This window comes from Desulfuromonadaceae bacterium, assembly GCA_019429445.1.
In the GTDB taxonomy this organism is placed as follows: domain Bacteria; phylum Desulfobacterota; class Desulfuromonadia; order Desulfuromonadales; family JAHYIW01; genus JAHYIW01.
The window spans coordinates 1-92,780 of the sequence record JAHYIW010000013.1 but is presented as its reverse complement, the minus strand read 5'-3'; the positions used below and the strand labels follow the sequence as shown (position 1 = coordinate 92,780).

At 52.5% G+C, this 92,780-nt stretch carries 97 protein-coding genes, 3 tRNA genes and 2 pseudogenes; 5 read left to right on the top strand and 97 right to left on the bottom strand.

The features are described 5' to 3' along the window. Positions 1-179: 179 nt before the first annotated feature. Both K0A93_07175 and K0A93_07170 read left to right on the top strand, forming a co-directional pair. A pseudogene (locus tag K0A93_07175) lies at positions 180-1,166 on the top strand (transposase). A gap of 85 nt (positions 1,167-1,251) precedes the next feature. After that, complete coding sequence (locus K0A93_07170; GenBank protein MBW6511883.1) at positions 1,252-2,718, top strand: hypothetical protein; 1,467 nt, start codon at positions 1,252-1,254, stop codon at positions 2,716-2,718. A gap of 307 nt (positions 2,719-3,025) precedes the next feature. On the opposite strand, the gene K0A93_07165 is transcribed toward K0A93_07170, so the two are convergent. The 44 genes from K0A93_07165 to K0A93_06950 form a co-directional block, all read right to left on the bottom strand. Further along, a complete protein-coding gene (locus K0A93_07165; protein MBW6511882.1) occupies positions 3,026-3,226 on the bottom strand; it encodes a protein-export chaperone SecB in 201 nt (66 codons plus the stop codon). 108 nt (positions 3,227-3,334) lie between these two features. After that, positions 3,335-4,621, bottom strand: coding sequence for a hypothetical protein (locus K0A93_07160; GenBank protein ID MBW6511881.1), 1,287 nt, complete (start codon positions 4,619-4,621; stop codon positions 3,335-3,337). Further along, positions 4,622-5,677: a hypothetical protein gene (locus tag K0A93_07155; protein MBW6511880.1), complete on the bottom strand. Its 1,056-nt coding sequence runs from the start codon at positions 5,675-5,677 to the stop codon at positions 4,622-4,624. Between the two features lie 112 nt (positions 5,678-5,789). Then, positions 5,790-6,464: a Crp/Fnr family transcriptional regulator gene (locus K0A93_07150; GenBank protein MBW6511879.1), complete on the bottom strand. Its 675-nt coding sequence runs from the start codon at positions 6,462-6,464 to the stop codon at positions 5,790-5,792. A gap of 11 nt (positions 6,465-6,475) precedes the next feature. Next, entirely contained in the window at positions 6,476-7,033 is a 558-nt protein-coding gene (pyrE, locus tag K0A93_07145; protein ID MBW6511878.1) for an orotate phosphoribosyltransferase, read from the bottom strand. A gap of 43 nt (positions 7,034-7,076) precedes the next feature. Beyond that, entirely contained in the window at positions 7,077-8,483 is a 1,407-nt protein-coding gene (gene purF, locus K0A93_07140) for an amidophosphoribosyltransferase (protein MBW6511877.1), read from the bottom strand. A 47-nt stretch (positions 8,484-8,530) separates the two neighbouring features. Further along, positions 8,531-9,364 (bottom strand): phosphoribosylformylglycinamidine synthase subunit PurQ, encoded by an 834-nt coding sequence (locus tag K0A93_07135; protein ID MBW6511876.1) that lies wholly within the window; start codon positions 9,362-9,364, stop codon positions 8,531-8,533. A gap of 1 nt (position 9,365) precedes the next feature. After that, complete coding sequence (locus K0A93_07130) at positions 9,366-12,344, bottom strand: phosphoribosylformylglycinamidine synthase subunit PurS (protein MBW6511875.1); 2,979 nt, start codon at positions 12,342-12,344, stop codon at positions 9,366-9,368. Positions 12,345-12,598: 254 nt separating this feature from the next. After that, entirely contained in the window at positions 12,599-13,390 is a 792-nt protein-coding gene (locus K0A93_07125) for an MBL fold metallo-hydrolase (GenBank protein MBW6511874.1), read from the bottom strand. Between the two features lie 85 nt (positions 13,391-13,475). Next, positions 13,476-15,521, bottom strand: a complete 2,046-nt coding sequence (locus K0A93_07120; protein MBW6511873.1) for a PAS domain S-box protein — start codon at positions 15,519-15,521, stop codon at positions 13,476-13,478. 84 nt (positions 15,522-15,605) lie between these two features. Continuing rightward, a tRNA-Arg gene (locus tag K0A93_07115) sits at positions 15,606-15,682 on the bottom strand. A 6-nt stretch (positions 15,683-15,688) separates the two neighbouring features. After that, positions 15,689-16,204 (bottom strand): adenine phosphoribosyltransferase, encoded by a 516-nt coding sequence (locus tag K0A93_07110; GenBank protein ID MBW6511872.1) that lies wholly within the window; start codon positions 16,202-16,204, stop codon positions 15,689-15,691. Between the two features lie 19 nt (positions 16,205-16,223). Next, positions 16,224-17,180 carry a sigma-70 family RNA polymerase sigma factor gene (locus tag K0A93_07105; GenBank protein MBW6511871.1) on the bottom strand — a complete coding sequence of 319 codons (957 nt, stop codon included), beginning with the start codon at positions 17,178-17,180 and terminating at the stop codon, positions 16,224-16,226. Positions 17,181-17,216: 36 nt separating this feature from the next. Next, complete coding sequence (locus K0A93_07100; protein MBW6511870.1) at positions 17,217-17,921, bottom strand: peptidoglycan DD-metalloendopeptidase family protein; 705 nt, start codon at positions 17,919-17,921, stop codon at positions 17,217-17,219. A gap of 96 nt (positions 17,922-18,017) precedes the next feature. Continuing rightward, positions 18,018-18,614 carry a DedA family protein gene (locus K0A93_07095; protein ID MBW6511869.1) on the bottom strand — a complete coding sequence of 199 codons (597 nt, stop codon included), beginning with the start codon at positions 18,612-18,614 and terminating at the stop codon, positions 18,018-18,020. Then, positions 18,611-19,273 carry a protein-L-isoaspartate(D-aspartate) O-methyltransferase gene (locus K0A93_07090; GenBank protein MBW6511868.1) on the bottom strand — a complete coding sequence of 221 codons (663 nt, stop codon included), beginning with the start codon at positions 19,271-19,273 and terminating at the stop codon, positions 18,611-18,613. Before K0A93_07090 ends, K0A93_07095 begins: the two co-directional genes overlap by 4 nt. Further along, positions 19,266-20,054 (bottom strand): 5'/3'-nucleotidase SurE, encoded by a 789-nt coding sequence (surE, locus tag K0A93_07085; GenBank protein ID MBW6511867.1) that lies wholly within the window; start codon positions 20,052-20,054, stop codon positions 19,266-19,268. Before surE ends, K0A93_07090 begins: the two co-directional genes overlap by 8 nt. Positions 20,055-20,068: 14 nt before the next feature. Next, a complete protein-coding gene (locus K0A93_07080; protein MBW6511866.1) occupies positions 20,069-20,443 on the bottom strand; it encodes a MerR family transcriptional regulator in 375 nt (124 codons plus the stop codon). Positions 20,444-20,459: 16 nt separating this feature from the next. Beyond that, entirely contained in the window at positions 20,460-20,738 is a 279-nt protein-coding gene (locus tag K0A93_07075; GenBank protein ID MBW6511865.1) for an integration host factor subunit alpha, read from the bottom strand. Positions 20,739-20,822: 84 nt separating this feature from the next. Further along, positions 20,823-23,228 carry a phenylalanine--tRNA ligase subunit beta gene (gene pheT, locus K0A93_07070; GenBank protein MBW6511864.1) on the bottom strand — a complete coding sequence of 802 codons (2,406 nt, stop codon included), beginning with the start codon at positions 23,226-23,228 and terminating at the stop codon, positions 20,823-20,825. A gap of 26 nt (positions 23,229-23,254) precedes the next feature. Beyond that, positions 23,255-24,271: a phenylalanine--tRNA ligase subunit alpha gene (gene pheS / locus K0A93_07065; protein MBW6511863.1), complete on the bottom strand. Its 1,017-nt coding sequence runs from the start codon at positions 24,269-24,271 to the stop codon at positions 23,255-23,257. A gap of 100 nt (positions 24,272-24,371) precedes the next feature. Further along, positions 24,372-24,728, bottom strand: a complete 357-nt coding sequence (gene rplT / locus K0A93_07060; GenBank protein ID MBW6511862.1) for a 50S ribosomal protein L20 — start codon at positions 24,726-24,728, stop codon at positions 24,372-24,374. Between the two features lie 80 nt (positions 24,729-24,808). Next, positions 24,809-25,006: a 50S ribosomal protein L35 gene (gene rpmI, locus K0A93_07055; protein ID MBW6511861.1), complete on the bottom strand. Its 198-nt coding sequence runs from the start codon at positions 25,004-25,006 to the stop codon at positions 24,809-24,811. Positions 25,007-25,054: 48 nt separating this feature from the next. Further along, the gene (gene infC, locus K0A93_07050; GenBank protein ID MBW6511860.1) at positions 25,055-25,570 is read right to left on the bottom strand and encodes a translation initiation factor IF-3; all 516 of its coding nucleotides are present in this window, start codon (positions 25,568-25,570) and stop codon (positions 25,055-25,057) included. A gap of 11 nt (positions 25,571-25,581) precedes the next feature. Continuing rightward, entirely contained in the window at positions 25,582-27,498 is a 1,917-nt protein-coding gene (gene thrS, locus K0A93_07045; protein ID MBW6511859.1) for a threonine--tRNA ligase, read from the bottom strand. 67 nt (positions 27,499-27,565) lie between these two features. Beyond that, a tRNA-Val gene (locus K0A93_07040) sits at positions 27,566-27,640 on the bottom strand. A gap of 140 nt (positions 27,641-27,780) precedes the next feature. Then, entirely contained in the window at positions 27,781-28,128 is a 348-nt protein-coding gene (locus tag K0A93_07035) for a PilZ domain-containing protein (GenBank protein ID MBW6511858.1), read from the bottom strand. 22 nt (positions 28,129-28,150) lie between these two features. Then, a complete protein-coding gene (locus tag K0A93_07030) occupies positions 28,151-29,464 on the bottom strand; it encodes a homoserine dehydrogenase (GenBank protein ID MBW6511857.1) in 1,314 nt (437 codons plus the stop codon). Between the two features lie 23 nt (positions 29,465-29,487). Continuing rightward, the gene (gene nusB, locus K0A93_07025; GenBank protein ID MBW6511856.1) at positions 29,488-29,952 is read right to left on the bottom strand and encodes a transcription antitermination factor NusB; all 465 of its coding nucleotides are present in this window, start codon (positions 29,950-29,952) and stop codon (positions 29,488-29,490) included. Beyond that, complete coding sequence (ribE, locus tag K0A93_07020; protein MBW6511855.1) at positions 29,952-30,419, bottom strand: 6,7-dimethyl-8-ribityllumazine synthase; 468 nt, start codon at positions 30,417-30,419, stop codon at positions 29,952-29,954. Before ribE ends, nusB begins: the two co-directional genes overlap by 1 nt. Positions 30,420-30,443: 24 nt before the next feature. Next, on the bottom strand, positions 30,444-31,649 hold the full coding sequence (locus K0A93_07015; protein ID MBW6511854.1) for a bifunctional 3,4-dihydroxy-2-butanone-4-phosphate synthase/GTP cyclohydrolase II: 1,206 nt from the start codon (positions 31,647-31,649) through the stop codon (positions 30,444-30,446). A gap of 45 nt (positions 31,650-31,694) precedes the next feature. Beyond that, positions 31,695-32,339: a riboflavin synthase gene (locus K0A93_07010; GenBank protein MBW6511853.1), complete on the bottom strand. Its 645-nt coding sequence runs from the start codon at positions 32,337-32,339 to the stop codon at positions 31,695-31,697. Beyond that, positions 32,324-33,430: a bifunctional diaminohydroxyphosphoribosylaminopyrimidine deaminase/5-amino-6-(5-phosphoribosylamino)uracil reductase RibD gene (ribD, locus tag K0A93_07005; protein ID MBW6511852.1), complete on the bottom strand. Its 1,107-nt coding sequence runs from the start codon at positions 33,428-33,430 to the stop codon at positions 32,324-32,326. Before ribD ends, K0A93_07010 begins: the two co-directional genes overlap by 16 nt. A gap of 22 nt (positions 33,431-33,452) precedes the next feature. Next, the gene (nrdR, locus tag K0A93_07000) at positions 33,453-33,917 is read right to left on the bottom strand and encodes a transcriptional regulator NrdR (GenBank protein MBW6511851.1); all 465 of its coding nucleotides are present in this window, start codon (positions 33,915-33,917) and stop codon (positions 33,453-33,455) included. Next, on the bottom strand, positions 33,917-34,390 hold the full coding sequence (locus K0A93_06995) for a cytidine/deoxycytidylate deaminase family protein (GenBank protein ID MBW6511850.1): 474 nt from the start codon (positions 34,388-34,390) through the stop codon (positions 33,917-33,919). The genes nrdR and K0A93_06995 overlap by 1 nt, the downstream gene beginning before the upstream one ends. Further along, entirely contained in the window at positions 34,390-35,643 is a 1,254-nt protein-coding gene (locus K0A93_06990; protein ID MBW6511849.1) for a serine hydroxymethyltransferase, read from the bottom strand. The genes K0A93_06995 and K0A93_06990 overlap by 1 nt, the downstream gene beginning before the upstream one ends. A 71-nt stretch (positions 35,644-35,714) precedes the next feature. Then, on the bottom strand, positions 35,715-36,170 hold the full coding sequence (gene rpiB, locus K0A93_06985; GenBank protein ID MBW6511848.1) for a ribose 5-phosphate isomerase B: 456 nt from the start codon (positions 36,168-36,170) through the stop codon (positions 35,715-35,717). A 2-nt stretch (positions 36,171-36,172) separates the two neighbouring features. Beyond that, positions 36,173-37,405, bottom strand: coding sequence for a beta-ketoacyl-ACP synthase II (fabF, locus tag K0A93_06980; GenBank protein MBW6511847.1), 1,233 nt, complete (start codon positions 37,403-37,405; stop codon positions 36,173-36,175). A gap of 105 nt (positions 37,406-37,510) precedes the next feature. Continuing rightward, positions 37,511-37,744: an acyl carrier protein gene (acpP, locus tag K0A93_06975; protein ID MBW6511846.1), complete on the bottom strand. Its 234-nt coding sequence runs from the start codon at positions 37,742-37,744 to the stop codon at positions 37,511-37,513. Between the two features lie 54 nt (positions 37,745-37,798). Continuing rightward, the gene (gene fabG, locus K0A93_06970; protein MBW6511845.1) at positions 37,799-38,536 is read right to left on the bottom strand and encodes a 3-oxoacyl-[acyl-carrier-protein] reductase; all 738 of its coding nucleotides are present in this window, start codon (positions 38,534-38,536) and stop codon (positions 37,799-37,801) included. Positions 38,537-38,579: 43 nt separating this feature from the next. After that, a complete protein-coding gene (gene fabD / locus K0A93_06965) occupies positions 38,580-39,497 on the bottom strand; it encodes an ACP S-malonyltransferase (protein ID MBW6511844.1) in 918 nt (305 codons plus the stop codon). Between the two features lie 53 nt (positions 39,498-39,550). After that, the gene (gene plsX, locus K0A93_06960) at positions 39,551-40,570 is read right to left on the bottom strand and encodes a phosphate acyltransferase PlsX (protein ID MBW6511843.1); all 1,020 of its coding nucleotides are present in this window, start codon (positions 40,568-40,570) and stop codon (positions 39,551-39,553) included. Positions 40,571-40,593: 23 nt separating this feature from the next. After that, the gene (gene rpmF / locus K0A93_06955) at positions 40,594-40,773 is read right to left on the bottom strand and encodes a 50S ribosomal protein L32 (GenBank protein ID MBW6511842.1); all 180 of its coding nucleotides are present in this window, start codon (positions 40,771-40,773) and stop codon (positions 40,594-40,596) included. An 88-nt stretch (positions 40,774-40,861) separates the two neighbouring features. Next, the gene (locus tag K0A93_06950; GenBank protein ID MBW6511841.1) at positions 40,862-41,404 is read right to left on the bottom strand and encodes a DUF177 domain-containing protein; all 543 of its coding nucleotides are present in this window, start codon (positions 41,402-41,404) and stop codon (positions 40,862-40,864) included. A gap of 202 nt (positions 41,405-41,606) precedes the next feature. Between K0A93_06950 and K0A93_06945 the strand changes: the two genes are divergently transcribed. Next, positions 41,607-42,005, top strand: coding sequence for a hypothetical protein (locus K0A93_06945; GenBank protein ID MBW6511840.1), 399 nt, complete (start codon positions 41,607-41,609; stop codon positions 42,003-42,005). 8 nt (positions 42,006-42,013) lie between these two features. On the opposite strand, the gene K0A93_06940 is transcribed toward K0A93_06945, so the two are convergent. The 6 genes from K0A93_06940 to K0A93_06915 form a co-directional block, all read right to left on the bottom strand. Then, the gene (locus K0A93_06940) at positions 42,014-42,925 is read right to left on the bottom strand and encodes a hypothetical protein (GenBank protein MBW6511839.1); all 912 of its coding nucleotides are present in this window, start codon (positions 42,923-42,925) and stop codon (positions 42,014-42,016) included. 95 nt (positions 42,926-43,020) lie between these two features. Continuing rightward, positions 43,021-44,298 (bottom strand): TRAP transporter large permease subunit, encoded by a 1,278-nt coding sequence (locus tag K0A93_06935; protein ID MBW6511838.1) that lies wholly within the window; start codon positions 44,296-44,298, stop codon positions 43,021-43,023. Beyond that, positions 44,295-44,822, bottom strand: coding sequence for a TRAP transporter small permease (locus K0A93_06930; protein MBW6511837.1), 528 nt, complete (start codon positions 44,820-44,822; stop codon positions 44,295-44,297). The genes K0A93_06935 and K0A93_06930 overlap by 4 nt, the downstream gene beginning before the upstream one ends. Beyond that, on the bottom strand, positions 44,819-45,826 hold the full coding sequence (gene dctP / locus K0A93_06925) for a TRAP transporter substrate-binding protein DctP (GenBank protein ID MBW6511836.1): 1,008 nt from the start codon (positions 45,824-45,826) through the stop codon (positions 44,819-44,821). The genes K0A93_06930 and dctP overlap by 4 nt, the downstream gene beginning before the upstream one ends. An 18-nt stretch (positions 45,827-45,844) precedes the next feature. Beyond that, positions 45,845-46,702 (bottom strand): TRAP transporter TatT component family protein, encoded by an 858-nt coding sequence (locus K0A93_06920; protein MBW6511835.1) that lies wholly within the window; start codon positions 46,700-46,702, stop codon positions 45,845-45,847. A 267-nt stretch (positions 46,703-46,969) separates the two neighbouring features. Then, positions 46,970-47,043 (bottom strand) — tRNA-Cys (locus K0A93_06915). A gap of 154 nt (positions 47,044-47,197) precedes the next feature. Between K0A93_06915 and K0A93_06910 the strand changes: the two genes are divergently transcribed. Further along, complete coding sequence (locus K0A93_06910; GenBank protein ID MBW6511834.1) at positions 47,198-47,686, top strand: hypothetical protein; 489 nt, start codon at positions 47,198-47,200, stop codon at positions 47,684-47,686. 64 nt (positions 47,687-47,750) lie between these two features. Here the strand turns inward: K0A93_06910 and K0A93_06905 are convergent, their stop codons facing one another. The 8 genes from K0A93_06905 to ilvA all read right to left on the bottom strand — a co-directional run bounded on the left by K0A93_06905 (position 47,751) and on the right by ilvA (position 58,563). Continuing rightward, complete coding sequence (locus K0A93_06905) at positions 47,751-51,074, bottom strand: UvrD-helicase domain-containing protein (GenBank protein ID MBW6511833.1); 3,324 nt, start codon at positions 51,072-51,074, stop codon at positions 47,751-47,753. Then, the gene (locus K0A93_06900; protein ID MBW6511832.1) at positions 51,071-53,752 is read right to left on the bottom strand and encodes a PD-(D/E)XK nuclease family protein; all 2,682 of its coding nucleotides are present in this window, start codon (positions 53,750-53,752) and stop codon (positions 51,071-51,073) included. Before K0A93_06900 ends, K0A93_06905 begins: the two co-directional genes overlap by 4 nt. Next, positions 53,740-54,123, bottom strand: a complete 384-nt coding sequence (locus K0A93_06895; protein MBW6511831.1) for a VanZ family protein — start codon at positions 54,121-54,123, stop codon at positions 53,740-53,742. The genes K0A93_06900 and K0A93_06895 overlap by 13 nt, the downstream gene beginning before the upstream one ends. Before the next feature lie 15 nt (positions 54,124-54,138). Next, on the bottom strand, positions 54,139-55,074 hold the full coding sequence (locus tag K0A93_06890; protein MBW6511830.1) for a dihydroorotate dehydrogenase: 936 nt from the start codon (positions 55,072-55,074) through the stop codon (positions 54,139-54,141). Beyond that, positions 55,071-55,931, bottom strand: a complete 861-nt coding sequence (locus K0A93_06885; protein ID MBW6511829.1) for a dihydroorotate dehydrogenase electron transfer subunit — start codon at positions 55,929-55,931, stop codon at positions 55,071-55,073. Before K0A93_06885 ends, K0A93_06890 begins: the two co-directional genes overlap by 4 nt. A 45-nt stretch (positions 55,932-55,976) precedes the next feature. Continuing rightward, entirely contained in the window at positions 55,977-56,462 is a 486-nt protein-coding gene (rimI, locus tag K0A93_06880) for a ribosomal protein S18-alanine N-acetyltransferase (protein MBW6511828.1), read from the bottom strand. Continuing rightward, a complete protein-coding gene (locus K0A93_06875) occupies positions 56,431-56,847 on the bottom strand; it encodes an SseB family protein (GenBank protein MBW6511827.1) in 417 nt (138 codons plus the stop codon). The genes rimI and K0A93_06875 overlap by 32 nt, the downstream gene beginning before the upstream one ends. 207 nt (positions 56,848-57,054) lie before the next feature. Next, positions 57,055-58,563 carry a threonine ammonia-lyase, biosynthetic gene (ilvA, locus tag K0A93_06870; protein ID MBW6511826.1) on the bottom strand — a complete coding sequence of 503 codons (1,509 nt, stop codon included), beginning with the start codon at positions 58,561-58,563 and terminating at the stop codon, positions 57,055-57,057. Positions 58,564-58,722: 159 nt separating this feature from the next. Here ilvA and K0A93_06865 point away from each other — a divergent pair, with 159 nt between their 5' ends. Continuing rightward, positions 58,723-60,351, top strand: a complete 1,629-nt coding sequence (locus tag K0A93_06865; GenBank protein ID MBW6511825.1) for a fumarate hydratase — start codon at positions 58,723-58,725, stop codon at positions 60,349-60,351. 436 nt (positions 60,352-60,787) lie between these two features. Here the strand turns inward: K0A93_06865 and metK are convergent, their stop codons facing one another. The 39 genes and pseudogenes from metK to K0A93_06670 form a co-directional block, all read right to left on the bottom strand. Further along, on the bottom strand, positions 60,788-61,957 hold the full coding sequence (metK, locus tag K0A93_06860; protein MBW6511824.1) for a methionine adenosyltransferase: 1,170 nt from the start codon (positions 61,955-61,957) through the stop codon (positions 60,788-60,790). A 76-nt stretch (positions 61,958-62,033) separates the two neighbouring features. Next, a complete protein-coding gene (gene ptsP / locus K0A93_06855) occupies positions 62,034-63,806 on the bottom strand; it encodes a phosphoenolpyruvate--protein phosphotransferase (GenBank protein MBW6511823.1) in 1,773 nt (590 codons plus the stop codon). Further along, on the bottom strand, positions 63,787-64,059 hold the full coding sequence (locus K0A93_06850) for an HPr family phosphocarrier protein (protein MBW6511822.1): 273 nt from the start codon (positions 64,057-64,059) through the stop codon (positions 63,787-63,789). The genes ptsP and K0A93_06850 overlap by 20 nt, the downstream gene beginning before the upstream one ends. Continuing rightward, positions 64,056-64,814 carry a PTS system mannose/fructose/sorbose family transporter subunit IID gene (locus K0A93_06845; GenBank protein ID MBW6511821.1) on the bottom strand — a complete coding sequence of 253 codons (759 nt, stop codon included), beginning with the start codon at positions 64,812-64,814 and terminating at the stop codon, positions 64,056-64,058. The genes K0A93_06850 and K0A93_06845 overlap by 4 nt, the downstream gene beginning before the upstream one ends. Before the next feature lies 1 nt (position 64,815). Continuing rightward, entirely contained in the window at positions 64,816-65,511 is a 696-nt protein-coding gene (locus K0A93_06840) for a PTS sugar transporter subunit IIC (protein MBW6511820.1), read from the bottom strand. Then, the gene (locus K0A93_06835) at positions 65,505-65,993 is read right to left on the bottom strand and encodes a PTS sugar transporter subunit IIB (protein ID MBW6511819.1); all 489 of its coding nucleotides are present in this window, start codon (positions 65,991-65,993) and stop codon (positions 65,505-65,507) included. The genes K0A93_06840 and K0A93_06835 overlap by 7 nt, the downstream gene beginning before the upstream one ends. Positions 65,994-65,999: 6 nt before the next feature. Beyond that, positions 66,000-66,416 carry a PTS system fructose subfamily IIA component gene (locus K0A93_06830; protein ID MBW6511818.1) on the bottom strand — a complete coding sequence of 139 codons (417 nt, stop codon included), beginning with the start codon at positions 66,414-66,416 and terminating at the stop codon, positions 66,000-66,002. 2 nt (positions 66,417-66,418) lie between these two features. Beyond that, positions 66,419-67,276, bottom strand: coding sequence for an RNase adapter RapZ (gene rapZ, locus K0A93_06825; protein MBW6511817.1), 858 nt, complete (start codon positions 67,274-67,276; stop codon positions 66,419-66,421). Between the two features lie 4 nt (positions 67,277-67,280). Further along, positions 67,281-68,255 carry an HPr(Ser) kinase/phosphatase gene (hprK, locus tag K0A93_06820; GenBank protein ID MBW6511816.1) on the bottom strand — a complete coding sequence of 325 codons (975 nt, stop codon included), beginning with the start codon at positions 68,253-68,255 and terminating at the stop codon, positions 67,281-67,283. Between the two features lie 9 nt (positions 68,256-68,264). Further along, complete coding sequence (locus K0A93_06815; protein MBW6511815.1) at positions 68,265-68,726, bottom strand: PTS sugar transporter subunit IIA; 462 nt, start codon at positions 68,724-68,726, stop codon at positions 68,265-68,267. 87 nt (positions 68,727-68,813) lie between these two features. Beyond that, complete coding sequence (gene raiA, locus K0A93_06810) at positions 68,814-69,359, bottom strand: ribosome-associated translation inhibitor RaiA (GenBank protein ID MBW6511814.1); 546 nt, start codon at positions 69,357-69,359, stop codon at positions 68,814-68,816. A gap of 91 nt (positions 69,360-69,450) precedes the next feature. After that, positions 69,451-70,893 (bottom strand): RNA polymerase factor sigma-54, encoded by a 1,443-nt coding sequence (gene rpoN, locus K0A93_06805; GenBank protein ID MBW6511813.1) that lies wholly within the window; start codon positions 70,891-70,893, stop codon positions 69,451-69,453. Positions 70,894-70,919: 26 nt separating this feature from the next. Continuing rightward, on the bottom strand, positions 70,920-71,645 hold the full coding sequence (gene lptB / locus K0A93_06800; protein MBW6511812.1) for an LPS export ABC transporter ATP-binding protein: 726 nt from the start codon (positions 71,643-71,645) through the stop codon (positions 70,920-70,922). Further along, a complete protein-coding gene (lptA, locus tag K0A93_06795) occupies positions 71,642-72,103 on the bottom strand; it encodes a lipopolysaccharide transport periplasmic protein LptA (protein MBW6511811.1) in 462 nt (153 codons plus the stop codon). Before lptA ends, lptB begins: the two co-directional genes overlap by 4 nt. Next, complete coding sequence (gene lptC, locus K0A93_06790) at positions 72,103-72,651, bottom strand: LPS export ABC transporter periplasmic protein LptC (GenBank protein MBW6511810.1); 549 nt, start codon at positions 72,649-72,651, stop codon at positions 72,103-72,105. Before lptC ends, lptA begins: the two co-directional genes overlap by 1 nt. Before the next feature lie 42 nt (positions 72,652-72,693). Continuing rightward, positions 72,694-73,248, bottom strand: a complete 555-nt coding sequence (locus K0A93_06785; protein MBW6511809.1) for an HAD-IIIA family hydrolase — start codon at positions 73,246-73,248, stop codon at positions 72,694-72,696. Beyond that, the gene (locus K0A93_06780) at positions 73,248-74,210 is read right to left on the bottom strand and encodes a KpsF/GutQ family sugar-phosphate isomerase (GenBank protein ID MBW6511808.1); all 963 of its coding nucleotides are present in this window, start codon (positions 74,208-74,210) and stop codon (positions 73,248-73,250) included. Before K0A93_06780 ends, K0A93_06785 begins: the two co-directional genes overlap by 1 nt. Then, a complete protein-coding gene (gene kdsA / locus K0A93_06775) occupies positions 74,207-75,046 on the bottom strand; it encodes a 3-deoxy-8-phosphooctulonate synthase (GenBank protein ID MBW6511807.1) in 840 nt (279 codons plus the stop codon). Before kdsA ends, K0A93_06780 begins: the two co-directional genes overlap by 4 nt. Further along, the gene (locus tag K0A93_06770; GenBank protein ID MBW6511806.1) at positions 75,043-76,650 is read right to left on the bottom strand and encodes a CTP synthase; all 1,608 of its coding nucleotides are present in this window, start codon (positions 76,648-76,650) and stop codon (positions 75,043-75,045) included. The genes kdsA and K0A93_06770 overlap by 4 nt, the downstream gene beginning before the upstream one ends. A 248-nt stretch (positions 76,651-76,898) precedes the next feature. Then, positions 76,899-77,648, bottom strand: a complete 750-nt coding sequence (kdsB, locus tag K0A93_06765; protein MBW6511805.1) for a 3-deoxy-manno-octulosonate cytidylyltransferase — start codon at positions 77,646-77,648, stop codon at positions 76,899-76,901. 138 nt (positions 77,649-77,786) lie between these two features. Continuing rightward, a complete protein-coding gene (locus tag K0A93_06760) occupies positions 77,787-78,731 on the bottom strand; it encodes an SDR family oxidoreductase (protein ID MBW6511804.1) in 945 nt (314 codons plus the stop codon). Between the two features lie 63 nt (positions 78,732-78,794). Then, a complete protein-coding gene (locus tag K0A93_06755) occupies positions 78,795-79,223 on the bottom strand; it encodes a glycosyltransferase (protein MBW6511803.1) in 429 nt (142 codons plus the stop codon). A 285-nt stretch (positions 79,224-79,508) separates the two neighbouring features. Then, positions 79,509-80,024 carry a transposase gene (locus tag K0A93_06750; GenBank protein ID MBW6511802.1) on the bottom strand — a complete coding sequence of 172 codons (516 nt, stop codon included), beginning with the start codon at positions 80,022-80,024 and terminating at the stop codon, positions 79,509-79,511. A 181-nt stretch (positions 80,025-80,205) separates the two neighbouring features. Beyond that, complete coding sequence (locus tag K0A93_06745; protein ID MBW6511801.1) at positions 80,206-81,234, bottom strand: polysaccharide pyruvyl transferase family protein; 1,029 nt, start codon at positions 81,232-81,234, stop codon at positions 80,206-80,208. Between the two features lie 55 nt (positions 81,235-81,289). Next, positions 81,290-82,267 (bottom strand): hypothetical protein, encoded by a 978-nt coding sequence (locus K0A93_06740; protein MBW6511800.1) that lies wholly within the window; start codon positions 82,265-82,267, stop codon positions 81,290-81,292. 257 nt (positions 82,268-82,524) lie between these two features. Then, the gene (locus K0A93_06735; protein ID MBW6511799.1) at positions 82,525-83,085 is read right to left on the bottom strand and encodes a hypothetical protein; all 561 of its coding nucleotides are present in this window, start codon (positions 83,083-83,085) and stop codon (positions 82,525-82,527) included. Between the two features lie 90 nt (positions 83,086-83,175). Continuing rightward, positions 83,176-83,475, bottom strand: coding sequence for a glycosyltransferase family 2 protein (locus K0A93_06730; protein ID MBW6511798.1), 300 nt, complete (start codon positions 83,473-83,475; stop codon positions 83,176-83,178). 15 nt (positions 83,476-83,490) lie between these two features. Further along, complete coding sequence (locus tag K0A93_06725) at positions 83,491-84,588, bottom strand: glycosyltransferase (GenBank protein ID MBW6511797.1); 1,098 nt, start codon at positions 84,586-84,588, stop codon at positions 83,491-83,493. After that, a complete protein-coding gene (locus K0A93_06720) occupies positions 84,575-85,594 on the bottom strand; it encodes a mitochondrial fission ELM1 family protein (GenBank protein MBW6511796.1) in 1,020 nt (339 codons plus the stop codon). The genes K0A93_06725 and K0A93_06720 overlap by 14 nt, the downstream gene beginning before the upstream one ends. Continuing rightward, on the bottom strand, positions 85,578-86,399 hold the full coding sequence (locus K0A93_06715; protein ID MBW6511795.1) for a polysaccharide deacetylase family protein: 822 nt from the start codon (positions 86,397-86,399) through the stop codon (positions 85,578-85,580). The genes K0A93_06720 and K0A93_06715 overlap by 17 nt, the downstream gene beginning before the upstream one ends. 327 nt (positions 86,400-86,726) lie before the next feature. Continuing rightward, positions 86,727-86,954: pseudogene (locus tag K0A93_06710) on the bottom strand (nucleotidyltransferase domain-containing protein). A gap of 91 nt (positions 86,955-87,045) precedes the next feature. Next, positions 87,046-88,221 carry an ATP-binding protein gene (locus K0A93_06705; protein ID MBW6511794.1) on the bottom strand — a complete coding sequence of 392 codons (1,176 nt, stop codon included), beginning with the start codon at positions 88,219-88,221 and terminating at the stop codon, positions 87,046-87,048. A gap of 500 nt (positions 88,222-88,721) precedes the next feature. Then, positions 88,722-89,060, bottom strand: a complete 339-nt coding sequence (locus tag K0A93_06700) for a type II toxin-antitoxin system PemK/MazF family toxin (GenBank protein MBW6511793.1) — start codon at positions 89,058-89,060, stop codon at positions 88,722-88,724. Further along, positions 89,057-89,317, bottom strand: coding sequence for a hypothetical protein (locus tag K0A93_06695; GenBank protein ID MBW6511792.1), 261 nt, complete (start codon positions 89,315-89,317; stop codon positions 89,057-89,059). Before K0A93_06695 ends, K0A93_06700 begins: the two co-directional genes overlap by 4 nt. Before the next feature lie 68 nt (positions 89,318-89,385). Further along, on the bottom strand, positions 89,386-89,958 hold the full coding sequence (locus K0A93_06690) for a sugar transferase (protein ID MBW6511791.1): 573 nt from the start codon (positions 89,956-89,958) through the stop codon (positions 89,386-89,388). A gap of 204 nt (positions 89,959-90,162) precedes the next feature. Then, entirely contained in the window at positions 90,163-90,474 is a 312-nt protein-coding gene (locus tag K0A93_06685; protein MBW6511790.1) for a hypothetical protein, read from the bottom strand. 76 nt (positions 90,475-90,550) lie between these two features. Continuing rightward, positions 90,551-90,673 carry a DUF86 domain-containing protein gene (locus K0A93_06680; GenBank protein MBW6511789.1) on the bottom strand — a complete coding sequence of 41 codons (123 nt, stop codon included), beginning with the start codon at positions 90,671-90,673 and terminating at the stop codon, positions 90,551-90,553. Between the two features lie 251 nt (positions 90,674-90,924). Then, the gene (locus tag K0A93_06675) at positions 90,925-91,071 is read right to left on the bottom strand and encodes a DUF4160 domain-containing protein (protein MBW6511788.1); all 147 of its coding nucleotides are present in this window, start codon (positions 91,069-91,071) and stop codon (positions 90,925-90,927) included. Positions 91,072-91,184: 113 nt separating this feature from the next. Continuing rightward, positions 91,185-92,597 carry a sugar transferase gene (locus K0A93_06670; GenBank protein MBW6511787.1) on the bottom strand — a complete coding sequence of 471 codons (1,413 nt, stop codon included), beginning with the start codon at positions 92,595-92,597 and terminating at the stop codon, positions 91,185-91,187. Positions 92,598-92,780: the final 183 nt, after the last annotated feature.

Here is a 92,780-nt window from a genome sequence, read left to right as displayed (position 1 = left end):
ATCCTCCCGTTCCGTTGAATAAAGCGCTATTCAATAACAGGGGACAATGGAATTACAAGACTGGTATCTTATGGCTTTAATCTTTAACTTCCGGGAAGTTGTCCTTTGATTCCAGTCATATATAACGCTGTTATTTATTTATCTATTGATGCAATCCACCCTTGTGGTACATTTAGCCCATGCCACGTTTAGCCAGACTTGATATTGCCGGGCTGCTTCAGCACGTTATAGTGCGCGGAATTGAACGGCGCGATATTTTAATGACGATTGCGACCGTCAACTCTTTGTTGCAAGATTCGTTTCCCTTCTCTCCGAAACCGGCGTCCGCTGCTATGCATGGGCACTTTTGTCAAATCATTTCCATCTATTATTGATGCCAACGACCACTCCGTTGTCGCACTTCATGCGCAGACTTCTGACCGGATATGCCGTTTCTTTCAACCGCCGGAACAAGCGTTCCGGGCACTTGTTTCAGAATCGTTACAAGTCCATCGTCTGTGAAGAAGAACCCTGCTTGCTGGAACTGGTCAGGTACATTCATCTCAATCCGTTAAGGCGGGAACGGCGAAACGCTTGGAAGAGCTGGACATCTAACCCTAAAGTGGCCATACGATTCTGCTCGGCCACCGGCAGTTGAGTGGTCAGGTGATCGACCCTGTTCTTGAGCGATTTGGCATGAGGGTCAAGACGGCGCGGCAAATTATCGAGAATTTATCGCGGATGGAATCAAAACCGGTCGCCGTGATGATCTGGTTGGAGGCGGCCTTAAACGGTGCCAGGGCGAGCGTCCAAATCACGAATATGAAAGTTACGATGAGAGGGTATTGGGTGGGGGTGTATTTGTCGATAGCCTGAAAGAGGATTTCAAGCTTCGGGAGAAGATGAAGAGAGTCGTCGCTCTCACGCAGCTGTTGACGATTGTTTCAGCCGCATTGACGCTTGATCCGGATTTAGTCAGGAAACCAAGCAAAAGCAGGGCGCCAACAGCGGCACGCGAGATCATCTGCCAACTGGCCATCTATAAATTCGGTTATACCGGTAGCGAAGTCGGGCAGTTTCTGCACTTGGTGCCGACCGGAGTTAGTCTGGCGTCAAGGCGTGGCGAGAAGATTTTGAAAGAAGATTTAGTGTCCTCGAAGGTCATCCTGAGTACAATAGAAAAATAGATAACAGCGACCCTAAAGCCCCTATAGATTTACGAGAAAATTTTTCCAATAGAAAAATAGCAAGCAGCGTCCCTATAGATTTCCGATGGTAGGTTTTGAAATGAGAGTAACCATCGAAGGACCTATAGATATCGATATCGCGACGAGTTACGAGAAAGGCTATAAAGTTAGAATGACCGACATAGAGGGGAGCTGGACGGACTACTTTGTCTTCGACGGCGACAGCTGGCTCTGGTACGGAAACCAGCGATGGCTTGAAATACCAGAGGAGCATCTTTCTTTTGCCCATATGCAGATCTACTTCCAGGGTGATCCCCTTATCGAGACCGGCTTCTGTCTTGATACCGATGACGACTATAACTATGCCTATGACCGGGGAGTCAGGTCGCTCATCTACACCGGACCTGGTCTGCCGGCCGGGGGTGTGGTTATGGGACATCTCTACCCCCGTAATGATTTCGGCATCTACGGTCCGAATGGCTTGAGTGTACAAAATGTCAATTATATTTTTACTGATGACACTGTCCTTGGAAGTATCGTCGACAATAGCGAGTATACTGTCCGGCTCTACGAAGAAACAGCAGCTGTTGTCAGTCTGGACAAAAGTACTCCCGTCCAGACCTACACATTCACCAACCCCAAACGGCCGTATCTGAACAGCGAACTTAGCGCTTCGATGTTCCCGACCCTGATTACCCCAAAAGACCAGAACCTCGCCTCTCTTAATATCGGCGGTGAAATTCCGGTTGCCTGGAATCCCTCGCCCGCGTTCGTCGTCGACCATGTGAAGTTGTGGTGGAGTGACGTCAACGGTACTGATTATGAGACCAAATCGTATCTGTTGACCACCGCAACTTCCGAGCCTACCACCTCGACGACTCTTGACACAAAAGACCTTCCACCAGCCAACGGCCGGGCCTATCTCTTCATGTGGGGTGAAGATAAAAACGGCCGCGGCCACCTGTCGACCAATTGGCACTTCGGCGACGATACGGCCACTACCTATCCCGGCACTACCCCCACTCCCGATCCCGGCTTCACCCCCACCGAGCTTGTATGCGGTTATGAGTCAGGCTGGGTTGATACAGCCGCTGGCGGCGAGCCGATCACCCCCAATAGTTTTGCCGACTACGAGACTGTGGTAACCGACTGCGGCACCGCCCTGCCCTTCACCGTGGCCAATGTTGCCGGCAGTACTTTTGCAAGCGATTCGGAAATGAATACTTTTAATAATTCTGCGAATGACGGGACAGCGAACGATCCTAAAACCGGGGTCTATCAAGAGGGTTCCGAGACTTTTAACTTTACATGGTATATTGAAGACGCTACCTGTACCAATTGTACTCATAGCTACCTGGTTATCTATAGCGATAAAACCGTGGATCCAAACCTGCCTATCGATTGGCTCAGGGAAACATATGCATTAACAGGTGAAGTCGGCAGCAGCTATTCTTTCGTCATCTATAATGAACAATCCAATTTCAGTGACACCTATCGCTCTACAGGAGCTGATGGTGAAATTTGGAGTATTACAAGGGTCAAGCAGCAGTAAGCTGAAACTTATTCTTAACTGCTCAAGTCTCCTGATAAAGGGGGCTTGAGCAGTTTTTTTTGCAGTTCAGACAAACAGACAATACCTCGATTAGAGGGACCATCAGTTAACATCTGGGGAGTTCCGGGTAGAGTAGAAAGCAGGTTTCACCCTACCCTCCCTCATCAAACCGTGCTTGCGGTTTTCCCGCACACGGCTTTCCGATGTTCTTCACTGAGATCGGAGATCGGGGGACAGTTTATGAGATCGGGGTAGAGTTTATTTAACTCCCCGCCCCTCCAAAACCACCCGATACAAATTTAAAAAATTAACCGGCGGCAATAACAACGGCGGCAAACCCCGAACGACGGGTAATACGACGGGTAATATCTGCCAACGCCTCCCGCAAAAACGGAAAAAGAATCGCCGCGCAATTCACATTCACGACCTCCTCCATGCAAGCCGCGAGACGCTGGCCGCAACGCAGTCGTTGGCGGCTCAGGAGAGCGGGAAATAAAAGGACGCGCATTCCCCTTCTTTGCCTTTGGCCCGGACCCGCCCGCCGTGACGCTGTATGATCTTTTGTACGATCTACTGCCGGGTTTGGGTTTTGAAATATCTGACCAGCGTGGCAAGGTTACTGAAGCACTGAATCGAGCAGCGCTTTTTTATCCTGTTCATACCGGGATTGATCAATTTCACCGCGTTCAAAGCGGCCGCGAAGAATCTGCAAGAGCTGTTCTGCTTCACGCTCTTCCTTGATATCGGCGTCGCCCGTCGGGGTCGCTTGCCATTGCGCCATCAGCCGCAAACGTTCAGCTTCGGCCCGGATATCGACCAGATCCATCTTTAACTCGGCATTGCCGATCCAGTGGGTGTAGGCGGGGTTCTGATGATAAGCGCCCTTAACCGTGCGCGCAAAATCATATTTTTGCATTTTGAACAGCAATCGTTCGATGTGGGACGTATCCTCATAGAGCATCTGACTGTCGGTGACCAGTTCATGGCCACGCAGCGGGTGAGCCGGTCGCTCTTGTGGCGAAGGACTGAGCAACCCGGCATCATTGAGCTCGCGCACGATTTTCACCGCCTGCGCGACGATCGCCCGACTCTGCTCACGAATTGCATCACCACTGGTCAACTCACGCCGGGCAAAAGCCGGAGCGTGGCACTCGCTGCAGATGGCGACCATAAAACCACGGCTTTTGACGGCATCGGCAGGGGGATAAGGTGCACCGCCCGGCGTCATCGTCAGACCACCGGAAACATTATGAGTTCCAGCGGGCATGTGACAGCGCTGACAATCGGGACCAACATCAGGTCCGGCACTGTTGTTCAGCGCACCGTGCAGCGAAGTCTGCCACATCTCCCATTGAGGATGGTCCGGGCCCATGTGACATTTCGCGCAGATCGCCGGATCACGGGCGATTTTCCCATCGGTCAGATGATTGGTGTGACAGGTCGCACAGGACGATTCAACCAGATGACACCGATTACACCCCAGCTCGCCGATCTCGCTTGATTGTTTAAGAAAACGCGCGCAATGTACCTGCGAAACAGGGATATCACTCCCCTCTTCATGGCAGAAACGGCATTCCCGTTTGTCGCGTCGGGGCATATTACGCGTACACCCCCAGCCACTATGTAAACCCATCCCGTGGCGGCTGCTCTGATGTTCATCCAACTGCTGCTCGTGGCAACGTCCGCACACCGTGGCCGTGACTTTTGCATCCCCCGCAACAATCGCCTGATGATCTTCACCATGGCAATCGGCGCAAAATACTTTATCAGCATGTGCACTGCCACGCCACTGCTTCACGGCGCCCGGCGTCTCTTTGGTGTGGCAAGGAATACAGTTTTCCGCAGCAGCACCAACGACAGACGACACTATCATGACAAACAAAACGCTCATCAGCCGGGTCATTTATTTCTCCACTTGCAATTTGCGTTGGCGATACTCTTGGGGGGAGATCAAGCCTTTACCACGCCACGACCGGAGCACCCGGATCTTGCTTTCAGCTTCGCTGGATACGGTCGCCGGAAGCTCTTCCACTAAACCATCGATCACCAACAGTTGTTTTCCTGCAACCAGCGCGACGCGCCCGCCGACAGGTGAAAACCGCGGAATAACCTGCGCCGCAAAGCGGGCGAACGGAAGCTTGTCGCGATAAAGGACATCATCGATGACCAGCCATTTTTCGCCCGCCGAAAGCGCGATCAAACGACCTGCTGATCGATACGCCAGCTCCGGGGTTGCGTTCCACAGCGACTGGCGAAGGATGCTCCCCTGTCCGTCACCGTAAAGAACGTCTTCCCCCTGATTGATGAATCGCCCGCTGTTCGCGGTGGACAATCGACCGGCAAGGATCGTGTTCCGGGGGGTTCCAAGGGGGAGATGCACAAACTGAAAGTAGGCTGGAAACATCGGAGGTGCATTGATTTTCGAAAAAACAATCTCATCCCCCCAGGGCGACAGATCGAAGAAAAAGAGCGAACTGTTTTTGTCAATCGCTTGCATATGAAAAGGACTGAGGGTTGTGTCAACCAGAGGGACAACAACGGTGGCGGACAAATCACGCCACTCGACATATCCAGCCTGGAAACTCGTACCGAAACTGTAGTCCGTCATCAGCTCGTAGCTCGCCAGAATCCGGCCATCCTGCCCCCAGAAAAATTGACGGCAGTTGCCCTTGATCTCGGTTTTCGCAAGCTGGCGACCATTTAAATCAACAACACGCAACAGCGTTCCCTGTTTCGCGGGGGTCGCAAATACGACGGCTTCTCCGTCGGGTGCCCATGCCAGAGCGGTCAGCGTGGATTCATGGTTCAGGCGTTGTCGCGTCCCGCTGTCCACGTCGATGATTGTCAAACCGCTATCATTCACCGCCAGTTGTTTGCCATTATCCGCCCACGCCAGGGGGGAACCGGAAGTTATCGTCCCCAGCGTGCGGACTGACAAAGGTGTTACCAGTGCTGTCACCGGAGGCTGCGCCGGGATGCAGGCAGTCAACCAGCAGACACTGAGTAATATGCCAAGCGGTGAATGAAGAATCGAGCGGAGAAGCAAAAAACTGTTTTTGGAATGATGCAAATTATTCACGACACTTTTCGGCAAGGTCAATGAGACGGTCGGCATCAAGGATGTTGATCGTCCGGCCATTAACTTCGATGACCGCGTCATCGGCAAGTTTGCGCAAGGTGCGCGACAACGTTTCGCCGACCGTCCCGAGATTGGACGCCAGCTGCGCTTTGGAGATCGGGAGCTGGACAACGGAGCACTCTTCACCAGCCAGTTCGAGTAGATAGTGGGCCAGGCGCGCGGGAACATCCTTGAACGTCAGCGATTCAATCTGCGTCGCGAATTGCCGCAGGAAACGCGACAGCCCGGCGATCATATTCAATGCAATGCGTGGATTTGAAGACAACAAGGAAAGAAAGTCACGTTTGGGGAAAAACATCAACTGCGACTTTTCAAGCGGTTCGGCATGAGCCGGATAAGCCCCGTCAGCGAAGATTGCCGCCTCGGCAAAGGTGTCGCCGGGATGAACGATATGAAGGATACGTTCCTTCCCCTCGGGGGACAGTTTATAGACCTTGACCTTGCCAGAGGCAACGACATAAAAGCCTCTGGCTTCCTCCCCTTCAGAGAAAAGCAGATCCCCCCTGGAATGCTCACGAATTGTACAAACGCCCTGCAACGCAGCCAGATCAGCGTCGTCCGTTCCGGCAAAGAGGGGGCATTTTTTCAGTAACTCTTTCGTCGTCATGTGTATTCAACTCAACCGACAACTTGTTTTCGTGTGAAGACGGCCTTGAGTACCTGTCCCTGGGCGACGATATTCTCCTCGGCACCCTCCTGACGATCGACCAGGGTAACGATTCCGCAGACCTTGAGCCCCTCCGCTTCGGCCCGTTCAACGGCCTTGATCGATGAGCCCCCGGTGGTGGTGACATCTTCAACAATCACTACCCTGGAACCTGGCGGCAGATTTTTGCGTCCTTCAAGCCATTGCCCGGTTCCATGTCCCTTCGGTTCCTTGCGAATGATGAAGGCGTGAACAGCCTTCCCCTCCAGCGCGGCCGCAATCGAGGTCGCCGTGGCGATCGGATCGGCCCCCATGGTCAGCCCGCCAACGCCGTCAATATCATCACCGAAGTTTTTTACGATTTCCCAGAAGGCCTTGCCGACCAGCAATCCTCCACGCGCGTGCAGGGTGGTTTGCTTGCCGTCAAAATAAAAATTACTCTTCCGTCCTGAAGCAAGAGTCACTTCTTTCTCTTCATAAGACAATTCGCGGATAATTGTCATCAATTCATTGCGTTCCTGATCATTCATCGAATCACTCCTCAATATCTATCAAAACTACTTGCACTTAGCGTTAAAACAAACCGAGTTGGCTGTCGGCTTTCAGGCGCGGGAATTTGACTGGATAATTGCCATTAAAGCACGCATCACAATAATGCGTATCGCTGTCCAGCGGAACACCGGCAGCTTTCAGTAACCCTTCACGGGAAAGATAGCCAAGGGTGTCGGAGGTGATGTGACGGTTAATTTCCTCGATCGCATGTGAAGAAGAAATCAACTCCTTACGTGAGGGGGTGTCGATCCCGTAATAACAGGGGAAGGAGGTCGGCGGGCTGGAAACCCGCATATGGACTTCTTTGGCCCCGGCAGCCCTGATCATCTTGATGATTTTGCGCGATGTCGTGCCCCGCACAATCGAGTCATCAACAACAATCACGCGCTTCCCTTCAATCACCTCACGCACCGGATTCAGCTTCAGCTTGACACCAAAATGGCGGATCGTCTGCTGCGGCTCAATAAATGTCCGGCCAACGTAGTGGTTACGAATCAGGCCGAGTTCAAAACGGATGCCACTTTCCTCGGCAAAACCGATCGCTGCGGGGATGCCTGAGTCAGGCACCGCAATGACCACGTCAGCGTCGATGGGATGTTCCCGCGCCAGCTGGCGACCAAACTCCTTACGCGTCGGATAAACCTGTTGACCAAAAATGATACTGTCAGGGCGAGCAAAGTAGATAAACTCAAAGATACAGGGTGTCGGGTTCACCCGTTTGAAAGGGAAATACGATTTAACGCCGCGCTTGGTCACGACAATCATCTCCCCCGGTTCGATCTCGCGAACAAACTCTGCCTCGATCAAATCGAAGGCGCAGGTTTCGGAGGCAACAACGTAGGCATCACCAAGACGCCCGAGGGCCAACGGTCGAAAACCGTTGGGGTCACGTACTGCAACCATCCGGGTCTCGGTCAGAAAAACAATACTGAAAGCGCCCTTGACCTGAGATAACGCTTCGGTAATCCGATCCGCAAGGGAATCACTCTGCGCCTTGGCAATCAGATGCATCACGACTTCAGTGTCGGCGACCGTTGAAAAGATGGCGCCCTGCTTCTCCAGTTGATTGCGTATTTCACGTGCATTGACCAGATTGCCGTTATGGGCGACAGCGATCCCGCCCCGGTGATAATCAACTTTAATCGGCTGACAATTTCTGAAGTCGTTACCACCGGCGGTTGAATAGCGAACATGCCCGATGGCACTTTTGCCGGGGAGTGTGGCAAAGATCGAATCGTCTTTGAAAACATCGGCGACAATCCCCAGGCCGCGATAGGAATAAAGGTCGGTGCCGTCGGAAGAAACAATCCCGCAACTCTCCTGCCCCCGATGTTGCAGGGCGTAAAGCCCAAGATAGGTCAGGTTTGCGGCTTCAGGGTGATCAAAAATACCGAACACCCCGCATTCATCATGAAACTTGTCTTCCATGCAACGAGTCCCCTGTTGGTGCGTTCATGAAAAAACGAACGTGAAGTTTAAAGTAATTCCGCGCGAATAAAGTTGATCGCATTCTGATAGAGCCACAACCCCATCCCTTCTTCCGGTAGCGCCTCATCGCGAGTCCAGCGGGGGTGATGGGTACGGTGCAGATACGCTTCCGGGTGCGGCATTAGCCCGAACAGGCGCCCGCTTTGATCACACACCCCGGCAATCGCATGAACTGACCCGTTTGGATTGAGCGGATAGTCGAGAGTCGGTTCAGCGTAGTTCGCGGTAGAATATTTTAGCGGGATCAGATGCCGGGCCTCAATGGCGTCCAGCGTTGTCTCCCTGGCGACGACAAATTTTCCTTCACCATGCCGCACCGGCAGATAAATCCCCTCTGCCAGGCCGCGCGTGTAGATGCACGGTGATTCGGGATCAAGCTTCAGATAAGTCCAGCGATCCTCAAAGCGCCCTGAATCATTAACCGTCAGGGTCGCACTTTGCGCGCCGTGGTCACCGTCGAGCGCCGGAAGGAGTCCCATTTTGACCATCAACTGAAAGCCGTTGCACACCCCCATGACCAATTTCCCGGCGGCAATAAAACGATTTACCTGATCAATCAGCTTCTCGTTACTGCCAACGATCGGGGCATGCAGCAAACGATTGGCCCCCGCCTTGGCACTCCCCAGATCGTCACCGTCTAGAAATCCTCCGGCGAGATTGAGAAAATGATAGTCATCGAGGCAGGCGCGCCCGGCCAGCAGTTCTGCGACGTGAACGATATCGGCAACATCCGCTCCGGCCAGACGACAGGCAAAGGCCACCTCGCGTTCGCAATTGGTGCCGTTTCCGGCAATAACAACCGCTCTGACTTCCTTCGCCATATTACAGCTCCCTCAACGGCGCCTGCCACGCCTCTTTTAAATCGTCAATTCCGGCCTCAATCACACACTCCCCGGCAAGCCCTTCGACGCGGAGCTTGCCGCCACTGACAACGGTGCCGATCAACGCCCAAACCTGACCGGCAAAGAGCTGTTCGAAGCGGTCACGATGCTCCGGGTGAACGGTCACCAGCAATCGACTTTGACTCTCTGAAAAGAGGATGCGATCATTGCGAGGCTCCCCGCCAAATGGCACCTGGGCGAGGTTCACTGTCATCCCGACCCCCCCTGCCGAGGCCGTTTCGGCCAGGGCAACGGCCAGCCCGCCATCAGACAAGTCGTGGCAACTGGCCACCAAACCTTCACGCTGTGCAATGTTAAGCGTGCGGTAACGTGCCAGAGCCGTCGCTGCATCAACCTGTGGGACATTACTGCCAATCTCGCCGCACAGGGCATAATATTCAGACCCCCCCAACTCATCCGCTGTCGAGCCGAGCAGATAAACCAGATCATCGACACGTTTGGCATCCATGGTACACGCGGTTCGCACATCGTCAATTTTGCCAATGACCGAGAAGAGTACGGTCGGCGGAATCGAAATTTTGCTGGCACCGATCTGATAATCATTCTTCATCGAATCCTTGCCGGAAATCAGCGGGACTCCGTAAGCGAGACAATAATCGTAAAGCGCCTGATTGGCGCGCACCAGCTGTGCGGCTTTATATTCACCGTCGGGGGTTTTGTCACTTTTGACCGGATCACACCAGCAGAAGTTATCCAGCCCGGCGACGTGATCGATATGACCACCGACCGCGACGTAATTACGCAACCCCTCATCGATAGCGCACGCCATCATGTGATAGGTATCGATATCGCTGTAACGCGGGCAAATTCCGTGAGCCACCACCGCTCCCTCAAACGAATCGAGCAGCGGACGAAAGACGGCCGCATCGGAGGGCCCGTCATTAGCGACCCCGGTCAACGGTTTAACAACCGTCCCGGCCTGAACTTCGTGATCATAACGCCGGACTACCGCTTCTTTTGAGCAGATATTCAACCGACCGAGCAGACGGCGTAGAACCTCGCTGAAATCTGCGGGGCAGTCGAGCTGCGGCTCAGATAATGTGGGCGGAGTCCATTTGGCCGGAATGATCAATTGCGGCACGCCATCGTGAAGAAACGCCATGTCGAGATAAGCAACGGTTTCACCGTGATAAAAAGCGTGGAAAAAACCGCTGTCGGTAAAGCAGCCGAGATCACTCGCCTCGACATTCATCTCACGCGCCAGTTGAATAAAGCGCGCGAGATTCTCTGCCGGCACGGCCAGGGTCATCCGCTCCTGAGCTTCGGAAATAAGAATTTCCCACGGCTGTAAACCGGGATATTTCAGCGGGGCGCGGTCGAGATGGAGTTCACACCCGCCCGTATCCTCGCACATTTCACCGATCGATGACGACAGCCCCCCGGCACCATTGTCGGTGATGGCATTGTACAGCCCGCGATCACGGGCAATCAGCAGAAAATCGAACATCCGTCGCTGGGTGATCGGGTCACCGATCTGCACCGCCGTCACCGGCGACCCGGCGTGCAACTCTTCCGAGGAGAAGGTCGCACCGTGGATACCGTCCTTACCGATACGGCCACCAACCATCACGATGCGGTCACCGACCAACGCCTTTTTTTCGTGACCGGGACGACCATTCAGCAACGCCGGCATCAGTGCTGCGGTACCACAATAGACCAGCGGTTTCCCGGCAAAGCGATCATCAAAAACGATCGAGCCATTGATCGTGGGGATCCCTGATTTATTCCCGCCATGTTCAACACCCTCTACTACCCCCTCAAAAATGCGGCGCGGGTGCAGCAACCGGGGGGGGAGTGGTTGCGCATAGAACGGCGAGGCGAAACAGAACACATCGGTATTGAAAATCAGGCGCGCGCCCATGCCGGTACCGAAGGGATCACGATTGACGCCGACGATCCCGGTCAATGCGCCGCCGTAGGGATCAAGAGCGCTGGGTGAATTGTGCGTTTCGACCTTGAAGACCAGGCTCCAGTCGTCATTGAAACGAATCACCCCGGCGTTATCTTTGAAAACCGAGAGGCAGATATCGTTATCACCCTGCGCGGCGCGGATATCGCGAGTGGCCTTGACGATGAAACTTTTAAAGAGAGAGTCGATCGTTTTCCGCCGTCCCTGTTCATCCTCGTAGTCGATCCGCGCAGAAAAAATCTTGTGTTTGCAGTGTTCGCTCCAGGTCTGGGCGAGCACTTCCAGTTCAACATCGGTGAGTGCATCCAGGCCACGTCGCGCGCGAACATCACGTACAGCGGGATCAGCGACGTACGCCTGAAGGGTTTTCATCTCTTGCAGATTAAGCGCCAGCATCCCGGCGCGGCTGATCTGCAGCAACTGTTCGTCGGAAACTGAAAGATCAAGCACACAGACATGAGGTTGACCTTCGGTCACGACTTTCGGAACGCTCGCCGCTACCCCTCCCTGGGTAATAAATTCGGTCGGCGTCAGAATTGTCCAGCGCTGAATCAAGCCGTTAGCAAGAAAATCAGCGGCCACACGCTCTGCTGTCGCCTTGTCGATCGAACCTTTCAGCAGGTACTGGGTAGAGGTATAAACCCCTTCACCGGGTGTAAACGGCCGATTCGTCAGGTATTCGATAGCTTCACGCGCGGTGCGGCCAACATTGTCGGTAACACCGGGGCGATAACCCACCTCAATCAAGATATCAAAATCGGTTGCCAGGGGACGATTGATCGCGTATTCCTGAATCACCGGATCGGACAATGGACCGGCGGCGGACGCAGCGATTGCCGCAGTGTCAAGTTCGGCATCAATCGTGTAAACATCGAGGGTTCGCACCTTTTGCAATGCGACGTTGAGGTGTTGCGCGATTTCCCGGCAAACCCGGTCACCTCGTGGGTCGCGAACGCCATCGCGCAAACCGACGACAACTCTCCAGATCATTTTTTCTCCTATGGAACCTTGGTTGCGCAGGCCAACATCAACCAGCCTGACAGCGATTAAATCAGCCGCAACGGTACACGACCCATTCGCGCCAGGGATGTCGCTCCCACAATAAATACGATTATCGCAGCCCAGTCCCTGTGGGAGAGGTTTTCAGCCGCGAAGGGTGTTCACTCTACGAGCAAAGATTCGCGATAGTGGATGTCGCTCCTTGGCATGTTTGTACACTACTTGAGTCAGGTGCATAAGTAGATTCAGCCATTACTCACCTCGATGCAATCGCGCTCCAGGGTGACACAGGCGGTCGGAACATGCTGCGTTCCAACGATCAACGTGACCTGATGTGCGCCAGGCAGGATCGACCGTGCGGCCGATTCGGCCAATTGTGCGCAATTGTTTGTTTCGCTCAGATGTGCCAGGAAAACCGTTTCCAGCCCCTCCCAGAGCAATTCGGCAAGCAGCGCGGCGGAAGCGGCGTTCGACAAATGGCCGTGGCGGCTGCTGACACGTTGCTTCAACGGCCACGGATAAGGACCGTCGCGGAGCATATCAAGATCGTGATTGAACTCAAGTATTAATGCGCGGCATTGGCGGAGACGATCACTCACCAGACGCGTCGCGATGCCAAGATCGGTCGCGATGCCGACTCGACCAGCGGGGGTATCAATAATAAATCCGACCGGAGCAACGGCGTCGTGAGTCGTCCGAAATGGTTCGACCCGACAATCACCTATCGTAAAGCACTGATCATGAAATTCATGCAGCCGCTCAAGCCGACCAGGGCTCGGCAGCGCTGCCAGCGTTTCCGGGTGAATGAACACGTCCAGATTGAAGCGGCGCGCCAGTGGGCCAAGCCCACGACAATGATCCCGGTGCTCATGGGAAATCAGAACCGCTGTCAAATCCGCTGCATCGACTCCGATATGGTTTAATCTGGCGGTAATTTCTCTGGCGGACAGGCCGACATCGATCAGCAAACGCGTTGTTCCGCTCTCAATGTAAACGGAATTTCCCTTGCTTCCACTGGCCAGTAAACAGATATGCAAAAAAGCCTCTTGTTTCTTTTCAAGCCCGGTCTTTATACCGGAATTTACTGCCCCGCGCAAGCAGTTTCATGGTTTCGTATCACCCTCAATTGACCGCCATTGACTGCGGTGAATCAAGCGGCAGAAGGATATGAAAAGCACTACCAGGAAAGGTTTCAGTATTACAACCGGGGCTCTCAACCCAGACTTCGCCGTCATGCATATCAACGATCCCTTTGACGATCGTCAGCCCCAGTCCAGTCCCTTTCCCCTTGAAAGTGATCTGTCCGGTAAAATGTTCCTCAATCTTGCCTGCTTCATAAAATTTTTCAAAGATGTGCAACTGATCCTGCTCAGAGATGCCAATTCCGGAATCGGAAACAACGATTTCCAGATACCGCGCCGGTTCACTGCCGAGGGTGATCACGTCAGGGTCAGCGGATCCGGCGAAAGGTTCACGCAGCGTACTGCGCACCTTGGTGGCAATCGTTATCCGGCCATCATCGGGGGTAAACTTGATGGCGTTGATTACCAGGTTATTGAGTGCCTGAACGATTCGATCAGGGTCGCAGGTCACCATCGGCAAATCATCAGCCAGGATCAGTTGAAGTTGCTGACTGCGCTTGCCAAGAAAGAGAGCAAGAGAATCGCCAACATTCCTGGCCAGGGCATTGATATCGGTCCTAACCTTGCGCAACGTCAGATTACTGTCGTCAATCAGGGTCACATCAACCATGTCACGTACAATTGCCGCAAGCCGGTCACCGGCGTCAGCAATATGGCGGATCAATGGTTTGATTTCGTCGTCAAGATGATCCGCCATCTCGTCGAGAATCAATTCAACATAACCGTTTATCACTGTTAATGGGGTCTTCAGTTCATGAGAAGCCACTCCCAAAAATGAATCCTTCATTTCATTGAGCCGCCTTAATTCGGCAGCGCTCTTTTCCAGATTTGCCTTGATCTCGCGTTCGAGTGTAACATCACGGATAATCGCCTGCACCATCCGTTCCCCCTCCCCGCCGAATACCGTTGAGCCATAGAGCCAGCCAACGACCTGCGCACCGTCCTCGTCCCTGGTATAATGCAATTCACTCTCAATCGGTTCTCCGCCAAGGACCTGTTGAAAAAGACGGTGCTGCTCCTCAATATCCTTTACCCCCAACATCTGCAGAAACGAATAAAAATTCATTCCTTCGGCGACATGCCGCTGAACCCGAAAAAATCGTTCCGCCGCCTTGTTGACCAGAACTATCCGGTCCATATCATCAACGACAACGATTGAATCACTGGCATCTTCCAGCAAGGAACGATACATCGCGCGACTGCGTGATAATTCGTTGCTGATCCGTGCCTGATGTTCATAACTGACCAAAAGCTCCTGATTGGTTGTTTCCAGTTGTAAGTAACTTTCAGAAATTTTATCATCGCGACTCTGTAACGATTCAGACATTTCCTGAATGACGTGTGCCAGTTCGGAAAAATCACGGGTGGTCATCTCGGGCACCTTGATCCGGAAATTTCCGTCGGCAATTTCACGGGCCACCACGCAGAGGCGACTGATCGGACTGATAATGTCGCGTTTAACAAACAAAACAACGACACAAACGACGACAATCAATGCAATAGCGAGAATATAAAATGCGCGGATCAGCGCCTTGACCGTGCGTTGAACCAGGACTTCGTCAGGGAAACCAATTCTGATCCGCCCGGCGACAGATTTGTTGGCATCAAAAACCGCCTGGGAGACATCATAGACTTTCCCCCACTCTGGATGTTGCAAGACCGCCATCGTCTCAGTCAGGGCGAAGAGGTAGTGAAATTTTTTCAGGGAATCAAGGGATTGATCGTTGGAATAAAAAAGTTCGCCGACGTTGTTTTCGATATAGCAATAAACGATATCCGGATCGTTATCAACCAGCGTCTTGCACTTGACATCGAGCCCTTCAATATCTTCAATGTGAACACCTAAAGAAAGGACTTTTTCCAGAGATTGCTGCAAGCCCTGCGCAAGACTTTGACAGCGCAAGATAATACCGTCACGATAATCGCGCCGAAATCCCTCTACATTCAGTCCCGTATTGATCGCAATAGCGACAAGCAGGACCATGATTGCGAAAAGCAGAATACGCTTTTCCAGGGTTCTTTTCATGCGCACAACCTAAATAAAGATTATAAATCCTGCCACAATGAACAACGAGTGGGCAGCGAGTTGAGACGTGATCGCTTGAAAAATTGGCGGCCCCGGCGCGATTCGAACGCACGACCCTTCGCTTAGGAGGCGAATGCTCTATCCATCTGAGCTACGGGGCCGTGAGGTCAAAATTTCAACAGGCTGAAGACTTTACCATCAGGCAGACGCTTGCGTCCGTCAAGAAACTCCAGCTCGGCCATAAATGCACATTCGACAATCTCGACGCCCAGTTCACCGACCAGATCAACCACCGCCGCCACCGTCCCTCCGGTGGCCAGCAGGTCATCAGCGATGATGATCCGGTCGCCCGGTTTGAACGCATCGGCGTGAATTTCCAATGTATCGGTACCGTATTCAAGGTCGTAGGTTTTACTGATCGTTTTGGATGGCAATTTGCCTGGCTTGCGCACCAGAGTGATGCCGGCACCGAGTTTATAGGCCAACGCGGCACCAAGAATGAATCCGCGCGCTTCAATGCCGACGATCTGGTCGATCCTCATCCCGACATAGCGATGAGCAATCAGATCGATCATCCGGTGGAAGCTGCGACTATCATTCAGCAGTGTCGTAATGTCCTTAAAAACAATCCCTTTTTTTGGAAAATCGGGGATATCGCGGATAATACTTTTTAATTCATCCATTGCAGTGACTCCGTATCAATTATTGGGTCCCGTCAGCGTTGCTCTCGGCGACAATTTTTCTCAATTTTTCCAGACTCTTGGCCTCAATCTGACGAATTCGTTCACGGGTCACCCCAAAGCGGCGACCGATCGTATCAAGCGTCTCCGGCTCCCGGTCTTCGAGTCCAAAACGTAATGAAAGGATTTCCCGCTCGTTGTCCTGCAATGAATCGAGCCAGCGGCTGACATGAGCAAATTTATCGACATCTTCCAGTAACGTAGCGGGATTGATCAATGAGGTGTCCTCAATCGTATCGATCAGGCTGTAATCGTTATTTTCACCCATTGGGTGTTCAATCGAATAGGTTTTCTTGACCAGCACCATTAAGCGTCGAATATATGTCGGCTCGACCCCCATCATTTCTGCGGTCTCTTCAATCTCAGGTTCACGATTCAGGCTGTGCACCAGCTCGCGATTGATTTTAATAAATTTGTTAATGTCATCAGAAACATGCACCGGAAGACGAATGGTGCGACTCTGATTAACCAGTGCACGTTCAATCGATTGGCGGATCCACCAGGTCGCATACGTCGAAAAACGACATTCTTTGCTCAATTTAAAGCGCTCGACCGCCTTGATCAGACCGATGTTCCCCTCTTCAATCAAATCAAGAAAGGGTAACCCACGGTTCATGTAGCGCTTGGCGATTTTCACCACCAACCGCAGATTCGATTCGATCATGCGATCACGCGCAGCCATATCTCCGGCAGCGATACCACGAGCAAGTTCCCGCTCTTCTTCCGCAGTCAATAAATTGGTCTTCTGAATCTCTTTCAGATAGAGTTTGATGGCATCGACCGAATGATCCTCCTCCACACTGTCAACGACCTTTTCGTCCTCGCTGTCGTCAGTGTCATCGTCCTCATCAGAGGATGATGTCTGGGGCTCTTCATCAATAAGCAGTTCAGCTTCCTCGTCTGACTTATTACGATTCATTCCTTCCTCCAATAATTAAATGTCAACAGCAAAAAATCACGGTAAGTGAGACAGCGGATCAACCGCCTTTTTCCCCTGTCTGATCTCAAAGTGCAGTTTTGGTTCTCCTCCACCTGGCGCCGCGCCGGAGAGAGCAATGGGCATTCCCTGTTCAACCATCGTACCGACCTGAACCAGGTTTTTCTGATTAAACCCGTAGACTGAATAAAAAGCGTCGCCATGTTTCAGGATGATCAGATTACCGAATCCCTTGATACCATCACCACTGTAAATCACCCGCCCCGAAGCAGCAGCATGGACCGGCGTTTCGGGGGGTGCTGAAATTTCAATGCCCTTACTCTGGGACTTTACGCCGGAGCCGAATTTTCGGATTACTTCCCCCTTGAGCGGCCAGGCAAATTTTCCCGCAGATGCGGGGACAACTGCATTCTTCCTTGTTTCATTTTCTGTGGAAGAAAACGAAGAGGGTTTTTTGTATGCTTCTTTCGACGCTGGTCGGAGATCGGTTGCCGGAACATTTTTGACATTCGTCTTTCCGGGGATGAATATTCGTTCCCCAGGCTGCAACCGTTTGGGATCGTTAATACCATTGATCCGTGCCAGATAAATTTCGTTAATCCCGTAGTCACGACTGATGCGATAGAGGGTTTGCCCCTCCGCAACGGTGTGCCACACCCCTTTCGGGGCAATCGTGCAGGCAACGAGCAACAAAAAACTGAATCCGACAATCAGCAAACGCATAGTTATATAAATTCGTCCTCAACCAGAACAATGAAGATTACCGAGATTAACGCATTCTACAATGGACCGTCAACGGCTATCTGGTTCCTTCACGGGTCAATGCAGTAGATATTTGATCACAACAAATCCGCCGATCAGCAGGACAACAAAAACCAATGACAATAAATTGAAATAACGATCGATCAATGCACGCATCGGTGCCCCGAAACGACGAATCAAACCGGCAACAAGAAAAAACCGCAGTGACCGGCTGACCGCCGAAGCAACGAGAAAAATCGGGAAATTGACGTTGAAAACACCGGCACCGATAGTAATCACCTTATAGGGGATCGGTGAGAATCCGGCAGCAAAAACAACCCAGAAGTTATAACGCGTGAAATATTCCTGAACCTGGGAGAACACCTCACGATCAAAGCCGGGGATATAGCTGAAGAACCAGCCGGACACCAGATGCCAGAGCGCAAAACCAATCACATATCCGCCAATACCACCGAGGACTGACCCGACACTGGTCACCGCGGCATAATACCATGAACGGTGCGGCAAAGACAGGCAAAGGGCCAGCATCAGGACATCCGGGGGGACCGGGAAAAAGGACGATTCCGCAAAGGCCAGAAAAAAGAGTGCGGGGACCGCATAAGCGGTTTCCGCCCAGGAGAGCACCCAGTTATAAAGACCACGCAAGTATTTCAAGAGTAATCACTTTCAGACCAGCCATAGCGACCAATCAGCGGCACAAAACGACAACCGAGTAACGTTTCTTCGGTAAACGTAGCATTATCCGTACGTCGATACCGTTTGAGTAGTTGATCGATTTGATCACCAACAGGAATGACCAGTCGACCGCCAATTTTGAGCTGATCAAGCAGATGGCGCGGGGTCTCGGGGGATCCCGCAGTGACCATAATCGCATCAAAGGGCTGCTGTTCCTCCCAGCCGAACGTTCCATCACTGACCTTGAGATTGACCCGTGCAGCACCGACCAGGTCGAGAATGCGGCGGGCGCGGCGGGCCAGTTCGGGAAGCCTTTCGACAGTGAAGACCTGATCGACGATTGTCGCCAGAACCGCTGCCTGATAGCCGGAGCCCGTACCAATTTCGAGAACTTTTTCAGTGCCCTGCAATTCTAGCGCGGCAGTCATGAAGGCAACCATAAAGGGTTGCGAAATGGTCTGTTTGGAACCGATCGGCAGCGGAGCATCGCTGTAGGCACGGGACTGAAAAGCTTCTTCAACAAAAAGATGGCGCGGCACCGACAACATCGCCGCGATGACCAACGGATCACTGATACCGCGGAGACGAAGCTGCTGATCGACCATCAAACGACGGGCGACACTGAAGTTATTACTCATCCCCTCCCCCTGTCCACTGTCTGCGGTAACCCGTGAACATTTCTTCCAGTCCCCAACTGTGCAACCGTTTAAATGAACGATAATTGGTCAGATCAAGATGTAGCGGGGTTACGGAGACAAACCCTTCAGCCACGGCATTAAAGTCGGTGCCCTCAGTATTTTCAAAACCGGGATCACCACCACCGAGCCAATAATATTTGCGTCCCCGGGGATCGATCTTTTCAACCACCACGTCGCTGTAGAAACGTTTGCCCTGACGCGTCAAACGTAAACCCAACGGGTCACCAGGCGGGACATTGATATTCAGAAACGTATCAGCAGGAAGTGTATGTGCCAGCACCTCCCCCGCCAGCAAGGCAGCGACATCTGCTGCACGCGAAAAATTGACATCAATTTCAGGAGTTATTTGCAACGAAACAGCCAGTGAGGGAACCCCCATCAACGTGGCCTCAAAGGCCGCTGCAACAGTCCCGGAATAGGTAATGTCGTCACCGAGGTTACTGCCGTGATTAATGCCGGAAACGACCAGATCGGGGCGCCGGGGCAGAAGACCATGAATGCCGAGATTGACACAATCGGTCGGGGTGCCATCAACCGCATAACGATCAGTCACCAGCAGTTCAGCACGAAGGGGAGAATGAAGCGTTAGGGAATGTCCGGCGGCGCTACGTTCACGGTCTGGCGCAACCACAACGACCCGACCCAGTGCTTCAAGTCGTGTGGCCAGGGCGTTGATGCCGGGAGCATGAATACCGTCATCATTGGTAACCAGAATCAACAAGGGGATATCAACCGCTATTTATCATTATGAGGTGGCAGATCAAGAGTTCGACGCAGCCTGCGCAGATCGGCACAAACATCCTGAAGTAACTGGCGCTCGTGCGTAACGCCGAGCGAAAGATCAATTTTCTCAGGGGTGTCACGACCGGCAGAACGCAGCTGCTTTCTGGCCCCGGCGATGGTGAACCCCTGATGATATAACAGCTCTTTTAATGAAAGGGCAAGTTCTATGTCGCGGCGCTGGTAGAGACGTTGCCGGCTGCGACTTTTGGAAGGACGAAAGGAGCCAAATTCTGACTCCCAGTAGCGCAATACATGTGGTTTGACGCCCGTTATCTCGGCAACTTCACCGATCTTGAAATACAATTTATCAGGAATTTCAACGCTCATCAGCGACCGATTTCAGTCACTGGTCATTGATCATTGATTTAAGAACCTGACTCGGTTTGAACGTCAGAATTTTACGTGAAGTAATCTCTATTTCATCGCCCGTTTGCGGGTTGCGTCCCCGCCGGGAAGACTTTTCCTTGACCACGAAGTTGCCAAAACCGGCCACCTTGATTTTCTCACCATTTTCAAGAGTCGACTTGATGAGATCAAAAACCTGCTCAACAATTTCAGCGGACTCCTTCTTGGAAAAACCGGTCTTCAAATAAATATTTTCAATCAAATCCGCTTTAGTCATACAACCTCCCCGCAACTCAACTTCACAGGTTATTGAATTTACAGGATTTTATATAGCACAGGAAAATTGTCAAGGCAACATTTTTTAACGTATTTCTGCCTCAAGCTGCTGACACAGCTTATTGACCAGTTTTCCGTGCGCTGCATTAATTTCATCATCGGTTAATGTCTTCTCCACCGAGCGATAACTGACGCGAATGGCAACACTTTTTTTCCCCTCCGGGATCCCCTTGCCACAGTACAGGTCAAAGATAACAACATCTTCGATATCACGAATTCTGGACTTCGCCACAACCTCGAGAATATCACATGCCGGAAGCATATCTGCCACCAGCAAAGCAGTATCACGTTGCAACACCGGGAAGCGCGACACCGGTTTGAAGCCGGGGTGGTCACCCGTTCGGGAGATCAGCACAGCCATATTCAGGTCGAGAATGATCACCGGCGTATCAATATCAAAATTCGCCAGCACGCGAGGATGAACTTCACCGAGGGTTCCCAACACGCTCTCTCCCGATCGCAGTGTACACGACTTGCCGGGATGTAAAAAAACATCACTTGCATCCCCCTGCCAGGTGACGTCATTGATATGCAACGTTGCCAAAAGGTTTTCCAGTACCCCTTTAAGATCATAAAAATCGACTGTATCGTCACCGTGCGCCCAACCTTGCGGCTCACGACGTCCGCACAGCGCTGCACAGAGACGCAGTTGTTCGATCGGCAACTCTGCATCGTGATGCGGATGAAACACCGGACGCAGTTCAAAGAGGCGCAGATCAAGGGTTCGATAGGCCAGATTGCCAGCAACTGAGTGCAGTACGCTCGGTACCAGTGAGGTGCGCATCACCGACTGCTCGTCAGTGAGAGGGTTCAGCACGTTAACAGTGGCGCGGCGCGGGTCGTCAGCGGGGAGTTGCACCTGATCCCAGCTCGCGGGGGAGACGAATGAATAGTTAATCAGCTCCGAATATCCGGCGGCCACAAAGTGGTCACGCGTCAGATTGGCAAGTTTCCTGGAACGCGGCAGCAGTTGGCAATCGGCCCCGCCGTGCGGCATGCTCAGCGGGATATTGTCATAACCGTTCAACCGGATGACTTCTTCAATCAGATCAATCTCACGTTCCAGATCGTGACGGAAGTGCGGCACCGTGACCAAATAGCGCTCCGGCCCGTCGCTGACAAGGGTCAAGCCGAGACTTTCGAGCAATTCACATACCTGACCGGCAGGCAGTTCTTCGCCCAGCAGCTGGGTAATCTTCGCCAGCCGCAATGGAATTTCTCGCGACGGAATAATCTGCGGATAGACATCGATTGCTCCACGAGCAACCGTCCCTCCCGCCGTTGCAACAATCAACTGTGTCGCCCGGTCAAGTGCTACCAACAGGTTAGCAACATCTGTCCCGCGTTCGAAGCGATGCGATGATTCGCTGTGAATCCCTAAGCGTTTACTGGTGCGACGTACCGTCAGGGGATTAAAATAGGCACTTTCCAGCAGGATATCGGTCGTTACGTCCTTGACCTCTGAATTCAGCCCGCCCATGATTCCCGCCAGCGCCACCGGACCCGCGCCATCGCAAATCACCAGATCACTTGCAAGCAGCTTTCGCTCCTGCCCATCAAGTGTGGTGAATATTTCACCGTCGCGGGCATGTTTGACCACAATCCGTTGGTCGCGAAGATACATAAAATCAAAGGCATGCAGCGGTTGGCCAAGCTCCATCAAAATATAATTGGTCACATCGACAACATTATTGATCGAACGCATCCCCACCGCTTCAACCCGCCGTGCCAACCACGCTGGTGACGGTCCGATTTTGACACCGCGGATCAGTCGCGCGGCGTAACGTGGACAGTCTTCTGCGGCCTCAATCGTGACCGAGGTCTGCGCGGAGATCGGAGCTCCCTCTTCTGCTAAATCGAGCACCAGTGGCTTGAGTTTACCGCCGGTCATTGCCGCCACTTCGCGGGCAACACCGAGCACGCTGAGACAATCCGCGCGATTCGGCGTCAGACCGAGCTCGTAGCGCGCATCTTTGATGCCGAGTGCACTGAAAACCGGTTCACCAAGGGTCAACCCGGCGGGCAGGATCATAATCCCGGCGGCATTACCGGCCAGCCCCAACTCTCTTTCCGAGCAGAGCATTCCAATTGAAACACAACCACGAATCTTCGATTTTTTAATCTTAAAGTCACCAGGCAGCACCGCACCGACCTGTGCCAGAGCGACCAGATCACCACTTCGATGATTGGTCGCACCACATACCACCTGAACCTCTTCGCTGCCGGTGTCAACCCGGCAAAGAGTCAGCTTGTCGGCGTCGGGATGCGCTTCCACAGCCAGCAGCCGGGCAACAATCACCGAATCGAGTCCCTCGCCGAGGAGCTCAAGGTTGTCAACCTCCAGACCAGCCATGGTCAAACGATGGCTTAGTTCGGCAGGGGAATAATTATAGTCAACAAAATCTTTCAACCAACTTCCGGTTACGATCATCTGTCGTTCTTTCTATCTGGGCAGCTTCAGAATTGTTTTAAAAAGCGCGTGTCATTCTCGAAGAAGAGGCGCAGGTCATTGACGCCATACTTGAGCATGGCGATCCGCTCCAACCCCATACCGAAAGCAAAACCGCTGTAAAGTTCAGGGTCGTAACCGACCGATTTGAATACTTCCGGGTCGATCATGCCGCTACCAAGAATTTCCAGCCAACCAGACTGGCCACAAACCCGGCAACCACCACCGCCGCAGATGACACAGGCAATATCAACTTCAGCACTGGGCTCGGTAAAAGGGAAAAAAGAAGGGCGAAAACGAACCTTGACATTATCCCCGAAATAAGAGGTAACAAATGCGGTGAGTACACCTTTGAGATCGGCAAAAGAAATATCGCGATCAACCATAAAACCCTCAATCTGGTGAAACATCGGACTATGGGTCAAATCAGAATCGCGACGATAGACGGTTCCGGGAGCAATAATGCGCACCGGCGGAGCCTGTTTGATCATGGTGCGGATCTGCACTGGTGACGTATGGGTGCGCAACACCACGTCATCGGAAATGTAAAAGGTGTCCTGCATATCCCGCGCGGGATGATCCCTGGGGATATTCAGCGCTTCAAAATTATAGAAATCCTTTTCAACTTCCGGCCCTTCGGCAACACCGAAGCCAAGCGCGGCAAAGATCGCAACCAGCTCTTCCGTGACCAGGGTGATCGGGTGCTTTGAGCCGCACTCACCGCGACGACCGGGGAGCGTTACGTCAATCTTTTCCGCTTGCAGGCGACGGTCAATCTCGGCGGCACGCGTCCTCTCCAGGCGCTCATACAATAAGGATTCAATTTCATCCTTGACGGTATTCGCCAGGGCACCGATCACCGGACGTTCCGCTGCGGAGAGTTGCCCCATCCCCTTCATGATTGCGGTCAATTCCCCTTTTTTGCCGAGAAAACGGGTCTTGATCTGTTGCAGCTCAGCTTCGCTTGCGACCGTCGGAATCAACTCCCGGGCGCTGTGCAGCATATTATCGAGTTTATCTTTCATCGCTCATCCATCGTATTAAAATATAGAAAGCTGGCGGCTTCCGGGCACAACTTAAAAAAAAGAGATGAGGACCGGCCTCATCTCTTTTCGTAGTCGATATCTACTGCAGCTTGGCCTTGGCTTGAACGACCAACGCGCTGAAGCCACCGGGGTCGGAGACCGCCAGGTCGGCCATGATCTTGCGATCCAGCCCAATTTCAGCCAGTTTAAGGCCATGAACCAGACGGCTGTAGGACAATCCGTTGTCACGCGCCGCAGCATTAATCCGGGCGATCCAGAGTGCGCGGAAATCGCGTTTTTTTACTTTACGGTCACGATAGGCGTAGTTACCTGCTCGATCAACCGCTTCTGTGGCGCTCCGAAACAATTTACTCCGTGCGCCGCGGTAACCTTTGGCTAACTTGAGAATCTTGTTTCTTCTGCGTCTCGCTTTAAACCCTCTTTTTACTCTCGGCATGTATAACTCCTTAACCGGTTAAGTGTCGGATCCGCGGGGGGAGACTTTATCCCTACGGTTCGCGATTCAGTTAATCCTTATCAGATATAAGGGATTAACTGTCTGATGTTACTGGCATCAACAGCCGCGACCAAGGTTCCTTTACGTAAGTTACGCTTACGCTTGGGAGATTTTTTGGTCAGGATATGACTGGTGAACGCCTTGTTGCGACGAATCTTGCCGGTACCGGTCTTACGAAACCGTTTAGCGGCACCGCGATTGGTCTTGATTTTCGGCATGCAACCTCTCCTCTTGTTAATTTCGTCCATGCAGGACGTCGTACACGACTATTTTTTAAGCGGGCTGATCATCATCGTCATGAAGCGTCCGGACATACTCGGGAACGATTCGGGCTGAGCGATATCGTTGACCTCTTCAGCAACCCTCAGCAGAATCTTACGTCCTAACTCGGGATGCGTCACCTCACGGCCACGAAACATGATGGTCAACTTGACTTTGTTCCCTTCCAAAAGAAACTTCCGCGCGTTTTTCAGTTTGTACTGGTAATCATGCTCCTCGGTTTTGGGGCGCATCTTCACTTCTTTAATCTCAACCCGTGCGGTTTTCTTCTTCGCTTCCGCAGCACGTTTACTTGCCTGATACTTGTACTTGCCATAATCCATAATGCGACAAGCTGGCGGCACCGAGTTGGGGGCTACTTCGACGAGATCAAGTCCGCGTTCGGCGGCCGCCGCCAGCGCGGCTTCAAGCGACAGCACACCGAGCATTTCGCCTTCGTCATCGATAACACGAACTTCCCGCGCGCGAATATCACTATTAATGTTCGTTTCCTGCTTAGCTATGACGGCACCTCCTAATGATACTGTCGACACTCGTCCGCGACAAAGCGAACAAATTCATCCGGTGTCATCGGCGCAAGGTTCTCCCCCGAACGATGACGTGGCGTTATTGTTCCATCAGCAACCTCTTGATTGCCAATCACCAACATATAGGGAACTTTCTCCATCTGGGCTTCACGAATCTTGAACCCCAGTTTTTCGTTTCGCGCATCAAAACGCACCCGCACTCCAGCGGCGCGCAAATCACTATACACCTGCGCGGCGTATTCAGCCTGATCATCAGTGACATTGAGAATTACAGCCTGTACCGGAGAGATCCACAGAGGGAAACTACCGACATAGTGTTCAATCAGCACCCCGATAAAACGTTCGATGGCGCCAAGGATGACCCGATGCAGCATGACCGGACGGTGTTTTTCGCCGTCGGAACCGATATACGTCAGATCAAACCGCTCCGGCAACGTGAAATCGCACTGGATTGTAGCACATTGCCATTCTCTGTCAAGAGCGTCCTTGAGCTTGACATCAATCTTCGGGCCGTAAAATGCACCATCTCCGGCGTTAATCTCATAAGGCAACCCGGTATCGTCGAGTGCTGTCTGGAGTGCGCTGGTTGCCCGCTCCCAATCTTCGTCGCTACCGATCGATTTTTCCGGCCGAGTTGAGATTTCCATCTCGTACTCAAAACCAAAGATCGCCATGACATCGCGGACAAAGGAGAGTACCCCTTTAATCTCGCCATCAAGCTGTTCGGGGGTACAGAGGATATGTGCATCATCTTGAGTAAAGCCACGCACCCGCAATAATCCATGAAGCACGCCCGACTTCTCATGCCGGTGAACAGTGCCGAGTTCAAAATAACGTAGCGGCAAATCACGGTACGAACGAGTATGCGTCTTGTAAATCAACATATGCGCCAGGCAGTTCATCGGTTTGACGCCGTAGCTCTGTTCGTCGATTTCAGTAAAGTACATGTTCTCGCGATAATTGTCGTAATGACCGGAGGTCTTCCACAATTCGGTTTTAAGGAGTTGTGGTCCCATAACAATATCGTAACCGCGCTTAAGATGTTCACGCCGCTCAAAGTCTTCGAGCAAGGTCCGCAACAACGCACCTTTGGGATGCCAGATCACCAGCCCGGCACCGGCTTCTTCGTTGAAGGAAAAAAGATCGAGCTCCTTGCCGAGCTTGCGATGGTCGCGCTTACGTGCCTCTTCGAGCCGTTCGAGGTGTTTTCTCAGCTCTTTCTTGTCAGTAAAAGCCGTCGCGTAAAGGCGCTGCAACATGGCATTTTTTTCACTGCCGCGCCAGTAAGCACCGGCCACGCTGGTCAGTTTGAAAGCCTTCAACTTGCCGGTCGAAGGCAGGTGCGGACCGCGACAAAGGTCGACAAAATCCCCTTGGCGATACAGCGAAACGGTTGCGTTCGGCAGATCCTGAATCAACTCGACTTTGTAGTGTTCACCCAACGTCCGGAATAATTTAATGGCCTCATCGCGACCCATTTCCTCACGCGTAATCGGCAGGTCCGCCTTTGCCAACTCCGTCATTTTCGCTTCGATACGCTCAAAATCTTCGGGCGTAAAAGCGTGGGCTTCACAAAAGAAATCGTAATAGAAGCCATCTTTTATGGCCGGGCCGATAGTCACCTGGACCTCGTTCCCCCATAACAGTTTAACGGCGTGTGCCATCAAATGCGCCGCAGAGTGCCGTAAAATTTCAAGTCCGGCCGCCGAGTTGAGGGTAATCAGCTCAATTTTCGCATCACCAGGCAACGGCCTGGACAAATCTGTCAATGCGTCATTGACCTGCACGGCGACAGTCTGCCGAGCCAGGCCTTCGCTGATCGATAATGCGACATCATGTGCATTGCTTCCGGCAGGAAATTTTTTAACGGTGCCGTCCGGCAGGGTTATGCTGATTTCGTTCATCGTTCTTCTCGAATGAAAAGAGGCATCATCTAGATGCCTCAGGTTCTCACTGGTTGCAGTATATAAATGGTAGGCACGGGCGGGATTGAACCGCCGACCCCTACCGTGTCAAGGTAGTGCTCTCCCACTGAGCTACGTGCCTGCAATCCGTAATGCCGGTAACTTTTAACAAAATGGCACCTCCCCTGTCAAGCACTTTTCGCGGCTGGAAACATTTTCTTTTATAAAAAAAACAAGCAGTTGCCCAAATTGAGCAGCGTATAATCACGCATCACGGTAACGTCACTTCTGCGCTTTCCGGCACGCATCGAGAAAATAGGTCAACACCTCATTGTCCCGTTCATAAGTCTCAACGAATTCGACCCCGGCATTGACATTCCCATCCTCATTCACAGTCACGCGCATCACCCGCCCGATCATTTCAATGACATCATCTTCAACCGCAACGCTGACGCAAATTCGTTGCCCGACTGCAAGTCGTGCCGGAGTCTCAATCAAAATTCCGGTTTCACTGACATTCAAAGTCCGGCCCATCTCTCGACCGACGATCGTATCAGATTCGTCCATAACCACCAGATCAAGCAGGTTGAGGGTTTCTTTACGCTCGCTCACTCGATGGTCTTCCGACATGTTGACCTCCCTTAAAACCGGGTTACTCCAACTCACTCTCAATCCGGATAAAACGACTTTGTTCCTTTATCACCGCTAATTTGTCAATTTCGGCCAGGGCTTTGACAATGTGATCTTCCATCGCTTCGTGGGTCATAATCACGATCGGCACTGCGCCGCCAACTTGACGTTCAGGCTGAATCATTGAGGCGATACTGATTTGGTAATTACCCAGAATAGCGGAAATCTGGGCCAGCACACCGGGTTGATCATTGGCAGCAAAACGCAGGTAATACTGTGTCACAATCTGTGCCATCGGTTTGATCACCAGTTGCGAAATCCTGTCGGCACAATAAGCCATTGCCGGAGTTCGCACCCCCTTCCCGCCAAGCTGCATGTTGCGCGCAACAGCCATCACGTCACCCATAACCGCGCTGGCAGTTGCTTCCATTCCCGCGCCATAACCAATTTGCATTGATGGGCCGACAAAGTCGCCGACCAGACGTACGGCATTGAAAACACCTTCAACATCAGCCAGGGGGTGATAAAGAGGAATCATCGTCGGATGAACACGCGCCTCAATGCTATCTCCATCACGTTTGCCGATCGCCAGTAATTTGATCTTGTAACCGAACTGTTCAGCAAATTGGATATCAAGAGACGAGATATTGCCGATCCCTTCAGTGGAAATATCAGCAAAGTTCACTCTGGTGCCGAAACAGATAGAGAGTAGAATCGCCAGCTTGTGCGCAGCGTCAATCCCCTCCACATCAAAAGTCGGATCAGCTTCGGCATAACCAAGATCTTGCGCAGCTTTGAGCACATCCGCAAAATCGTCGCCAGCCTGAGTCATGCGCGTCAGAATGTAGTTACAGGTGCCGTTAAGAATACCGAGCACACTGCTGAACTGGTTAGCACAGAGATTTTCCTTGATCGATGAGATGATTGGAATCCCCCCGGCAACGGCTGCCTCAAAATAAACATCGACCCCCTGTTTGGACGCGGCGGCAAAAATTTCATCACCGTGTACCGCCAGCAATGCCTTATTGGCGGTGACCACATGCTTGCCGTTGGCAATAGCCTTGAGGACAAAGGTCCGCGCCGGTTCATAACCACCGATCAGCTCGATCACTATATCAATTTCGGGGTTGGCAAGGATTTCCTCGACATCGGTCGTCAACAGCCCCGGCGCTACGCTTACACCGCGCTTTGTCGTAATATCAAGATCAGCGATTTTAACCAGTTCAAGTTGTGCCCCGAGCCGGTCGGCGATAACTGGCCCGTTGTGTTGAAAAACTTTGACCACTCCGGCACCAATGGTTCCGAAGCCGATAAGTCCTGCTTTAATCTGTTTCATTACACGACCCTTCACTGCATGTGTCATGGTTTTGGGCGACCCTTGGAAATCTTGTCGAGAATGCCGTTAACGAAGCCGGGAGTTTCCTTGGTGCCGAAGCGCTTGCCAATTTCGATCGCCTCATTGATCGACACACTGACCGGAATGTCATCACAATAGAGCAGCTCATAGGTTCCCAGACGCAACAGCGCCAGATCGACCCGCGCCATCCGCTGCAAAGTCCAGTTCGACGCCGCCAGCTCAATCGTTGCGTCAATCTTCTCCAGATGTTCAACCACTCCGCGCACCAGCTGCTCGGCAAAATCACGGACATCACCAGAAATTTCCTCGTCGAAGCTGTCCACCGCTTCACCAAGTACATCGTTGTCAAAACGGAAACTGCGCCAGAAGTCCGCCAACGCCTGTTCCGGGGTGATGACCAGATCATGTAAACCGAAGAGAACCTTGAGTGCCAGTTCGCGACCGTAACGTCGCACGCCCTGGGACATCAGTCAATGCGCCCAAGCAGATCAACCATCTCAATGGCAGCGAGTGCGGCGTCGAAGCCTTTATTTCCGGCTTTGGCACCGGCGCGTTCGATTGCCTGCTCGATATTGTCGGTGGTCAACACCCCGAACGAAACCGGCAGTCCGGCATCGAGGCTGACTGCGGCGATCCCTTTGGAGACCTCGGCACTGACGTAATCGAAATGCGGGGTGGCACCGCGGATCACCGCACCAAGACAAATCAGGGCATCGAACCGACCGGTCGCGGCCATCTTCTTGGACACCAGCGGTAATTCATATGCTCCCGGAACCCTGACAATTTCGATCGTCGTGCCATCCGCACCATGACGAACCAGAGCGTCAATTGCCCCTTCGACCAGACGCTCGGCGATAAATCCGTTGAAACGACTGACAATGATCCCAAATTTCTTGCCACTGGCGTTAAACTGTCCTTCAATTATTTTATGCATAGGAGTCTCCCTTGCTAAACCACATCACAGGTTTTCGAACATATGTCCCATTTTCGCTTTTTTTGTCTCAAGATAGTTACGATTATTTTTGTTTGCGGCAATTTCGATCGAAACCCGCTCAACAATTTCAAGCCCGTAGCCTTCGAGACCAACAATTTTTTTCGGGTTATTGGTCATCAGACGTAACTTGCGCACACCGAGGTCGTTCAAAATTTGCGCACCAACACCATAATCGCGCAAATCTGCCTTGAATCCAAGTTTTTCATTGGCCTCGACTGTATCATGGCCATGATCCTGCAACGCGTACGCTCTGATTTTATTGATTAAACCGATGCCGCGCCCTTCCTGACGCATATACAGAACTACACCCGCCCCGGCCTCATCAATCTGCGCCATCGCGGCATGCAGCTGATCGCCGCAATCACAGCGCATGGAACCAAAAACATCTCCGGTCAGGCATTCGGAATGTACCCGCACCAGAACGGGGTGTTCAGGATCAATCTGACCTTTGATCAAAGCAATATGGTTGGCATGATCGACATCGTTCTCATAAATAATGGCGTGAAAATCACCACCAAACAGCGTCGGCAGGGTCGTTTCAGCGGCGCGCCTCACCAGCAGTTCGGTACGCATCCGGTAGGCAACCAGATCGGCGACGCTGACAATTTTGAGTCCATGCTTTGCAGCAAAAACCTTCAATTGCGGCATCCGTGCCATGGTGCCATCTACATTCATGATTTCGCAGATAACCCCGGCCGGTTTAAGCCCCGCCAGTCGCGCCAGATCAACCGACCCCTCAGTCTGTCCGGTCCGCACCAGCACCCCGCCCTTCTTTGCCCGCAGCGGAAAAACATGGCCGGGGCGTGCAAGATCCTCGGCGGTTGATGCGTCGTCAACGGCAACCTTGATCGTCTGTGCTCGATCAGCGGCGGAGATACCGGTGGTGACACCACGTTTGGCCTCGATGGAAACGGTGAAAGCCGTACCAAACGACGAGGTATTGTCCCTTACCATCATCGGCAGGGCCAAATGATCCGCACGGTCTTCAGTCATTGACAGACAGATCAGGCCGCACCCCTCGCGCGCCATAAAAGCGATTGCTTCGGGAGTAACCATCTCTGCAGCCATCACCAGGTCACCCTCATTTTCCCGATCCTCATCATCGACCAGGATCACCATCTTTCCATGGCGAATGTCTTCGACTGCTGCTTCAATACTTTTTATGGGCATTACAGACAACCTTTCGCCGTTAGCATAAAATACGTCGTACAACAATTATACAAAACCATGTCGCGCGAGAAAATCGAGATCGACGCTGTTACGAACGGTAGCATCTTTCCCCAACAAACGCGCAACATATTTTCCGATCAGGTCGGTCTCAATATTCACGGCATCACCGACCCGGCGTTCACGCAGTGTGGTCAACGCGAGCGTGTGGGGGATAATCATGACCGTAAAGTCGCTTTCCCCGACACTATTGACCGTCAGACTGATGCCATCAATGGTGATCGATCCTTTTTCCACCACCAGCCGGTTCAACTCTGCTGAAAAATGAAAAGCAAAGAGCACCGCGTTGGCGCGCTCCTCACGGCGGACAACGGTTGCCAGACCATCGACATGACCGGACACCAGGTGTCCTCCGAGACGTGACGACAGTTGCAGTGCCCGCTCGAGATTAACTGGTTGCCCCGGACGCAACTGCTCCAGTGTAGTTCTCTGCAAGGTTTCAGGCGAAACATCGGCAACGAAACGTCCCCCTGCAAACTCAACAACGGTCAAACATACACCGTTAACAGCGATACTTTCGCCACGTTGAAATGACGTCATCGGCAGTGCGGTGGCAACAACCAGCTGTAACCGCTGCGCCCCTTTACGCCACTCAACAGCACTGCCAAGATCTTCGATCAGTCCGGTAAACATGACGTCAACTCTCCATCAACCAGAATATCTGTGCCAAATCGCCGGGTACGTACATGACGTAATGCAATCGCGTCGGCCATCAATTCCTTGCCCGCTCCGGCGAAAAGTCCAGGGCCGTCGCCGCCGATAATTTTGGGAGCGATAAATAGCAGCAGGCGGTCAATCAGATTTTCCGCCAGCAACGCCGAATTAAGTGTCCGCCCCCCCTCTACCAGCAGACTCATCACCCCTCGTTGACCGAGCAAGCACAACAGCGCTGGAAGATCAACCCGTCCCTGACACGCCGTCAAAATCGCCACGTCTACTCCCAGTGCCTTCAGCTGTCGCACCTTATCAACGGGTGCAGCGCTGGTTGTGGCGATCAGCACCCCGGCGGTCGAGTTTTGCGAAATTACCAGCGCATCGGCGGGTGTCCGCAGTCGCGAATCAACGATGACCCGCAGCGGATCGCGCCCACCACGAATGCCACGTACATTGAGGAGCGGGTTGTCGTGTAACACCGTACCGCTGCCGACCATGATTGCGTCACACTGATCGCGTAAACGATGGACAAAAAGGCGGCTTTTCGCGTTCGATACCCAGCGTGAATCGCCGCTGCTGGTGGCTATCTTGCCATCAAGGGTGAGCGCTGACTTGACAATAACGTAGGGCGAACCTGTGGTCACCAGTTTGGCAAAGGAAAGCAGCAAACGACGGCACTCATCGGCTAAAATACCTGTTTCGACTTCAATCCCCGCCGCACGTAACCGATCAATTCCGCGTCCGGCGACGCGGGGGTTCGGATCCTGACAACCAATCAGTACGCGGCTGACGCCTGCGGCAATCAACGCATCGGCACAGGGGCCGGTGCGCCCCTGATGCGAGCAGGGCTCAAGGGTAACATAGAGCGTCGCCCCGCACGCTTCGTACCCCGCATCACGTAGCGCAAAAATTTCGGCATGTGCTTCACCGGCGCGAGGATGAAATCCACGCCCAATAACTTTGTCGTCACGCACCAGCACCGCGCCGACCGGCGGATTCGGCGTTGTTCGCCCGATACCGCGTCGCGCCTGGCGCAATGCTTCACGCATATATTTCGTATCCGACGTCATCAGAGCAATCGCTTCGGTAAAATTACGCCTGACCTCCTCGCGACAGAATCTCCGTCAATTCAGACATGAATTCGTTAATATCCTTGAACTGACGATAAACTGAAGCAAAACGGACGTAAGCGACTTCGTCGATGTCGTGCAAAGCCGCCATAACAGCTTCGCCGATCCGCGTAGAAGCAACCTCTTTTTCGCCCATCTCCTGCAATAAAAACTCAAGTCGATCGACGGCCTTTTCGATAGTAGCAATCGAAACTGGTCGTTTTTCACAGGCACGTTGCATGCCACTGATAATTTTAAAACGGTCAAACACCTCACGGCGTCCGTCTTTTTTGACCACCAACGGCAACGTCTCTTCGATACGTTCATAGGTTGTGAAACGTTTTTCACAAGCGATACATTCACGGCGGCGGCGGATATTATTCCCTTCCTTGCCTAAACGTGAATCGACAACCCGGGTATCAAGATTTGAACAAAACGGGCATTTCATCAGATTTCTCCACCGTCAGCGGAATCTTTTATACACTGTTCAACACGGACCCCGGCTTCAATCAACATTTCTGCAGCAAGCTGATCCGGGTACCCGTCAAGATAAAAAATCCGTTTAACGCCCGCGTTGATCAGCATTTTGGCGCAGATAATACAGGGGGAGTTTGTGCAATAGAGACTCGCACCACTGATATTGGCACCATGCTTGGCTGCCTGAATAATCGCATTCTGCTCCGCATGCAAGCCACGACAAAGTTCGTGTCGCTCGCCCGAGGGGACATTCAGCTGATCACGCAGACAACCGACCACGGAACAATGGGTGATCCCGGAAGGGGTGCCATTATAACCGGTGGCAAGGATATTGCGGTCCTTGACCAGCACGGCGCCGACCCGACGCCGCAAACAGGTGGAACGACGCGCCACCAGCCGTGAGATATCAATAAAATATTCGTCCCAGGACGGTCGCTCGTGCATCATTCTTTCAAACGATGGGCATAAAGAGGAAAACGCTGGCACAGCGCGCGGATTTCCTTATGAATTTTTTCCAGTTCAGCGCTATCCTCGACATGAGCAAGAGCCCGGTCAATCCATCCCGCAACCTGCTCCATCTCCGCCTCTTTCAGTCCCCGGGTGGTGGTTGCGGGGGTCCCGATGCGAAAACCACTGGTCACAAACGGCGACCGGGTATCAAATGGCACCGCATTCTTGTTGACGGTAATCCCGGCTTTCTCCAGTGTCTCTTCAGCAACTTTGCCGGTTAGTTCAGTACCGCTCAAGTCAACCAGCAGCAAATGATTATCCGTACCACCGGAGACAAGGTTGAAGCCACGTCTGGTGAGCCCGTCAGCCAATGCCTGGGCATTATTGACGACCTGCCGGGCATAAACCTTGAACTCTGGTGACAAAACCTCCTTGAAAGCCACCGCCTTGGCAGCAATAACGTGCATCAATGGTCCGCCCTGAATACCGGGGAAGATATTACTGTTGAGTTTTTTAGCATATTCCTCACGACAAAGGATCATCCCGCCACGCGGACCACGCAAGGTTTTATGCGTTGTTGTGGTCACGAACTCTGCATAAGGGACCGGATTGGGGTGAACCCCGGCGGCGACCAGTCCGGCGATGTGAGCCATATCGACCATCACCAGGGCACCGCATCTGTCAGCAATCCGTCGAAATGCCGGAAAATCAATCTCGCGAGGATAAGCACTGGCGCCGACCACGATCAACTTCGGTTTGTGCTCCAGCGCCAGCTGCTCCACTTCATCGTAATCGATAAATCCGGTTTCTTTATCAACCCCATAGGCAACGATATTGAACAGTTTTCCGGAGAAGTTGACCGGCGATCCGTGGGTCAGATGCCCGCCATGAGCAAGGTTCATCCCCAGCACCGTATCACCCGGTTCACACACAGTAAAGTAAACGGCCATATTGGCCTGCGACCCGGAGTGGGGCTGGACGTTAACATGTTCGGCCCCGAAAATTTCCTTGGCGCGGTCGATGGCCAGTTGTTCGGCAACATCGACAAATTCACATCCCCCATAGTAACGCTTGCCCGGATATCCCTCGGCGTATTTGTTGGTCAGCACCGAACCTTGTGCTGCAAGCACATTCTCGCTGACAAAGTTTTCCGACGCGATAAATTCCAGGCTATATTCCTGGCGTCTGGTTTCTTGTTGAATCGCATTCGCGATCTCGGGATCAAAAAGACCAAGGTCTGCGGCCATTGAAGTTGCCTCCAGATGATGAACGATAAAATAACTTGGGCAGGCTTTTGCCTGCCCAAGATGGAGATTTACTAAAACTTTCCTGAGCAGATTTCGTTCTCGATACGCGCGATTTTATCGAGGCGACGCTGATGACGATCCCCGGCAAAATCGGTATCGAGCCAGGTCGCTAAAATTGCACGTGCGGCCTCTGGCTGAAGAACTCTTCCCCCCAGAACAATGATGTTGGCGTTATTGTGCTCTTTCGCCATTTGTGCCGTAAAAGGGTCATGTACCAGCGCGGCGCGCACCCCGGGAAACTTGTTAGCAACAATCGACATACCGATCCCGGTGCCACAGATCAGAATCCCCTGTTGCGCCTTGCCGGTCGCAACTGCGCGAGCAACTCGTTCGCCAAAGTCGGGGTAATCTACCGAGGCATTATTGTCTGTGCCGAGATCAGTAAAAACAATCTGGCGCTCTACAAGAAACTCCTTGACAACCTCTTTAAGTTCCAGCCCACCGTGATCACTACCAATAACCAGCATAATTAAACCTTCCGGAAAACCAGCGTGGCATTGGTCCCGCCAAAACCAAGAGAGTTGGACATCGCCACTTTAACCGCTACCTGCCGGGCGGTTTTTGGCACATAGTCAAGATCACACTCAGGCGAAGGATTGTCGAGATTGATCGTCGGCGGAACGGCACCCCGATCGATAGCCATTAATGAGTAAACCGCTTCGAGCCCCCCGGCCGCGCCAAGGGCGTGTCCGGTCATACTCTTGGTCGAACTGATCATGACCTTGCGCGCATGATCTCCCAGCACCGTCTTGATCGCCATCGTTTCATAGAGATCGTTAAATGACGTCGATGTTCCGTGTGCATTGATGTAATCAACATCCTGCGGGGCAATGCCAGCCCCCTTGAGAGCCATCTTCATACAGCGTGCCGCCCCTTCTCCATTCGGTGCGGGGGTCGTCAAATGATAGGCATCAGAGCTCAGTCCGTAGCCACAAATTTCACCGTAAATTTTTGCGCCACGGGCCTTGGCCGATGTATATTCTTCAAGGATCAGGATCCCGGCACCTTCCGACATAACAAAGCCATCACGATCACGATCAAAGGGACGACTGGCGGCAGTCGGATCATCATTACGTGAAGACAATGCCTTCATGACACTGAATCCGACAATGCCCAGGGGCGTAATCGTCGCCTCGGTTCCACCGGCAAACATCATGTCAACATCACCACGTTTAATCATGTGGTAGGCATCGCCAATCGAATGGGTACCGGTCGCACAGGCCGATACCGACGAAAGATTCGGCCCCTTGGCACCAAAACGGATTGAAATCATTCCCGGAGCAAGATTGATAATGACCATCGGGATAAAGAAAGGGGAAACTTTTTTATAGCCGCGTTCGGTCAAAGCTGTGTGATACTGCTCGATCGCCGGCAGCCCGCCGAGACCGGCGCCAACCAGCACACCGACTCGTTCTGCGTTATCATCGGTGATCACATATCCGGAATCCTGCAAGGCCATTTCACTGGCAGCCAATGCAAAATGGATAAACCGATCCATTTTTTTGATTTCTTTTTTTTCGATGTAATCTTCGACATTGAAATCATTGGCCTCACCCGCGATGCACGTTGGCAAGTCCGACGCATCAAAATGGCTAATCGTACCAATACCGGAGCGACCATCCATCAATGCCTGCCAGTTCTTTTCTACGCCGGTTCCAAGAGCAGAAACAGCGCCAAGACCAGTAACTACGACTCTTCTCATGGTTCGATATTTCCTTTGTCAGTGACTCTATCTCACGACATGCGCTACATCTGAACGGATCACAAAGGAGAAGGAGAGGCGATTGCCTCTCCTTCAGTACACAGCTCAGGATTTCTCAGTAATATAATCGATTGCATCTTGAACTTTTTGAATCTTTTCGGCATCTTCATCAGAAATTTCGATATCGAATTCTTCTTCAAGCGCCATGACCAGTTCAACCGTATCGAGAGAATCTGCACCGAGATCTTCCATAAAAGAAGCCTCGTTCGTAACCTGCTCCTCATCAACTCCGAGTTGTTCAGTAACAATCTGCTTTACGCGTTCTTCGATAGAAGCCATTGTTAAACCTCCTGTTTGTAGTTAGCCGTACCGTAATATCGGCAGGATCCAGTTTTACATATACATGCCGCCATTGACGGCGACGACTTGACCAGTAATATAAGCGGAACTTTCCGCAGCAAGAAAAAGTACCGCGTTGGCGATATCATCCGGAGTGCCAAGACGCTCCATTGGAATTTGTGTCGTCAATTTCTGACGTTCACTCTCTGGCAACTTGTCTGTCATCTCGGTGGCAATAAAGCCGGGAGCAATAGCATTCACAGTCACGTTGCGACGTGCCAGTTCACGAGCATTCGATTTGGTAAGTCCAATCAGCCCCGCTTTGCTGGCACAATAGTTCGCCTGCCCTGCATTCCCCATCTGCCCGACGATCGAAGCAATATTAATAATGCGTCCGTAACGCTGCTTCGACATAATCTTTGCGGTAGCCCGGGTACAGAGAAAGGCCCCCTTGAGATTGACCGACAAAACCGCATCCCAGTCCTCATCCTTCATCCGTAGCAGCAGCGCATCGCGGGTAATTCCGGCGTTATTGACGAGAATATCGATTTTACCGAATTTGTCCATAGCCGCAGCAACCATTTTCTCGACATCTGCAACGGCGGTCACATTGCCCTGAACGGCAATGGCCTCAACCCCGACTGCCTTAAGTTCAGCCACTGTCGCTTCGGTGTTTGGCAAGTCGATATCGACGGCAACGATATTCGCCCCCTGATTTGCCAGTGCAAAAGCAATACTTCGACCAATTCCGCGTGACGCACCGGTCACGATAGCTACTTTGTTTTTTGGCATCGTTTATCTCCTCATCAATCAACATATAACGCACGCGCAAAAACTAAATGATTTTTTGCAGACTGTCACAATCCTCAATGTTTGCCGTAGAGACCTGCCGGGCAATCCGTTTGATCAAACCACAGAGCACTTTTCCGGGACCAATCTCAATGAAACGCTCGACGCCGAGCTCGGCCATGCGGACAACGGAGTCATCCCAGCGCACCGGAGCGCTGACTTGCGCGACCAGCAAATGGCGGATGCGTGAAGCGTCGACATTCGGCGTAGCCTCAACATTTGTCACTACCGGAAGACGCAACGCACCGGGTTCAATCGCTGCCAGTACTTCGTCCAGCCTTTCACCGGCAGGAGCCATCAAAGAACAGTGAAATGGCGCGCTGACCGGAAGTCGCAGCGCCCGTTTTGCACCTTTTTTCAGCGCCAGCGACATCGCCCGTTCAACGGCAGTCGCATGACCGGCAATTACCACCTGACCGGGACTGTTGAAATTCGCAGGAGAAACAACCTCCCCCGCCGCAGCTGTCGCGCAAACCTCATCAAGCAGTGCGGCATCGAGCCCGATTACTGCGGCCATCGCTCCAACCCCGACCGGCACAGCTTCCTGCATGAACGCGCCGCGCTTGCGAACGGTGCGTACCGCATCAGCAAACGTCAACCCGCCGGCACAGACCAGCGCGGAATATTCGCCGAGCGAATGTCCGGCAACGTACGCAGGAACCAGCCCGGTCTCCTGTTCCAGCACTTTAAGAGCAGCGATACTGGTTGTCAAGATTGCCGGCTGGGTATTGGTTGTCAACTTCAAATCTTCATCGGGACCATTAAAACAAAGGGTGGCCAGATCGCAGCCGAGGGCATCGTTTGCTTCTTCAAAAACCGCCCTGGCAACAGGGAAGTTATCGACGAGATCCTTACCCATTCCAGCATGTTGCGATCCCTGTCCGGGAAAGACAAAAGCTATCATCAATGCATGACTCCTGAAACTGTTCCGATCAATATTTTCTACTCAGGCTGAGGCTACTTGTCAACGACCTCAGCAGAACCATCATACGCCTCGCGCAAATGCGCAAGTAATTTTTCGTTGACACGTTGCGCGGTAAAATCGTGTGCCATGCGGATCGCGTTCATCACCGCGCGTTCATTTGAACCACCATGGCAGATCATTCCGGTACCGCCAATCCCCAACAGTGGAGCGCCGCCATATTCGGCGTAATCAATTTTTTTAGCGAACGCTTTAAAGGCCGGTTGCATCAGCAGATAACCCGTTTTTGCCAAAAATCGTGATTTTATTTCACGGGACAGCATCACTTTGATCGCTTCAGCCAACCCTTCGGCAACCTTGAGAACGATATTTCCAACGAAACCATCACAGACAACGACGTCAACCTGACCATTAAAAACGTCACGCCCCTCAATATAACCGCGATAACCGGCGCAGCAGTTCTTCAGTAATTGATGTACCTCACGTGTCAGCTCGGTCCCTTTGCTCTCTTCTGCTCCATTTGAAAGCAACCCTACCACCGGTTTTGACTTGCCGAGGATCTGTTGGACATAAACCTCCCCCATCAATGCAAACTGCACCAGATGGAGTGACTTGCAATCGACATTGCCGCCGGCATCAAGAACCAGGACATGATCCTTGGTTGTCGGCATGACTGTCGCTATTGCCGGGCGATCAATCCCGGGGAGGCGCTTCAGGACAAACATGCCGGCCGCCATCGTTGCACCGGAATTTCCGGCACTCACAACCGCATGTGCCCGACCGGCCTTGACCAGCTCGAAAGCAACCCGAATCGATGAATCTTTCTTCTTGCGCACAGCATCGGAAGCGGAATCATCCATCCCGACAACTTCACTGGCATGTTGAATTTCAAGCGACAATCGACGGTGATCGTGCTTGAGTAATTCAGCTGCAATCCGCGCCTGGTCGCCAACCAGGACGATCGAAAAACCCCAGTCACGTGCAGCCTGCACAGCGGCGGAGACTTCAATGGCGGGGGCATTGTCGCCGCCCATGACATCAACCGCAACGATTATTTTATCACGCAAGGGTTTGGGTCCTATTTATCGGTGGAAACGACTTCTTTACCCTTGTAAAAGCCGCAACTCGGACAAACGCGATGAGCCGGCTTCGGTTCTTTACATTCCGGACAAGTCGAAATTCCCGGGGCGATCAACGCATCATGTGAACGACGCATATCGCGCTTCGATTTTGAGGTCTTTTTCTTCGGCACTGCCATGACTGAAAGTTCTCCTTCTACTGCATATTGTTCATGAATGGTTAATGATCTAGCGATTGGCAGCACGCCATCACACTGCCTGTTCGGCTCAGCTCTTCAATTTTTTTAAAACGTCAAAGCGGGAATTGAATACTTCCGGCTCGCACGCACAAGGTTGCTGGTTCAAGTCGGTACCGCAGCGCGGGCAAAGCCCCTGGCACTCTTCCCGACACAGGAGCTTAACGGGCAACGCAACAATAATCTGCTCCTGAATCTCGGTGGCAAGATCAATCTCGTCGCCGTGAAATGAAATCAAATTCATCTCTTCGGCACTCAGTTCAACTTCATCCCCGGTCTCTTCATCACTGACACCGGGAAAATCCGATGTATAGGTGAGAGTGAAATCGCTGATGATCGGCATGACCGCAGGAGCAAGACACCGACTGCAGATCCCCTCCACTGTCAATTCAAGCCGCCCGCACACCTCGACAAAACCGCCCACCTGACTGCAATGCAGAAGCAAATCAACTGCATCGGAAAACGTCAGTTCATTCGCTCGGCCGATACGCTCAAGCTCCGGAAAGGACGCGATTGGCTCTTTACGCTCCATAACCAGAGGGGTTGAGCCTAGTTCTTCAAGTTTGATCAACATGAGTTGCACCGATGACAAGAATCGCTTAGTATAAAGACCAACCGCAGTTTGTCAAGGACGTTTCGCGGGCAAGGGTCGACTTTTGGCCGACTCTCTATTAGCTTATCCGCCCGGATTATGCAAGCCATTTTAATTCACTCATTCACTCTTGCCCGCCATTAATTCAGCCCTGTGGCGGCACGCCGAATCGACGGAACAATCTATGCGCGAAAATACTTTTCATCGGCTCATTCAAATCATGGCAACATTACGCTCGCCCGAAGGGTGTCCATGGGACCGGGAACAAACCCCCGAAAGTCTGATCCCGTATCTTGCCGAAGAAGCGTGTGAGGTTATTGAGGCACTCACCGGTGACGACCCCGACGCCATCTGCGAAGAGCTGGGAGACCTCCTGCTGCAGGTGGTTTTTCTGGCCCGTATTTTTGAAGAACGGGGTAGCTTCTCGATTGAGGATGTCGTCACCTCCATCAACCAAAAACTTGAAAGACGCCACCCTCACGTGTTTGGTGATCACCCGACCATCCATTGTCCCGATGAGCAGAGTATTCTCTGGGACAAAATCAAGCAACAGGAAAAGTTAAATAAAAAAAGCCCGCGGTAGCACAACGTTTAATCTGCTGAAAGCATGCGATACGCTTGCTGATCGTTTGCCTCAAGCGCCTCAAGCTGATCGATCAAACCGCCGCGATTCAGTTTTTCACGATAATCATCGGGGTGGTGGGTCAGCAGGTAGTGCAAATAATCCAGATTGCGCTCAATGGTCGAGGCGTAAAGATCATCATCAATCCCCCATCGCTGGGAGAAATGCGGTCGGTAATAACGACGCATATCCTCAAGATCGGTCCGCAATCGCCGGTCAACCAGTGAATAGAACTCGAGTGTTTTTTGCAGAAGGTCAAATTCGTCCCGGTAGTTTCCCATCTGCCCCTCGTCAAATTCACGATAGAGGAAGAGCAGTTTCTCCAGGTAGGTCCGATCGGCAATCTGCCCGGCCAGATCAGCAGACGCCAACATTTTACCGAGGGTCTTCCCCGCAAGGCCAACAAAAGGCAGGTCTTCGATACACTCGCTGAAACGGGTGCAACAAATCAACGCAACACATAATTCAGTCGTTGCCTGCGCAACCCCACGTTGCCGAAAATAAGACAAGGTGAACGCAACACTGCGTTCCTCATGGACAGGACCGAAACGTGCGCCGGTGCCCTCAACCTCCTCTTCGCGTTGGATATAGCCGGTGTCGTGCAACATCGCCGCACTCAGGGCAACAACGACATCATCGGCGGGGAGCACAAGTTCCGACAGACTGGCCCCGTGAATAAGACGCATCAGCGCCAAAAGTGTATCGGTCGTATGCTGGAGATCATGGAACCCGACATTACACGCCAGATATCGCGGATAATGTCCGCGATAAAGATCAACAACCGACTGGGCGGTATGATCAAATAAAAAACAGTCGGCCTGCGGATAAATTTCGTGAAACAGTTGTTTCACCTCGGTGATAACAACCGCTGAAGAGGACATATCCAGAAGAGTTCCGAGATAACGTGGTTCAGAGGTAAAAGGCAAAGGTCGCTCCGAAGCTATTGAGCAGAGTATTTTTATAAAGGTCCTGTCAGTCAGTCAGTCAGATAAAGCGATAGAATCGGGAAATAGGTGATCAAGGCAACACACAGTAACAAGATCAGTAAAAATGGCAGTGTCGCCAGATAAAGTTCAGTAATCGGTTTTTTAAAACGATAGCTGGCAATAAAAAGATTGATTCCGACTGGCGGTGTCAGATAACCGATCTGCATATTGGCCAGAAATATAATTCCAAGATGGACCGGATGAACACCATAGCCGACGGCAACCGGCAAAATAAGCGGGACCACCAGAACCAGTGCAGAGAATATATCAAGAAAGGCCCCGAGCAATAGCAAAAAAATATTGAGCAGAATTAAAAATGTAAATTTACTTGAAACGTGTTCATTGATCAAGCTGAAGAGCTTCTGGGGGGCACCAGAGTCGATCATGTAATTAGCTGAAGCCAGTGACACTCCGAGAATCAGGAGAATCCCTCCCACCATCAGCATTGACTGGCGGATAATCGCGGGCAGCTGACGCACAGAAACATCGCGTAAAATCAGGATTTCGACAATCAGCACATAAAAAGCAGTGACTGCGGCAGCTTCAGAAACTGCAAAGTAGCCGCTGTAGATCCCTCCCAGAACCACAATCGGCAGCGGCAGCTCCCACACCGCTGCGCGAAACGCATGGGCAACTTCCCGCCAGGAAAATTCTGTCAGCGAACGCCGTCGGCCACGATTGACCCAAAAACTCCAGCATGACAGCGAAACCACCATCAACAGACCGGGAATAATACCGGCGAGAAACAGGGCATCAATCGTCACCGGGGCGCCGATATCCGCCTGTTGTGCAACAACCCCGTAGAGGATCAATGGCAATGACGGGGCGAAGAGCAATCCGAGGCTCCCCGAGGTCGTCACCAGTCCGAGATTGAAAGATTCAGGATATCCGGCTTCGCGCAAGGCCGGATAGAGCAACGCGCCGAGGGCAACAATCGTTACCCCGGAAGCTCCGGTAAATGCCGTAAAGATCGCGCAGGTCGCCAACGAGACCACCGCAAGACCGCCGGGAACCCAGCCGATCAATGCCTGGGTCAAACGCACCAATCGCCGCGGGGCATTGCTTTCGCTCAGCAAATAGCCCGCAAAAGTAAACAACGGGATCGCCAGCAAAATTGGCATTTCCGCCAAGCGGTAGATCTCAACCGGCACCACCGAAAGATCGATTTCCGCGCGATAAAAACCGAGCAGGGCACTTGCGGCGATAACCGCAAACAAGGGCGCCCCGCAAAGCGCGACCAAGGCCAGCAACACCCCTCCCAGGATCACGATACCGCCCGTTTCCCCAGCAGGCATGACGCCCGGCGAATGAAGTGCCAGAGGTAACGATACGCGATCAGTCCAAATCCCGCCGGGAGAATGATCTGCGCCAGCCAGGATGGATAATCAATGAGAACCTGCGCACCGAATTCGATCTCCATACGGACAAATGACCACGAGTACCACGCGAGAACCAGACAGACGACGACGGTAAACATGTCGGTGAACATCCGCACCATCAGTTGCACAGAGGGTGGTAAAAAGCGGGATAACAGGTCAATATTAATGTGATTATCATCGCGGCTTGCAGCAACGGCACCGACCAGACAGAGCCACAGGATGAGGAGGCGCAGCAGCTCGTCCCCCCAGATCAACCCGCTATCGAACACATTGCGCAGCAGAATCAACAATCCCGCCAAACCGATCATCACCAGCAACAACACCACCAGCAACAGATCTTCCCCCCCCTTGCCGATCTTCCAGAGGATGGTCAGTACGCGCGCGGCGCTTTTTTTGCCTGACGAATCGATCACGGCTGGTGTGAACGCCGGAAGTCGTCAAGATGTGCTTCGAGTTGCCGCAACAGTTCACGATCAAAAAAACCTTCTGCGGCAAGAATATCGATGGCCTTGCGGGTCCGCTGCCGAAACTCGGCCGCCGCTACCGGAGTCTGATCAATAATTGTCACCCCCTGCTCACGCAACACATTCAGTGCTTCACGATTATCAATCCGGTTACGACGATCAAAAGCGATAAAAAGCGGTTCCATCACGTCTCGAACCACCTGCTGATCTTCCTCTTTGACTTTATCAAAGGCACCTTTATCCAGGGCAAAAACCCCCATCACATAGGTCATCGGAGTGGTCGTCAAGTAGGCTATTTTAGTCTGCCATTGAAAAATCAAGGCACCAATCGGTGAAGTGCCAACAACTTCAACCAGACCTGTCTGCAACCCGGTCAGCACGTCGGTAATTGGCAATGATACCGGGGATAAACCCAGGGCAGCCATCGATTCGTAATAAACCCGATCCCCCTCCGGAACCCAGACTTTGCGTCCGTCCATATCTGCCAAGGTACGGATTGGAGTCTTGCTCATCATCAGCGCAAAACCGCCCTCGGCAAAGCCAAAACTGACAAAACCAGCCTGTTCAAAACCGGCCCGCAAAGGCCCGTCAAGCCGCTCGCGCACGTAATCAACTTCTTCCAGGTTATTAAAAAGCAACGGCAAACTATACAGACGCAGGTCGGGATAAACCGGTTCAAGCCCGCCGCCGGTAAACATCCCTCCGTGCAACTGCCCCAGACGAATCTTGCGCAAGACGTTATTTTCTCCCCCCATCACCCCGCCGGTATAAAATTTAAAATTGACGCGGCCAGCAGTTTGCGCCTTGATCGTTGCAGAGGCTTTGCGCATCTCGGTAATCCAGTACGAACCCTCCGGCGCAATCGTGGCAACTTTAAAGGTCATCGCGGTCGCAGTTGACATTAACAAGGCAAGCAGCAACAGGCTGAGTCCACCAACTTTGAAAGCATTCATAGCTTTATCTTCATCCCGTTAAAAATATTCTTCGGCAGACAACAACAATTGTCGTGCCTCACGTTGTGCCAGCACATTCAGCAAGGTCAACCCTGGCTGTTCAGTCTCGGCGTCCAGAACCTCGGTCAATAAACGATCATGCACTTCGCGGTCAAAAACTGTTCGGGCATAATACCGGGCATACGCAACCTTGAAATTCAACGCCTTACCACCGGAAAGAACAAGCGCCTGCTCAAAATGGATCCGTCCTTCTTCAGGTCGCCCTCCCAAAGCGGCCGGACGCAACGACTTGAGAATCCCCAGATAAAGGTGCGGATTGCCATTTTCGTAGCAATTGTCAAGGGTCACGATATGCGTCAGCAACGATTCAATCTTCGGTAGATCGGCAAGCGCTGACCAGTCATCACTATGCGCCTGCATCCACGCCAGCCAGCTGACCGCCAGAGCGTAGAGCTCAGGCAATTCATCGTTATCAAACCCGGCAAGTGACTGATTGAATTCATCATAGGGGCGCGCTGTCAAGTCACAATCATTACGTCTGACTACACACCATGCCGCTTCGCCATAATGTCGGGCTCGTTCAGTCAGGCGCGCCGCCCGTTGTCTATCTTCAACCAGGGAGGCCCCGTAAAATGCATAGAGTTTGGCCCCGGCACGCAACAAGTCCGTATCGGCAGGATCATCGGCAATCAGCGTGTCAAGGAGGATCAGGTAGGCAGGAACCCCGGCAGAAACGGTCTCCGGGTCGTTTTGATTGAGAATTGCATCGTTGAGCGCGACGGGAATCCGGCCAAAACAACCGGTCAGCAACAACATGCAACCAAGTGTCAGTACGCCAATCCCTCGCTTTATTCCGTCCTGCATTGTCATTGTCATCGCCGACCCTTTTCACCCATATCTACAAATTACATCGATCTCACATACTATACAATTGGCTGAAAAAGACAAGAATTTCTCCCGTTTAACCGGTGCAGACATCATCCTCAATCACGCCTGGGTCTGATCAGTTACCGGGCTTCGCGTAATTTTACACGCTTACCACCCCCCGATCAGAGTGACGCCCGTATCTTGCAACGGACCGGGTTTGCCAGCTCCGCCAGGCAAACAAAAAGCCAGTCGAAAAAAAATCGACTGGCTTTTAAATGGAGGCTCCGACCAGATTCGAACTGGTGATAAAGGTGTTGCAGACCTCTGCCTTACCACTTGGCGACGGAGCCATATTACAACGACTTAAGCGACGGTATAGATAACAAATAGGCTTGGGAGTGTCAAGGCAATTGTTCGCGACAAATGCTGCCGAGAGCACAACTGATCAGATAAATTTAACGGAAATTCCTTTTATTAAAGAATAATCCGACGTATAATTGCGATATGAAAAACATCATACATATAGTTGCCGTTTTGCTTGCAATTCACCTGTCTCTCCCCCTGCTGCTGGCGGCGCAACCTCCAGAAGAACGCAGCGTCGAGATAAGAACCGATCCGGAAAAGCCAAAAGATACGATCATTGACGTATTGATCGGCACAACCCCGCCCATGCCTACCGAAAATGGTCTGCTGATCTTGCGTGCCTATTACGACATAGATAACAATGGCAAACGCGGGGAACAAGACCAGGAGCTTGAAAACCACCTGACTTGCGAAATCGATGCAATTGAATATTCCCTCCCCGCGTTCATTCCCGGACTGGCATACAACAAAAATTACCGCATCACCTGTTCAGGCAAGGATTTTATGCCAAGTCGACCGATTCCCGAGGTTTTCATCGCCAAACACGGTCAGATCATTAAAATGGATTTGCCCTGCCGTCCCTCTACGCCGCCAGCGACCACCGAACCGCTAGCGTCTCCCCCGCAGTAACCCCGTTGTTCCTGACCACCGGGCGGCAAGACACTGCTTTGGCACCGCGTTGGACCGACCGGGGTCAATCGAACTCGATCCAGCCGTCACAGAGCGGGAAATAGAGCGCCGTACGCACCGGAAGGTCAGGACAGAACGACCGCATCAGTTCAGCGTAGCGGCTTAATTGATCACGATATTTGACCAGTTCCGCAGCCAGAAACACATCGCGCGATGAATTCTGCGGAGCAGTGACCTTATAATCAATGATCCAGCGCACCCCGTCGGCGACAAACGAACGATCGATCACCGCATGGACCAACTCTCCTGCAATAATACCGGACAACGCCCACTCACACTTTGCCGACGGATGATCAGCAAGGATCCAGCGTCCACGGGGCGATGACAAACAGGTCGTCAGTGCCGCTGCAACCACATCGGTCTGTGCGGCAAGGAACTGACGCGGAACCCCCAGGTTGGCGAGCTGGCGGGCGAGAATGTCGTGCTCAACAGCGTGACGCAGTTCCACCCCCGTCTTTGCCATGCGTTCCAGATAACGGTGCACCAGCGTCCCTACCAGACGTCCTGTCTCGACCTTGAAATCGCGGACCATAGCGGTCTGGCTGTCCTCTTCATCAACACGCGCGGAAGCAGCCTGCGCAACTGCGTGTGGCGGAAAATGCGCAGCAACGAGGGACGGCGGTTGCCAGGTGAGAGGCAAACGCCGCAACGGTTGAGAGAGCGTACCCTCGGCGGTCGCCAAGCCGATGTCCGTCGTCCGCGATAAAACAGAGGCTGGAATATGGGGCAGGAGCTTTTCCAGAAATGACCCGTTATCCGCACATGGTGTGCCATCAACGGCCGCTCGGACCGAACCGGTAAAGATCAGGCGCTGACGCGCGCGCGTCGCGGCAACGTAAAGAAGACGGCCTGTCTCGTAGTCTTGTTTGTCCTTTTCCAGACGCCCGATCATGCGAAAAATCGGGTCTTCGGTCTGTGCATCATGCGCCGCAAATGGCGCGAGCAGCAACCCCTGCTGTGGATGTTCGAGCCAGCGCAATAACGGTTTTTGGTCGGCAGCTGAACGGCGACCACAGCCGGGGATGATCACCGTCGAAAATTCCAAACCTTTCGCCTTATGAATCGTCATGACATGCAAGCGTGCATCGGCAGCGGTGTCGACCCCGGCATAAAGGCCGGTGAGCCGTTCATCGAATTCGGCCAGCGACAGCAGCTCTCCGCCCTGTTCACAACTGTCGATCAGGCGCAGAATCTGTTCAGCGTCGTTGAGATCGGTCTGGGCGTAGCAGGTTGGGCCACCAAGACGCAGCCAGCAACTTTCGACCAATCGCCGCAAGCCAACCCGGCCCCGTTGTGCACTCCCCTCTTCAATAATGGTCATGACCCGCGACAAGCGTTGGTACCCGTCAACGGACAATCGCGACATGCGCACCAGATCGTTGGTCAGCTCACGCAACGCCGCTTGTTTGTCATCAGCGCAGAGGACATCCAGATCAGTCAACGTTAAACCACACCACGGAGCGCGCAAGACCGTCAGCGCGCTGAGCCGATCGGCCGGTTGCACTATTATGCGCAGCAGTGCACGTAAATCGCGGGCGACCGGGCGTTCCACCAGCGGGTCAATATCGTGAGACTGACAGAGCAACCCCGCAGCGCGTAACGCGGGTAAAATTCGGCGCAGGTGACTGCGCGACCGGACCAGCACGGCAATATCGTCGCGCGGATGTTCCTGCAGGGTATCCCTGACCAGCGCGGCAATAGTGCGCCCCTCCACGTCATCATCACCTTCAGCAAACAGATTAAATTCGACATCCACACCGCCATCGCGCATGGCAGCAGCAGCGGAATAAGCCACGGCACCGCGTAACTGATCGTTGCGCGGCGGCAAAATCGAGGGAAATGTCTGGTTAAACCACGCCACCAATGTCCCGTCCGAACGGAAATTTGCGGTCAGACGTAACGGCTGCAACGACACGGTGCCTACGCCCCGTTCCCAGGAGCGGAGAAAAAGACCAACTTCAGCCTCGCGAAACCGGTAGATCGACTGCATCGGGTCCCCGACCAGAAACAAGGTGCGCCCGTCGCCGCGCTGCCACCCTGAAGTCAGCAGTTCAAGCAACCGATATTGCAAAAATGACGTATCCTGAAATTCATCGACCAGAATATGTTCAAGGGTCGCGTCGAGTTTAAGGAGCAAATCGGTGGGGGTGTTATCACTCTCCAGAGCATCTGCGGCGCGCAACGCAATTTCGGAAAAATCGACCGTGCCGTGTTCACGAAATACCAGCCAGAGTTCGGCAACCGCCAACGGCAGCAGCTCCAGCAACGCCTGCAACGTTTCCCATTGATTGTCAGGATAGGCCGCAGTGACGGGCAACTGACGGATCTGGCCAAGGTGCCTGATCAGTTCCGGACAATCGGCGAGCGTATTGAGCAGGGCCAACATCCGCCCCTTCATCTCCTGAGCCTGCCCCGCTCCGGCCGGGAATCCTGCCCCCTTGTTGACGGTTTTGCGCAACGTGCCACTGCCGGTCAGCAGTAACGACGCCAACGCTTGCCACACGGTGATCTTTGCGACCACTGCGTCAGGAAACGTATCCATGTCACGCAGGGGGTGATCGGCACAGGATTCCAGATGCGCCGCCGCGTAACCAGCTAACGCCACCAGTTCATCCCGCCAGGCGACCGGAAAGACTTCATCCACACGCCGCAAATCATCTTCGAGCAGAGCGGTCAACGTCGCTTCAAACCGTTCGCGCCGATCCGGTTCGCTCCCCAAATGCCGCAACCACTGATCACGACGGCGCAACATATCGACGAGCAGATCGCGTAACCGGTTCAGGCGATTATCGACGTGCGCGGCGAGCAGGGCAACGGCGTCGGCACCGCGCCCCGACTCGATCCGTGCCAGCGTTCGTTCCGCTGCCAGACGGTAGAGCGGATCGGGATTCTCGACCAGCTCCGGCATCCCGCCACAGCGCGTCACCCATGGCATCCGGCGCAGCAACCAGCTGTTAAAACCGTCAATCGTGCGGATCTGCAAGCGGGCCGGATTTTCGTTCAAGCGCCAGCCCTGTGCCGCATCACGGGCGAGAGCCGCAGTCGCCAGTTCCCAGGTTTTTTGTGCGTGCACGCTGTCCGGACGAGGGGCGCGCGCACCCTCCAGTGCCGCCAGCAATCGACCGTGCATCTCCGCCGCCGCCTTGCGGGTAAAAGTGATCGCCAGAATCTCCTCGGGACGCTGCACAATGGCCAGCAGCGCAAGAATCCGCTGGATCAGCAGCTCGGTCTTCCCTGCTCCGGCAGGGGCCTGAACGATGAATGACGCCTGCACATTGAGCGCTGCGTGACGCGCCGCACCATCCGGCAACATGGACGAGGCGGTCATAGAGCCTCCTCAAAGCTGCCGCCGCCTTGTCCGTCAATGCGGCAGAAGCCACTCAAATCACAATAACGGCAGGCCTGCGCCGCGCTGACCGGAGCAACCGCAGCGGCCCCCGAGCAGAAATCGGCAGCCAGGGCTTCGAGGCGAATCCGCCACGCAGCGGTCAATTCCATCCAGCTGCCAAGCCCTTCGTCTGCGGCAATACGTGACTTCTCCACGCCGCTCACGCCCGGGACCAGATCACTGTGTGCGGCGATACCGACAAAACGCAAATCGTCACTGCGGAGGATGCCAAAGGCAATCCCCGCCAGCTCATGAGGTGGAATATTCAGGGCATAAATCGGCAACTGTGGCTCAAGCAATCGATCACCGATAAGGTCAGCGACGCGCACCTGACCGGTTTTGTAATCGATAATAAATTTTCGTCCGTCAGCCAGGCGATCAATCCGGTCAATCTTTACCTGAAAAATCAACGCACCCACCTGCTCGGTATGCGCTTGTTCGACCGCCACCACCTGGAACCCGGGGCGCTGGCGTTCCACCTCGCGCAACCAGCGTCCGAGCAACTTTTCAAGTCGGCGGCACTCCACCTCCAGCAGCCTGACACCGGGTTGTTCAGGCATACGGGCGAGTTCATTTTGCACCCCTGCGGCCACCGCAGCGACAACCAGCGTATCGATAGCGGCATCACTCATCGCCTGCAACGACGCTGAATTCCCCAACTGTCGCCACACTTCTTCGAGGCAGGCGTGGACAAGGCTCCCTCGCTGCAACGCATCCAGACCAATTTCAGGGCGCTCGAAATCGTGTGCATAGAGACGGTGTCGCGCGTAGGCCCGAAACGGGCAAAGCGCCTGATCTTTGAGAATCGCCATGCCGCCAAAAGTACGTTGCCCGGCAGGCAGCACCGCTCCCTGCGCATCAAGAAAAAGATCAAACTGCGGCTGATTGGTGAAAAATAGCGTAGCGGGGTCATGACTTGCGGCACGTTGCGGAGCATGCTCGGGGAGTGCGGCGATCAACGGGCTGGGGCGCAACTCAAGAGCACCTTCGCGCTGTGGATAGCTGAGTATGACCTGCGGCGCGGCAGCACAAAGGCGTTGCATGATTTGCCGGGCAAAAACCCGTTCATGCTCAGGGTCGGCGTGTGGCAGATGAAAACGACGTTGCAGTGCGACCGGTAAAAAAGGATTCGGCCGTGCCGCTTCAGGCAGCGCACTGTCGGTCATCCCCATCACCCAGAGATGATCGAAATGTAGTCCAGCAACTTCCAGCAGGCCGAGAACCTGCACCGCAGCGGATGAACCCTCAGGCTGAAAAAGGGTTTCCTGTGCCAGGCGCCGCAACAAGGTAACGACACCGTGACGATCAAGCGGTGCGCTGACGATATCAAGCGCCGCCAACGACGGAAGCAATGTGTCGCGCCAGGCGGATAATGCCTGATATTCGCTTGAATCGAATCCGCGACTGCCGGGCCAACCCGCCTGATCAAGGGCATGGAGCAGTGGATTGACCCAGTCACCGGGCAAATGCCGCTCGCGTGTGGTGATAAAATCAAGCAGGGTCTGGCCGCGCCTGGCCAGCTCTGGTGCATGACTGTAACGCCATCGCCCCTGATTTTTTTCCGCCAGGCGCACAACTGCAGCAAAGCTGAGGCGGGCACGTCGTAGCCCGCGCAGGTTACTATCAAGCTGGGCACGGCTGGTCAGCTCGTGACCACGGCTGAAATAGGGCGAACGCAACAACCGCGAAATATTTTCGATCGGCAGATCACGTTCCAGTTGCAATATTTCGAGGGCCGCCGCAATCACCCCCTGCTCGGCCAGTGGGCGTCCAAGAGAAAGGTTGAAACCATGAGGATCGTGGGTCGGGGTCAGCAGGCTGGGGGGATCAAGTTCGGCGCGAAAAATGCGTTCGATTTGGGTACGACTCGATTGCAGATTCGGCACAACAATGCCGATATTCGTTGCCCCGTCGTCGAGCAGTTGGCGGGTCCAGCGCGCCGCAGTCCGCACTTCATCATCAGTGTCAACACAGGGAACACGCCACAATTGCCCCGGCGGCGCACACCCCGGAGGCATTGCTTGCACTCGACACCCTGCCGTTGCACCGACTTCGCTCAGCCTGAGCAGATGCGGACTCAGTTGATCAAAACCAATCAATAACAGCTCGTTTGGTAACGCCATCTGCCCGGCACTTATTGCGGCCAGCACCCGTTGCCAGGTAGTGGAGCGGTCGTGCCAGTTTCCGTTCTGCAAACATTGAGTATAATTTTTACGCCAACGCAACCAGGTGAGCTGATCTTCATTTAACTGCTGCGCCGTGAAATCAAGCTGGTATTCCTCCGCCAGCTGACAGGCATCATAAGCCATTTTCGCGGTAGTGGACAACTGGAGCAAACCATTGGCCGATTCCGCATTGATAATCCGTTCCCACAGCTGGACAGCCTGACGATCATTCAGCAGTCGCCAATCTTCACCGAGCACCGCCAACGAATTTTCCAGCCAGACCGACACCGGCATTAATGATGGCGTCGTCCAGACCGTCATCCCGGCAGCTTTCATCTGTGCGTCGTAACGCGTCGCCAACCACCGCGCCAAACGATTGTTGACAGACAGCGCGGTCGCCCCCGCTGCAAGCCGTGAAAAAAGCTGTTCTTCGTCCCAGCTTAGCTGATCCATGAACGCTTTTCCGCATAGATCACCAGCAGCAGAACCACGCTCACCCCTACCCCATCGGCAAAGAGATCCCACCATTCGGCGCTACGGGTGGACGTCAAGGTCAGTTGCGCGATTTCCAGCAAACCACCGTAAGCAACCACAGCGAACCAACTGAGGGCACAGTTTATTGCATTCAACGTGCGCCAGTCACGAAGACTGATCAACGCCAGCAGCATCAGCCCTCCATAGGCGGCAGCATGATGCAGTTTATCCCAGCCGAGAACGCCGTAATCAACGGCGGGAGGATTCACAAGCGACAACCAGGCGATCGCAATCGCCCAGCCAAAGAGCAGGACAAGATGGAAAATAATTATCAGGAAGTGTTTGCGCATCAGTCAGACCGGCCGTCAGCGCAAGCTGCCGATTAGCTCGTGGATATCGGCAATGCCTTCTTCGCGACAAAACCGTTCAATCCCGGCGACGATATCCGCCATCACCCCCGGATCAACAAAGTTCGCCGTACCAACCTGCACCGCTGTCGCCCCGACAATCAGGAATTCGAGCGCGTCCATCGCCGTCATGATGCCGCCAATCCCGATCACCGGAATCTTGACCGCTTGCACCACCTGATGCACCATCCGCACCGCCACCGGGCGAATCGCCGGACCGGAGAGACCGCCAATGCGGTTGGCAATGCGCGGTTTCCGGGTTTTGACATCAATCGCCATGCCGGTCAGGGTGTTGATGCAGCTGATGGCGTCAGCCCCAGCCTCCTCGGCGGCCCGGGCAATGACGGTAATATCGGTCACGTTTGGCGTTAATTTAACAATCAGCGGTTTGCTGCCAAGATTCTTGCGTACCAATGACACGACCCCCGCCGCCGCCGCCGGGTCGGTCCCGAAAACGATCCCCCCCTGTTTAACGTTGGGGCAGGAGATATTCAACTCCACCCCCGCAACTTCAGGGACGGCGGCCAGGCGTTTGGCGACTTCACCGTATTCCTCAAGGGTATTCCCAAAAAAATTGACGATCACCGGAGTATTGACGCCGCGCAAAAACTCGGTCTTGTCGGCGATGAAGGCATCAATGCCGATATTTTGCAGCCCGATGGCATTAATCATCCCGCTGACCGTCTCGGCGATCCGTGGTGTCGGATTCCCCGCTTTCGGTTTCAGCGACAGCCCCTTGGTGACGATCGCACCGAGCGTCTCCACATCCAGATAAGGGGTGTACTCTTCACCATAACCAAAAGTGCCTGAAGCAGGCATCACCGGATTGCGTAATTTGATTCCGGCGATTTCGACCGCAAGGTTCGGTTGCTTGTGCAACGTTCCATCACTCATGATTTGCACCCCTCACAACTATCTGCGGCTGGCGTCCCGAGGGCGTGCCAGTCCAGCTCTGCAGTATGAAAAACCGGCCCTGCCTTGCAGGAACAGAGATACCGCGGATGTTCCTCCGTGTGCCCGGCACCTTTCACGACGCAGCCGAGACAGGCCCCCACGCCACAGGCCATCAGCGCTTCGAGAGACACTTGCAGCGGAACATTCTGCGCGGCACAGATAGTGTTGACCGCGCTGATCATCGGCAGTGGACCGCAACAGTAGACTTCAGCGGCAGAATATTTGCGCAGTTTGCGTTCCAGCATCTGGGTGACAAACCCCTCTTCGCCAAGACTGCCGTCATCGGTCGAAACGTAGGTTTCCACCCCCAACCGTTCAAACTCGGTGACAACGAGGATATCATCACGGGTACGCCCCCCCATCAGCAGCCGCACCGGTGACTCTTTGACCAGATCCCCCGCCAGCATAAAGAGTGGCACCAGACCGATCCCGCCACCGACCAGAATTTTCTCGCGTTGCGGATCGCCCGGTTCAAAACCACGCCCCAGCGGTCCCAGCACCTCGACCGCGTCTCCGCTGTGCAGCTCACGCATGATCGCCGTGCCGTGACCGACCACCTTGTAGAGGATTTCCAGATATTCCTTCTCCGGCATCCCGTCACAATCCGCCGGGAGAAACCCGGTGCGAAAAACTCCGAACGGACGCCGCAGCAACGGTGGCATCGAGCGTTGCACCCGAAACATGACAAATTGCCCCGGCCTCACGTGCTGACCAAAACCAGGAGCAAGAATCTTCATCCGATAATAATCGGGAGCAATCTCCTGATTGGACAGAATTCTGGTTTTATAGTTTTTCATCTCCCGGGGTTCTCCTTCGTATGCCCATCTGCTGCGTGATAAAAATCACGGATTCAGCGGCCCGACAGTCATCTCCATCAACAGGGCGTCTTCCCCATCGAGATAATACCCGCGTCGTACTCCGCAATCGATAAAACCGTAAGCACGGTAGAGGGTAATCGCCGCGACATTGCCGACACGCACCTCCAGCAGCACGCGCTCCAACCCCTGCTGACGTGCCATGCGCAAACGATGATCGAGCAGATGCGACGCCACACCGCGCCGTCGACAGGCGGGGGCGGTGACAAGATTGTGAATCTCGAGTTCACCAGCGACCAGCCACGCGCAGAGATAACCGGCAACCGCGCCCCCAATCAACGCCAGATCCATCGACGCCACCGGATTGGCCAACTCGCTGCGCCATTGCGCCGCACTCCAGGGGGGGGACGAAGCGGCCGCATCGACCACCAGTACGGCGGCAAGATCCGTCTCGTCCATCGGACGGATGTCGATCACAACATTACGCGCCAGGTTCTTCAGCCCGTTGCTCACTGATCATCCGTTTCAGCCAGGCGATTTCGTCCGGTACAAACTGTTTGCCGTAGTCGGTCGTGTAATTCATCGCCCAATAGAAGTTGTCCGGTGTGGAATTGACCAGATGATGGCCCGGCGCACGCAGAAAAGGCACCTTTTGCTCGGCCCATGTCTCCAGCCTCTCTTCCGTATCGAACAGCATCAGATAATCGATCCCGTCGGCATCGACAATCAGCGGCATTGCAATCTCTCTGTTCACGTCGGTCCCGGCAACCGGCACCTCATCACTGATCGACGGGACATAAAAGTTGGTATTCAGAAACAGGGTGTAAAATTTACCCTGATTTTCGGTATTATCCACATCATTGCGCAGCGCATCAAGCGCCAGATCAAGTTCAGTCATGCTCTGCTCCAGTTATCATTCAAGGTTAAAGCGTCGGACAATAGTACCCTGTAACCCATAATCTTTCGCATCTTGCTTGTTCTTTGCCGCGTCAGCTACGTTCCGATTTCAGCTGTTTAGCTACGGCCAGGCAACAGAAATCGCGCCTTGCTGACACGTCAAAGCCCTGCGCAATCCCTCGAAATCCTATGGGTTACAGGGTACTAGTCAGAGAAACAACGAGTATGCGGGATTATCCGACTCGGAAATATAGTGATACCCCAGCTGGTCAAGAAAGGTCTGCATGGCCTCTTCATCACCGGCCGGAATTTCGAGACCGATCAATACCCGGCCATAATCGCCCCCTTGCGTGCGATAATGGAAGAGCGAAATATTCCACGACTCGCCCATCTTGTCAAGAAAACGGGTTAATGCCCCAGGGCGTTCCGGGAACCAGAAACGAAAAAGATGTTCACGCGCGGCGACCGGTGAACGCCCTCCCACCATGTAACGAATATGGGTCTTGGCCAATTCATTCTCGGTCAGATCAAGGTTCGCGAAACCGTTTTTGGTTAATAACTGCGAAAAAAGTTCCCGCTCCTGTTCTTTTTTCAGTGAGATACCGACAAAGATATGCGCCTTGTCCCGATCCGCCAGTCGATAGTTGAATTCGGTGATATTGTGATCATTGAGCACCTCGGCACAAAACCGGCGCAACGAACCGGACTCTTCAGGAATCGACACGGCAAAAAGGGCCTCTTGACGTTCACCGATCATGGTTCGTTCCGCAACATAGCGCAACCGTTCAAAATTCATATTCGCGCCGGAATTGACGGCAACCAGGGTCTGATTGGTGAGCCCCTCGCGCTGAACATACTTTTTCAGACCAGCAACACCCAGCGCCCCCGATGGTTCAACGATGGAACGCGTCGACTGGTAAATCGACTTGATCGCGCTGCAAATCTCGTCCGTATCGACCAGAATAATTTCATCGACAAATTCTTTGCACATCGCAAAAGTCTGCTTGCCAACCTCACGGACAGCAACACCGTCGGCAAAGATACCGACACGATCAAGCTTTATACGGCGACCTGCGGCAAGCGAGCGTGCCATGGCATCACTGTCGAACGGCTCGACACCGATGATCTTGATCTCCGGACGCAACGTCTTGAGAATCACGGCCATGCCGGCAATCAAACCGCCCCCTCCGACCGGAATGAAAACCGCATCCATTTTCCCCGCCGTCTGGCGCAGTAATTCATCACCGACGGTTCCCTGCCCGGCAATCACCAGCGGGTCGTCAAAGGGATGGATATACGTCATCCCGTTAACCGCCATCAGTTGCTGACAATGTTCGGCGGCGGCAGAGTAACTTTCTCCGCAAAGGACAACCTCGGCACCGAGCGCGCGAACCGCCGCGACCTTGATCTCCGGAGTGGTCACCGGCATGACGATAAGCGCCTTGGCCCCCAGTTGGCGAGCGGCAAAAGCAACCCCCTGCGCGTGGTTCCCGGCAGATGCGGTGATGACCCCGTTAGCCAGTTCAGCGGCGGACAAATGGGCGATCTTGTTGTAAGCGCCGCGCAATTTGAATGAAAAAACCGGCTGTAAATCTTCGCGTTTGAGGAAGACCTGGCAGCCCGACTGGCGCGAAAGATTCGGCGCAAAATCGAGCGGGGTCTCAACCGCCGCTTCATAAACTTTCGAGGTGAGAATCTTTTTAACCATTTCACGCATGATAAAAGGCCATCCAGTCCTGTCACTATTTGTAAAAACAGAGGTTCGTTTCTATCATGGGTATCGACAAATGTATACAGGTTCTCTATAATGGCGGCGTTTTAATATTTGTTTCGCATCACGCGACTGGCAATCACATATTGCAAAAGGAGAGAGACTATGGCGACACCGGAATTTTCTTATCAGGATCCCTACCCGCTCGGCAAGGAAAAAACCACCTACTACAAAATCGAGGGCTCCGAAAAATACGTCAAAACCGCTGACTTTGACGGTCAGCAGATCCTCAAGGTTGATCCTGAAGCCTTGACGGTCCTGGCAAATACAGCGATGAAGGACGTTTCCTTCCTGCTGCGCGCCGAGCATAATGATATGGTCGGCAAAATCCTGACCGACCCCGAAGCTTCGCGCAACGACAAGGGGGTTGCGTTGGCCTTTTTGCGTAATGCCATGGTCGCGGCCAAATTTGAGCTCCCGACCTGTCAGGACACTGGCACCGCAACGATTATCGCCAAGAAAGGTCAAAACGTTTTCACTGGAGCCAATGACGCGGAAAAACTTTCTCTGGGTGTCTACAAAACCTACACCGAAGAAAACCTGCGTTACAGCCAAACCGTCGCGCTGGACATGTACAAAGAGAAAAACACCGGGACCAACCTCCCCGCACAGATCGACCTTTATGCAACGGAAGGTGACGCTTATAAATTCCTGTTCGTGGCAAAGGGGGGCGGCAGCGCCAACAAAACCATGCTTTATCAGGAAACCAAGGCTCTGCTCACCCCGGAGAAGCTCGAAGAATTCCTCGTCGCAAAGATGAAAACTCTCGGCACGGCAGCCTGCCCACCGTATCACGTCGCCTTTGTCATCGGTGGCACTTCGGCAGATGCCTGCATGAAAACAGTGAAGCTTGCGACCGCCAAATATCTTGATGAATTACCGACCGCGGGGAATGACCATGGTCAGGCGTTCCGCGATATCGAACTGGAGAAGAAACTGCTGACAGCAGCTCAGAAACTTGGCATCGGTGCCCAGTTCGGCGGCAAATATTTTGCTCACGATGTGCGTATCGTCCGGCTGCCGCGCCACGGTGCGTCGTGTCCGGTCGGGATGGCTGTTTCTTGCTCGGCGGATCGCAATATCAAGGCCAAAATCACCAAAGATGGCCTTTTTGTCGAAGCAATGGATCGTGATCCGGGCCGTCTGCTGCCGGAACAATACCGCATGGCGAAGCACGAACATGGCATCAAACTTGATCTTGATCAGCCGATGGAAAAAATTCTGGCTGAATTGACCAAGCTCAAGTGCGGCGATGCCCTGCTCCTCAACGGCACCATCGTCGTCGGTCGCGATATCGCTCACGCCAAATTCAAGGAAATCCTTGACAGTGGGAAAGCGCTCCCCGATTACCTGAAAAAACACCCAATCTACTACGCTGGACCAGCAAAAACTCCCGCCGGTCGGCCTTCCGGCTCTTTCGGCCCCACCACAGCCGGACGCATGGATTCTTACGTCGGCCTGTTACAGGAGAACGGCGGGTCAATGGTCATGATTGCCAAAGGCAACCGCAGTCAGCAAGTTACCGATGCCTGCAAAAAGTTCGGCGGATTTTATCTCGGTTCAATCGGCGGACCGGCGGCTTTACTCGCCGATGAAAATATCAAGAAGGTCGAATGTATCGATTTCCCGGAGTTGGGGATGGAAGCTGTATGGAAGATCAATGTTGTCAACTTCCCGGCCTACATTCTGGTGGATGACAAGGGGAATGATTTCTTCAAGCAGCTCGGTCTCTGATCTGCATTGATACAAAAAATCTGAGTAACTGTTCAGCTCTTCTGTAGGAGCGGCTTTAGCCGCGAATCATCGCGCCTGAAGGCAACTCCTACAGCGTCATTCCGGCATGATTTTAGCCGGAATCCAGATTTTTCAGGGTTGAAAGTCTGGATCCCCGACAGGATCCTTCGGGGATGACGACCCTTGGACGGGTAGGTGAATAGTTACAAATCTGATTCAAAACGGCAACGGGCGAAGCGTTTTAACGCTTCGCCCGTTGCCGTTTCATGTGCTGATAATTTTGATGCACTCGCAAAAATTCATGGGATGGCTAAGCAAAAATTTCGTCCTACAAGGCCTGGTGGTTTTTCAGGGGCGAAGGCCTACATCAGGTAGGTCGAGGTCCTGAAAAACCGGCGTAACGCAGTAGGGCGGACTTTTTGCGACGCCATCAATTTTAAATTCCGGCGCGTTTACGTAATGATTCAACCCGATCCGTTCTTTCCCAGGTGAAGTCCGGCAACTCACGACCAAAGTGACCGTAAGCGGCGGTCTTGCGATAGATCGGCCGCAACAGGTCAAGCGTCTCGACAATGGCACGCGGACGCATGTCAAATTCAGCCGTCGCAATACGGGCAATTTCGTTCGAAGGGATTTTGCCGGTACCAAACGTGTTGATCATCACCGAAACCGGTTCAGCGACACCAATGGCATAAGCCACCTGTACTTCGCATTTCGTCGCCAGACCAGCCGCGACAAGATTCTTGGCGACATAACGTGCCATGTACGAAGCACTTCGATCCACCTTGGAGGGATCTTTGCCGGAGAAAGCACCGCCGCCGTGGGAGCCCTGACCACCATAGGTATCGACAATGATCTTGCGCCCGGTCAGGCCGCAGTCGCCCATCGGTCCGCCGATCACAAAACGTCCGGTCGGATTGATAAAATATTTGGTTTTTTCGTCCAACAGTTCAGCCGGAATAACTTTGTTGATGACTTCCTCGATAATTGCTTCCTTGAGGGTATCGTAGGCAACATCGGGGGTGTGTTGCGAGGAAACAACGATCGCATCGACCCGTACCGGTTTGTCATCGATATATTGAATCGAAACCTGCGATTTGCTGTCAGGACGTAAAAAGTTGAGCTGACCGCTTTTACGTACATCCGCCAATTTTTTCGTCAACTTGTGGGCGAAGGTGATCGGCATCGGCATCAGTTCTGCGGTTTCATTACAGGCATAACCGAACATCAGCCCCTGGTCCCCTGCTCCCTGCTCCTTGAACAACCCTTCGCCTTCAGTAACACCTTGCGAAATATCGGGCGATTGCCGATCAATCGACGTCAGTACCGCGCAGGTCTCCCAGTCAAACCCCATGGCTGAGTCGCCATAACCAATGTTCTTGATCGTCTGGCGGACGATATCCGGGTAGTCAATCCGCGCGTTGGTGGTAATTTCACCGGCAATCATCGCCATACCAGTGGTCACCAACGTTTCACATGCGACACGTGATTGCGGATCTTGCGCCAGAATTGCGTCAAGGATTGCATCGGAGATCTGGTCTGCAACTTTGTCGGGATGCCCTTCTCCAACAGATTCAGAAGTAAATAAAAAATCGGTCATAGCCATAAAAGTCAACCTCCTGAGTAAACAAATTAGCCGCTATTTTTAAAACAAAAAGCCATTCATGTCAATGTGTTTCACGTTAAAAAGCCGTCGGAAATCTGCTCCGCATTTCATTATCAAGAAAATCTGCAACCTCCGTCGCCGTCGTGAACTTCAGAATCAGCCGCGACAATCTCCGTCCATCACGCACTGTGGCCAGACGCAAAATGCGTTTGACACGGGGAATAGACGTCGCATTCATTGAGAACTCGGTCACCCCCAACCCCAGCAGCGCCAAGGTATAAACCGGGTCGCCGGCCATCTCGCCGCACATGGCGACGCTGATATTGGCTTTGGCCGCCCCGTCGCAAATCGCCTTGATGGCGCGCAGCACCGCCGGATGAAGGGGCTGGTAGAGATAAGCGACATGCTCGTTGCTACGGTCGATGGCCAGGCAATACTGAATCAGATCGTTCGTACCGATCGAAAAAAAATCAACCTCTTTCGCCAGTTGTTCGGCAATAAACGCCGCGGCAGGGGTCTCGATCATAATCCCCACCTGTATCTGCGGATCGTAGGCGATCTGCTTTGCGTCGAGCTCCACCTGGACTTCATTCAGTAACTGTCGGCATTGCCGCACTTCAGCAACGCCCGATATCATCGGAAACATCAAACGCACATCACCGAAGGTTGATGCGCGCAGAATTGCTTTAAGCTGTGTTTTGAACAACAATTGTTCTTTGAGTGAAAAACGAATGGCCCTTAAACCCATGGCCGGATTAGTTTCATTTTGCAGACAGATATCAGCGACAAACTTGTCCCCACCGACATCGAGAGTCCTGATCGTGACCGGATGGGGAGCCATGCGAATGGCAATTTCACGGTAAAAAGCGCACTGCTCCTCTTCGTCCGGCGGTACCGAGCGATTCATGAACAAAAATTCCGAGCGCACCAGGCCGCATCCCTCGGCACCATATTCCTGCGCCGGGCCAAGCTCATCAAGTATTTCGATATTGGCCCGCAGGGCAACCTGGCGGCCATCTCTGGTTTTGGCCGCGAGATTGGCGCTGTCTTTGAGTTGCTGTTCGCAATAACCAAACTGCTGCTTCTTATCAAGATATTCCCGGAAAGTTTCCTGCGAGGGGTTGAGAATGATCGTTCCCTCATCGCCGTCAATAATAATCGGCACGTTTGCAGGGATCAGCGAGGTTGCTTTTTCCAGCCCGACAACCGCCGGAATCCCGAGAGAACGCGCCAGAATAGCGGTGTGCGAAGTGCGTCCACCAACATCCGTCACAAAACCGACAATCTTCTGTTTGTCGATTTGCATGGTATCGGCCGGGGACAAGTCATGGGCGACGACCACCGCTTTACCGTCAATATCGGTCAACGCCTGCTGGGTTATGCCCAGCAAGCTGCGCAAAACCCGGTCACCAACAGAGGCAACATCAGAGCGGCGCTCACGCAGATATTCATCCTGGATCCCCGCAAAAACCTCGTTAAACTTGTTCAGGGTGCGTTGCAATGCCCCTTCGGCATTCAGGAGTTCCTGACGAATCCAGCCGATGGTTTCATCGATCAGCATCTGATCTTCAAGGATGAGTTTGTGGGTGTCGATAATATAAAGATGATCGGCCAACGCAGAGCTGTCAGCACGATCTTTAATCTCGTCCAGCTGTTTTTTAGAGTGGGCAATCGCGGCCAAAAAGGTTTTCACCTCGGCCTCGACATCTTCCTCCGATTGTAATCGGCGTTCAATCGCAACCATCCGTGAACGGTTAAGCAGATGGCTCTGTCCGATACCGATCCCGGATGACACCCCGATACCGACCAGAATCGTATCAGGAGAAATATTAATCTTCACCAAAACCATCCTCGATCAAAGCGGCAAGCTCCCGATAGGCCTCATCGGCATCGTCTCCACTCACCGTAATCTTGATTGATGAACCTTTGGGTGCCGCCAGCATTAAAATCCCCATAATGCTCTTCCCGTTTACCTCTTCACCTTCCTTCTCGACATGAACGTTCGCGGTAAAGCGGTTGGCCGTTTGCACAAATTGTGCTGCAGCACGGGCGTGCAATCCGAGTCGGTTGACGATCGTGAATGTACCTTCTTTAACTGTCATATTTTAAAAAACCCCACCAGTGCGACGGCAATGGCGGTTGCAGACCAAACGAGTAACAATGTTGACAAGCCTTTGCGGGTTGCCCAGCCGCACAAAAGGACAACCGGCACAACGGCCAATCCGCAGAATATCGGTACCCCCTCGCCACGCAACAATTGAAATGTCAGATAGGCACACAACCCGCCGAGCAGCACAACCGTCCCTTCCTTAAGCCGTATCGCGACATCCGGAAGGTTGTAACGTTGTACCGTTTCCGTCACCTTCCATCCCTGTACCCATCCGAGCCACAGACCCGCAGTGCGAAAAAAAAGATGCGGAAGATTAAAAATCAGTAAAAAAATTACCGGTGCCCAGAACGATCCATTAAAGGAAAAAAACAATGCAATCCCCGCCGCAAAGGGACGCAGCCCCCCCCAGAAGAGTGCGTCGCCAATCGCCGCGTAGGGGGCCATGACCATTTGCCGGAAATCGTCGACTTCAATTTCTTCGGGACGCCCTTCACTGCGGGCACATTCCAGATTCAGCATCGCGCCCAGAATGGGCGCACCCAGAAAAGGATGGGTGTTGAAATACGCCAGATTGCGCCGATAAGCATCTTTCAGTGCTTTGCCTGCATAGAGTTGCCGCAATGCCGGAGCCAGCGCAAAGAGTACCCCAAGATTTTGCAGGCGTTCAAAATTCCAGCTTCCCTGGAGCACAAAGGTGCGCAGAAACACCTGAAAATAGCAACGCAATGTCAATCGCCGCCGGTTCATGTCAGGCCAACCACAGCAACAGTAACGCCATGGCATAAGCGGCACTGAATAATGTTATGGAACGATTGACATTGACCATACCAAGAATGGCTGCCGTGCCGATGATCGGGAACAATATTTTCACCCAGTCGGCAGCCGGGGTCAGCGACGGCAGCAGTAATGGTCCCAGGTAACGTAACAGCGGCGTTCCGCACCCAACAATCAGCATATAAGTTGCGAGTGACGCCACGCCAAAATTAAACAAACCGAGTAAATGACAATACTCAGAACAGCCCTCTTGGCTATCAAGCGTATGTTCAATTCGCGTCAGCAGTCGCCCGTTCCGAGCGCGAGCGAGGTGGTCAAAAAACTGTCCGGCCTTCCCCAACGGCATGGCAATCAGCACACAAAGAATAACAAAAGCAAGACTATTGCTATCACCAATTTCGGCGAGACTGACCGCCAGCACTGTACTCCCTACCGCGACCTGCGTATCATCCGGAGGGATCGCCGCGCCCACCGGCAGGCGTCCGAGCCAAAGCAACTCAAGGAGCATGCCGACCTGCATGCCAACCAGCCAGTCACCAAGCATCAGCCCCGTTAACGGGCCCGCAACCAGTGGCCGACAAATCATAAATTGCAGCGCAGCCGTTCGGTCAAGACCGGTGATCACGGCAGCCCCCCCCCCGAGAAGAAGATGGGTCCAGGAAATCAGCATTCCGGTATCTTCCGTTTTAACAATTTAGCGAACCTTGTTTCGCGGTTTGCAGGTACGCCCTGCACGCTTATGCTTACCCCGGACTCAGTCAAATGTTGAAAATTATCAATATCTTCGGCGTTCATCGCAATCGTACTGGTATAACGCAATTTACCCGGTCCCGCATGCATGTTGCCCAAATTCAACCGGGTCACAGGAATCCCCAGGCGGTAGGCTTCGAGGGCATCGTGTGAAGAAGAAAAAAGGAGTAAAACGCGTTCGCCAGCAAATTTTCCGTGGGAAAATTGTTCGGCAATTTCAGAAATTTTATCTATATTCACACGCATCTTGCTGGGAACAGCGGCCTGCATGACAATCTTTTGAACCGGTGAAATCTCATTGTTGGCCACCACGATACATGTTGCTTTACAGTAAGGGACCCAAGCCTCCAGCACTTGACCATGGATCAGGCGACTATCGATTCGTGCTAATACAATCGTCATTTCAATTCACATATAATCTGTTCGAGGTTTCAAAAGTTCCCCCGGGCACATGATGCCGCGTCGCCCGTACTCACGCAAAAAAACGGCAACCGCGCTGAGAGTTTCACACTTTGGAACGCTACTGAATTTGATCAACATGGGCAGATTGACCCCGGCTAAAATTTCAATATTGCAGTCTTCAAAAAGCGTCATCGCAACGTTGGCAGGCGTTCCGCCGAACATGTCCGTCATCACAATCACGCCATCACCCGCATCATCAACGGCGGCAATCGCTGCGCGCAATGTTGCCTCAATTGCCTCCATCCCATCTTCGCGGCGGATACATACGGCACGGGCATGCGGCAATGGACCAACGATCGATTCTGCGGTCAGCAGCAACTCTTCAGCGAGCCGTGAATGGCATGCGACAACCAGTCCTATCATCCTTAACCCCTTGAAACATCACGGTGAAACACTTCCAGAGCAATTCCCTCCAGCTGCGTTAAGTGCTGCAATGCTTCAACAACGGCAACGCTGCGGTGCCGGCCTCCGGTACAACCGACAGAAACAGTCAGATAGCTTTTCCCTTCGCGTTGATATTGCGGCAGCAGAAAGGCAAGCAGTGCTCCGAAAAAGCGAAAAAAATCTTGCGCAAGTGAACTGTTGTTGACAAAATCCTGAACATCTTTATCCAGACCGGTCATTGGTCTGAGCCGGGCGTCAAAGTGGGGATTCGCCAGAAAACGAACATCCATAACCAGGTCAGACTCTGGCGGGACACCATAACTGAAACCAAAAGACTGTAAACGAACCGGAAGTATTTGCGCTTGTTTCGTGTCACAAAACAGACTGATAATGGTAGCCCGCAACTGATGAGTATTCAGATTAGAGGTGTCAATAATCCGCGCACTGATTGCCCTGAGGGGCGCGAGGAGTAAACGTTCACGCTCGATACCGACGGTCACCCCCTCCTTTTTTGCCAGCGGATGAGAGCGCCGTGTTTCGGAGTAACGCCGCACCAGCACAGAGTCGTCGGCATCGAAGAAAACAATTTCTGCGGTGTGCCCGAAAATTTCGAGCTCCGCCAAAACCGGCTTGAATTCACGAAAAAACTCCAGACTGCGCACATCAACAACGACCACAATCCCGGCAACAGAACCGACACTTTCCTCAATCAGCGTTACAAAGCGCGGCAGCAGCACCGGCGGAAGGTTATCAGCAACGTAAAAACCCTGGTCCTCGAAGACGCGAGCGGCGGTCGATTTCCCGGAACCGGAAAGTCCGGAGAGAATGATCAATCTCATCCGGCTACTCAAGGTTGTCGCCGATGATGGTGTGTGATTGCAGACGGATCGTTTCAGCCATCCTCGATTCAAGGCGGTCCTGAAACTCCCTTGCACTGTGATAGCCCATTTCCTTAAGCAGCTGGTTGCGCGCCGCAACCTCGACGATTGACGTAATGTCGCGCCCTGGTCGAACCGGAATCTTCAAAAAGGGAATTTTTAATCCGAGCAAGGTGTAGGTATTATCCTCAAGCCCAAGACGATCATATTCCTTACCGTCCTCCCACTCGACAAGTTCGATCGCGACATCGATCTTTTTACGATCACGAATCGATGCAACACCGAACAGGTGCTTGATATTAATAATCCCCAAACCGCGAATCTCCATGTGATAGTGGAGTAAATCCTTGCCTTCGCCAAACAGGACTGCGGGCATTTTCATCCGCACCTTGACAATATCATCAGCGACCAGTCGGTGCCCGCGCAATACCAGATCAAGAGCACACTCACTTTTACCAATACCACTTTTCCCCAGCAGCAACACACCGACCCCAAGGACATCGACCAGAACACCATGAACAATTTTGGTCGGTAATAAATGTTCTTCCAGGAAATTGGTGAGCAACGAAATGAAGTCGGAGCTTTGCAGGGGGGAGCGCAGCAAGGGGATAGACCGGGATTCAGCTGCCTGAATCAGCATGTCAGGAGGCGTTTGTCCCTTGGTAACAATGAAACAACAGATATCGTGAGCACACAATGCACGGATATTTTCAGCGGCACGTAGCGGCTCCAGTTGTTCAAGATAACTCAGTTCGGTCGAACCGAGCACCTGGATTCGATCGTGATGCAGGTTGGCGGTGTAACCTGCGAGGGCAAGCCCCGGCTTTTGAATCCGCGGCACCTGCACCCGATTACCCAGGCCGTCCCTGCCCGCCAACAGTTCAAGGGCAAGCCCCGCGTCCTGCTCTGCGAGCAGTTCAGCTATACTGATTCCGGGCATACACTCATCTCAAAAACGTTCTTCTTCATCAGCAATGATCTTGTAAAGCGCCTGCGCATCAGGCGCCTGCACCAGTTGTTCACGTGTCGCCTTGTTCTTTAGAATTTTAGATATCCGCGCCAGCATCTTCAAATGCACGCCGACAGATTCTTCCGGCGCAACGAGCAGAAAGAAAAGGTGCGCCGGTTTGCCGTCCATCGCATCAAAATCGACGCCATCGACACTGCGGGCAAAGGCGATCAGCAGCTTATCCAGTGATTTAAGCTTTCCGTGGGGGATCGCGACACCGTCACCAATGCCGGTACTCCCCAGACACTCCCGCTCATGGAGAACCTTAATCACCTCGGTTCGATCCAGGCTCTCGTCAAACTTGGACAACGCCTCGGCCAACTCCGCCAATACATCATCTTTGGTCCGGGCCTGTAAACTCGAAATGATGGTTTCGGGATACAACAGATCTACGATTTTCATACGCCAAACATACTCCACTAACTCCCGTTACTCAAAATAAAAGACTCCGGTGAAGGATTCCCCGGAGTCAATCAATGACTTTGTTACTTAATTGCGTGGTTCGATCAAACCATAGTGGCCATCTTTGCGCCGGTAAACGACATTGATCTCGGCTGACCGATCATCGGTAAAAACCAAAAAATCTTTATGCAACAGGTCCATTTGCATCACCGCTTCTTCTACCGACATCGGTTTCACGAAGAAACTGTTAGTGCGGACAATCAACGGTTCCACTGCGCCTTCATCGACGCTTTCTGCCGACAAGACCGACTTTGAAATCTGCCGCTCACGCCCTACACTCGGTTTGTGTCGCTTGATTTTATCTTTGTAACGCTTCAGCTGACGTTCAATTTTATCGACCACGGCGTCAATCGCCGCGTACATATCGCTGGTTTCCTCGCTACCCTTTATGGTGATACCTTTCGCCACCAGGGTAACTTCGACCCGATGGCGAATTTTCTTCTCAACCGACATCACCGCCTGGGCATCAATCGGTTCATCGATATATTTTTTAACCCGTGAAACTTTCTCTTCAAGATAAGTCTTGAGTGGATTACTGGTTTCCATGTGCCTGAAAGTGACAGCAATTTGCATAAAGAACCTCCTGGTCAGGATTCCCGCAGGAATCGTTTCTATGTGCCTTGATTATATCGCTTCAAAGGAGATTAACCACCCAGGAAGACAGTCAAAACATTCTTTTTCGTCCAGTCGATGAACCAATATTGAGCATTTCCCGGTATTTTGTCACTGTACGGCGGGCGATATCAATCCCGTGCTCAAGCAACAGCTCAACAATTTTTTGATCAGAATAAGGTTTTTTCGGATTTTCCCCCGCAACGATATCCTTGATGCGGTTCTTGACACTCTCCGAGGCGACCGCTGATCCCCCGACAGTGCCGATAGCACTGTTGAAAAAATATTTCAGTTCAAACAGCCCCTGTGGCGTCTGTACATATTTATTCGTTGTCACCCGACTGATCGTCGACTCGTGCATCTGAATATCTTCGGCGACATCGCGCAACACCAGTGGCTTAAGATATTCAATGCCATGGTCAAAAAACATTCGTTGAAATTTGATGATACTCTTTGTTACCCGATAAATCGTTCGCTGCCGCTGATGAATACTCTTGATCAACCAAACCGCCCCGCGCATTTTATCCTGAATATACTCACTGGCCTTCTGATCGACCGTTCCTCCATTCGATAAGGCCTGGCGATAAAAAGAACTGATCTTGAGGTTCGGCAAACCGTCATCATTAAGGACCACGACATATTCATCACCAATCTTGTGCACAAAAATATCGGCGGTGATGTAATGCACATCTTCTTGCGAGAAAGGGCGTCCCGGACGCGGCTCAAGATCAGAAATAATTTTTGCGGCGACCAGAACATCGTCGATTGTAACATTTTGTTCTTTTGCAATTCTGGCATATCTGCGATTTTCAAGATCATCCATATGCTCGCGCAACATGGCTTCGACCAGCGTCCCCTCCATGCCGAGATTAATCGCCTGGCACAACAGGCATTCCTGCAGGTCACGGGCGGCAACACCAGGGGGGTCGAACTGCTGCACAAAACCAAGAATCTTTTCAACATTCTCGGGGGAAGTTCTGGTTATCGTGGCAATTTCATCGAGCCCGGCACGCAAATAACCTTGATCATCGAGATTGCCGATAATTTCCGCTGCAACGCGAAAGGTCAAATCATCAAGACGGGTCAATTTAAGCTGCCACATCAGATGATCTGCCAACGACTGCTTTTTGGTAATCAGATTTTCATAGGCCGGACGTTCATCATCATCGGCAAAGTTGTCACCACTCGGACCGGACAAACTGTACCCTTCGAGGTAAGTTTGCCAATCGATATCATTCAGTCCCTCAGACTCACCGACAACCTCCGCAACCTCTTCCCCTGGCGTGCTGACATCCTCCCCGCCTTCCGGCGTATCGACACGCTCTTCGGGAACATCGTTCCCCTCTTCAAGCAGCGGGTTTTCCTCCAGCTCTGCCTGAACCAGATCGACCAGTTCCATCCGCGAGAGCTGCAGTAACTTGATCGCCTGCTGAAGCTGCGGCGTCATCACCAGCTGCTGACTGAGTTTAAGCTGTTGTCTTAGTTCAAGCGCCATAATTAACTTTCACGATATTCAAGGGACTACAACCGAAAAGAGTCCCCGAGATAGATGGTTCGCGCCCGTTCACTGCGGGCAATATCCTGAGGTGTTCCGTATTCCAGAACCCCCCCATCGTTGAGAATATACGCCTGATCGCAGACACCGAGAGTTTCCCGCACATTGTGGTCAGAAATCAAGATGCCAATACCCCGGTCACGCAAGTGCTTGATAACCTCCTGAATATCATTAACGGCAATCGGATCAATCCCCGCAAACGGCTCATCAAGCAAGAGAAAGAGCGGTTCGCTGACCAGTGCCCGGGCGATTTCAACGCGACGACGTTCGCCCCCTGACAAGCTGTAGCCGTAGGATTTACGCACCTGAGTCAGGCGAAACTCACCAAGCAGTTGCTCCATCCGCTCACGACGAGCAACCGCAGACAGATTCATCGTTTCAAGAATTGCCAATAAATTGTTTTCCACCGTCAATTTACGAAAAACAGAAGCTTCCTGCGCCAGGTATGAGATCCCCGCGCGGGCCCGCAAATGCATCGGCAAGCGTGTCAATTCGCGGTCATCCATGAACACCTGCCCCTGATCGGGCCTGACCAGACCAACCATCATATAGAACGAGGTCGTTTTGCCGGCACCGTTCGGGCCAAGCAAGCCGATCACCTGCCCTGATGATACATCAAGATCGACACCGCAAACAACCTGTCGTCCGCGATAACTTTTGGACAGACCACGGGCACGCAACAAATGCGTCATCGATCCTCCCCTGTCGGGCGAAAAACGGCATTCACCCGCCCCCCTTCTCCCCCCACCAAGGTTCGCTCTTCGTCCAGAAAAACCGTTATTTCCTGACCCTCTACCCGATTTTCGCCATCCTTGAAGCGGGCGTTTCCGGTGAGGACAATCTTGCGCTCCCGATTGAAGAAAATGGCGCTGTTACTTGACGCAACGCGCGGCCCCTGGGTCATTCTGACCGTCCCCTCAGCTTCGATACGTAGCAGCGAACGATCTTCCTGATCGACAAACAGTTTCATCTGCTCGGCACGCAGCACCACCCCGCCGTCATCAGCAACAACGTTCCCCTGAAAGCTAACCCAGCCTGCCGGATTATTCGCTTCCAGGTGGTCTGCGCTAACCCGAATCGGTTCGGTTTCGGCCATAGCGACATGGACAGAAAAAAATATCAACAACAGTAAAAGTAGTAATCTGATCATCAGGGTGTTTTCAAGGGCGCAGTAACGAACGCCTCAATCTCTTCGTGAATCTGGAAAATTCCCGTTGCGGCGGCATAATCGTAACCTCGACCGGTGATTTTCAACCCTGGGGAAAACATCTGCACCGGTCCTGCCCCGGAGGCGAGTTGTCGGCGGTCATCATAAACCAGCCTGTCCGTCAAAAAACGATACCCCCGTTGATCTTCAACAATAACCGAACCGTTGAGCTCGATGATGCGTTCAGCGATTTTCATCACTCCGGAATCCGCCCACAACCTCAGATACGGCTTGTTCTGTTGCGAAAATACCTGGAGATGAACAACCTCGGCCCGGGCAATAGCGCCCACAAAATCGTGTCGGGCACTTCTCGCCTGTAGCGCCCAGCGCCGGGTCCCGTCACGATATTCCGTATAAGCGAAATCGTCGATCACAAGATCACTCTGCGGAGCGGACAGAGTCGCCCCCACCACCCTGAACGGCAACAGCATCAGGCACAGGATGACAACCAAAAGACAACTGACACGTGCGCTGGATACGGGACCGTTCATGGGCGTTAACTATAGCATTTCACCAGACAAACTGCAAAGATTTTACTCGCCCGTTGGCACGGGACTTGTATGAATCGCAGGCGTGGTGAGAAGATAACGCTCCATAATTTCCGGCCAGCGTCCACTGTGACGGAGAATATGATCACAAATCTCCCGCACGGCACCGCAGCCACCGTTTCGTTCAGTTACGTAGTCGACGCAATTTTTGACATCATCGACCGCGTCAGCAACCGTGGCAGAAAAACCCACCCGCAACAGAATCGGTAGATCAACGATATCGTCACCGACATAAGCTACTGCCGATGCGGCGAGCCCTGTTTGCGCCAGGATCTCGTTAAAGGGAACCAGCTTGTCTTTTGCCCCCTGATAGAGGATTTCGATACCCAGTTCGGCAGCACGATGGGCAACCACCGTGGAACTGCGCCCGGTAACGATCCCGACGGCAACCCCTGCGCGTTGCAGCAGCTTGATCCCATGACCATCCTTGACATTGAATCGTTTACTTTCGTTCCCGTTGTCGTCGAGAATAATCCCGCCGTCCGTCATCACCCCGTCGACATCCAGCAGCAAAAGCTTGAGTTGATGATATTCAACCATCAAACCACCCCCGCTCTGAGCAGATCGTGCAGATGAACGATACCGACCGGTTTTTTACCGGCATCAGAATCAAACACAAACAACGAAGTAATCGCGAATTCCTCCATCAACTGCACCGCTTTGGCGGCCAGGTTCGTCGCCAGAATGCGTTTCGGATGTTTTGCCATCATTTCACACATCGGCCGCTCCATGGCGTCATATCCGTGGGCAATCACCCGCCGCAAATCACCATCGGTAAAAACCCCCACCAGTTCACCGCTCTCGTCGGCCACTCCGGTCACGCCAAGCTTTTTACTGGTGATTTCAAAAAGTGCTTCCTTCAGCAGCATCGTTGCGGGAACGACCGGAATATCCGCGCCGCTATGCATGACATCCTCGACACGCAACAACAGACGTTTCCCCAGCGCACCCCCCGGATGAAACATGGCAAAATCTTCCGCCTTAAAGCCACGTTCGATCAGTAGCGTTACCGCCAGGGCATCACCCATGGCGAGCGTCGCGGTGGTACTTGCCGTCGGTGCCAACCCCAGAGGACAGGCTTCCTCCTTGATCGAAATATCGAGGAAAACGTCACCTGCGCGTGCCAGGGTCGAGTGCGGATTACCACTCATCGCGAGCAGCGGCAACCCCATGCGTTTGATAATCGGCAAAATCCGGGTGATCTCTTCTGTTTCTCCTGAGTTTGAAACGGCGATGACAACATCTCCCTTGGCCAGCATGCCGAGATCTCCGTGCATCCCCTCGGCCGGATGCAGAAACAATGTCGGCGTTCCGGTGGATGACATGGTTGCGGCAATTTTCTGACAGATATGCCCGGATTTACCCATCCCGGTGATGACAACGCGCCCATGACAGGCAAGAATCATCTTGACCGCCTGAATAAAACGGTCATCAATCCGCTCAATCAGCGCCTGAATCGCTTCGGCTTCGGTGCGTAAAACTTTTTGCGCGGTTTCAATCATCGCTCAACGTACTCCCCATCTTTTATAATCGCATCCAGCGCCATCATCTGCCGCAACATGTCTTCAAGCTGGTCAAGCGACAATGAATTGGCTCCATCGCAGAGGGCCTGATCGGGATTCTCATGAACTTCCCAAAAAAGACCATCAATGCCGACCGCTGTTGCCGCCCGCGACAACGCTCCAACATATTGCCGCTGACCAGCGGAAATCGTGCCGCCGCCACCGGGCAACTGCACCGAATGAGTCGCATCGAACACCACCGGAAAACCAAGCTCGCGCATAATCACTAACGAACGCATATCACTGACCAGATTATTGTAACCGAAGCTCGCACCGCGTTCAGTGAGGATGATTTGTTCATTCCCGCCAGCTTGCAGCTTGCCAACACTGTTGCGCATATCCCACGGGGCCATGAATTGCCCCTTCTTGACATTAATTACCTTGCCGGTCCTGGCGGCGGCCAGCAACAAATCTGTCTGGCGGCAGAGAAATGCCGGAATTTGTAAAACATCCAGCACTTCGGCGGCGGCAGCAACCTGGGTGATATCATGGACGTCAGACAGAATCGGCAGATCGAATTCTGCCTTGACCTGACTCAAAATCCGTAATCCCTCATCCATGCCGGGGCCTCGGTAGGAATCGACAGAGGTACGATTGGCCTTGTCGTAAGAGGCCTTGAAGATCAACGGAAAACCAAGTTTTTGTGACAAATTCACCAGTTTTTCAGCAATCCGCAACGTCATTGCTTCGTTCTCGATCGCACACGGACCGGCAATTAAAACGAGCGGCAAACCGCCCCCCATGGTGATCTTGCCAAGCTGGATAGTACGTGTCATTTTGCTTCACTCCTCTGTTTGAGGCACGCCCCGACAAACGATTCAAACAACGGGTGGGGGGACATCGGTCGGGATTTAAACTCAGGGTGAAATTGACAGCCAAGAAACCAGGGGTGATCAGAAAGTTCAATGATCTCGACCAGATCGAGATCGGGATGAATACCGGAAATAGTCAAGCCGCACTCTTTCAAAACCGTGCGATAAGCATTGTTGAATTCATAACGATGGCGATGGCGCTCGGTAATACTCTTCTGCCCGTAAATCCGACGCGCCAGCGTATCCTTTGCCATGTTACAGGGGTAAGCACCGAGACGCATCGTCCCCCCCTTCCCTTTGACCTTCCTTTGCTCCTCCATAATATGGATGACGGGATTTTTAGCGTCTTCACGAAATTCCGATGAATACGCTTCCTTGATCTGACAGACATTCCGTGAAAACTCAACTACCGCCATCTGCATCCCGAGGCAGATGCCGAAAAACGGGATCTTGTTCTCACGGGCAAAACGAATCGCGTCGATCTTCCCCTCACTGCCGCGTTCACCAAACCCGCCAGGGACCAGAATCCCGTCGACCTGATCAAAAGCGTCGCCGATGCCATGTCGCTCCAGACTTTCCGAATCAACATATTTCAGCTTGACCCGGCAATCATTACCGATGCCACCATGAATCAACGCTTCAGCCAACGATTTATAACTTTCTGTCAGCTCGACATATTTACCGACAATGGCGATGACGGTCTCCCCGGTCGGGTCATTAACCCGCAGCCTGATCCGTTCCCAGGCGGACAGATCGGGCGCCTTGGTCCAGATATTGAGGTAATCGACGATCCGTTCATCCAGCCCCTGCTCATGCAACGCAATCGGGCATTCGTAGATCGATGAAACATCCCGCGCCGTAATGACCGCCCCTTCATCAACATTGCAGAACAGCGCGATCTTGCTCTTCATTTCGCGGGGAATCTCGCGATCACAGCGGCACAGCAGAATGTCCGGCTGAATACCGATTTCACGGAGCTCCTTGACACTGTGCTGGGTGGGTTTGGTCTTTAACTCGCCGGCAGTCGAAATATACGGCACCAGCGTCAGATGGATGTAAAGCACATTGTCGGCACCACGATCACTGCGAAACTGGCGAATCGCTTCCAGAAACGGCAACGATTCAATATCTCCGACGGTGCCCCCCACTTCGATGATGGCGATATCGATCTCCCGCGCATTATCGATGATCTTTTCTTTGATCTCATTGGTAATATGGGGGATAACCTGAACTGTGCCACCAAGGTAGTCACCGCGTCTTTCCTTGCGGATGACGCTGTCGTAGACCTGGCCGGTGGTAAAATTAGATTTGCGCGACAGGTTGGCGGTGGTGAACCGTTCGTAGTGCCCCAGGTCAAGATCGGTTTCCGCACCATCATTGGTGACAAAAACCTCACCGTGCTGATAGGGGCTCATCGTGCCGGGATCTACATTGATATAGGGATCCATCTTCTGCATCGAAACACGCAATCCGCGTGCTTCCATCAGCGCCCCGATCGATGCGGCGGACAAACCCTTCCCCAGCGAAGAAACGACGCCTCCGGTAATAAAAATAAACTTGGTCTTCATTGCACGTCCTCTGCTCATACCAGCCGGTTATTTGATACGAAAATCATAAGAGTTAATTTTGATGCACTCGCAAAAAAGAATGAGATGGCTAAGCAAAAATTTCGTCCTCCAAGGCTTGGTGGTTTTTCAGGGGCGAAGGCCTACATCAGGTAGGTCGAGGTCCTGAAAAATCAGCGTAACGCCGGAGGGCGGACTTTTTGCGACGCCATCAATTTTAGCCGCAAGAAGTAGAAAAGAAAACCTGTTTTTCAGGCCGCCCCGAGAATCTTCCTGACCCGCGCCAGATCCTCCGGCACATCAACCCCCCAGGAGGCATCGCGCGTCTCGACAACGCGAATCCGGAAACCATTTTCCAACGCACGCAATTGTTCCAACTTTTCCAGCTGCTCCAGAGGTGTCGCTAAAAGGGTGGGGAATTTCAACAGGAAGTCACGCCGATAAACATACAGACCAATATGCTTAAACCCTCGCGTCAAGGCGATTTTTGAGGCCGTATCGACCGCAGCGTCACGCTGAAAAGGGATCGCCGCACGCGAAAAGTAGAGAGCAAACCCGTCGCGGTCGGTGACAACTTTGACCACATTCGGATTTGTAAATTCTTCCTCATCAAGAATTGCCGTCTTTAACGTTCCCATCGGGATCGTGTCATCGGCCAGCAACGGAGCGGTCGCCAGATCAATCATCCGCGGCTCGATCAACGGTTCGTCCCCCTGCACATTCACAATAATTGCGGCATCGAGCTGAGCCGCAACCTCGGCAAGACGGTCGGTACCGGTTGGATGGTCGGCGCGCGTCATCATCACCTCCCCGCCAAAACCGGTCACCGCGGAGCTGATGCGTTCATCGTCCGTCGCAACGATCACCCGCGTCACCGACGTTGAGCGGGAAACACGTTCATACACATGTTGAATCATTGGCTTGCCGCAAATATCAGCCAGGGGCTTGCCGGGGAAGCGGGTCGACGCAAAGCGGGCAGGAATAATCGCAGCTACACTCATTGGATTGTCCTTTCAGGGATAAACACAAGCGAGCGTAGCCTATAGAAAAGGGGCGGCACTGTCAAGAAAGACAGGCGCGGTGAAAGCGCGGCGACAGAGAAAATTTCAGACCGATTGTTGACGTCACATCAAGGGCGGTCACGCAGACAGATTCTCGCGGTACCATGCGCTCGATCGGGACAGCCCCTCCTTCAGCTTGATTGCACCGGCGTAACCGAGGAGCCGTTGCGCCTTGCCGATATCGGCCAGGCTGTCACGCACGTCGCCGAAACGGTCCGGCCCATAGACAGGAACGACCGTGCTGCCGAGCAAAGATTGCAGTTGGCGATAAAGGGTATTCAGCGAAGTTCGCTCGCCACAGGCGATATTGAACACTTCACCAACAGCCGTCGCCGGGGCCGAACAGGCTTTAAGGTTGGCCTCCACGGCATTGGCGACAAAGGTAAAATCGCGGGTCTGCTCACCGTCACCATTGATGGTCGGCGCTGCATTACGCAGCAGCGCACTGACAAACAGCGGGATCACTGCCGCATACTGGGAGAAGGGATCCTGGCGGGGACCGAAGACGTTGAAATAACGCAAGCCAATCGTCTCCAGACCGTAACACCGCCCGAACACCTGTGCGTAGAGTTCGTTGGCATATTTGGTTACGGCATAAGGTGAAAGGGGCTGACCGATATGCTCCTCCACCTTGGGCAACCCCGGATGATCCCCGTAAGTCGAAGATGACGCCGCATAAACAAAGCGCTTCACCCCCGCATCGCGTGCCGCGACCAGCATATTTACACTGCCGGTCACATTCACGGCATGGCTGGTCAAGGGATCTTCAATGGAGCGCGGAACGCTGCCGAACGCTGCCTGATGCGAGACAAAATCGACCCCGGCGCAGGCATTGCGACAGGTGTCAACGTCACGAATATCCCCTTCGATCAACTCGATACGCTCAATGCAATGCGCAAGATTCTCGCGCTTGCCCGTGGCAAAGTTATCCAGCACGCGCACTGACTCGCCCCGCTCCAGTAAGGCATCGACAATATGTGAACCAATGAATCCGGCACCGCCGGTAATCAGGTAGATAGCCATAAATTACTCCAAAATTTGTAAGCGGGTTAACGGCGTTGTTTCTTTAAAGACACTGCCCCGGCATCAGAACAAATCTGTAATAATGGTTTGCAAGCGATGCGTGTAGAGATGTTCATTCAATACCCGTCGCTGCCCGGCGGCGGCAATGTCACGTCGCCAGATATCATCCGCGACGATTCTCTCGTAAAGTGCATTCAGTTCATCGGGGTTGTGATAGACGAGAATTTCTTTATCAACCTCAAAACAGCGGTCAAGATCACCCATGTTGTCGTTGAGGACAACACAGCCGCAAGCCGGGGCATCAAACGTCCGCATATTAAGACCGTTCACAACATTACCGCTGTTTTTGATATTGATCACGCCGATGTGTTGATTGTAATACCGCGCAACATTTTGCACTGAAACCCGGCGGGCGCGAAAAGCATGCTCCGAACCCGACAATTTTTCCCAATGTTTTCCGACCACCAACACCGGTCGTTTTATCTCCCGCAAAACCTTTTCCCGATTGTCAGCGTAAGCCCCGACAAAAACCAGTCTCGCGTCTCTCTTCCCGTGATTCTTGTGTTGGTAAATGTTTGCATTGCACGCCAAAGGCAGGTAGCTGGAGGAAATGATTCCTTCTTGCGCGGCATATTCCATAAAGTGTAGTTTGGAGTTACACCCCTCCCCAAGTCGGCTTGATTCGACGCTGGGGAGCGATCATTGAAAACTGAAAATTGTAGAAGTTAAGCTCTCTTGCGCCGATCAGGCGGTCTATCCAGCTTTTTATCCCGTTTTTCAGGCGCGAATTTTCCCGATTTCGAGTGCCAATGGCTGCTTTCTGGCTAACCAGGAAAGTATCGGCAACGCCAAGGAACGCCATCCCTGCGGTAACACCAGAGTCAAGGTGACCCAGTCCTGTCCCCGGACATAAACGGGACGATTGACCTTACATCCATGCTGATGGTGGATGTGTGACTCAGGTGCTTTACGTGAACAGCGAAAGACGACCGTATCGTCGATGGCGACATAACAGCGCGAATCTTCTGTTCGTTGTAAAGCGAGCCGGGCCGTTTGCAATCCAGGAGCAACCCATGACCAGCAGCCCTTCTGTAGCCATTTAAAATAACTGGTCCAGTGGCGCCGGGGTTTGATCATTAACCAGGCTTCAGTGACAAAACCATTTTGGGTGAGCATCGCACCAAACAGCAGTTCCAGAAAGGTTGGAACCGAACGTTTTGGCAGCGCCTGCGCCAGAAATGTGATAGCGTCGTACAGGGATTGGGGGATACGGCTATATCCCTTGGTATCCATAGCGGCCTCCTGAAGAAAGGGTGGAACTTTCTTCAGGAGGCCGCGCCTTCAAAGCTTTCTAAATTCAATTCGCTTTGAAGGCGCGGCATCACAGGGTGGTCGCTGTGTCAACACTTTTTTTACAACTTCGACAAATTTTCAAAGATCACGAAACTCTAAACTTGAGTTCTCAAGAAGAAGGTCAAATACTTGCAATCTCAGAAAACATATTTGCGATCTTTGATTTTGCTTCCAGATTGTACTTCTCAATGGCATCGACTTCTTTTAAACTGAAACCAGTTTCAGCCCTCTCTCGGCAATCTTCAAGACTGATTGTCGCTTCTGAAACAAAGCGATCCAGCCCTACGCCGACATCTTCAAGCAACGCCTCTACTTTATGCGAATTAGAAGAAAGGGCTAGAAAAGGGGTTTTTGTCTGCAGCGCAAAGCAAAGGCCATGAAAACGTGCATTTACCAGTAATTTGCAGTGAGATACCGCCTGAATGAAGTCAGAAACAGAACACCGGACATATCTCATGCTGATGTAATGCTGCCGGACTCCCCCGAACGGCTCCAGAAGTTGGCCAAATAATCCGTAAAGTTTATAACTAACTGCCTTTCTTACAGCTTTCACACTCCACTCACGAATCCGATAAGGAGCTAACAGCGGGAGAAACTCGACCTGTTTATTGTCTAAGGTGAAACGGTATAACTGTTCACTCAAATCAGCATAAACAGAATCGGTTACAGCCAATCCAGAACGCTGAACAGTGGCGTCACCGTCACAAGGAGACATAAAAGTGAGATCGGGAACAACCGTTGATTTAACACCGTTGCAAGCTAATTCGGCCTGGCTACGACTCTCCCTCACATAAATACGGTTGAAAGAACGTGCGCTGACGGCTAACTCTGAGCTATTGGCATACCATGTAGCATTCAACAGAACAGACGGGACACTATGTTTTGCCGCAAAAGCGCCCGCAGACACAAGACTCCATGCCATTGGCAAATCATGATGGACGGTCCCCTCCCCGTTCACAATAACTAAATCACTCCGACAAATATCTTCACAAAAAGCTATATTTTTGCGCCAGTCTCTACCAACCGGGTAGGCACTTAGGACGCTGATCCCGGCATTGTTTAGCCCCAAGTAAAGATTTTCCATCACACGACGGCACCCGTGGTGGTTCTCCCAACTGGTATCGTTAATAATTACAGCTTGTTTCACCATAGGCCCCTACCTAGAATGGGTCGCAGCAAATAAATTCGATAGTCAACCATCCACATTAATAAACTGCCATTGGAATTTGACGTGCAGAGTAATCGACATATAGCTTTAAAAACTCATCACGATGTTCTTTACGTTCCAAATCTTGAAGGTCCAGCGGAAAAACCAGGGAGGATGTATTATAGAGCATAGCAAGCGTGTCCAGTGCAGTTGAACGGAAGGTGGCCATCTCCTTCGGTATTTTCCCAAAGTTCAAAAAAAAATTTTCAAGAATTGTGTGCGACTGAACGACCTCAAAATCAAGCTTTATACCAATTTTTTTCATCCAATTTTTGTCTTCATATCGATGTAGTGCATAAAAAAATTTTCTTCCAGAGTAATAGTTTCTGACCCTCTCAATGTATCGAATAAAAACATCCTTATCAAACAAGTATTGGCCAAGTATATTTGACCCAATAAAATAAACATCATCTGTATGCACAACAGATCTTACACGTTTTTTGAACATAGAATAATCATTTCTAATAATTCTATCATCAGAAAAATATTCACTTATATCATACATTGTGAAAAAATTTGTTTTTTTACAAAATTCCAGAGAAGACTTTACCCCCAATATTTTTTTAAACAGGGGAACCGTGTAAAATTTCTTGTATTCTCCAGAAGAAATTGCTTTTGCAATTTTAAATATTTCGTTTCCATCATCAATAAACGTCACAATTGATGGCATTAGGCTGTTAACAACATGGGCAGATACATGTTTTGGCATCCCAATGTAACAATTGACCACTGTTCCAATTTTTTCTATTTCAGCATCTATAAAAAAGTTAAATATGTGTTTAGTTAAATTATTTAACTTAACAAAACGCACATTACACCAACCACCATCGATAACGCTTTCCATGATAGGGCGGTCAGTTTCTTTTCTGTAAACACAGAAAAGATAGTTATTCTCCCCAGAGTGAAACCGGTCACGTGCTTCGATTGAATTAAATATCTGAAATGGGGTACGTGTAACAAAGACATTAGAGGCCATCGGCATTCCTCTGATCAAAAATTTACGATAACAGTTTGTCAGCAGAATCTGTGATGATATTCGGGTTCTGACAACGCTCCAATTGTATTATATAAGGCAATTTAAAGGAACTTTAAAATGGAGAAAAATGGGCGTCCATAATTTCATGCGTTTCTAACAGACTGTTGGTAAGACGGTCTCCCGCTACCTAAATTGGAGTCTATGCGCCACTGAAAAAATTCGAGCACAGACGCCGCAATTTGGCTATTGATGATACTTTAACAACTGAAGGTTCTCTTGAGACAGGCCGCAACAATTCGTCCCAGCGTCTTCGAATGCACTCCATATTTCAGTGCACGACAGTAATACATTACAGCGATCGCAGGACGGCCCAGCTTGTCCCACTCGCGTCCGGCCCGGTGCCAGCCCTTCCACATCACCACACCTGCTCCAGCAAGAAAACGGGAATCTGCTATACGACTCATTTCCTTAATACCGATTTCAAACAATCGCGCATACCTGATACGACTGAATCGATGCGGACGATTGGACAACTGACCGGAAACAATCGTCTTCACTTTGTTGCGGTAAATAACATGCGCGGTTTCTGGTCGACCCCACTGGCCCAGGCAGGACACCTTCATGAAAAGCAACTTGTCTTCAGCATAACGCAGCCGAGTATTAAACATTCCAGCCTTCAGTAGAATATCCCGACGAACCACGGTTGCCGACGTATGCGGCGGTGACTGAACAATCGCCGCCGGTCCTAGCAATGACAAGGGCAGGGGCAATGAAATCAGCTTCTGACTGACAACACAGCCATGCTCATTTTCAAACACCTCCAGACTCTGTCCAGAACAAGCGACCGCCTCCGGGTGCGCGAAAAAAAGGCGGCCATGTTCTTCTGGTGGCTGGCAGGCCAAACGTCGTCAGAATCGAGAAAGACCACAAAATAAAAATCTTCTACTGCTAGAATTCCTCGGGTATGCGCAGTGCCAGGACCACCATTTTTTCAGAACGTATTTGCATATATTCTTCGATTTTGTGGATCGTATCCAGCTTTCAACAACGTCGCTGGTGTTATCTGTAGACCCGTCATCAACAATAACAACCAATTCCGGTTGAACGGTTTGAGTCAAAACTGAATTCAAAGCATCGATAATCAAATTTTCTCTGTTGTAAGTCGGGATAACGACCCCGATTAAATGATCATGACCATTGAAAATCATTTCAATTACCTGTCCTCATTTGATAGTCACAAAATCGGCTAAAACTTTTCTTAACGCTGACTGAATAGACCTGTTTGAAAAATAAAGGTCATAGACAGCACGTGACCTTTCACCATAAACTTTCAGGAACATTTTTTTGGTGCTAATTCTAAAAATAGCGTCGGCAATAGATTCTGGATTGCCCGCCTCTGCCCAGAAAATCCCCTGCTCCTCGTTTTCTCGTAAAGCCGCAGGATATGCGGCTGATGCTGCGGTCACGACTGGCCGTCCCAGCGCCAATGCCTGATAGACCTTGTTGGGGATCACGCGCAAAGCTTTTTCGCTGGTACCAAAAATGCCGAGCAGGATATCCGCTTGAGCCAGACGCGCCGGAAGTTCCTGCAACGGTCGCCAGTTCTCGAAGGTGATATCAAGCTGTGCGTTTCTTTTGCGCAGCGCGGCGACCCGCGCCTCACAGTCGGCCTTGAGCGGCCCTTCGCCAAGGAGCCGCCAGCGCACCGGCGGTCCGGAATATAAAGCCACCGCCTCGATAACCAGTTCGATGCCATGCAGTTCGATAAAGGTTCCGGAGAATACCACCTCCAACGGCTCATCTGCATGTTTTTCAGGCAAGGGATAAAACTGAAAAAGATTTTCTTCCGCACCGACCGGAACAACCTGGATCCGCTCAACCGGAACATTCAGCAGCGAAGAAAAATAGTCACGATGCCCATCGGTATCAGCAATCACAACATCAGCCAATGCAAACAGCTTGCGTTCCCACGCCAGCAATCGTTGTCCTTGGCGGGAATTCGCGGTGAATTTTTGCCGTTCGTTGACCTGTTTATCGTAAGCACTGATCAGCGGATCAAAAACCAGGGGGATTCCCTGCCGTTTCGCGTAGCGCCATGCCGCGTGCAGGTCGCGGTGACGGAAACAGGGGACCCAGATCAAATCGGGAACCGCCCCGTTGCGCAGGTGATACTCAACATCGGCCAAGGGCGAGAAGCGCGGCACAAAGCGTCGGACGCGGTGCCCCAGCGCGCGCAAAGCTGACTCAACCACCCGATTGCGAGGATAGTCCGGGCCATAATTGCCGTAGCGCCCCCAGAACAGCAGATCAAGGCTTCTCATCAGCGGCTCCTGGTGACGGCAACACATCGTGCAAACTTTCCCAAATCAGCCGTGCAACATCAGGGATTTCGGCCTGCGTCCGCTGCGCATAAGTGAATTTGTTTAACACGGCCAGGGGGAGTCGGCAGATCAGCCCCGAGGCGACATAACCCTCAAGCGCTAACGCATCGTTGCGGTCGGGGTCCGATTGCTGCGGGGTGAGGGTGATGACCGGACGCCCGGAATAGATCGCCTCGGCGATCATGGTCAGACTGTCTTCCGTCACCATGACCCCCTGGCAGCGGCCAAGAAATTCGCGCACGACCGGGCGCGGCGTCTGCCCGTAATAGACGGCTTCATCGAGCAGCGCGGGCGCAATCCTGTTGTGCAGCAACTGTTCGGCCTCAATCCCGGTGCGACGCGAGGTCGTCAACAACCAGCGGATACCGTTGTTCTCACCGCTTTGGTTGATCCCCTCAGCCAGCTGCTCCCAGTCAGCCTCTGTAAAGCGGTAGCCCGCCCCGTCCCCGCCGATCAGCATCAGCCAGGGGGCATCCGCTTCAACGACCGGCATTTTTTCTGTCAGCCACAGCGGCACCGGTGGTAACGGCAGCACAACATTATTGGCACAGCCCTGCGGGGTAACGGTATAGATACGGGTATAACACTGTGCGGGATATTTTTTTAATGTCCCGCTGTAAAGATTCGGAACGCCATAGAGTTGAGCGAGCAGCGCATTGGCACCGAGGGTATTTCCCCCGGAAGAAATGATCAGATCGGGATGCTCGTCGGGGAGTTCGATCGTGTAGACCCGGTGCAACAGCAGCCTGGCCAGAACGGTGCTGCAAGGAAGCAGGTAACGGAGCAGACTCTTCAATAGTCGCTGCCGCACCTGCAAGGTGATCTCCCTGACCTCGACCGGGTGGAACCGTCCGATTGCTTCGGCCAGTCCCCGGCTCTGACTGAGGTGGCCGGGAGCACCGTCGCTCAGCAACCAGATCTTCAGGGTTTCATTTCTTCCAGCCACGCCGCCCTCCGCGCATCCGCATGATAAATGCCAAAAGATTGTCCTTACCACTGATTTTAACCCGTTTCAACTGAAAATTGTCGACTGCGCCGGGCAGGTTCAGACCAGGGGTGGTGGTGACCGCGCTGCTGTAACCACAGCGTTCAACCAGCCTGGCATCTTCCGGCGCATAGATTCCGAACGGATAGGCAAAACTCTGCACCGCAACGCCGAATAATTTCTCCAGCCGGTTTTTCGACTCGCTGAGTTCAAACAACTTTTCTTCCTCAGTCAATTTAAGGAAATTGGGGTGGGTCAGCGTGTGCGACCCCAACTCCACCAGCCCGCTGGCAAGCATCTGCCGCACCTGATCGTCAGCGAGCTTGGCCTCGTTTTTCAACTCACCGCTGTTGTGATGGGCTTTTTTGGCCGTCGACCAGTCCCGGTCATGGCGGTCAACAACCAGATAAAGGGTGGCTTTGACGTTGAATTTTTTCAGTAGCGGCAAGGCATGTTCAAGGTTATCGGCAAAACCGTCATCAAACGTCAGCACCACGCTCTTCTGCGGCGGCGCATCCCCAGCCGCGAGAAGCTCCGACACCGTCAGGCTGGTCCAGTTGTTGCGCGCCAGCCACGCCAGTTGTCGCTCAAACTGCTCAAGCGGGACGCGCAGTCCGTTGAAGCGTGCCCCTCGGCGATGGGGGGCGATCATGTGATACATCAGGATTCTTGGTACCCGGCTTGAGACCGCCGGTCGCCACCAGGCATACCTGAATGAAAAAATAGCCGCGAGAATCACGACAAGAGATAAAAGAAGAATACTCATGTTCGCTTGTGTCAACATTTTTCTATAGTGCAGCACCGCCAGCCAGGTGCAGCTCCGGACTTCAAGCCGGGCCTTGCGTGCAGCCGGGAGGCGCCGTTGCGGCTTGTTTGCGACTTGCGTAGGATTGAGGGATTCGTAAACCTTTGTGCGTGATCACCATCTCGGCCAGAACGATACAACTATCCGACAGCAGAAAGAGATCATGGAGTAAGGCACCCCTATAGACGGGATCAGAAGAAAACTTATCCCTGCAATCAGCCTTGATCAAATGGATGATCGAGAGGTGTTCCCTGATACGCCCTATTTTCTGCCTGATGATTTCCACAACTAACACCCCATAGCGTAACGCCGCTGTGCTTTGAAGTCGGTGCAACGATGCAGTAATTTCAACTCAAAGTCTTCCCGTGCAGCATCGTCGCTCGCGTAAAGAACCTGCCCGTTTCTGACTATTTCATCGTTCAGGATCAGATTGCCGCGAAGGCTCAGCAGCACCAGGTCAATATCGTTTCTTTTCAATGTGCGACAAAGATCTGCATACAGACGAAATTTCAGGGTGTCTTTGACTGACTGTTCTTCATCTTCTAAACGCATAGCTTCCTCGGCAGGAGACAAGTGTGGTTTAACATCGTTTGTGTTTAAAGCATTTTTACGGCACCCAATGCGGGGAAGTCAAACACATGGCCGGCACGGCCATAATGCCTTCCGCCAAGGGCCAGGGTTCTCCGCTGCCATGACATAAGATATACAATTGGTCCAAAATCAGAGTTTCGCGGGCCGAACGCATTGAAGCTGTCACTTTGGGCGAACGCGTCAGTTTGATTTCAAACCCGAGACGACGTCCATTTTTTTGAATCAGCAAATCCAGTTCGGCGCCGGTATGCACTCCCCAAAAAAACGCTTCGCCATGCCGAGCAGCAGTTCTCCGGATAATTTCGCGAATGATAAAGCCTTCCCATGACGCTCCACACTTGGGGTGAGCCAGGAGGTCATCCAGACCATTCACGCCGAGCAAACCATGGAGGATACCCGAGTCAGTCACATACACTTTTGGCGCTTTTACCTCACGCTTACCCAGATTGGTATGCCAGGGCAGCAGTCGAAAGGCCATGAAGGTCCCCTCAAGGATATCCAGATAGCGTGATACCGTTTTGTCACTTACCCCTAGCGCCCGCCCAAGTTCGCTGCCATTCCAAGTCTGTCCGTGATAATGCGCAAGCATGGTCCAGAAGCGCCGCAATGTCATGGCCGGAAGACTGATGCCCAATTGTGGCAAGTCGCGTTCCAGGTAGGTGCGTATAAAAGCCTCACGCCACTCCCGACTCCCGGCCAGGTTCTTTGCCAGCAACGACCGCGGAAAACCACCTCGTAACCAACGGTCGTCCAGCCAATCCGCGCCGGACTGAACCGAAGCAATTTCATCCAGAGCCAAACCTTCGACTTCGTGAAAGACCACCCTCCCCGCCAAACTTTCCGCAGCATGGCGCATCAACTCAGGGGCGGCGCTGCCCAAAATGAGAAAGCGGGCCGGGGTATCAGGTCGATCCGCCAATACCCGCAGGAGCGGGAAGAGGTCAGGTCGACTCTGGATCTCATCCAACACCACCAGACCAGAGAGCGGACGCAGCACAAAGGCTGGATCTGTCAGACGAGCCTGGTCTTCCGGATCTTCCAGGTCAAAATGCTTGACCGGGCCGTGCCATGTTGCCGCCAGTTGCCGTGCCAAGGTGGTCTTGCCGACCTGTCGCGGGCCAAGCATGGCGACAATGGGGAAATTGGCTAATCGGTCAGTGAGTTGATCAAGATGAAGTTGGCGTGGAATCATACATCCTTTTTACCATGAAAAATCGGACATTGAAACCGATATTTCATGGATAATTACGTTCATGAAATACCCACATATTCGGCGGAAGAGGCAAATCGCCTTAGCCCGAAGATCTCTTTTCAGGGATGAAGGGGATGCAGGGGATAGGTCAAAAACTATTTTTCCGGGTTAACTTACAACATCTTTAAGCCTGAGGGTTGCACGGTGTTATCCCGTTAATCCCCTTTATCCCTGTTGAAATTGCCTTTTCTAAAATCGCCTTAGCAATGAGATATCGAAACCGATATTTCATGGTTAATTACGTTCATGAAATACCCACAGATTCGGCGGAAGGCGCTGTTTTGTGTTCTTGAATATAGATTTTCATTTTTTCACTGGAGTCATTTTTGGGGTCGGTCTTGACTTTCGGACATTCGACACTCAACTAAACACAAGCCCCGCGACGCTCTTCCTTCCAACCTCAAGGCCAGACTTCCAAAAGACTAAGCTGCCCAGCAGCATCAAAGCCCCATAACCAAACGTAAGCCGGATTCAACCCTCTGCAATTCCTGTTTTCGCACTTTGCCGGCTTTTTCGGTCAAAAAGAACTTATCGACTGTCAGGACTTGGGATACGTTGGCCACTGAATCCTTGGGCAAACCGGTTTGCGCTGCTGTTAAAAGAACATTTCCCGGGGCCTTAGCCAGGAGAAGATTTGTGGTTAGAACGACAACGACCACCGTATTAATCCGACTCCGGTTAAACTCGTCTATTTGGATAACAATGAGGGGCCGACGATATCCAGGTTCTGAAGCTACAGGATCTGGCAGATCCGCCCACCATATTTCGCCACGTTTCATTGCCACTCATCCCGACCAATAGAAGAAAGCTGAGCATTGAATAATTGTGAATCGACGCGAGAGGTCTCGACTTTATAGATATCATTAAGTTTGCAAGTCATCTTTTTTGATTCTATTCCCGGGGTGGCAATGGTCGACTGTGACAATAAAAGATGTTTGAGGTGGAGAACCAGATGCTCAAGTATCATGACTTGCTCAACCGGAGGAAGCGCCTCGATTTGTTTTTCAATTTGATCAATAGCCATCGGCTTCGACATATTCTTCTCCTTGTTCTTTTATGATTTCTGAAAAAACCCATCGGGGGACGTATTAATGCTCCCTGAGTTCAACAGGCCCCCCGCCGCGCCAGCACCACCCACACCGTCTTCAACAGCAGTTTGATGTCGAGCCACAACGACCAGTTATCGATATATTGCAGGTCGAGACGCACGATCTGGTCGAAATCGTTGATATCACTCCGGCCGCTCAGCTGCCAGAGGCCGGTAATTCCCGGTTTGATGCAGATGCGGCGGCGATGCCAGTTCTCGTAGAGAGCCACTTCATCGGGGGTTGGCGGCCGCGTTCCGACCAAGCTCATCTCACCTTTGAGGTCATTCCAGAATTGGGGAAACTCGTCGAGACTGAACTGGCGCAGGTACTTTCCGACCCGCGTTAACCGGGGGTCGTCCTTGATCTTGAACATCGCCCCCTGCATCTGATTGTGGCACTGCAAAGCATCCTGCTGGGCTGCGGCGTCCAGCACCATCGTTCGCAGCTTCCAACAGGTGAAGACCCGGCCGTTTTCGCCGACGCGGTCCTGGCTGAAAAAGATCGCTCCTTTGGAATCGAGGCGGATAGCGAGGGCAAGCAGCGGAAAAAAGAGGGCAAAAAGCGAACTATAGGGGTCGGGTCTAAACATCTGACAAGATCTTCCCACGTCAGTCCTTATCCCTCTTTACACCCATTCCTCAACTCTCTTACTGATTAGCGCTCATCTTCCACAGAACCTAAATGTGTCATTCCCGAGGCGCTTCTGGTCGGGAATCAAGCTTCTAACCGACAGAAATCATGGATCCCCGATAAAGACATTCGGGGATGACAAACTTATTGCAGAAGATTGAAACTAATCAGGACTCTCTTTGACCAGATACACCCCCCCATGATGTGCCTCGGTATCAGAACGATGCGCCTTGAGCTCGGTTGCGACGGTATCGATTTTGCCAGACAACCGTTTATCAGTCGCTTTGAGATCGCCAGCGACGGTATCGATCTTGTTGTTGAGGATATCGATCTTGAAATGAGCAAGCTCAATATCTTTCTTCAACTCTGTGCGCGTTTCTCGTATCTCATTGCGCAGAACTTCATGCCCTTCAAGTACCAGATCAAACTTGCCACGAATATCTTCGAGCAGAATTTCCAGATGGTCTTTTTTCATTGCAGAACCTCCTTACCACTTTGGACGCTGATCAAATCTGATAAGGGCTGATTGATTTTCACGAGACCAACCTCGGTTAGATCTCTATTTTTTCGAGCTGTTGCTTCAATGGACCAAGATCTTTTTGCACCGTCACCCACACAACCTCGATATCGACACCAAAATATTCGTGGATCAAAATGTTTCGGATGCCCTTCATCTTCCCCCTGCCCAAGGGATCTCAAGGTATTTTCTCTGTACCTCTTCGGGAACATGAGTTGCAGCTTCACCGATGATTTCACAGTTTCGAATAAATATCCCCCGGCAAAGCCGGGGTTTTATGATTGCTGGCCCCTCAAAGGGGCCTCTTTGCAATCAGTAAGGTCAAAATCAAAAACACTCATGTCGGAATGGAGCATATTCCCGGAACTGTCAAACTTTGTGAGTCCCCCACCAAAGGTGGGGGTTTTCCTATAAGAAATAACCATCCAGAAGGTTGAGGGTATGTATCGCTATGACAGCTTTATGTTCATTATACTTGACGTGAAAATGTGGCGGATTGTGTTCATCAGAATACATGCTGATGACAATATCAAGAAAACGACATATTTCAGGCATTACAACTCTCCCCCATGGCGTATCGTGGTTGCAATACAGAAACAAGTTCCATTTTCAAATAATCCGTATCCATCTCCGCTATCATTCTACTTCTTGCAGTACAGTGTGACCCCTCAACAGGCGCCGCGACGGGCAAAGACGACCAACAGCGTCTTCAGCAGCAGCTTGATATCGAGCCATAGGGACCAATTATCGATATATTGCAGGTCCAGCCGCACAATCTCGTCAAAATCCTTGATCGCACTCCGCCCGCTCACCTGCCATAAACCAGTAATCCCCGGCTTGATACAGATCCGGCGGCGATGCCAGTTTTCGTATTGAACCACTTCGTCGGGCGTCGGCGGGCGCGTCCCGACCAGACTCATCTCGCCACGCAGCACATTCCAGAATTGCGGAAACTCATCCAGACTCGTTTTGCGCAGAAAATTGCCGACCCGCGTCACACGCGGATCGTCATCCATCTTGAACATTGCACCCTGCATCTCGTTTTGCTGCATCAACGCTTTCTTCTGTGCCTCGGCATCGACCCCCATCGTCCGCAGCTTCCAGCATTTGAAGCGTTTTGCGTTCTCACCAAGGCGGAACTGGCCAAAAAAGATTGGCCCCTTTGAATCGAGTTTGATCGCCAAAGCGACGATCGGGAAAAAGAGCGCAAAGATCGTCAAGCCGACGCAGGCGCCGAGCACATCGATCAGCCGCTTGAGAAAGAGCTGCGGCGCATCGAAGCACTTGGTGTGAACGGTGAGCACCGGCAGCTCATTGTGGAACATCGAAAATTCACGTCGCGTGTTGGTGGTTTTATAATGATTCAGTACCACCCGGGTCGTGATCCCCATCTCTTCCAGGTCCACGACATATTTTTCCGTCTCGGCATGAGGATTTTTCGAAAGACTGAACATGACTTCATCGGGGGTCTTTTCTTTACAAATTTCGACGAGTTGATCGACGTGACCACAGACCTCATACCCCAAAATCTCCTTCTGCAACGGCAGCGGAGTAACTTGCACAAAACCTTGAATCCTCAGTCCCCAGTCACTATGCGCCGCGATCAATTCATGCAGCCGCCGGGACGTTTCCGCGGTGCCGACGATGAGAACATTGCGGACATGGTAACCTTGCCGGCGCATATAGCCGAGAAGGAGGCGAATGGCAAACTTCGTCGCCAACAAGAGCAAGAACAAAAAGAGGATAAAGAGGATAAAGAGGCTGCGGCTATAGGTGTCGCGATCGACAAAAAAGATGATGGCAGCCACAAAGAGACCGCCAAGCAGATTCGCTTTCACCAGACGCATGAATATACTGGATAGAGTCAGACTGCGCAGCGAATCATACAGCCTCCCCTTGCGTAGCAGCACGAGCCAGGTGATAGCAACCGCAGGCACACCCCACAGATACCTCTGCGGCGCGGCGAGGGGCGCAAAAAAATTGTTGGTAACCACATAAGCCAGAGCAAAAGAGATCACCACCAGCAGGAGATCGACGATCATACTCAGGCGACGAAAGAGCCGGGCTTGTTGTTTCAACATATCTTCTCACCATAGTGAAAGCCTGTGAGGCTGCCGACTATCCTCCCTCAAATTGAACTAGTAGTTCGTTTCATGAATAGCATTACATATCAAGTCAGTTCCAGATCGAATTTCTTCCAACGGAATGGAACGGGTGCCTCATTGATTTCAGCAATTCCCTTGAGTATTCGCTCTTTCAGTTCT

What these genes read in the sequence shown, in the direction of transcription:
- K0A93_07170 (MBW6511883.1), top strand. Translation starts at nt 1,252, where the DNA reads ATGGTAGGTTTTGAAATGAGAGTAACCATCGAAGGACCTATAGATATC.
- K0A93_07165 (MBW6511882.1), bottom strand. Translation starts at nt 3,226, where the DNA reads ATGCGCGTCCTTTTATTTCCCGCTCTCCTGAGCCGCCAACGACTGCGT.
- K0A93_07160 (MBW6511881.1), bottom strand. Translation starts at nt 4,621, where the DNA reads ATGACCCGGCTGATGAGCGTTTTGTTTGTCATGATAGTGTCGTCTGTC.
- K0A93_07150 (MBW6511879.1), bottom strand. Translation starts at nt 6,464, where the DNA reads ATGACGACGAAAGAGTTACTGAAAAAATGCCCCCTCTTTGCCGGAACG.
- pyrE (MBW6511878.1), bottom strand. Translation starts at nt 7,033, where the DNA reads ATGAATGATCAGGAACGCAATGAATTGATGACAATTATCCGCGAATTG.
- purF (MBW6511877.1), bottom strand. Translation starts at nt 8,483, where the DNA reads ATGGAAGACAAGTTTCATGATGAATGCGGGGTGTTCGGTATTTTTGAT.
- K0A93_07135 (MBW6511876.1), bottom strand. Translation starts at nt 9,364, where the DNA reads ATGGCGAAGGAAGTCAGAGCGGTTGTTATTGCCGGAAACGGCACCAAT.
- K0A93_07130 (MBW6511875.1), bottom strand. Translation starts at nt 12,344, where the DNA reads ATGATCTGGAGAGTTGTCGTCGGTTTGCGCGATGGCGTTCGCGACCCA.
- K0A93_07120 (MBW6511873.1), bottom strand. Translation starts at nt 15,521, where the DNA reads ATGAAAAGAACCCTGGAAAAGCGTATTCTGCTTTTCGCAATCATGGTC.
- K0A93_07110 (MBW6511872.1), bottom strand. Translation starts at nt 16,204, where the DNA reads ATGGATGAATTAAAAAGTATTATCCGCGATATCCCCGATTTTCCAAAA.
- K0A93_07105 (MBW6511871.1), bottom strand. Translation starts at nt 17,180, where the DNA reads ATGAATCGTAATAAGTCAGACGAGGAAGCTGAACTGCTTATTGATGAA.
- K0A93_07100 (MBW6511870.1), bottom strand. Translation starts at nt 17,921, where the DNA reads ATGCGTTTGCTGATTGTCGGATTCAGTTTTTTGTTGCTCGTTGCCTGC.
- K0A93_07090 (MBW6511868.1), bottom strand. Translation starts at nt 19,273, where the DNA reads ATGAGTAATAACTTCAGTGTCGCCCGTCGTTTGATGGTCGATCAGCAG.
- K0A93_07080 (MBW6511866.1), bottom strand. Translation starts at nt 20,443, where the DNA reads ATGAGCGTTGAAATTCCTGATAAATTGTATTTCAAGATCGGTGAAGTT.
- K0A93_07075 (MBW6511865.1), bottom strand. Translation starts at nt 20,738, where the DNA reads ATGACTAAAGCGGATTTGATTGAAAATATTTATTTGAAGACCGGTTTT.
- pheT (MBW6511864.1), bottom strand. Translation starts at nt 23,228, where the DNA reads ATGATCGTAACCGGAAGTTGGTTGAAAGATTTTGTTGACTATAATTAT.
- pheS (MBW6511863.1), bottom strand. Translation starts at nt 24,271, where the DNA reads ATGAAAGATAAACTCGATAATATGCTGCACAGCGCCCGGGAGTTGATT.
- rplT (MBW6511862.1), bottom strand. Translation starts at nt 24,728, where the DNA reads ATGCCGAGAGTAAAAAGAGGGTTTAAAGCGAGACGCAGAAGAAACAAG.
- rpmI (MBW6511861.1), bottom strand. Translation starts at nt 25,006, where the DNA reads ATGCCGAAAATCAAGACCAATCGCGGTGCCGCTAAACGGTTTCGTAAG.
- thrS (MBW6511859.1), bottom strand. Translation starts at nt 27,498, where the DNA reads ATGAACGAAATCAGCATAACCCTGCCGGACGGCACCGTTAAAAAATTT.
- K0A93_07035 (MBW6511858.1), bottom strand. Translation starts at nt 28,128, where the DNA reads ATGTCGGAAGACCATCGAGTGAGCGAGCGTAAAGAAACCCTCAACCTG.
- K0A93_07030 (MBW6511857.1), bottom strand. Translation starts at nt 29,464, where the DNA reads ATGAAACAGATTAAAGCAGGACTTATCGGCTTCGGAACCATTGGTGCC.
- nusB (MBW6511856.1), bottom strand. Translation starts at nt 29,952, where the DNA reads ATGTCCCAGGGCGTGCGACGTTACGGTCGCGAACTGGCACTCAAGGTT.
- ribE (MBW6511855.1), bottom strand. Translation starts at nt 30,419, where the DNA reads ATGCATAAAATAATTGAAGGACAGTTTAACGCCAGTGGCAAGAAATTT.
- K0A93_07015 (MBW6511854.1), bottom strand. Translation starts at nt 31,649, where the DNA reads ATGCCCATAAAAAGTATTGAAGCAGCAGTCGAAGACATTCGCCATGGA.
- K0A93_07010 (MBW6511853.1), bottom strand. Translation starts at nt 32,339, where the DNA reads ATGTTTACCGGACTGATCGAAGATCTTGGCAGTGCTGTTGAGTGGCGT.
- ribD (MBW6511852.1), bottom strand. Translation starts at nt 33,430, where the DNA reads ATGACGTCGGATACGAAATATATGCGTGAAGCATTGCGCCAGGCGCGA.
- nrdR (MBW6511851.1), bottom strand. Translation starts at nt 33,917, where the DNA reads ATGAAATGCCCGTTTTGTTCAAATCTTGATACCCGGGTTGTCGATTCA.
- K0A93_06995 (MBW6511850.1), bottom strand. Translation starts at nt 34,390, where the DNA reads ATGCACGAGCGACCGTCCTGGGACGAATATTTTATTGATATCTCACGG.
- K0A93_06990 (MBW6511849.1), bottom strand. Translation starts at nt 35,643, where the DNA reads ATGGCCGCAGACCTTGGTCTTTTTGATCCCGAGATCGCGAATGCGATT.
- rpiB (MBW6511848.1), bottom strand. Translation starts at nt 36,170, where the DNA reads ATGCTGGTTATTGGTAGTGATCACGGTGGGCTGGAACTTAAAGAGGTT.
- fabF (MBW6511847.1), bottom strand. Translation starts at nt 37,405, where the DNA reads ATGAGAAGAGTCGTAGTTACTGGTCTTGGCGCTGTTTCTGCTCTTGGA.
- acpP (MBW6511846.1), bottom strand. Translation starts at nt 37,744, where the DNA reads ATGGCTTCTATCGAAGAACGCGTAAAGCAGATTGTTACTGAACAACTC.
- fabG (MBW6511845.1), bottom strand. Translation starts at nt 38,536, where the DNA reads ATGCCAAAAAACAAAGTAGCTATCGTGACCGGTGCGTCACGCGGAATT.
- fabD (MBW6511844.1), bottom strand. Translation starts at nt 39,497, where the DNA reads ATGATAGCTTTTGTCTTTCCCGGACAGGGATCGCAACATGCTGGAATG.
- rpmF (MBW6511842.1), bottom strand. Translation starts at nt 40,773, where the DNA reads ATGGCAGTGCCGAAGAAAAAGACCTCAAAATCGAAGCGCGATATGCGT.
- K0A93_06950 (MBW6511841.1), bottom strand. Translation starts at nt 41,404, where the DNA reads ATGTTGATCAAACTTGAAGAACTAGGCTCAACCCCTCTGGTTATGGAG.
- K0A93_06945 (MBW6511840.1), top strand. Translation starts at nt 41,607, where the DNA reads ATGCGCGAAAATACTTTTCATCGGCTCATTCAAATCATGGCAACATTA.
- K0A93_06940 (MBW6511839.1), bottom strand. Translation starts at nt 42,925, where the DNA reads ATGTCCTCTTCAGCGGTTGTTATCACCGAGGTGAAACAACTGTTTCAC.
- dctP (MBW6511836.1), bottom strand. Translation starts at nt 45,826, where the DNA reads ATGAATGCTTTCAAAGTTGGTGGACTCAGCCTGTTGCTGCTTGCCTTG.
- K0A93_06920 (MBW6511835.1), bottom strand. Translation starts at nt 46,702, where the DNA reads ATGACAATGACAATGCAGGACGGAATAAAGCGAGGGATTGGCGTACTG.
- K0A93_06910 (MBW6511834.1), top strand. Translation starts at nt 47,198, where the DNA reads ATGAAAAACATCATACATATAGTTGCCGTTTTGCTTGCAATTCACCTG.
- K0A93_06905 (MBW6511833.1), bottom strand. Translation starts at nt 51,074, where the DNA reads ATGACCGCCTCGTCCATGTTGCCGGATGGTGCGGCGCGTCACGCAGCG.
- K0A93_06900 (MBW6511832.1), bottom strand. Translation starts at nt 53,752, where the DNA reads ATGGATCAGCTAAGCTGGGACGAAGAACAGCTTTTTTCACGGCTTGCA.
- K0A93_06895 (MBW6511831.1), bottom strand. Translation starts at nt 54,123, where the DNA reads ATGCGCAAACACTTCCTGATAATTATTTTCCATCTTGTCCTGCTCTTT.
- K0A93_06890 (MBW6511830.1), bottom strand. Translation starts at nt 55,074, where the DNA reads ATGAGTGATGGAACGTTGCACAAGCAACCGAACCTTGCGGTCGAAATC.
- K0A93_06885 (MBW6511829.1), bottom strand. Translation starts at nt 55,931, where the DNA reads ATGAAAAACTATAAAACCAGAATTCTGTCCAATCAGGAGATTGCTCCC.
- K0A93_06875 (MBW6511827.1), bottom strand. Translation starts at nt 56,847, where the DNA reads ATGACTGAACTTGATCTGGCGCTTGATGCGCTGCGCAATGATGTGGAT.
- ilvA (MBW6511826.1), bottom strand. Translation starts at nt 58,563, where the DNA reads ATGCGTGAAATGGTTAAAAAGATTCTCACCTCGAAAGTTTATGAAGCG.
- K0A93_06865 (MBW6511825.1), top strand. Translation starts at nt 58,723, where the DNA reads ATGGCGACACCGGAATTTTCTTATCAGGATCCCTACCCGCTCGGCAAG.
- metK (MBW6511824.1), bottom strand. Translation starts at nt 61,957, where the DNA reads ATGGCTATGACCGATTTTTTATTTACTTCTGAATCTGTTGGAGAAGGG.
- ptsP (MBW6511823.1), bottom strand. Translation starts at nt 63,806, where the DNA reads ATGGTTTTGGTGAAGATTAATATTTCTCCTGATACGATTCTGGTCGGT.
- K0A93_06850 (MBW6511822.1), bottom strand. Translation starts at nt 64,059, where the DNA reads ATGACAGTTAAAGAAGGTACATTCACGATCGTCAACCGACTCGGATTG.
- K0A93_06845 (MBW6511821.1), bottom strand. Translation starts at nt 64,814, where the DNA reads ATGAACCGGCGGCGATTGACATTGCGTTGCTATTTTCAGGTGTTTCTG.
- K0A93_06840 (MBW6511820.1), bottom strand. Translation starts at nt 65,511, where the DNA reads ATGCTGATTTCCTGGACCCATCTTCTTCTCGGGGGGGGGGCTGCCGTG.
- K0A93_06835 (MBW6511819.1), bottom strand. Translation starts at nt 65,993, where the DNA reads ATGACGATTGTATTAGCACGAATCGATAGTCGCCTGATCCATGGTCAA.
- K0A93_06830 (MBW6511818.1), bottom strand. Translation starts at nt 66,416, where the DNA reads ATGATAGGACTGGTTGTCGCATGCCATTCACGGCTCGCTGAAGAGTTG.
- rapZ (MBW6511817.1), bottom strand. Translation starts at nt 67,276, where the DNA reads ATGAGATTGATCATTCTCTCCGGACTTTCCGGTTCCGGGAAATCGACC.
- hprK (MBW6511816.1), bottom strand. Translation starts at nt 68,255, where the DNA reads ATGCCCGGAATCAGTATAGCTGAACTGCTCGCAGAGCAGGACGCGGGG.
- K0A93_06815 (MBW6511815.1), bottom strand. Translation starts at nt 68,726, where the DNA reads ATGAAAATCGTAGATCTGTTGTATCCCGAAACCATCATTTCGAGTTTA.
- raiA (MBW6511814.1), bottom strand. Translation starts at nt 69,359, where the DNA reads ATGCAAATTGCTGTCACTTTCAGGCACATGGAAACCAGTAATCCACTC.
- rpoN (MBW6511813.1), bottom strand. Translation starts at nt 70,893, where the DNA reads ATGGCGCTTGAACTAAGACAACAGCTTAAACTCAGTCAGCAGCTGGTG.
- lptB (MBW6511812.1), bottom strand. Translation starts at nt 71,645, where the DNA reads ATGACGCATTTGTTGCGTGCCCGTGGTCTGTCCAAAAGTTATCGCGGA.
- lptA (MBW6511811.1), bottom strand. Translation starts at nt 72,103, where the DNA reads ATGATCAGATTACTACTTTTACTGTTGTTGATATTTTTTTCTGTCCAT.
- lptC (MBW6511810.1), bottom strand. Translation starts at nt 72,651, where the DNA reads ATGAACGGTCCCGTATCCAGCGCACGTGTCAGTTGTCTTTTGGTTGTC.
- K0A93_06785 (MBW6511809.1), bottom strand. Translation starts at nt 73,248, where the DNA reads ATGGTTGAATATCATCAACTCAAGCTTTTGCTGCTGGATGTCGACGGG.
- K0A93_06780 (MBW6511808.1), bottom strand. Translation starts at nt 74,210, where the DNA reads ATGATTGAAACCGCGCAAAAAGTTTTACGCACCGAAGCCGAAGCGATT.
- kdsA (MBW6511807.1), bottom strand. Translation starts at nt 75,046, where the DNA reads ATGACACGTACTATCCAGCTTGGCAAGATCACCATGGGGGGCGGTTTG.
- K0A93_06770 (MBW6511806.1), bottom strand. Translation starts at nt 76,650, where the DNA reads ATGAAGACCAAGTTTATTTTTATTACCGGAGGCGTCGTTTCTTCGCTG.
- kdsB (MBW6511805.1), bottom strand. Translation starts at nt 77,648, where the DNA reads ATGAGTGTAGCTGCGATTATTCCTGCCCGCTTTGCGTCGACCCGCTTC.
- K0A93_06760 (MBW6511804.1), bottom strand. Translation starts at nt 78,731, where the DNA reads ATGGCTATCTACCTGATTACCGGCGGTGCCGGATTCATTGGTTCACAT.
- K0A93_06750 (MBW6511802.1), bottom strand. Translation starts at nt 80,024, where the DNA reads ATGGATACCAAGGGATATAGCCGTATCCCCCAATCCCTGTACGACGCT.
- K0A93_06745 (MBW6511801.1), bottom strand. Translation starts at nt 81,234, where the DNA reads ATGGTGAAACAAGCTGTAATTATTAACGATACCAGTTGGGAGAACCAC.
- K0A93_06740 (MBW6511800.1), bottom strand. Translation starts at nt 82,267, where the DNA reads ATGGCCTCTAATGTCTTTGTTACACGTACCCCATTTCAGATATTTAAT.
- K0A93_06730 (MBW6511798.1), bottom strand. Translation starts at nt 83,475, where the DNA reads ATGATTTTCAATGGTCATGATCATTTAATCGGGGTCGTTATCCCGACT.
- K0A93_06725 (MBW6511797.1), bottom strand. Translation starts at nt 84,588, where the DNA reads ATGAGAAGCCTTGATCTGCTGTTCTGGGGGCGCTACGGCAATTATGGC.
- K0A93_06715 (MBW6511795.1), bottom strand. Translation starts at nt 86,399, where the DNA reads ATGAGTATTCTTCTTTTATCTCTTGTCGTGATTCTCGCGGCTATTTTT.
- K0A93_06705 (MBW6511794.1), bottom strand. Translation starts at nt 88,221, where the DNA reads ATGATTCCACGCCAACTTCATCTTGATCAACTCACTGACCGATTAGCC.
- K0A93_06700 (MBW6511793.1), bottom strand. Translation starts at nt 89,060, where the DNA reads ATGAAACGTGGCGAAATATGGTGGGCGGATCTGCCAGATCCTGTAGCT.
- K0A93_06695 (MBW6511792.1), bottom strand. Translation starts at nt 89,317, where the DNA reads ATGTCGAAGCCGATGGCTATTGATCAAATTGAAAAACAAATCGAGGCG.
- K0A93_06690 (MBW6511791.1), bottom strand. Translation starts at nt 89,958, where the DNA reads ATGTTTAGACCCGACCCCTATAGTTCGCTTTTTGCCCTCTTTTTTCCG.
- K0A93_06685 (MBW6511790.1), bottom strand. Translation starts at nt 90,474, where the DNA reads ATGAAAAAAGACCATCTGGAAATTCTGCTCGAAGATATTCGTGGCAAG.
- K0A93_06680 (MBW6511789.1), bottom strand. Translation starts at nt 90,673, where the DNA reads ATGAAGGGCATCCGAAACATTTTGATCCACGAATATTTTGGTGTCGAT.
- K0A93_06675 (MBW6511788.1), bottom strand. Translation starts at nt 91,071, where the DNA reads ATGCCTGAAATATGTCGTTTTCTTGATATTGTCATCAGCATGTATTCT.
- K0A93_06670 (MBW6511787.1), bottom strand. Translation starts at nt 92,597, where the DNA reads ATGTTGAAACAACAAGCCCGGCTCTTTCGTCGCCTGAGTATGATCGTC.